We start from the raw sequence: 115,343 nt of genomic DNA on the forward strand, positions 1-115,343 counted from the left end.
GTACACACCGCCCGTCACACCACGAGAGTTTGTAACACCCGAAGTCGGTGGGGTAACCTTTATGGAGCCAGCCGCCTAAGGTGGGACAGATGATTGGGGTGAAGTCGTAACAAGGTAGCCGTATCGGAAGGTGCGGCTGGATCACCTCCTTTCTATGGAGAATTGATGAACGCTGTTCATCAATATAAGTTTCCGTGTTTCGTTTTGTTCAGTTTTGAGAGAACTATCTCTCATATATAAATGTATGTTCTTTGAAAACTAGATAACAGTGTAGCTCATATTTTTTAATTTTTAGTTTGGTTAAGTTAGAAAGGGCGCACGGTGGATGCCTTGACACTAGGAGTCGATGAAGGACGGGACTAACGCCGATATGCTTCGGGGAGCTGTAAGTAAGCTTTGATCCGAAGATTTCCGAATGGGGAAACCCACTATACGTAATGGTATGGTATCCTTACCTGAATACATAGGGTATGGAAGACAGACCCAGGGAACTGAAACATCTAAGTACCTGGAGGAAGAGAAAGCAAATGCGATTTCCTGAGTAGCGGCGAGCGAAACGGAACATAGCCCAAACCAAGAGGCTTGCCTCTTGGGGTTGTAGGACATTCTATACGGAGTTACAAAGGAACGAGGTAGACGAAGCGACCTGGAAAGGTCCGTCGTAGAGGGTAACAACCCCGTAGTCGAAACTTCGTTCTCTCTTGAATGTATCCTGAGTACGGCGGAACACGTGAAATTCCGTCGGAATCTGGGAGGACCATCTCCCAAGGCTAAATACTCCCTAGTGATCGATAGTGAACCAGTACCGTGAGGGAAAGGTGAAAAGCACCCCGGAAGGGGAGTGAAAGAGATCCTGAAACCGTGTGCCTACAAATAGTCAGAGCCCGTTAATGGGTGATGGCGTGCCTTTTGTAGAATGAACCGGCGAGTTACGATCCCGTGCAAGGTTAAGCTGAAGAGGCGGAGCCGCAGCGAAAGCGAGTCTGAATAGGGCGTTTAGTACGTGGTCGTAGACCCGAAACCAGGTGATCTACCCATGTCCAGGGTGAAGTTCAGGTAACACTGAATGGAGGCCCGAACCCACGCACGTTGAAAAGTGCGGGGATGAGGTGTGGGTAGCGGAGAAATTCCAATCGAACCTGGAGATAGCTGGTTCTCCCCGAAATAGCTTTAGGGCTAGCCTTAAGTGTAAGAGTCTTGGAGGTAGAGCACTGATTGAACTAGGGGTCCTCATCGGATTACCGAATTCAGTCAAACTCCGAATGCCAATGACTTATCCTTAGGAGTCAGACTGCGAGTGATAAGATCCGTAGTCAAGAGGGAAACAGCCCAGATCGCCAGCTAAGGTCCCAAAGTGTGTATTAAGTGGAAAAGGATGTGGAGTTGCTTAGACAACTAGGATGTTGGCTTAGAAGCAGCCACCATTTAAAGAGTGCGTAATAGCTCACTAGTCGAGTGACTCTGCGCCGAAAATGTACCGGGGCTAAATACACCACCGAAGCTGCGAATTGATACCAATGGTATCAGTGGTAGGGGAGCGTTCTAAGTGCAGTGAAGTCAGACCGGAAGGACTGGTGGAGCGCTTAGAAGTGAGAATGCCGGTATGAGTAGCGAAAGACGGGTGAGAATCCCGTCCACCGAATGCCTAAGGTTTCCTGAGGAAGGCTCGTCCGCTCAGGGTTAGTCAGGACCTAAGCCGAGGCCGACAGGCGTAGGCGATGGACAACAGGTTGATATTCCTGTACCACCTCTTTATCGTTTGAGCAATGGAGGGACGCAGAAGGATAGAAGAAGCGTGCGATTGGTTGTGCACGTCCAAGCAGTTAGGCTGATAAGTAGGCAAATCCGCTTATCGTGAAGGCTGAGCTGTGATGGGGAAGCTCCTTATGGAGCGAAGTCTTTGATTCCCCGCTGCCAAGAAAAGCTTCTAGCGAGATAAAAGGTGCCTGTACCGCAAACCGACACAGGTAGGCGAGGAGAGAATCCTAAGGTGTGCGAGAGAACTCTGGTTAAGGAACTCGGCAAAATGACCCCGTAACTTCGGGAGAAGGGGTGCTTTCTTAACGGAAAGCCGCAGTGAATAGGCCCAAGCGACTGTTTAGCAAAAACACAGCTCTCTGCGAAGCCGTAAGGCGAAGTATAGGGGGTGACACCTGCCCGGTGCTGGAAGGTTAAGGAGAGGGGTTAGCGTAAGCGAAGCTCTGAACTGAAGCCCCAGTAAACGGCGGCCGTAACTATAACGGTCCTAAGGTAGCGAAATTCCTTGTCGGGTAAGTTCCGACCCGCACGAAAGGTGTAACGATTTGGGCACTGTCTCAACCAGAGACTCGGTGAAATTATAGTACCTGTGAAGATGCAGGTTACCCGCGACAGGACGGAAAGACCCCGTGGAGCTTTACTGTAGCCTGATATTGAATTTTGGTACAGTTTGTACAGGATAGGCGGGAGCCATTGAAACCGGAGCGCTAGCTTCGGTGGAGGCGCTGGTGGGATACCGCCCTGACTGTATTGAAATTCTAACCTACGGGTCTTATCGACCCGGGAGACAGTGTCAGGTGGGCAGTTTGACTGGGGCGGTCGCCTCCTAAAGTGTAACGGAGGCGCCCAAAGGTTCCCTCAGAATGGTTGGAAATCATTCGTAGAGTGCAAAGGCATAAGGGAGCTTGACTGCGAGACCTACAAGTCGAGCAGGGACGAAAGTCGGGCTTAGTGATCCGGTGGTTCCGCATGGAAGGGCCATCGCTCAACGGATAAAAGCTACCCCGGGGATAACAGGCTTATCTCCCCCAAGAGTCCACATCGACGGGGAGGTTTGGCACCTCGATGTCGGCTCATCGCATCCTGGGGCTGTAGTCGGTCCCAAGGGTTGGGCTGTTCGCCCATTAAAGCGGTACGCGAGCTGGGTTCAGAACGTCGTGAGACAGTTCGGTCCCTATCCGTCGTGGGCGTAGGAAATTTGAGAGGAGCTGTCCTTAGTACGAGAGGACCGGGATGGACGCACCGCTGGTGTACCAGTTGTTCTGCCAAGGGCATAGCTGGGTAGCTATGTGCGGAAGGGATAAGTGCTGAAAGCATCTAAGCATGAAGCCCCCCTCAAGATGAGATTTCCCATAGCGTAAGCTAGTAAGATCCCTGAAAGATGATCAGGTTGATAGGTTCGAGGTGGAAGCATGGTGACATGTGGAGCTGACGAATACTAATAGATCGAGGACTTAACCATATAATATGTAGCAATGTTATCTAGTTTTGAAGGAATATGCCTTCATAGTTTGGTGATGATGGCAGAGAGGTCACACCCGTTCCCATACCGAACACGGAAGTTAAGCTCTCTAGCGCCGATGGTAGTTGGGACCTTGTCCCTGTGAGAGTAGGACGTCGCCAAGCAAAAACCTAAGTCGTTTCGACTTAGGTTTTTTTGTGTTTATTTTTATTTACCGAATGTTATAATCCATAAATTTAATAACGCTAAAGACGAAAAAAGAATGAAATAGAGACTGTTTAAAATAATAGCAATGATTTTTTGTGTTCCGGATTTTCCTAATGCCGCTAAAGTAATACTTAAAATAGGACACATTATTTCTATCATAAGTATATATTTTAAATAATGAGATGCTATAAATAAGTATTCAATAATTACAACAATTACTGCGATAGAAAAAAATAAATAGGATAATAGCATAGTTCTTTCTTTCACGTTTATCCTCCTTAGAAATTAAATCGTTATAATAAAAGTTCTATTGATGTGTAGAATACAAGAGTGTATATATTTTGATTTAAAACATACTGAAGTACTATATAAACGATTATAAGTAAATAGATCTCTAGAAATATATATTCTAATTCCTTTTTCTTCTTGCATATAGTTGCAATTCTTCTTTTGAATATAACTAAAACACGAACGTTATTGACTACTAATAAAAAAACATTCGATTATTTATTGACATCGTTTATGAAATATTGTTAATATAGCCATAGAAACAATAATATAAGACCTCATATAATCGCGGGGATATGGCCTGCAAGTCTCTACCTAACGACCGTTATTCGTTAGACTATGAGGGAAAGTCACTCGGTATTTTTCTATTCACAAGGGATACGTATGCCTGAGTAGAGCGCTTTCTCTCATAGTAAAAGAGAAACTGTTCTATTTCAGGCTTTTTTTATTTGAATCGGGGGGATTCTAATATGAAATCACTAGTTGGAGTCATAATGGGAAGTACATCAGACTGGGAAACAATGAAATATGCTTGTGACATTTTAGATGAATTAAATATACCGTATGAGAAAAAAGTTGTATCCGCTCATCGGACTCCGGATTATATGTTTGAATATGCAGAGACGGCTCGTGAACGTGGATTGAAAGTTATTATTGCTGGAGCTGGTGGAGCAGCACATTTACCAGGAATGGTTGCAGCGAAGACAAATCTTCCTGTAATTGGAGTTCCAGTTCAATCAAAAGCATTAAACGGCTTAGATTCATTATTATCCATCGTCCAAATGCCAGGAGGTGTTCCAGTTGCAACTGTTGCAATTGGTAAAGCCGGTTCAACGAATGCTGGATTACTTGCTGCACAAATACTTGGATCATTCCATGATGATATACATGATGCATTAGAATTGAGACGAGAAGCGATTGAAAAAGATGTGCGTGAAGGTAGTGAGCTAGTATGACGAGAATCATTTTACCTGGAAAAACAATCGGCATTATTGGAGGCGGCCAGCTAGGAAGAATGATGGCATTGGCAGCCAAGGAGATGGGATATAAAATTGCTGTTTTAGATCCTACAAAGCATTCACCATGTGCACAAGTTGCTGATATTGAAATTGTTGCACCGTATGACGATTTAAAGGCAATTCAGCATTTAGCAGAGATAAGTGATGTTGTCACATATGAATTTGAGAATATTGATTATAGATGTTTACAATGGCTTGAAAAACATGCTTACTTGCCACAGGGTAGTCAGTTGTTAAATAAAACGCAAAATCGTTTTACAGAAAAGAATGCAATTGAGAAGGCTGGGTTACCAGTAGCAACGTATAGATTAGTTCAAAATCAAGATCAGCTTACAGAAGCAATTGCTGAGTTATCATTCCCTTCCGTCTTAAAAACGACGACAGGTGGATATGATGGGAAAGGGCAAGTTGTTTTAAGAAGTGAGGCTGATGTTGAGACAGCAAGAGATCTTGTGGATAAAGCAGAGTGTATTTTAGAGAAATGGGTGCCTTTTGAAAAAGAAGTATCCGTTATTGTGATTCGTAGTGTAAGTGGTGAAACGAAAGTATTTCCGGTAGCGGAAAATATTCATGTAAATAACATTTTGCATGAATCTATCGTTCCAGCTCGTATTACAGAAGAGCTTTCTCAAAAAGCAATTGCTTATGCAAAGGTACTTGCGGATGAATTAAAACTTGTGGGAACACTAGCTGTAGAGATGTTTGCTACAGCTAATGGTGAGATTTACATTAATGAATTAGCACCAAGACCTCACAATTCAGGACACTATACACAGGATGCATGTGAAACGAGCCAATTTGGTCAACATATTCGAGCAATCTGTAATTTACCTCTAGGAGAAACAAATTTGTTAAAACCAGTTGTCATGGTAAACATTTTAGGCGAACATATAGAAGGGGTCCTAAGACAAGTGAATAGATTAACCGGGTGCTATTTACACTTGTATGGAAAAGAAGAAGCAAAAGCACAGCGAAAAATGGGGCATGTTAATATTTTAAATGATAATATTGAAGTCGCTCTAGAAAAAGCGAAGAGTTTGCATATTTGGGACCATCAAGAACAACTGTTGGAGGGAAAAAGATGATTAGTCGTTATACACGCCCTGAAATGGGTGCGATTTGGACGGAAGAGAACAAATTTAAAGCGTGGTTAGAAGTTGAGATTTTAGCTTGTGAAGCATGGGCTGAGCTTGGCGATATTCCAAAAGAAGATGTTAAAAAAATTCGTGAACATGCATCATTTGATATTGATCGTATTTATGAAATTGAAAAAGAAACACGTCATGACGTAGTTGCATTCACTCGTGCTGTATCAGAAACGCCAGCACTAGGCGAAGAACGTAAATGGGTTCATTACGGTTTAACATCTACAGATGTAGTAGATACAGCATTATCTTACATCTTAAAACAAGCGAATGAAATTATATTAAAAGACTTAGAGAACTTTGTAAGCATTTTAGCTAACAAAGCGAAAGAGCATAAATACACAATCATGATGGGAAGAACACACGGTGTTCATGCAGAACCAACAACATTCGGTTTAAAACTTGGTCTTTGGTATGAAGAGATGAAACGTAACGTAGAACGTTTCAAACAAGCTGCTGATACAGTTCGTGTTGGTAAACTATCTGGTGCGGTTGGTACATATGCAAATATCGATCCATTCGTAGAAAAATATGTTTGTGAAAATCTAGGATTAGAAGCAGCACCAATTTCAACACAAACATTGCAACGTGATCGTCACGCACACTACATGTCAACACTTGCATTAATCGCAACATCTATCGAAAAGATGGCAGTTGAGATTCGTGGCTTACAAAAGAGTGAAACACGTGAAGTTGAAGAAGCTTTCGCAAAAGGCCAAAAAGGTTCTTCTGCAATGCCACATAAGCGTAATCCAATTGGATCTGAAAATATGACTGGTTTAGCTCGTGTTATCCGCGGTTATATGATGACAGCTTATGAGAATGTTCCATTGTGGCATGAGCGTGACATTTCTCACTCTTCAGCAGAACGCGTAATTTTACCAGATGCTACAATCGCATTAAATTACATGTTAAATCGCTTTGGTAATATCGTTAAAAACTTAACTGTATACCCAGAGAATATGAAACGCAATATGAAAAGAACATACGGCTTAATTTATTCTCAGCGCGTAATGCTTACACTAATCGACAAAGGTATGGTACGTGAAGAAGCTTATGATATCGTACAGCCTAAAGCGATGGAAGCTTGGGAAACACAAGTACAATTTAAAGAGCTTGTAGAAGCTGATGAGCGTATTACAAGCAAGTTAACACAAGAAGAAATTAATGAATGCTTCAACTATGAGCATCATATGCAACACGTTGATACAATCTTTGAACGCCTTGGATTAAACGAAGCGTAAAATTTCATATGGCACAGAATAGAGTCATTCTGTGCCATTCTTTATAAAAACATTATTCACATTTTTCAAACTACAGGGGGCTTGCGAAATGCAAAAGCTAGAATTGCTGTATGAAGGTAAGGCAAAAAGAATTTATCGTACAGAATCAGCAGATATGGTTTGGGTAGAGTACAAAGATAGTGCGACTGCTTTCAATGGGGAGAAAAAAGAGACGATTACAGGAAAAGGTCGTTTGAACAATGAAATTACAACTTTATTGTTCAGAAAGTTACAAGAAGTAGGAATTAAAACACATTTTGTTGAGAAGTTATCTGAAACAGAACAACTTGTTAAAAAAGTGAGTATTATTCCTTTAGAAGTTGTCACAAGAAATGTAATTGCAGGAAGTCTTTCAAAACGATTAGGAATGGAAGAGGGAACTGTACTTGCAGAACCAATCGTAGAATTTTACTTCAAAGATGATGATTTAGGAGATCCGCTTGTAACGGAAGATCATATTCGTGTATTAAACGTTGCATCGCCAGAGCAAGTAAGCGTATTACGAGATATGGCTCTACAAATCAATCAAGTGTTGATTGATCATTTCGCAAGCTGTCGTGTAAGATTAGTAGATTTCAAATTAGAGTTTGGTGTAACGGAAGAAGGAGAAATCATTTTAGCGGATGAAATTTCACCAGATACTTGCCGTTTATGGGATGAAACGAGCAATGAAAAGTTTGATAAAGACGTATTCCGTCGTGATCTTGGAAATTTAACAGATGCTTATGAAGAGATTTTAAAACGTTTAGGGGGAATTTCACATGTATAAAGTTAAGGTATATGTAACATTAAGAGAAAGCGTATTAGATCCACAAGGAACAGCAGTAAAAGGAGCACTTCATAGTCTTTCATTCACAGAAGTACAAGACGTTCGAATCGGAAAGTACATGGAACTAACAATTGATAAATCTGTATCTGATTTAGATAGCAAGGTAAAAGAAATGTGTGAAAAACTATTAGCGAACGTTGTAATGGAAGACTTCCGTTATGAAGTTGAGGAGGTTGTCGCACAGTGAAATTTGCCGTAATAGTATTTCCGGGTTCGAACTGTGATGTCGATATGTTCCATGCAATTAAAGATGAGCTTGGCGAAGAAGTAGATTACGTTTGGCACGATACAGAGAATTTAGATGAATATGATGCAATTCTACTACCAGGTGGATTTTCTTACGGTGACTACTTACGCTGCGGTGCTATTTCTCGCTTTGCTAATGCAATGAAAGCAGTACAAAAAGCTGCTGAGCAAGGAAAGCCGATTTTAGGTGTATGTAATGGATTCCAGATTCTTGTTGAATCAGGATTACTACCAGGAGCATTAATGAGAAACGAAAATTTAAAATTTATGTGTCGCACTGTTCAGTTGCGTGTTGAAAATAATGAAACGATGTTTACATCGCAATATGAAAAAAATGAAGTAATCAATATTCCAATCGCTCATGGTGAGGGGAATTACTATTGTGACGAAGAGACTCTTAAAAGATTAGAAGAGAATAATCAAATCGCATTCCGTTACGTAGAAAATCCTAACGGTAGCGTTTCAGATATTGCTGGTATTGTAAACGAAAAAGGAAATGTACTTGGTATGATGCCACACCCAGAGCGTGCTGTAGATGAATTACTTGGCGGTGCTGAAGGGTTAAAAGTCTTTCAATCTATCTTAAAACAGTGGAGGGAAACATATGTCGTTAATGCTTGAACCAAATCCAACACAAATTAAAGAAGAGCGTATATATGCGGAAATGGGGCTAACAGACGAAGAGTTTGCCATGGTTGAAAAGATTTTAGGTCGTCTGCCAAATTATACAGAAACAGGATTGTTCTCTGTAATGTGGTCTGAACATTGTAGTTATAAAAATTCAAAACCAGTTCTTCGTAAGTTTCCAACGACAGGTGAGCGCGTTCTGCAAGGACCTGGAGAAGGCGCTGGAATTGTAGATATCGGTGATAATCAAGCAGTTGTATTTAAAATGGAAAGTCATAACCATCCTTCAGCTATTGAACCATATCAAGGAGCAGCAACAGGTGTTGGTGGTATTATTCGTGACGTATTCTCTATGGGAGCACGTCCGGTAGCTCTATTAAACTCACTTCGTTTCGGTGAATTACAGTCACCACGTGTGAAATATTTATTCGAAGAAGTAGTAGCAGGAATTGCAGGATACGGTAACTGCATCGGTATTCCGACTGTTGGCGGCGAAGTACAATTTGATCCATGTTACGAAGGAAATCCACTTGTAAATGCAATGTGCGTAGGCTTAATTAACCACGAAGACATTAAAAAAGGGCAAGCGCACGGTGCTGGTAACACAGTAATGTACGTAGGAGCATCAACTGGTCGTGACGGTATTCACGGTGCAACATTCGCGTCGGAAGAACTATCTGAAAGCTCAGAAGCGAAACGTCCAGCGGTTCAAGTAGGGGATCCATTTATGGAAAAACTTCTTATTGAAGCGTGTTTAGAATTAATTCAATCTGATGCACTTGTTGGAATTCAAGATATGGGTGCGGCTGGTTTAACATCATCTTCTGCAGAAATGGCAAGTAAAGCAGGAATGGGTATTGAAATGTACTTAGATGATGTACCACAGCGTGAAACAGGGATGACACCATATGAAATGATGCTGTCTGAATCACAAGAGCGTATGTTAATTGTTGTGAAAAAAGGTAGAGAACAAGAAATAGTAGATTTATTTGAGAAGTATGGTCTCGCAGCGGTTACGATGGGGAAAGTAACGGAAGATAAAATGCTTCGTTTATTCCATAAAGGTGAAAAGGTAGCTGAAGTTCCAGCAGATGCTTTAGCAGAAGAAGCACCAATTTATCATAAACCATCAAAAGAAGCAGCATACTTTGCTGAATTCCAAGCAATGAAAATGGAAACGCCAAAAGTAGAAAATTATAAAGAAGCGTTATTCGCTCTATTACAGCAACCAACAATTGCAAGTAAAGAGTGGGTATACGATCAATACGATTACCAAGTTCGTACAAGCACAGTGGTTACACCAGGTTCAGATGCAGCAGTTGTACGTGTACGCGGTACAGAAAAAGGATTAGCAATGACGACAGATTGTAATTCTCGCTACATTTATCTAGATCCAGAAATGGGCGGTAAAATTGCAGTAGCAGAGGCAGCGCGTAATATCGTATGCTCTGGCGGTGAGCCACTTGCAATTACAGATTGCTTAAACTTCGGTAACCCAGAAAAACCAGAAATCTTCTGGCAAATTGAGAAATCAGTAGACGGTATGAGTGAAGCTTGTCGCACATTACAAACACCAGTTATCGGCGGAAACGTATCGATGTATAACGAACGTAGTGGCGAAGCTGTATATCCAACACCAACTGTTGGGATGGTCGGACTTGTACATGACTTAAAACATGTAACAACACAAGAGTTTAAGCAAGCTGGTGATTTAGTTTATATAATCGGTGAGACGAAAGCTGAGTTTGGCGGAAGTGAATTACAGAAAATGATTCACGGAAAAATTTTCGGTCAATCACCAAGTATCGATCTAGATGTAGAATTAAAACGCCAAAAACAAGTATTAGAAGCAATTCAAGCTGGTCTTGTTCAATCTGCACATGATGTTGCTGAGGGTGGTTTAGCAGTGGCAATTTCAGAAAGTGCAATTGGTGCTAACGGCTTAGGTGCTACTGTGAAATTAGATGGAGAAGCAACAGCAGCATTATTCGCTGAATCACAGTCTCGCTTCGTGATAACTGTAAAACGTGAAAATAAAGAGGCGTTTGAGAAAGCGGTAGAAGCAATCCAAGTTGGCGAAGTAACAAGTACAAATGAAGTAACAATTCATAATGAAGAAAATGAAGTATTACTTACAGCAAATGTAGATGAAATGAGAAAGGCTTGGAAAGGGGCAATCCCATGCTTGCTGAAATAAAGGGGTTAAACGAAGAATGTGGCGTTTTCGGAATTTGGGGGCATGAAAATGCAGCACAAGTTTCATACTACGGATTGCACAGTTTACAGCACCGTGGGCAAGAAGGCGCAGGCATTGTCGTAAATAATGGGGAAAAAATCGTCGGTCACAAGGGATTAGGTTTAATATCAGAAGTGTTTTCAAGAGGTGAGTTAGAAGGATTAAATGGAAAATCAGCAATCGGACATGTACGATATGCAACAGCTGGTGGAAGTGAAGTTGCTAACGTTCAACCATTGTTGTTCCGTTTTTCCGATCATAGTATGGCGTTAGCTCATAACGGAAATTTAATTAACGCAAAAATGCTTCGTCGTGAATTAGAAGCAGAGGGAAGTATTTTTCAAACTAGTTCAGATACAGAAGTACTTTTACATCTTATTAAACGTAGTACGAAAGACTCTTTAATTGAAAGTGTAAAAGAGGCTCTAAATAAAGTGAAAGGTGCGTTTGCGTATCTTTTACTAACTGGAAATGAAATGATCGTTGCGTTAGATCCAAATGGATTCCGTCCGCTTTCAATTGGAAAGATGGGGGATGCTTACGTTGTAGCATCTGAAACATGTGCTTTTGATGTAGTAGGTGCAACATACATTCGCGATGTAGAACCTGGTGAATTACTTATCATTAATGATGAAGGAATTCACGTAGATCGTTTCACAAACGATGTAGAACATGCGATTTGTAGTATGGAATATATTTACTTTGCACGACCAGATTCTAATATTGCTGGTGTTAACGTTCATGCAGCGCGTAAAAATATGGGAAAACGTTTAGCAGCGGAAGCTCCTATTGAAGCGGATGTTGTTACTGGTGTACCAGACTCTAGTATTTCAGCTGCGATTGGCTATGCGGAGGCAACAGGCATTCCGTATGAATTAGGATTAATTAAAAATCGTTACGTTGGACGTACTTTTATCCAGCCTTCTCAAGAACTGCGTGAGCAAGGGGTTAAGATGAAGCTTTCCGCAGTAAGAGGTGTGGTTGAGGGGAAACGAGTTGTTATGATTGATGACTCTATCGTAAGAGGAACGACAAGTAAACGAATTGTTCGTATGCTTCGTGAGGCTGGAGCGACAGAAGTTCATGTAAGAATTGCTTCACCACCTCTGAAATATCCATGTTTCTATGGCATTGATATTCAAACGAGAAAAGAATTAATTGCAGCAAATAATACAGTAGAAGAAATCCGCGAAATGATCGGAGCAGATTCTTTAACATTTTTAAGCGAAGATGGATTAGTAGATGCAATTGGACGTCCATATGAAGGGAAATATGGCGGCCTATGCATGGCTTACTTTAATGGGGACTATCCAACAGCTCTTTATGATTATGAGCAAGAGCTTTTAGAAAGTATGAAATAAGAAAAGTGAAAAAAGCTTCTACTTCTTTTGCTGTAGAAGCTAGCTTTTTTCTTAAAACGGCCCGCCCTGGATGGGGAGAAATTAAAAGACGAGGTGTAAATAACGATGGCGAATGCATATAAGCAAGCAGGAGTAGATATTGAAGCTGGATATGAAGCGGTATCTCGCATGAAAAAACACGTACAAACAACTATGAGAAAAGAAGTACTAGGCGGTTTAGGCGGTTTTGGAGGTATGTTTGATCTATCAAAATTTGCATTAGAAGAACCTGTATTAGTATCTGGAACAGATGGCGTGGGAACAAAATTGATGCTCGCTTTTATGGCAGATAAACATGACACAATTGGTATTGATGCAGTAGCAATGTGTGTAAATGATATTGTTGTCCAAGGAGCAGAGCCGCTTTTCTTCCTTGATTATATTGCTTGTGGTAAAGCTGAACCTAGTAAAATTGAAAACATCGTCAAAGGTATATCAGAGGGCTGTCGCCAAGCTGGTTGTGCATTAATCGGTGGAGAAACAGCTGAAATGCCAGGAATGTATTCTACGGAAGAATATGATTTAGCTGGTTTTACAGTTGGGATTGTTGATAAAAAGAAAATTGTAACAGGTGAAAAGATTGAAGCTGGTCACGTGCTAATTGGCTTAGCATCTAGCGGTATTCATAGCAATGGTTACTCTTTAGTACGAAAAGTGTTACTAGAAGATGGAGAACTATCTTTAGAGCGTATTTATGGACGCTTAGAACTACCTCTTGGTGAAGAATTATTAAAACCAACGAAAATTTATGTCAAACCTATTTTAGAACTATTGAAGAAGCATGAAGTATACGGTATGGCGCATATTACAGGGGGCGGATTTATTGAAAATATCCCACGTATGTTGCCAGAAGGAATTGGTGCTGAGATTGAACTAGGATCTTGGAAAATTCAGCCGATCTTCCATTTACTTCAAGAAGTTGGGAAACTGGAAGAGAAAGAAATGTTCAATATTTTTAACATGGGTATTGGTATGGTAGTAGCAGTGAAGGAAGAAGATGCAAAAGATGTTGTTCGTCTTCTTGAAGAGCAAGGAGAAACGGCTCGTATTATTGGACGTACTGTACAAGGAGCTGGCGTTACTTTTAATGGGGGCAAAGCACTATGAGTAGATTAGCAGTTTTTGCTTCTGGAAGTGGATCTAACTTTCAATCTCTCGTTAATGCGGTAGAAGAAAAAAGATTGGATGCAGAAATTAGTTTATTAGTATGTGATAAACCAGAAGCACGTGCTGTTGGGCGAGCGCATTATCATCATATTCCGTGTTTCGCTTTTTCAGCGAAAGCATATGAGTCCAAAGAAGCGTTTGAAAAAGAGATATTAAAGAAGCTAGAAGAATATGAAATTGATTATATTATTTTAGCTGGATATATGCGTTTAATCGGGCCGACGTTACTAGAAGCATACGGTGGAAAGATTATTAATATTCATCCATCATTACTACCGAGCTTTCCGGGTAAAGATGCTGTCGGTCAAGCGTTAGAAGCAGGTGTGAAAGTAACTGGAGTAACAATTCATTATGTAGATGCAGGTATGGATACAGGGCCAATTATTGCGCAAGAAGCAGTGGTTGTTTCTGAAGGGGATACGAGAGAAAGCTTACAAAAGAAAATTCAGCAAGTTGAACATAAATTATACGTAAATACAGTGAATCAAATTGTTCAGTCTGTGAAAGAAGCAACTGTTAACTAACATACAACCAGGGGTGAAGGATAAATGAAAAAGCGTGCATTAGTAAGTGTTTCAGATAAAACAGGAGTAGTAGAATTTGTTAAAGGGTTACTAGAGCAAGGGATTGAAGTTATTTCAACAGGTGGTACGAAAAAGTTACTAGAAGAAAACGGCTTACAAGTAATTGGTATTTCTGAAGTAACTGGTTTCCCTGAAATTATGGATGGTCGTGTGAAAACTTTACATCCAAATATTCATGGTGGTCTATTAGCAGTTCGTGATAATGAAACACATGTAGCGCAAATGAATGAATTAGGTATTCAAGCAATTGATTTTGTTGTTGTTAACTTATACCCATTTAAAGAAACAATCGCTAAGCCTGATGTAACATTTGCTGATGCAATTGAAAATATTGATATCGGTGGCCCGACAATGATTCGCTCTGCTGCGAAAAATCATAAATTCGTATCTGTAATTGTAGATCCAGTAGATTATGATATTGTGTTAGCAGAACTGAAAGAGAACGGTGAAGTAGCAGAGGAAACGAAACGTAAACTAGCAGCGAAAGTATTCCGTCATACAGCAGCGTATGATGCGTTAATTTCTAACTATTTAACAGAGCAAATGGGTGAAGAAAGTCCAGAAACATTAACTGTGACATTTGAGAAAAAGCAAGACTTACGTTATGGCGAGAACCCACATCAAAAAGCAACTTTCTATAAAGCGCCATTCGCAGCAACTTCTTCTGTTGCATACGCAGAACAATTACACGGTAAAGAATTATCGTATAACAATATTAATGATGCAGACGCAGCGCTTAGCATCGTAAAAGAATTTACAGAACCAGCAGTAGTAGCAGTAAAACATATGAATCCATGTGGTGTTGGAGTAGGAACTAATATTCACGAAGCATATACTCGTGCTTATGAAGCAGATCCAGTATCAATCTTCGGCGGTATTATTGCAGCAAATCGTGAAATTGATAAAGCTACAGCAGAAAAGTTACATGAAATTTTCTTAGAAATTGTTATCGCACCTTCGTTCTCGCAAGAAGCTTTAGAAGTGTTGCAAAGTAAGAAGAACTTACGTTTATTAACTATAAATATTGAAAAAGCGACAAGTGCAAGCAAAAAACTAACTTCTGTACAAGGTGGACTTCTCGTTCAAGAGGAAGATACGTTATCATTAGATGAAAGTACAATTTCAATTCCAACGAAACGTGAACCTTCAGAGCAAGAATGGAAAGATTTAAAACTAGCTTGGAAAGTTGTAAAACATGTGAAATCAAATGCAATTGTTTTAGCGAAAGATGACATGACAATTGGTGTCGGTGCGGGACAGATGAACCGTGTAGGTTCTGCAAAAATCGCGATTACACAAGCTGGTGAAAAAGCACAAGGTAGCGCGCTTGCATCTGATGCTTTCTTCCCAATGCCAGATACATTAGAAGAAGCAGCAAAAGCGGGAATTACAGCAATCATTCAACCAGGCGGATCGATCCGTGATGAAGATTCTATTAAAGTGGCAGATACGTATGGGATTGCTATGGTGTTCACTGGCGTACGTCATTTCAAACACTAATAGAGGATGTTTAAAAAGTCCGGTCAAGATAACCTTCGCATGTCGTCGTTGCATCGCCAGTGCGGTACTCATGTAGGAAAGCTACACTCCGTGTCCTCCTGGCAAATGCGCCTAGATCTGCTCGGTGCTCTTGATCCTCCTTTTTAAACCTTTATTGAGATGGATGTTTAAAAAGTCCGGTCAAGATAACCTTTTATTGATATGAAAAAGCAAACTAGGAGCATAGCTTCTAGTTTGTACTTATTTAATTATTGGGGGATGAAATATGAATGTTTTAGTAATTGGCCGCGGTGGGCGTGAGCATGCTTTAGCTTGGAAGTTTGCACAATCTGCAAAAGTGAAAAAGGTATATGTAGCACCAGGTAATGAAGGTATGCGAGATGTTGCAATACCAGTTGATATTGATGAAAATGATTTTGATGCATTAGTTTTATTTGCCAAAGAGAATAATGTGGAATTAACTTTCGTTGGACCAGAAATTCCACTTATGAATGGAATTGTTGATCGTTTTAAAGAAGAGGGACTTCGCGTATTTGGTCCGAATAAAGCGGCTGCTGTTATTGAAGGTAGTAAAGCTTTTACAAAAGAGCTTATGAAAAAGTATGATATTCCAACTGGGGCGTACGAAACTTTTACCGATTATGAAGAAGCAGTACAGTACATTCAAAAAGTTGGTGCACCAATCGTTATTAAAGCTGACGGATTAGCTGCTGGTAAAGGGGTAACGGTAGCAATGACGCTTGAAGAGGCATTACAAGCTGTGAAAGAAATGCTACAAGATGTGAAGTTCGGCGCGGCAAGTAAGAAGGTTGTTATTGAAGAGTTTTTAGATGGACAAGAATTTTCATTAATGGCATTTGTAAATGGAACAACTGTACATCCGATGGTAATCGCTCAGGACCATAAACGAGCTTTTGATGCTGATAAAGGCCCAAATACAGGCGGAATGGGTGCATATTCTCCAGTACCACAAATTCCAGAATCAGCAGTCCAAGAAGCGATTCAAACCGTATTACATCCAACTGCTCAAGCGATGATCCAAGAAAATCGATCGTTTACAGGGATTTTATATGCAGGGCTTATTTTAACAAATGATGGTCCAAAGGTAATTGAATTTAATGCACGCTTTGGTGATCCTGAAACAGAAGTTGTATTACCTCGCTTAGAAAATGATTTAGTTGATGTATGTAACGCTGTATTAGATGAAAGTGAGTTAGTGTTAGAGTGGTCAGAGGAAGCAGTAATTGGTGTTGTACTTGCTTCAAAAGGATATCCAGAAGCGTATAAAAAAGGTGAAATTATTACAGGATTAGATCGTTTAGAAGATGCTATTGTCTTTCATTCAGGTACAGCGATGAAACATGGGGATTTTGTAACAAATGGTGGCCGTGTACTATTTATTGCTTATAAAGCGAAAGACTTACAAGAAGCGAAAGATAGAGTGTATAAAGAAATCGCAAAGATTGAAAGCGATGGCTTATTTTATCGTAGTGATATAGGATATCGTGCGATTGGGCATGAGATTACGCGAAGCTAACATATGTTAGCTTCTTTTTTTATAGGAAATAGAGTATAGTACGTTGAATCTTTTCAAGAGATTATAAACTATTTGTATCTATATACACTTTTTCTCTACCTGCTTACATCTTATTTCTCCAATTAATAATAGCAGTATTGAGATGATTAACGTAAGAGCAGCGACAAGGAGTGGGAGGGAAAAACTTTGCATTTGCTCTGCAATAATACCTGTAAAGATTGGACCGATAATTTGGCCAATCCCATAAACACCTGTCGTATAACCAATGATTTTATTACTTTCATTCGGTCTTATTCGTTTTGCTTCTGTAGTTGTTAAAATTGTAATTCCGACGAATGTAGCACCTAGAAGGAATGCACTTAGAAATGCCCCAAAAAGGTTTGGAATAAGGAGTAGAGAAAGTAAACTTATAATTTGTAACATATAGGCGGATGTAAGAGCTCGTGTTGGTCCGTACTTCCGAGCAACAGTGGACCAAATGTAACTAGATGGGATGACAGCAATACCGACAATAATCCAGCTACAAGATGCATAGAAGGGTGATAGTGTAATTCTTTCTACAATGGTGACAAGGAAGGTCCCTGTAATGATATAGCCAAACCCTTCGAATCCGTAAGCTAAAATAAGCCAAAATAAATAGTTTTTTCTATGAGATGTAGCTTGTATAGTACTTTTTGGTTGCTGTATAGTACGTCTACTGTCCTCTCTTAACCATTTCCATACAAGGATAGCTAAACTAAAACTAATAAGTCCTAACCCAATCCATGCACCTTGCCAATTCCAAATTGAATTGAATAAAGGTGCGAAACTTCCAGAGAAAATAATGCCAATTCCAACACCGCTATAAATCATGCCACCTAGCATGACTTTATTACTTTGAAATAAATAATCTAAAACAATACTAGAGGCAAGAACAAATACAATTGCACTTGTGAAACCACCGATAAAGCGAAGGGGAAACCATAAAAAGATATAAGAGGTTAAGCCCATACAAAGAGTTGAAAGAACATTGAAGAATAAACAGAGGTGTAATATTTTTTCACGATTTTTTATCGTAATGAATCCAATAAAGAATGCCCCAAGTAAATAACCAAGATAATTACTGGACGCTAAATATCCAGCGAGGTCATCTTCTATATGGGCTTGCTTTTCCATAAAAGAAATAATCGGTGTGTAGGCGAACCGACTAATACCCATGACAGCTATTAAAGAACATATCCCAGCTATAATCATTTTCCATGTTTTTGTTTCTTTCATATAATCTCCCTTCTTGAAATATCTTCTAATATATATGATAGAGGAATATATATGGGGCGTAAAATACTGATTTTTTATATGTAATATCAAAATTAATGATATGAACGAAGGGATATGAACGAATGAACTTACAAGATTTTGTAGCTTTTTATATGGTCGCGCAGGAGAAAAGTATTTCAAGAGCAGCTATTCGGTTGAATTTTGTTCAATCAAACATAACAGCAAAAATAAAACGGCTAGAAGCTGAATATGAAACACAATTATTTTATAGGCATCGAGATGGAGTCACATTAACACCAGCCGGAGAAAAGTTGTTAACATACGCTGAAAAAATGATTCAATTATTAAATGAATCAAAAAGGCAAGTGAAACATACAGCGGAGCCTGGAGGAGTATTGAAAATTGGAGCGATGGAAACAGCAGCAGCTGTTAGATTGCCCACGATTTTAGCTAATTATCATATGCGCTATCCAGAAGTGGAAATTATGTTGCAAACGCACAATACGGAAGAATTAACGAAGAAGGTACTCTTATATGAAATAGAGGGGGCATTTGTAGCTGATTGTATAGCTGATCCAGCTTTAGAAAAGATAGAAGTATTCCAAGAGGAAATGATGTTACTTTCAAAGCGGAATGTTTTGTGGGATAACGGATATTCAGAATCGCAGTCTTTTATCGTTTTTCAATCAGGTTGTTTTTATAGAAAAGTTTTAGAAGAATGGTTACTATCTGAAGGGATTGTTCCAAAAAAAATAATGGAATTAAATTCTTTAGACGGTATTATTGGATGCGTAAAAGCTGGACTTGGGGTGTCTATGTTACCACGTGAAGTAGCAGAGCAATTTGATAGCCATAAAGAACTTATTCATACACCGTTAGTACATGAAAACAGGTTTATTCCGACTTATTTTATTTATCGGAAAGATAGTGTGAGAACAGCAGCGTTAAGCAAGTTTATTGATGACTTGCTTTGTATAAAAACAGCCCGCTGAAAATTCAGTGGGCTGTTTGTTCATGCATCTTTATCTTTCTTCAATTTTCCTTTTTGCTTTGCCATTTCTCGAAGTAAATACTCGATGTGTGCATTGACGCTACGAAACTCATCATTTGCCCATTTTTCGATGACTGCGTGTAATTCAGGATCAATACGTAATGGAAAGCTTTTCTTTTTAGCCATAATTACTTATAGCCCTTAGTATAGGCTTCCTGTATTAATAACTGGTTGCGCACCTTTATCTGAAACGATGGCAACTAATAGGTTGTTTACCATATTCGCTTTACGCTCGTCATCTAATTCAAGTACGCCTTCCTCATCTAACATATGGATTGAATCCTTCGCCATCTTCACAGCACCTTCAACAATCTCTTTTCTAGCAGCTAATACCGCTTTTGCTTGTTGACGTTGTAGCATCGCATGGGCAATTTCTGTTGCATAAGCTAAATGTGTTAAACGAGTTTCTAATACTTCTACGCCTGCGATTTCAAGGCGCGCTTCTAACTCACGCTTTAATTCTTCAGAGATTTCTTCAGTATTCCCGCGTAACGTAATGCAAGTTTCATCTTGGAAATTGTCATAAGGATATTTTGTTGCGACGTGGCGGATTGCTGTTTCACTTTGAATTTCTACAAATCGATCGTAATGTTCAACACCGAACATTGCTTTTGCAGAATCAACTACTTTATATACAATAACAGCTGCAATTTCAATCGGATTTCCCTCAACATCGTTTACTTTTAATTTCTTACTATTAAAGTTTTCAACACGTAATGAGACAGTTTGACGGAATGCGAATGGAATTGTTAAAAATAAACCATTTTGACGAATTGTTCCTAAATAATTACCAAAGAACGTAATAACTTTCGCTTGATTCGGTTGAACAATACCGATACCTGTAGCGAGAATTGCGGCTAATATAATAGTTAGTGCTGCTCCTACGAAAATTTCTTGTGCAAGGAAAAATATACCGATAGCAGCTAAAATCAAAATTCCAATAATACCGAGAAAACCATTTACATAAAATACTTGTTTTTCTTTCATATGATCGCCTCCTGATATAAAAATGATATCACTTTTATATCATTTTAAGCAAGGGGTATGCACCTAATTTTCTGAAATTTATTGATTGATATCTTTTATGTACATTTTAAAGTTAGAAATAAGAATATACGTTCTGTTTTATGGTAAAATAAAGAAGACTTAACCGCCCACTGCAGCAGCTAAGTCCCTTTGAGAGCATCTTGCATCGTGACAAATGATTCAAAGCGGTTTTGCCAGGATTATTTCTTCAATCGCTGACTCAATCTCTTTGTCAGAAGCGTCATAACTTCCCTTTGACTTTGGCTTGTCATGAGCGGAAGTTTGATTCACTTCTTCTTTAGCATGTCCTTTTTCAGTAAAATTCATGCCAGGCATTTTAAATGCGCCCATATTCATGTATTTTCCAAATTTCCACGCTTCAACAATAGGGCAGAAGCGAACAATTCCCTCTGCAACTTTCATTGCACCAATCCATAGAAAAATGTTAGACCAAGTGCACCACGGCTTGCGTACAAGTTTAGTTGCACTACATCCGAAGAGGACAAGCCCAAGTGTAATTCGAATTAGAGCGTTTATTGTCCCGATGTTTTGCTTCATTAGAAAAACACTCCTTTTTATGAAAATTGAAATAGTAAATACTACTTCTCTTATTAGTATCCCGTGTGATTTTTGGGATATGTAATCCAACATTTGACGTTGAAAAAGATGTTGGATTCGGCGTGTGTGTCAGTAGCTTTTTTTGTTATAATGAAAGAATGCATAAAAAGAAGGTGAAATTAAATCCTTCTTTTTGAAAAATATTTAATAGCTATTTTAAAAAATCAAGATAAAAACTAACTGTTATTTTAAACAGAACTATAGATATAACTAGAGAAAAGGAAGGGTGTTTTCATGTACGATATTTCCGGATGGAAACATGTATTTAAGCTTGATCCAAATAAGGAGTTAAGTGATGAATATTTAGAAATGATTTGTGAGTCTGGAACGGATGCTGTTATTGTAGGCGGAAGTGATGGAGTTACAATTGATAACGTATTACACATGCTAGTTAGCATTCGTAGATATGCAGTTCCTTGTGTATTAGAGGTTTCTGATGTAGAAGCAATTACACCAGGATTTGATTTTTATTACATCCCAAGTGTTTTAAATAGCCGAAAAGTAGAATGGGTAACAGGTGTTCATCATGAGGCATTGAAAGAATTTGGGGATATTATGGACTGGGACGAAATTTTTATGGAAGGGTATTGTGTTTTAAATCCCGAAGCGAAAGTAGCCCAGCTTACAGATGCGAAATGTGATTTAACAGAAGATGACGTTATTGCATATGCGCGTTTAGCAGACAAGTTATTACATTTACCGATATTTTATTTAGAATATAGCGGTACGTATGGAGATGTTGAACTTGTTAAAAATGTAAAAGCAGAATTGAAACAAGCCAAGTTATATTATGGCGGTGGTATTTCTAATGCAGAACAGGCGAAAGAAATGGCGCAATATGCTGATACAGTAGTTGTTGGAAATATTATTTATGATGATATAAAATCGGCGTTAAAAACAGTTAAAGCAGTAAAAGGAGAGTAGGTGCAGGCGTATATGAGTATGACAGATAAGTTATTAAACGGTTTAAATCCACAGCAACAAAAAGCAGTACAAACAACGAATGGACCACTGCTACTAATGGCAGGTGCAGGTAGTGGTAAGACACGCGTGTTAACACACCGTATTGCGTATTTGCTTGGTGAAAAAGGTGTAGCACCATGGAATGTACTAGCTATTACCTTCACAAATAAAGCAGCTCGTGAAATGCGCGAGCGTATTGATAAACTTGTGGGACCAGAAGCAGAAGATATTTGGATTTCGACGTTCCACTCTATGTGTGTACGTATTTTACGACGCGATATCGATCGTATTGGTATTAATCGTAACTTTACAATCTTAGATTCAGGTGATCAGCTAACTGTAGTCAAAAAAATTATGAAAGAGCGCAATATTGATCCGAAGAAATTTGAGCCGCGCTCTATTTTAGCGGGTATTAGTAATGCAAAAAATGAACTGTTATCTGCGGATAAATATGCAAAAAAAATTACAATGGCTGATCCATATGAAAAATTAACGAGCGATGTATACACAGAGTATCAAAAACGTCTTTTGAAAAATAATTCATTAGACTTTGATGATTTAATTATGACGACTATTCAGCTATTTGAACGTGTTCCAGAAGTATTAGAGTTTTATCAGCGTAAGTTCCAATATATTCATGTTGATGAGTATCAAGATACGAACAAAGCGCAATATCTTCTTGTTAAACATTTGGCAGCACGTTTTAAAAATCTTTGCGTTGTAGGTGACTCTGACCAGTCTATTTATCGCTGGCGTGGTGCAGATATTTCTAACATTTTGTCATTTGAAAAAGACTATGAGAATGCACAGGTAATTTTGTTAGAACAAAACTATCGTTCGTCACAAAATATTTTAAATGCAGCGAATGCTGTTATTGAAAAAAATACGAATCGTAAACCGAAGAAATTATGGACAGACAATCAAGTTGGAAGTAAAATCTCGTATTATCGTGCCGCAACTGAAAAGGACGAAGCATATTTTGTTGCGAAAAAAATTCGTGACGATCTTCAAATGGGGAAACGAAAATACACTGATTTTGCAGTGCTATATCGTACGAATGCTCAGTCTCGTATGGTCGAGGAGATTTTCCTTAAATCTAACATTCCGTACAAAATTGTCGGGGGAACTAAGTTCTACGACCGTAAAGAGATTAAAGATATTTTGGCGTACTTACGTTTAATCGGTAATCCAGATGATGAAATTAGTTTTGCACGTATTATTAACATGCCAAAGCGTGGTATTGGTGCGACTTCTATCGATAAAATTATTAATTATGGTGTGCAAAACGGAATTTCATTAACTGCTGTATTTGATGAGATTGAGCATGTTGGAGTAAGTGCAAAAATTACAAAGGCAGTAAAAGAATTCGCAAGTTTATTACACAACTGGGTAAATATGCAAGAGTATTTATCTGTTACAGAATTAGTAGAAGAAGTTATTGAAAAAACAGGCTATCGCGATATGTTGAAAAATGAGCGTTCTTTAGAAGCGGAAGGTCGTTTAGAAAACTTAGACGAATTCTTATCTGTTACGCAAACATTTGAATCTCAAAGTGAAGATAAGAGCCTTGTTGCATTCTTAACAGATTTAGCACTTGTTGCTGATATTGATCGTGTAGATGAAGACCCAACTGCTGGTGAAGAAGTTATTTTAATGACGATGCACTCAGCAAAAGGATTAGAGTTCCCGGTTGTCTTTATTGTTGGTTTAGAGGAAGGGATATTCCCTCATACTCGTTCTCTTATGGAAGAGGATGAAATGCAAGAAGAACGTCGTCTTGCTTATGTAGGTATTACTCGTGCAGAAGAAGAGTTATATTTATCTAATGCGCAAATGCGTACTTTATTTGGTAGAACAAGTATGAACGCTGCGTCTCGCTTCATTACAGAAATCCCGGCAGAACTAGTGGAATCATTAAATGAAACAGCGCCGAAGCGTGAAAATTCGTTTGGTGCAAAAGGCAGAACAACAAGTAGCAGTAAAATGACAACGACAACCGCAACACGCTCTCGTTCAGCTTTCGCGCGTCCAGCAGCTAAGACGACAGGCGGTGAGCAAATTGGCTGGGCAGTAGGCGATAAAGCTTCCCACCAAAAATGGGGAATCGGTACAGTTGTAAGTGTAAAAGGTGAAGGTGATGCAAAAGAATTAGATATTGCGTTCCCAAGCCCGATTGGTGTTAAACGTTTGTTAGCAAAATTTGCACCTGTGACGAAACAATAGAAAGGAATGAGGATATGTCAAAAGAGATAGCAAAAAAACGTATAGAAGAACTGCGTGATTTGTTAAATACATTTAATTATCAATATCACGTATTAGACAATCCTTCTGTTTCTGATGCGGAATATGACCGTGATATGCAGGAGCTTATAAAATTAGAAGCAGAGAACCCAGAGTTTATGAGTGAAGATTCTCCCTCCGTTCGCGTTGGGGGAACTATTCTTGATATATTTGAAAAAGTAACACATAAGTCACCAATGTTAAGTTTAGGGAATGCATTTAACGAAGGGGATTTGCGTGATTTCGACAGAAGAGTATGTCAAGGAATTGATGGTGCGAATGTAAGATATATATGTGAATTAAAAATTGACGGGCTTGCCGTTTCGCTTCATTATGAAAAAGGACGCTTCATTCAAGGGGCGACACGTGGTGATGGTGTAACGGGTGAAGATATTACTCAAAATTTAAAAACGATTAAAGCTATCCCACTTCGTTTAAATGAAGAAGTAACGTTAGAAGCACGAGGCGAAGCTTATATGCCGAAGCGTTCATTCGTTAAACTAAATGAAGAAAAAGAGCAAAATGGAGAAGATGTATTTGCGAATCCGCGTAATGCAGCAGCAGGTTCAATACGTCAACTTGATCCGAAAATTGCAGCGAAGCGTAACTTATCTATGTTTGTGTACGGTCTTGCGAATGTAGAAGAAAAAACAATTCCATCGCACAGTGAATCGCTTGATTTCTTAGGTGAACTCGGATTTAAGACAAATCCAAATCGCCGTACATGTGAAACAATCGAAGAGGTTATAGCTTATGTAGAAGAATGGCAAGAAAAACGTCCGCATCTTGATTATGAGATTGATGGAATCGTTATAAAAGTAGATGATGTTGCTCTTCAAGAAAGTCTAGGAACTACAGCGAAGAGTCCACGATGGGCGATTGCTTATAAATTCCCAGCTGAAGAAGTTGTAACGAGACTAACAGGCATTGAATTAAGTGTTGGCCGAACAGGGGTTGTAACGCCGACTGCAGAGCTAGAGCCAGTGAGAGTTGCTGGTACGATTGTTCGCCGTGCTTCTTTACATAACGAAGATTTGATTCGTGAAAAAGACATTCGAATTGGTGACTACGTTGTTGTGAAGAAGGCTGGAGATATTATTCCTGAAGTTGTGAACGTTATTTTTGATAAGCGTACTGGTGAAGAAGAAGAATACCGTATGCCAACGCATTGTCCAGCATGTGAGAGTGAACTTGTTCGTTTAGAAGAAGAAGTAGCACTTCGATGTATAAATCCGACTTGTCCGGCTCAAATTCGAGAGGGATTAATCCATTTCGTTTCAAGAAATGCGATGAATATTGATGGACTTGGAGAACGTGTCATTACACAACTCTTTGATGCAGATTATATTCGTACATTTGCTGATTTATATGCATTGACGAAAGAGCAATTATTACAGTTAGAACGTTTTGGTGAAAAATCAGCAACAAACTTAATACAAGCAATTGAAAATTCTAAAGAAAACTCGTTAGAGCGATTATTATTTGGTCTTGGAATTCGCCACGTTGGAGCGAAAGCAGCACGTACATTTGCAGAGCACTTTGAAACGATGGATGAGCTTGTAAAAGCAACAGAAGAAGAACTAAAAGCAATTAATGAAATTGGCGAAAAAATGGCTCAATCTGTTGTGACATATTTTGATAATGAAGATGTATTAGAGTTATTACAGCAGTTTAAAGAGTATGGCGTGAATATGACATACAAAGGTATAAAAATTGCAGATTTACAAAATGTTGAATCTTACTTCGCAGGAAAAACGGTTGTTTTAACAGGTAAGCTAGAAGTTATGGGACGAAGTGAAGCGAAGAAGAAGATTGAGGCATTAGGTGGAAAAGTAACAGGAAGTGTTAGTAAGAGTACGGATTTGGTTGTTGCAGGTGAAGCAGCTGGTTCGAAATTAGCACAAGCGGAGAAACATAATGTTGAGGTTTGGAATGAAGAGAGGTTCTTACAAGAGCTAAATAAGTAAGAGGTGCAAACTTACCATGAAAAAAATAGCATTAGCGATATTAAGCCTGGGCCTACTTGTAAGTGGGTGTAGTGCAGGTGCCGACAAAGATGAAAAAGTGGCTGAGAAATCGGGGAAAGCAAAAGAACAATCAGTTGTTCCAAAATACGCTATTTCGGATGAATATTATAAGACGACTATTCCATTTGATGGTGGAAATGCACGTGGTTTAGTGGTGCAAGGACTAAATAGTCGTCTTGATATAGATGAATTTGAAACAGGATTAATGCGAATTGCAAAAGAATCATTTAATACGAAAGATAATTTTTTAAAAGGCGGAAGTGCTCTAGATACTCAAGTGATACAGATGCTTGTTAAAAGAAAACGTACAGATGCTGAACAAAAGGAACTAGAGGACAAATTAAAAAAAGATGCAGTTAAATTTCCTAATATAGGATTAAACCCTGCGTTAGGAACGGGATCCGAATCACTAGAAGTGAAAAATAAAAAAAATCCAATATATATTTCAAATATTTTAGAGCATGATTATTATGTGAAAAAAGGCGATAACAGCGAGGAACGTGTTGGTATGGTAGTTGGATTAGCAATGAATTCTGTTCAATATTTTAACGAAGAGCATGGTTATCCACGTGAAGCTGCAATCCCGGATGAAAAGATGTTAGCTGAAGGGAAAAAAATGGCGCAAGAAATTTTGAAAGTCATACATCAAAAACAACCTGATACAAAAAATATTCCGATAACATTTGCGATTTATCGCCAATCTCCAAAGTCTTCGCTCGTACCAGGTAACTTTGTTTCTTATGCAAATGTAGAAAAAGGTAGTGAAACGGTTGAAGATTGGAAACAAATTAATGAGAAATACTATTTGTTCCCATCAGAGCAAGCGAAAACAGATAATAAACGTGAAGATCTTGCAAGAGTATCCAACTTTAAGGCAAAACTAAGCGATTATTTCCAAGGCGACTATACAGCTGTTATTGGTACTGGTATGTATAGAGATGATGAATTAAGAGAAATGAAGCTTGATATTCCTGTCCAGTTTAATGGAAAAGCTGAAATAATTGGTTTTACACAATATGTGGCAGGGCTTGTTATGGAATACTTCCCGAATTATATGAAAGTACAAGTAACGATTAAATCTGTAGAACGCCCAGAAGCTATTATTATACGTGAAGCAAAACAAGATGAACCACTTGTGAAAATTTTAGATTAAATATGAAGGCTGTTCCTCTATGGAACAGCTTTTTTTCTTATGTAATTTTGTTATAATTTAAAATGTTGTAAATAATAGGGGTAAGGGGTAAAGTTCATGGAAGAATTAAGTTTTCAAGTCATTATTTTATTAATTGCATTCGGTTTTTTAGCAGCTTTCATTGATTCCGTTGTTGGAGGAGGAGGATTAATTTCGCTTCCTGCGCTTATGTTTGTTGGCTTATCGCCGGCTTCAGCAATTGCAACGAATAAATTAGCGGCAACAATGGGGACGTTTACGAGTGCGATGTATTTCATTCGATCAGGAAAAGTTGATTTTAAAATTGTAGGAAAGTTAATCCCGTTAACTATTGTTGGAGCTGTTGCAGGTGCTTTAGTAGTAAAATTTATTCCATCGGATATTTTACGCCCATTAGTACTTGTAATGTTGGTATTTATTGCTATTTATATTATTGCAAAAAAGAATTGGGGAAGTGTGTCTACCTATAAGAAGATGACGCAAAGAAAAACATTAATATTTTTCTTTGTTATTTTAATGATAGGATTTTATGATGGATTTTTTGGACCAGGGACAGGGTCATTTTTAATTTTTGCATTTTTATTAATTGGTTTGGATTTTATTCAAGCGGCAGCATCTGGAAAACTTTTGAACTTTGTTAGTAATATTGTATCTTTAATTACTTTTTTATTTTTAGATATAATTCATTTTGAATACGGTATTATCATGGGATTATCAATGATCTTAGGTGCTTATTTGGGATCGAAGTTTGCGGTTCAAAAAGGCGTTGGATATGTAAGGACTTTATTTTTATTAGTTACTATATTATTGATTGGGAAAAATGTTTTGGAATATACTCATATTTTGTAGATTCATACGCATGTATGAATCTCTTTTTTTATTATATTTTAAAAATTTATTAATTTTTAAAATATAAGTCTAGGAATATTTGAATAAATCTAAATTATCGTGTAGAATAATGTTGTAAAATGTAAACGTTTTTCTAAGGGGAGGCTAAAAAAAATGGTAGTAGCATACAAACATGAGCCATTTACAGATTTTTCAGTGGAGGCTAACAAATTAGCGTTTGAAGAAGGTTTAAAGAAAGTAGAATCTTATCTTGGACAAGACTATCCATTAATTATTGGGGGAGAAAAAATTACTACAGAAGACAAAATTGTTTCTGTAAACCCTGCAAATAAAGAGGAACTTGTTGGTCGTGTTTCAAAAGCAAGCCGTGAGTTAGCTGAAAAAGCAATGCAAGTAGCGGATGAAACATTCCAAACTTGGAGAAAATCAAAGCCAGAAATGCGTGCAGACATTTTATTCCGTGCTGCAGCAATCGTTCGTCGCAGAAAACATGAATTCTCTGCTATTCTTGTAAAAGAAGCAGGTAAGCCATGGAATGAGGCAGATGCTGATACAGCAGAAGCAATCGACTTTATGGAATATTATGGTCGTCAAATGTTAAAATTAAAAGACGGTATTCCAGTAGAAAGCCGTCCAATTGAATATAATCGTTTCTCTTACATTCCATTAGGAGTAGGTGTTATCATTTCTCCTTGGAACTTCCCATTCGCAATTATGGCAGGTATGACAACAGCTGCTTTAGTTTCTGGTAACACAGTATTACTAAAACCAGCTAGTACAACTCCTGTAGTAGCAGCGAAATTTATGGAAGTATTAGAAGAAGCTGGCTTACCAGCTGGCGTAGTAAACTTCGTTCCAGGTAATGGTTCTGAAGTTGGTGACTACTTAGTAGATCATCCTCGTACACGTTTCGTAAGCTTCACGGGATCTCGTGATGTAGGTATCCGTATCTATGAGCGTGCAGCGAAAGTAAACCCAGGCCAAATTTGGTTAAAACGCGTTATCGCTGAAATGGGCGGTAAAGATACAATCGTTGTTGATAAAGAAGCAGATCTTGAATTAGCAGCTAAGTCTATCGTTGCATCAGCATTCGGATTCTCAGGACAAAAATGTTCTGCATGTTCTCGTGCAGTAATCCACGAAGATGTATACGATCACGTATTAAATCGTGCTGTTGAATTAACAAAAGAATTAACAGTTGCTAACCCAGCAGTATTAGGTACAAACATGGGTCCTGTTAATGACCAAGCTGCATTCGATAAAGTAATGAGCTATGTTGCAATTGGTAAAGAAGAAGGTAGAATCTTAGCAGGTGGAGAAGGAGACGATTCTAAAGGCTGGTTCATCCAACCAACAATCGTTGCTGATGTTGCAGAAGATGCTCGCTTAATGAAAGAAGAAATCTTCGGACCAGTAGTAGCATTCTGTAAAGCAAAAGACTTCGATCATGCACTTGCAATTGCAAACAATACGGAATACGGTTTAACAGGTGCTGTTATTACTAACAACCGTGACCATATTGAAAAAGCACGTGAAGACTTCCACGTTGGTAACTTATACTTCAACCGTGGATGTACTGGTGCAATCGTAGGTTACCAACCATTCGGTGGCTTTAACATGTCTGGTACAGACTCTAAAGCTGGTGGACCTGATTACTTAGCACTTCACATGCAAGCAAAAACTACTTCTGAAACTTTATAAGAAATAGTAGAGGAGCTCTTCACAAAGTGTGAAGAGCTCCTTTTAAAATTGAAACCCCATGTATTACCGTCGTTCGAAGAGAATGAGCTAAAACCTATTAATAGCGGGATAAACATGTAAACAGAAATAAAATAATGAGAAAAGTTGACGTATTAGTCATATTTTTTAGTATTCATTTTGAGAATTTCCTGTATAATACAATTTGAAAGAAAATCTATGGTTCGACAAGGAACACTCCTTTCGGTTTTGCTCACTGAAAGGAGTGTTTTTTTATTGACATAGATCAAGAGTTTTGATTTCGGAATGTTCAATAATTAGATAGAAGAAAAACTCTCTATTTAAGTAGTTGATTTGGAAAATATTAAATATATAAGAAAAAAATTGAATTTATTTTTAGGGTTTTGTATAGTATACTAAGTGGTTTTATAATCGAATATCGAGATTTTAAGTTTCAGTTATTATTTTAATATTGATTATATTCTGGCATAATAGATTTGTACTTTTGGAAAAGACAAAAATGGTGAGGGGAAATGTTATGTGGGAAGGGATGATTGTTAGATGAATAAAAAGAATTATGTTGAATATGTTGACGTACTACGTGTATTTTCGATGTTTGCGGTAGTGTTTCTTCATACTGCTGCAGGAAGTTTACGGGGGAATATCGGTTCGGGTACTTGGCATATAACGAATGCACTGACAACTGTATTTAGTACAAGTGTACCTATCTTCTTTATGATTTCTGGTGCGATGTTAATGAGGAGTAGTAAAACGGAATCACTTAAAATAACTTATACAGAACGTTTGCCAAAATTAATTGTGCCATTTATTATATGGTCAACTATTGCTGTGTTATACTTTACGCCAAGGCCGATACAAATAACAAATGTTATTAAGAGTATTTTATACATACCGAATCAAGCAGCGACAGTACATCTTTGGTTTATGTATGCCATTATTCCTTTGTATATTCTTTCTCCTCTTTTAAAGAAAATGGTAGATGCTTTAAGTAAAGAGCTTATAAAGTACATGTTAATTCTTTGGTTTATAGTAAGTTCGCTATTGCCAACAATTGCAGTACTAGTTCCAAATGAATTAAAACCAATATTTACGTTGTATCCTAATTTTGATATGAACTTTTTAGGCGGATATATAGGGTATTTCCTCATAGGTTATTATTTAATGACATATGAGAAGAAGGTATCCAAAAGGTTGTTACTATCCATAATCGTTATAGATACACTTTTAATTATATTGGGTACTTGGTATGCAACGGTTAAAATAGGGGAATACTCTGAGGATTTTAAGGCATACGTTAGAGTATTCGAAGTAATGCTTTCAGGTTCAATCTTCTTATTAGTAAAAGAGTATTTTAGAAATTACTCAATGAATCCGTTTATGTTTAAGTGGATACAAATTTTATCTGCTTTTTCATTTGGTGTGTATTTAATGCATAATTTAGTAGTTGTATATATTGGGAATAGATTGAATATTTGGCCAGCACAATCAATTTGGATGTTATTAGTTGCTTTCATAATAATTACAGTTATAACAATGATAGCAATTATAATTTTTGCAAGTATAAAAATCACATGTTATCCATTAACAGGAATGAGTTTTAAGGAAGCTTCTCGTACATGTAATATTCAATTTTTATGGGGAAATTGGACTCAATCAAAAGATATTAAAAATGATAATGTATCAATGTAAATAATTAGTGAGATTTTTATAAGTATGATATGAATTCCTCAAAATAGGGCATGAATAGATGGTAAATATAATATAGTCGAAAAAAATCCTTTTGAATTTTCAAAAGGATTTTTTTCGTTGGACAAACTCTTTTGTGCTAAGTATTTCCGCATATATATTATTCAAACTTGCTAAAATTGTATTATGAATATAAACAGCTGGTATAGTAGCATTCTTAAAAGAAAGGTCTTTTGTAGCACAAGCATCATGTATAACGGTACATTGAAATCCAAAATCGAATGCAGCCCTTACTGTAGCATCAATACACATATGAGTCATCATCCCGCATACGACGACATGTTCAATGTCTAAACGCTGTAATTGCTCTAGAAGATTAGTTTCTCGGAAGCTATTTGGATAATGTTTGACTATAACTGTTTCTTCTCTAAGTGGACGTACGCTTTCGTGAATATGTACACCTTCTGTATTAGGTAGGAAAAAAGTAGCGTCATCTTTTATAGCTACGTGTTGGATATGAAAAATAGGTTCGCTGTTTGTTCTAAAGTGTTGTAATAACTGATTAGCATATTCGCTTGCTTCTACTGGATTACGCAATTCCATCTTTCCATTTGGAAAATAATCGTTTTGAATATCGACGAGTAAAAGAGCTGTTTTCATATATTTATCTGCCTCCGAGTTTCATATTCAAATAAATTTATTCAATTCGTAGAGAGGATTCTCCTGTTTAAAAATATGAGGAAGAAGAATTTTAAATAACCTTGAAAGTTACTATTTTCTCATGAATTTTCATCTGAAAATTTTAATAAAGGAATAATTAATATTTTTCTAAAAAATGTATTGACTCTTATTATTCTGAGTTCTATAATGAGAATTAATTAAATGACAATTAAATCGATACATTCTTATCCAGAGAGGTGGAGGGACTGGCCCTACGATACCTCAGCAACGGGTTTTTTAATACCGTGCTAACTCCAGCAAGCCATATAAAGGCTTGGAAGATGAGAAGATGTGAACGAGTACATATAAGTGCTCTCCTTCTTATCTTTATGGTTGATAAGAAGGAGAGCACTTTTTATTTTACCTCGAAAGCTCTACTTCAAGTTTTTACAGCATATAGGAGGGGAAAAAATGATTTTTTTTAACAATGTAAGTAAAGTGTATGAATCAGCTGGGCGATCTGTTCATGCGGTGGAGGATGTAACATTATCAGTTGAGAAAGGCGAAATTTTTGGCATTATCGGTTTTAGTGGCGCTGGAAAGAGTACATTATTACGCTTAGTAAATATGTTAGAGAGACCAACGTCAGGAACGATTGCAATAGATGATAAAGATATTACATCATTATCGACGAAAGAATTGCGCAAACTAAGACAAAGAATCGGAATGATTTTTCAAAGCTTTAATTTATTTAATTCAAGAACAGTGTTTGGGAATATTGCTTATCCATTAAAGTTAGCGAAATTGCCAAAGAACGAGATAAAGGAACGAGTGAATGAACTGCTGAAGTTTGTAGGGTTAGAAGATAAAGCAAACTATTATCCAGAACAGCTATCAGGGGGACAAAAACAACGTGTTGGTATTGCTAGAGCACTTGCGACATCGCCAGATATTCTTATATGTGATGAGGCAACATCAGCCTTAGATCCAGAAACGACGACAGAAATTCTAAACTTATTAAAGAAAGTAAATCGAGAATACAATTTAACAATCCTTCTTATTACACATGAAATGCATGTTGTGAAAGAAATTTGTCACCGTGTAGCTGTAATGGAGAAGGGAAAAGTTATTGAAGAAGGAAAACTGTTCGATGTTTTCACGCAACCAAAAACAAAGACGACTCAAAACTTTGTACGTTCTGTTATTAATGATTATTTACCAGAAAGTGTTCTAGCGAAAATTCAAAATGGTGGTCAAATTTATCGTCTAACATTTACTGGTGAGGAGACAGGACAGCCGGTACTATCATATATCGCAAAAAACTATAACGTCGATGTAAATGTACTGTACGGAAATATTATTGAACTTCAAAATGTGCTATTTGGAAATCTGCTTGTAGAATTGCAAGGTGAGCAGAGGGAAATTCAAAAAGCATTACAACATCTAAGACTGCAAGTGCAGCTGAAGGAGGTAGAAGCTCATGCGAGTTGATTGGAGTATATTTTGGCCGCGCATACTAGATGCGACGGGGGATACCCTCTTAATGGTAATTGTAACCCTTATATTCGCTACAATTCTGGGTATACCTCTAGGTTTACTTTTATATGTAACGAGAAAAGGAAACTTTTTAGAAAATAAATGGGTCTTTTCTATTCTTAACATCATAATTAATACAATTCGTCCGGTACCATTCATTATCTTTTTAGTAGCTTTAAGTCCACTAACGAGAAGCGTTATTGGAACGACGATTGGAACAGCAGCAGCAATTTTCCCGATGACGTTAGTCGCATCAATTGGTATTGCTAGAATGGTTGAAACAAATCTTGTTTCCGTTCCGAAAGGAGTAATTGAGGCAGCACAAGCAATGGGCGCCTCGCCAATTAGAATCGTTTTTGAAATCCTTGTACCAGAAGCGTTAGCACCATTAATCTTAGGTGTCACATTTATGACAGTTGGTTTAATTGAATTTTCTGCAGTTGCTGGGCTTGTCGGTGGTGGCGGTCTTGGTGACTTGGCAATGACATATGGTTATCAACGTTTTGATACATCAGTTATGTTTGTAACGGTTGTTTTACTTATTATTCTCGTACAGATAGCTCAAAATTTAGGAAACTACTTTGCGAAAGTCTTGTTACGCAGATCATAAAAAGGAAGAGAGGAAAAGAAAATGAAGAAAATTTTAGCATTTGCATTATCAGCAATTGTAGGCGTCTCAGCATTAAGTGGCTGCTCAAGTGGAGACACGGGTGCAGGAGCGAAAGAAAAAGTAGTTCGCGTCGGTGTAACTGGAACGGATGGAGACGCTTGGGAAATTTTGAAGAAAAAAGCTGAAAAAGAAGGGATTAAGATTAAACTGGTGGAGTTCTCTGATTATACAACTCCAAATAAAGCTTTAGCTGATGGAGATATTGAATTAAACTCATTTCAGCATATTGCTTTCTTAGAGCAATTTAAAAAAGAGCATAAGTTAGATATTACAGCTGTTGGTACAACACAAATTGCGCCAATGGGTTTATACTCTGAAAAATATAAGAAGGCAAATGAAATTCCAGATGGTTCAGAAATTGCAATTCCAAACGATCCAACGAACCAAGCGCGTGCATTAAAACTTCTTGATGCAGCTGGAGTATTAAAGCTTAAAAAAGATTTTGGCTTATTTGGAGATCCAAGCGGCATTGCTGAAAATCCGAAGAAGTTAAAAATCACGCCGGTTATCGCACAGCAAACACCTCGTGTGTTAAAAGATGTAGCGGCATCAGTTATTAATAACGGTGTTGCTGGTCAAGCTGGATTAGATCCAGCGAAGGATCCTATTTTCTTAGAAGATCCAAAGAATGAAAATGCGAAGCCTTATATTAATATTTTCGCAGCTCGTACGAAAGATAAAGATGATCCAACACTGAAAAAAGTAATTGAACTATACCATTCAAAAGAAGTAACAGATGCAATTAAGAAAGAAACAAATGATGGTTCAATTTCAGTTGATCTTTCACTTGAGGAGCTTGAAAAGATCGTAAAATAATGATTGAGTTTAATGGACTAACAGAAGGAACCCCTCCGCTGTTAGTTCGTTCAACATATAAACTTAACAAACGAACCCTAATTCTGTACCTTTCAATTTTGTATAACGTAGAATCCAATGTTTGTTAAGTAGAGTAATGGACCAGGAGTTTTCCTGGTCTTTTTTTATGAATGAAAGTAGCTAGCGAACAGTAAGGTAATCTGAAAAACCAATTGTTTAGATTGTTTTTTCAGATTAGGCAGAAAACTTTCTTTGAAATAGTATTCTTTTATGATAGATTTATAAATATAAAACTAGAATTTACATAAAAATCCATCATGGTAAATATACTTATCTATAATGGGTATACAGCTAACGAGGGGGAGAACGATGAGAAGACGTAATACGCAAGCGTTCACGTTTTTAGCATGGACTTCATTTGTTTGTGCGCTTTCAGGTATGCTAATTGGGATTTATACGTTAGATGAAACGCTTAGTGTAAAAGGATACTATTTAATTGGAACATTATTTTTAACGATGTCTTGTTTTGTATTACAAAAAACAATTCGTGATAATGAAGAAGATAACGAGAGATTTCCGAAAAATAAACCGTTAGATAAAGAGTAGATTGTAAAGAAAGGCATTTGCCTTTCTTTTTTTATGTAAAAATGGCGTAAGTACTCTGTGTTGACTTGCTTGAAGTACTGAAAATTTGGTATCATCAATAGTATTGTAGATTGAACGATATATTATGGAGGTGGCCTAGCCGTGTCAAGAATTTCCGTTGAGAATGTAAAGCACGTAGCACATTTAGCACGTCTTGCAATTACTGATCAAGAAGCAGAAAAATTTCAAAAACAACTAGATGCAATTGTTACATTTGCAGAACAGTTAAATGAATTAGATACAACAGATGTAAAACCAACAACTCATGTATTAACTATGAAAAATGTTATGCGTGAAGATGTACCAGAAAAAGGTTTACCAGTCGAAGAAGTATTAAAAAATGCACCGGATCACAAAGATAATCAAATCCGTGTTCCAGCAGTATTAGAATAGAGGAGGGGAATTTCGATGTCATTATTTGATCATTCAGTATCAGAGTTACATAAGAAGTTAAACAACAAAGAAATTTCCGTTACGGATTTAGTAGAAGAATCTTACAAACGTATTGCGGATGTTGAAGATAACGTAAAAGCTTTTCTTACATTAGATGAAGAAAATGCACGCGCAAAAGCGAAAGAATTAGATGCAAAAATCGGCGCTGAAGATAATGGTTTATTATTCGGTATGCCAATTGGTGTAAAAGATAACATTGTAACTAACGGTCTTCGTACAACTTGTGCGAGCAAAATGTTAGCAAACTTCGATCCAATTTATGATGCGACAGTTGTGCAAAAGCTAAAAGCTGCTGACACAATTACAATCGGTAAATTAAACATGGACGAGTTCGCAATGGGTTCTTCAAATGAAAACTCAGGATTCTACGCTACGAAAAACCCATGGAACTTAGATTACGTTCCAGGCGGATCTAGTGGTGGTTCTGCAGCAGCTGTAGCAGCAGGAGAAGTACTATTCTCTCTAGGTTCTGATACGGGTGGTTCTATCCGTCAGCCAGCTGCATATTGCGGTGTTGTAGGTTTAAAACCAACTTACGGACGCGTATCTCGTTACGGATTAGTAGCATTCGCATCTTCACTAGACCAAATCGGACCGATTACACGTACAGTAGAAGACAATGCATACTTATTACAAGCTATTTCAGGTATTGACCGCATGGATGCAACTTCTGCAAACGTTGAAGTTGGAAACTATTTAGCTGGTTTAACAGGCGATGTTAAAGGTTTACGCATTGCTGTACCGAAAGAATACTTAGGCGAAGGTGTTGGCGAAGAAGCTCGTGAGTCAGTACTAGCTGCTTTAAAAGTATTAGAAGGTATGGGCGCAACTTGGGAGGAAGTATCTCTTCCACACTCTAAATACGCTCTAGCAACGTATTACTTACTATCTTCTTCTGAAGCATCTGCTAACCTTTCACGCTTTGATGGCGTGCGTTACGGTGTTCGTTCTGATAATGTAAATAACTTATTAGACCTTTACAAAAACACACGTAGTGAAGGTTTCGGTGATGAAGTTAAACGTCGTATTATGCTTGGTACATTTGCTCTTAGCTCTGGTTACTATGATGCATATTACAAAAAAGCACAACAAGTACGTACATTAATTAAGAACGACTTTGAAAATGTATTTGCTAACTATGATGTTATTATTGGACCAACAACACCAACTCCGGCATTTAAAGTGGGAGAAAAAGTTGACGATCCAATGACAATGTATGCAAATGACATTTTAACAATCCCAGTAAACTTAGCGGGTGTTCCAGCGATTTCAGTTCCATGTGGATTCGGTGCTAACAACATGCCACTTGGTCTACAAATCATTGGTAAACACTTCGATGAAGCGACAATTTACCGCGTTGCACATGCGTTTGAGCAAGCAACAGACTATCATACAAAAAAAGCAAGTCTGTAAGGAGGCGAGCATAGATGAATTTAGAAACAATTATTGGTTTAGAGGTTCACGTTGAGTTAAAAACAAATTCGAAAATTTTCTCTGCGAGTCCAACAGAATTCGGAGCGGAGCCAAATACACAAACAAGTGTAATTGACTTAGGATACCCAGGGGTACTTCCTACTTTAAATAAAGAAGCAGTTAACTTTGCAATGAAAGCTGCAATGGCATTAAACTGTGAAATCGCAACGGAAACGAAGTTTGACCGTAAAAACTATTTCTATCCAGATAACCCGAAAGCTTACCAAATCTCTCAATTTGATAAGCCAATTGGTGAAAATGGTTGGATTGAAATCGAAGTAGACGGTAAAAAGAAACGTATCGGTATTACACGTCTTCATTTAGAAGAAGATGCTGGTAAATCAACGCATACAGCTGATGGTTCATTAGTAGACTACAACCGTCAAGGTATGCCTTTAATCGAGATCGTATCTGAGCCAGATATGCGTACGCCAGAAGAAGCATATGCATACTTAGAGAAGTTAAAATCAATCATTCAATACACTGGTGTATCTGATTGTAAGATGGAAGAAGGTTCCTTGCGTTGTGATGCGAACATTTCTCTTCGTCCAGTTGGACAAGAAAAGTTCGGTACAAAAGCGGAACTGAAAAACTTAAACTCATTCACTTACGTACAAAAAGGTCTTGAGCATGAGCAAGTGCGCCAAGAAAAAGAATTGTTATCTGGTGGCATCATCCAACAAGAAACACGTCGTTATGATGAAGCAACGAAGAAAACAATCTTAATGCGTGTGAAAGAAGGATCTGACGATTACCGTTACTTCCCGGAGCCAGACTTAGTTGAACTTTACATCGATGATGAGTGGAAAGAAGCAGTTCGAGCTTCTATTCCAGAACTTCCAGATGCACGTAAAGCTCGCTACGTTGCAGAACTAGGCTTACCAGCTTATGATGCACACGTGTTAACATTAACGAAAGAGATGTCTGATTTCTTTGAAGCAACTGTTGCAGACGGTGCTGATGCGAAATTAACATCGAACTGGTTAATGGGTGAAGTACTTGCATACTTAAACAAACAACAAAAAGAATTAAAAGACGTTGCATTAACGCCTGCTGGTTTATCTAAAATGGTTCAATTAATTGAAAAAGGTACAATTTCTTCTAAAATCGCGAAGAAAGTATTTAATGAATTAATTGAAAAAGGTGGAGACCCAGAAGAAATCGTTAAAGCGAAAGGTCTTGTTCAAATTTCTGACGAGGGTACACTTCGTAAAGTTGTAACAGAAATTCTTGATAATAATGAGCAATCTATCGAAGACTTTAAAAACGGTAAAGACCGTGCAATTGGCTTCTTAGTTGGTCAAATTATGAAAGCTACAAAAGGACAAGCAAATCCACCGCTTGTTAACAAAATCTTACTTGAAGAGATTAATAAGCGATAATAGTAGTGACTTTTAAAGATTAAGCAGAAAAACACCCGTACATGGGTGTTTTTCTAGGTTAATCAAACGTTTGTTTAAATGAGACAAAATCGTTTAAACAAACGTTTGATTAACTGTCAAAAGTGGAAAAATGTTTGTATAGCAACTATGGTATGATAGTTGCAAAAAGGTGGGAATAATGATAAATCTAAACATAGAGGTTTTTTTCATCTCATGAAATAATAGATAGTTATTATTCGTTATATGTAAATTTTTATGGAAGAATGGATAGAAATAAAGTGAAACTTTAATCAGTAGGAGGTTCATCCAACACTGATTATTAGCCCTCACCAATCGGGCATTTACTGCCCGCAAATAGCGGGATAAATTTTGGAGTCAAATAAAAAACCATTGAAATGAATATTTACTTTTGATGGACTACACGAATCGGGTTCTTACTGCCTGTTTGAGCGGGATAAAAGAAGGATAGCAAGATGAGAGGAGGTAGGCATGGGAATACTGAATAGAAGTTCAGTATGTTCTTTTTCGATACATAAAGAAATTTCCTGTGCTAATAAATGATGAAGCGAGCAAGAATTATTTATAATCCTACTTCTGGGCGTGAGCTATTTAAGAAGAGCTTACCAGAAGTATTACAAAAATTAGAACAAGCTGGCTATGAGACATCTTGTCATGCGACAACGGGTCCTGGAGACGCTACTGTGGCGGCGAGGCAAGCTGCGGATCGTAAGTTTGATGTTGTTATTGCGGCTGGTGGCGACGGTACATTAAATGAAGTAGTAAACGGTTTAGTTGGGCATGAATTCCGTCCGAAATTTGGAATTATTCCAGTTGGAACGACAAATGACTTTGCACGTGCAATTGGTGTACCTCGTTCTATTGAAGAGGCAGCAGATATTATTTGCGAAGGAAAAACAGTGCCATTAGACCTTGGTAGAGCGAACGATACATATTTTATTAACATCGCTGGTGGCGGTCGTATTACAGAATTAACATACGAAGTACCGAGTAAGTTAAAGACAGTATTAGGACAACTTGCTTATTACCTAAAAGGTATCGAGATGTTACCATCATTGCATCCGACATATGTTGAAATTGAGTATGATGGAAAGTTACTACAAGAAGAAATTACGATGTTTTTAATTACGAATACTCGTTCAGTAGGTGGATTTGAAAAGGTAGCACCGTATGCATCTATTAACGATGGGTTATTTGACCTATTAGTACTGAAAAAAGGTTCTATCGCTGATTTAATTAAAGCAGCAACACAAGCACAACGTGGTGAACATATTAATAATCCAAAAGTGTTATATACACAAGCGAACCGAATTAAAGTACATTCACCAGATAAATTAATGATTAATTTAGATGGTGAGTATGGTGGAGATGCACCGATGGAATTCGAAAATATATATCATTGTTTAGAACTATTTGTTCCTGAACATCAAGAGGATGCCCTGTAAAGGCATCCTTTTTTACTTTGTTAAAATGAATTGTAAATTGGGAGTTAGTTTGATTTTTATGGTATTTTTACAATTCTTTTATTTTACATCCATACTTTATTGATACACTGGAAGAGATAAGAAATGAGAGGTAGGGTGCTATGGAGAAGGTAAAGGCGATATTATTTGATAAAGATGGGACATTAATGGATTTTCATTCAATATGGATAAAAGTAGCTGAAGAGCTTGTAGCTGAATGTATAAGTTTATACCATTTACCAAGTACAATAGGGCAGACCTTATTAGAAGAGATTGGTGTAGAGGGAGCATTTGTTAATTCGAGGAGTGCAATAGCTGCTGGAACAAGCCTTGATGTAGCGAAGGGGCTTTGTAATTATATTGAGTCTGCTAGAGAAGAAGAGATGCATCAGTGGGTAAGTGAGAAGTTATTTTCCCTTATGTATGAGCATCGTTCGCATATGAAAATGACAGCGGATTTACCGAAAGTGTTACAGGCATTAAAAGATAAAGGATTTATATTAGGGGTTGTCACGGCGGATGATTTCGCACCAACAGAATTATTTTTAAAACAATATAAGTTGGAGAACTTTTTTGATTATATTATAGCCTCGGATACATTCCTTGCGCAAAAACCAGATAAAAAGATTATAGAAGTGTTTTGTGAGAAATTTAATTTAGAATCATGTGAGGTTGCGGTTGTTGGAGATACGCCAACTGATTTACATTTAGCTAAAAATGGCGATTGCTATGCAATTGGGGTGCTATCTGGTACGGGAGACCGTCCAACATTAGAACCACTTGCTGATTTAGTGTTAGATTCTGTTGGAGAGTTTATTTCTCAATCGGGTGAGTTTTTCTGGGAGAAAGAAAAGTCTAATGTGTAAGGAAAATAAGTCTATAAAGACTCTTAATGAGTCTTTATAGACTTATTTTTTATGCCTGGATACAAAGAATATAGGATAAATGCTAGAAAAGAAAGTTGGCATATATTTTGCAATAAGAAGAGAAAACAATGTAAAGAAAAGGATGGGGTACGCAATGAACACAAAAAAATTTGCTAAAGTAAATGAACAAATTCCAGGACCGAAAGCGGCATCTTTATTAGAACGCCGTCAAAATATAGTACCAAAAGGAGTAAGTAACGGCATCCCAACGTTTGTACAATCTGCAAATGGTGCTCTTGTAACAGATGTTGATGGCAATCAGTACATTGATTTTGCAGGAGCAATCGGGACAATTAACGTAGGGCATTGTCATCCAACGGTTAAAGAAGCGCTCCATAAACAAGTCGATCAATACATTCATACTGGATTTAATGTCATGATGTATGAGCCATATATTGAATTAGCAGAAAAGCTTGCGGCATTGGCACCAGGAAGTTTCGATAAGCAAGTCCTATTTTTAAATAGTGGTGCAGAAGCAGTTGAGAACGCGGTGAAAATCGCTCGTAAATATACGAAGAGACCTGGTATTATCGCATTTTCTAAAGGTTTCCACGGTCGTACATTAATGACAATGACGATGACAAGTAAAGTGAAGCCATATAAATTTGGGTTTGGTCCCTTTGCTCCAGAAGTATATAAAGCGCCATTTCCATACGAATACCGTCGCCCAGAGGGATTAACGGAAGAGCAGTATGATGATTTTATTATTGAAGAGTTTAAGAACTTCTTCATATCGGAAGTAGCACCAGAAACAATTGCAGCTGTTGTAATGGAACCTGTTCAAGGGGAAGGTGGATTTATCGTCCCAAGTAAGAAATTTGTTCAAGAAGTACGCCGCATTTGTTCAGAGAACGGCATCTTATTTGTAGCGGATGAAATACAAACAGGTTTTAGTCGTACAGGAAAATATTTTGCAATTGATCACTATGATGTCGTTCCAGATTTAATTACAGTGTCTAAATCATTAGGGGCTGGTGTACCGATAAGTGGTGTCATTGGACGTAAAGAAATTATGAATGAATCTGCACCAGGTGAACTTGGTGGAACGTATGCAGGAAGTCCATTAGGATGTGCAGCTGCATTAGCTGTTCTCGATGTAATAGAAAATGAGAAATTAAATGATAGAGCGATAGAATTAGGAAAAGTCGTAATGAACCGATTCGAAGAGATGAAAAATAAATATCATTGCATCGGTGATGTGCGTGGGTTAGGAGCAATGTGTGCATTTGAGGTCGTTCAAGATCGTAAGACGAAAGCACCTGACAAAACGTTAACGGCTAATCTATGTGCAGAAGCAAATAAGCGTGGGTTACTTTTATTATCAGCAGGAACGTATGGAAATGTTATCCGTGTGTTAATGCCTTTAGTTATTACAGATGAGCAACTTGAAGAAGGTTTAACAATAATTGAAGAATCATTGCAAGCTTGTTATGAGCAAACGAACATCGCTCGCGTTTAAAAACTGAAGTATAAATAGCAAACATTCTAGCTGACTCTATATTAAATGCAGAAAATTCACTTTATAATAAAGATAGTGAAGTGGATCGATGGATTTGAAGTTAGGGGTGGCTAGGATGGTTGCAGAAAAGGAACGAGTGTTAATGGATTTAAAAGATGTATTTGAATATGCGTTTGACGAAATTTTTGTTACAGATGAGCAAGGGATCGTTGTGCGTGTAAATAGTACATGTGAAAGGCACTACCAACTAGCTGCAGAAGAGTTAGTTGGTAAGCATGTAAAAGAACTACAAAAGGATGGAATCTTTTATCCATCAGCGACATTAGAAGTGATTGAAAAAAAGAGGCCAATTGAACTCGTTCAAACTACAAAATCAGGAGAGTATTTACACGTTCGTACAAGGCCTGTTTTTGATGATGAGGGAAATTTAAGAAGAGTGATTAGTTATTCTCGCGACCTTACTGAACTCTATCAATTACGTCAAAAGGTAGAGGAAATGGATAATCAGCTAAAAACATATAAAAAAGAATTAAGAGAAACATATGAGCATGAAGGACTTATTTTTAAAAGTCTAGCTATGCAAAAAATAGTCGATACAATCAAAAAAGTATCTGTAGTGGATAGTACTGTTCTCGTTTTAGGCGAGACTGGAGTAGGAAAAAGCCGATTAGTACGCCATTTACATGAAGTGAGTCACCGTAAGAATGAAAGTTTCTATGAAATTAATTGTGCGGCATTGCCAACTAATTTAATTGAATCGGAGCTCTTTGGATATTCAGGTGGATCTTTTACAGGTGCGAATCGTGAAGGGAAAAAGGGACTATTAGAATCCGCGCATAAAGGAACTCTTTTTTTAGATGAAATCGGTGAAATGCCGATTGAAATTCAAGCGAAGCTTTTGCAAGTATTGCAAGAAAAAACATTTCGTCCTATAGGCGGAAGAGAATTAAAAAAAGTAGATGTTCGAATTGTGGCGGCAACAAATAGAGATTTAAGCGAGATGGTGAAACAAGGAACATTTCGGAAAGATTTATACTATCGTCTGAATGTCATTCCAATTGCAATTCCCCCGCTTAGGGAAAGAACAGAAGATATTTTACCGCTTATTTATCATTACTTGCAGCACTTTAATAAAAAGTACGGACGTGATGTGAAACTAGCACCGGGTACATTACAAATGTTTGTCGGATATCCGTGGGAAGGAAACAATAGAGAGATAGAGAATGTAATTGAGAGAATTGTTATTACTGTCGATGATGTTGTAACGGTAGAGGATTTGCCACTCTCTATGCAAGAGGCTGCAGTTGAACAATCGGGGCAAAGCCTTTATAAAATGCTGGAAGAGGTAGAGAGAAATATTATTCTTAAAGCGTATAAAACGTATGGATCAAGTTATAAAGTGGCTGAGTTTTTGCAAATTAGTCAATCTGCTGCTACTAGGAAAATTAAGAAGTTCATAGAGGAGGAAGAAAACATTGGATAAAAAGGCGACTTTCGTAAGTATAGATAAAAAGGCGATGTATATAAATGGTGAGTGGATTACACTACAAGAACAAATTGAAGTAAATAATCCTGCGACGAAGGAAATATTTGCAACTGTACCAAAAGGCGGAGTAACAGAGGCAAAGCAAGCTGTTGATGCTGCGCATGAAGCTTTTAAAACGTGGTCTAAGTTAACGGCAGCAGATCGTGCCACGAAGTTAAAAAAGTGGTTTACGCTTATTGATGAAAATAAAGAAGAGATCGCAGCGATTATGACGAAGGAACAAGGAAAGCCGTTTGCAGAAGCGCTTGGTGAAGTAAATTATGCAAACAGTTTTGTTGAATGGTATGCAGAAGAGGGGAAACGCGTATACGGTGAAATGATTCCTGCTTCTCATCCGAATAAGCGCATTTTAGTTATGAAGCAACCAGTTGGCGTTATGGCAGCTATTACACCTTGGAACTTCCCAGCTGCTATGATTACGAGAAAGGTAGCCCCAGCGCTTGCAGCAGGCTGTACAGCCGTTGTGAAACCAGCAAGTCAAACGCCATTAACTGCATTGAAATTAGCTGAATTAGCCCATGAAGCAGATATTCCAAAGGGCGTAATCAATATCGTAACAGGTAGTGCAAAAGCAATTGCTGATACATGGATGGAAGATGGTCGCGTTCGAAAAGTGTCCTTTACAGGGTCAACGGAAATCGGGAAAGAGTTAATGGCTAGTGCGGCGCAAACGATGAAAAAAGTTTCGCTTGAGTTAGGGGGACACGCTCCGTTTATCGTAATGAATGATGCAGATTTAGATAAAGCAGTAGAAGCGGTGATTGGTTCGAAATTCCGTAATGCAGGACAAACGTGTATATGTACAAACCGAGTATTCGTTCAAGAAGAAGTATACGAAGTATTTGTAGAGAAGTTCCAAAAGTCAGTAGGGCAGTTGAAAGTAGGAGACGGTTTCGGTGACGGAACGACTGTCGGGCCACTTATTGATGAGAATGCAGTTTCAAAAGTACAAGAACATATTGAAGATGCTATTCAAAAAGGTGGAACAGTTTTATATGGTGGTCAAAAGGTCGCAGAGTTAGAGGGACATTTCATTCAACCGACTGTAATTGGGTTGGCAAATGATACGATGCTTTGTATGAATGAAGAAACATTTGGGCCAGTGGCACCAGTTGCGAAATTTAAAACAGTTGATGAAGTAATTGAACGTGCAAATAATACACCATATGGTTTAGCTGCGTATATTTTCACGAAAGACATTAGCCAAGCATTCCAAATTAGTGAAGCGCTAGAGTACGGTATTATTGGTCTAAACGATGGTCTTCCATCAGTTGCACAAGCACCATTCGGTGGATTTAAAGAAAGTGGTATCGGCCGTGAGGGAGGCCATTTCGGTATCGAGGAATATTTAGAAATTAAATATATTTCATTAGGACTATAAGTAGTATACTAGAATCTCTAAAAGGTAACAGAGAAGGAGATTCTAGTATGGTATATTGGCTATTATTACTTGTTACAATTATTTTTGAAGTAGCTGGAACAATCGCAATGAAACTATCAAATGGTTTAACAAAGCTCGTTCCAAGTGTACTTATTTTCGTATTTTATGGGATTTGTTTCAGCGTGTTTGCTATCGTCGTTAAAAAGATTCATTTAAGTATTGCTTATGCCATTTGGTCTGGCGTTGGAACGTTACTTATTACAATCATTAGTGTGTACTTTTTTAAAGAGCATATTAGCTTATTCCAAGCATTTTGTATTCTCTTTATTGTTTTGGGTGTCATTGGGCTTAAGGTTTCATCGGCATCATAAAAGGCTATCTTCCTGTGTGGAAGATAGCCTTTACTTTTATCCCGCTATTTTCCGGGCAGTAAGACCTCTACCTCAAAATTCAGCGAAAGCAAAGAAGTTAGGTGGGGGATCGGGCTGCCCGGAAAAGCCCAATTGGTGAGGGCTGATTAAAGTTTCACTTTATTAAAACGCCCAGTTACCTTTACGGAAGATAGGCTCATGTCTGCCATCAGCTGTAATACCATCGATATCAAGCTCAGCGGATCCAATCATGAAGTCGTTGTGTGTAATACTAGCGTTTGCGCCGTTTTCAGCAAGTTCTTCTTTAGACATTGTTTTTCCGCCAACTAAGTTAAATGCATAAGCATTTCCGATTGCAAGGTGGCAAGATGCATTTTCGTCAAATAGTGTATTGTAGAATAAAACATTTGTGTTTGAAATTGGTGAGTCATGAGGTACTAAAGCTACTTCTCCTAAGAAGTGAGAACCTTCATCTGTTTCTACTAAATGTTTTAAAGCTTCTTCACCAGCTTCAGCTTTATAGTCTACGATACGTCCGTTTTCAAATGTTAACGTGAAATTATCGATAATATTACCTGCAAATACTAACGGTTTTGTACTAGAAACTTGGCCGTTTACACCTGTTTTAAGTGGCATTGTAAATACTTCTTCAGTTGGAATATTAGCCATAAATGGTACGTTCTTTTCATTTAAGCTACCAGCACCAGCCCATACATGTTTTTCTGGAAGTTCGATTGTTAAATCTGTTCCAGGACCTGTATAGTGAAGAGCTTTATAATGCTTTTCGTTTAAGTAATCCACTTTTGTATGTAATGTTTCATCGTGTTCTTTCCATGCTTCTACAGGATTTTCTAAATCAGCACGAGTAGCTTTGAAAATAGCATCCCATAACTTTGCTTCTTGTTCTTCTGGCGCTACGTCAGGGAATACTTTTGCAGCCCATTCTTTCGTAGGAACAGAAATTACACACCAGCTTACTTTATCGGCTTGTACGTAATCACGGTATACTTTCATCGCTTCTCCAGCTACTTTATGAGCTGTCGCGATACGTGTTGCTTCTACACCTTTTAATAAATCAGGGTTTTCTGCATAGATAGACATAAATGCAGCGCCTTCTTTTGCTAATTCTTCACGAGCATGTGCTTTCCAAGAAGGGAATTCAGAGAAAGCTTCTTCAGGAGCTAGATCGAACTTTAAGCGTGTTAACGTCTCATCATTCCAATCCACATATACGTGTTTTGCACCAGATTTATATGCTTTCTCTGTAACGAGGCGTACAAATTGTACAGCTTCAAGAGGTGCACTAATTGATAAAGTTTGTCCAGGTTGAATATTAACACCAACATTAACTGCAAGAGCAGCATATTTCTCTAACGTTTGTTCAAATGACATATGTATAATCTCCTTTAATTTGAAAGATTTCTTACTATATATAATACAAGAAAATTCTAAAAATATATATAAATATAAAGTAAAAAGAGAGCTCAAAATGTATTGAGCTCTTACATTTACTTAATTGAAGAAGCAAACTGCTCTACAGTCGTTGTATGGTGTATACGAACGCGCTTCATCTTTAACAATTCATCAGGTTCACCCTTCGTAATGAATTGCCCAGGCTTTGTCGTCGTCGCAAATTGATAATACTTCTTCGTTTCTGCAACAACCTTATCATCTACATGACCGAATGGATAAGCAATCGCGATAACAGGCTTACCTGTTATTTTTTCTAGCTTTTCTTTTGAACCTTTTAACTCTTCCTCATAGTTTGTAATTTTCGGCAAGTCTGCATGTGTTGCAGTATGAGATTGCACCGAGAAAATGCCGGAATCAACCATTTCTTTTATTTCAGAAGTAGACAATGCTCCTTCTACATCAACGTTATCAACAATCATATATTCTGTTGCTGCCGGTTTAAAAGTATCATCTTTTAGCTTTTGTAAAACGCGAAATGCATTCATATTATTTTTCATACCGTCATCAAATGTAACGAAAATCGGTTTATTTACTTTATTTATATCGCCCCAGCGTTCAAACGTTAACAGCGTATAACCATTGTCCTTTAAATGTTTCATTTGTGCTTCAAAGTTAGCTGGTGATACGAATAAGTCTTTAATACCTTGACCATGATAATCATCAATTGCGTGATACATAAGAACAGGAACCTTTTGTTCGAAAGTAATAGTAGATTTCGTAAGCGGGATTGTTTTCCCATCTTCTTTCATTCCTGTTGCTTCAATTTGGAACTCACCGCGTTTTCCTTCAAATTCCTTTATATCAAAAGGAAGTGTGAATTGTTTCTCTTTTTCTTTAGAAGAAAAAGATTTAGCACTTTCCTTGCCATCAGCTGTGCGCCAAATTTTATATTGTACTTCATTTAAAGAATCTTTTATGTCTGTAATATGAATACTTGTGTTTGTAGATTCGTGTGTAACTGCATTATATGAGATTTTACCTTGTTTTTGCACAGTCTCTTCTTGTTTCTTAATCCCTTGAGCCGTTTTCTCTTTTTTAGGTTCTGGACTTACATTGTTAGTATTACAGCCTGCTAGAATGGCAGACGTACATAAAGCAATTGCTGCGTATTTTCTCATGAAAATCACCTTCTATTGTGTAGTATGTTGCATATTGGCATTAAAATCCCCACCGCTATAAGAGTGGTGGGGATATACCCTTGTTCATCATATCATTTGAAGAAAATGAGGGGAATATGATTTTTAGGAGGCTATTAAGGTAATAGATTAGTGACTTTGAATAGATGTATTTTTTTGTTTCTGATTAGAATTAATAATAATATAACCGACTACAAAGATAAGAGGAATAATGAAGACATAGATAGGCATTCCCCATACATAATAGCTTTTCAGCGTTAAGACTAGTAAATGTAAGAAATCGAAAATTGCGTGGGCTTTCATAATATCCTCCAATGTGTTTTTTTTTTTTTTTTTTGAAAATTATAACATTTTAAACTTGTTATTTGTATAATTTGGAAAGTAATTTAAGCTAATTTTAAAGTAAGAAGAAGACTTATTGATATGCAATTTTGCATACAGATATGGATTTTATTAAAATATAAAGATTTTATACTATAATAAAAACCGCTATAAAACTAAGTAAGAATAATGTATGGAGTGGAGAATAGAAATGAAATATAAAAAAATAATATATATCTTTTTCATTTCACTATTTATAGTTGGTTGCCAAAGTGAAGTGAGTAAAGCGAATAGTGTGGAAGAGTATATTCCATCGCATCTTATGAATGCGGAAGTGACGGCGGATATTATGACACTAGAGATGGATCGTGATACACGTAAAAAAGTAGAGGGTATTACTAAAAAGATGAGTGATCATGTAAAGAATGATAAAGAGTGGTACGTAAACTATATATCAGGGCATATAGATAAACAGGTGAAGCCGTATCATCCTAACTTTGGTATTACAGAAGAAGAATATAACTTTTTTAGAAACGCCGTTGAGAATAGTAGTTTATCTAATACAAGTGATGGAAAACTTCAATTTAAGCAAAAAAGTAACCATGAAATTGAAATTGTTTCAAGTAGAAACCTAGAACTATTCCAGCATCTAGTAATTGATACAGAGAAGAATATAATAAAAACTTCTTTTGGAGAATGTCAGTATGTTGGAGAAATAAAGCCATCTTCAGAAAAAAGAATATTAGGTCGAGTAAATGGCAAACAATGGATGTTACAAAAAGAAAATTTAATCTATTTATTCTCTTTAGGAAAGCTTGAAGGAGAAGATAAATCTGTTATGGTTATTTCAGTAAAAGGCATACACGAAGGAAAACTTATTAGTAACGAGGAAGTAGTCGAATTCCGTTCGATTTCATAAAGAATCAAAAAAATCACCTTACTCGTTAAAGTAAGGTGATTTTTTATTAAATAAACAATCCAGCGATTGTCGCAGATAAAATAGAAGCAAGTGTTGATGCAAATAGCATTTTCCAACCAAATTTAGAAACAACGCTTCCTTGTTTTTCAGAAAGGGCACGGATTGTACCAACGATTGCACCAATTTGGCTAATACTTGCGAAGCTAATTAAGAATACTGTAACGATTCCAACTGTACGTGGAGCTAATGTTGTAGCTGTGTCTTTTAAATCAAGGATTGCTACAAACTCATTTAAAACAATCTTCGTACCCATAATACCACCAGCTGGGATAATATCTTGAGTTGGAATACCCATTAAGAATGCGAATGGAGAAAGTACGTAACCGAAGATTTGTTGTAAAGTAACAGCATGTCCCATTGCACCTGAAGCAGCACTAATTACGTAGTTTACAACTTCCATCACACCGATAAAGGCGATCATTAATGCGGCAACGATACCAGCTACTTTTAAACCATCAAGCGCACCGTTAATCATTGCGCCGATAAAGCTGTCTCCGAATAGAGTTCTATCAAATTTCTGAATCACTTCATCTTCTTTTTTCGTATCAACTGGTGTTAATAACGAACAAACGATTAAGCTTGAGAATAAATTTAGCGGAAGAGCTGCTAGTACGTATTTTGCATCTAACATCATTACGTATGATGCTGTAACAGAAGCAGAAACGGAGCTCATCGCAGAACAACAAATGATAAACATACGATTTTTATTGAAATGCTGTAAATCGTTTTTAATAACGATTAACGCTTCACTTGAACCGAAGAATACAGAGTTTACTGCGTGGAATGATTCAACGCGTGGTAAACCAGTAATTTTTGAAATAGCACCGCCGACAACGCGAACGATGAATGGTAAAACACCTAAATAACTAAAGATTGAAAGTAGTGCTGAGAAAAATACGATAATTAATAATACGTTTAAGAAAAAGACAAAATCTCTGTGAATTCCATTAAAGAGAAAATCGACACCTGTCGTACCAAGTTTAATTAGTTTGTTGAAAACTTTACTAATGAAAATAATGATTTGTTGACCAACCTTTGTAGCAAACATAAACCAACCGATTAAAATTTGGAAACCAATCATAATTGCAATTGCACGGAAGTTGATTTTACTTTTGTTGTTTGACAAAGCAAAACATAAACCTAACACGGCAAGAATACCGATAATGCTCATTACATATTGCATGTAGTTGCCCCTTTCAGAAGTTCGTATAAAGTTTGTACATAAAACGCTCGTTATATTACTAAAAATAAAAGAACGAGGTTTTATGTCATACGTAAGATGTCTGACCTTTTAGAAAAATAAAAATAAAAAAAGACCCATATGGATTCACTTTCATCTATGAGAGAAAGCTAATCAATATGAGTCCTTTTTTGCGCATAGGCTAATATTCATTAGTTTTCCCCATAGTCCAGCAATTTAAGGTTGCCGGGTAGAAACTCTCGATCCATATTATCAAGTATATATGAGGTAACATCGTCCGTATTAAATTAGTAGTAGCGTAACATTAACAGAGAAGTATCGTCAATAGCTTTTTTTCTTCCAATAGAAAAAGACCATATAAGTATGATAAAATGTAACGCAGTGTTATGAAAAAGAGAGGTCGGAAAATGAGTACTAAAATGACGCCACCAGTTGAGAAAAACGAGTTTATAGATGTAGTATTTGAAGATTTAACACATGATGGTGCCGGTGTTGCGAAAGTAAAGGGCTATCCTATTTTCGTTAAAAACGGATTACCAGGTGAAGAAGCGCAAATTAAAATTATTAAAGTGAAGAAAAACTTTGCATTTGGTCGTTTAATGAAGCTTCATACAGAAAGTCCATATCGTAAAGATGCTGAATGCCCAGTATATAATCAGTGCGGCGGTTGTCAGCTTCAGCACTTAACTTATGAAGGACAATTACAAGCGAAAGAAAAACAAGTACGTGACGTTATGCAGCGTATCGGAGGACTAGGTGATGTTCCTGTTCATCCTGTACTTGGCATGAAGAATCCGTGGGTATACCGTAATAAAGCACAAGTACCAATCGGAGAACGTGAAGGCGGACTTGTAGCTGGTTTTTATCGCCAAGGAACGCATGACATCATTAATATGGAATCATGCTTAATTCAGGCAGAAGAAAACGATACATTAATCCAAGAAGTAAAACGTATTTGTGAAAAGCACGGTATTACTGCGTACAACGAAGAGCGTAACAAAGGAACACTTCGTCACGTAATGGCTCGTTACGGACAAGTAACAGGGGAAATTATGCTTGTCTTCATTACGCGTACAGCAGAATTGCCGAACAAAAAAGCAATTATTGAAGAAATTGCAGCGAAATTCCCAGAAGTAAAATCAATTGTTCAAAACGTAAATACGAAGCGTACGAATGTAATTTTCGGAGACAAAACGACAGTACTGTACGGATCAGAATACATTTATGACTTTATCGGTGACATTAAATTTGCGATTTCAGCACGTTCATTCTATCAAGTAAACCCAGAACAAACGAAAGTGCTATACGATAAAACGTTAGAATACGCAAAATTAAATGGTAACGAAACAGTAATCGATGCCTATTGCGGAATCGGATCAATCTCGTTATTCCTAGCGCAAAAAGCGAAAAAAGTGTACGGCGTTGAAATCGTCCCAGAAGCAATCGAAGACGCAAACCGAAACGCAGCACTAAACAACATGACAAACGCTGAATTTGGCGTAGGAGAAGCTGAAGTAGTTATTCCAAAATGGTACAAAGAAGGCGTAATCGCCGACACAATGGTCGTAGATCCACCGCGTAAAGGTTGTGATGAGGCACTACTTAATACAATCATCGACATGAAACCAAAACGCGTTGTATACGTATCATGTAACCCAGCAACATTAGCGCGTGACTTAAAAGTACTAGAAGAAGGCGGATATAAAACGCAGGAAGTACAACCTGTTGATATGTTCCCGCATACGACGCATGTGGAGTGTGTGGCTTGGCTTAAGTTAGTATAATAGGAAAGCAGTTGATATAGAAAAAATCTATACCACCTGCTTTTTGGTTTACAAAAATACCATTCATAAGCGATTTTAGTTAAAATAAATATTGCTGATTTTCACAAATTATAAATTGAGATTTTGAAATTGTATTCATAGTGAGAGGATTTGAATTTGAAATGATAGATAATTTTTGGCGTGAATTACCACGACCATTTTTCGTACTTGCACCAATGGAAGATGTGACAGACGTTGTTTTCCGTCACGTAGTAAGTGAAGCAGGTCGTCCGGACGTATTTTTCACAGAGTTTACAAACTCGGATAGCTATTGCCATCCAGAAGGTATGAAAAGTGTACGTGGCCGTTTGATTTTTACAGAAGATGAACAACCGATGGTAGCACATATTTGGGGAGATAATCCTGAATACTTCCGTCAAATGAGTATCGGTATGGCAGAGCTAGGATTTAAAGGTATCGATATTAACATGGGTTGCCCAGTTCCGAACGTTGCATCAAGAGGAAAAGGCAGTGGCCTTATTCTACGTCCAGACGTTGCAGCAGAACTTATCCAAGCAGCAAAAGCGGGCGGACTACCTGTCAGCGTAAAAACAAGACTTGGCTTTAAAGAGTTAAGCGAGTGGGAAGATTGGTTAACGCACATTTTCAAACAAGATATTGCAAACCTTTCTATTCATTTACGCACAAGAGAAGAAATGAGCCAAGTAGATGCGCATTGGGAACTAATTCCGGAAATTAAAAAATTACGTGACCGTATCGCACCAAATACGTTAATAACAATCAATGGAGACATCCTTGATCGTAAAATGGGACTGGAACTTGCTGAAAAATACGGCATTGATGGCGTAATGATCGGACGAGGCATCTTCAAAAATCCATTTGCGTTTGAAAAAGAGCCAAGAGAGCATAGCAGTAAAGAACATCTAGATCTTTTAAGACTACAGCTGGATTTACAAGATCAATATGCAGAAGTACTGCCACGCTCAATCACAGGGCTTCACCGCTTCTTCAAAATTTATGTAAAAGGCTTCCCTGGAGCTGCTGAATTGAGAAATCAATTGATGAGTACGAAGTCAACGGATGAAGTGCGTGCATTGCTTGATAAGTTTGAGGCGAGTGTTGATGAGGCTCAGGATAGTGAGACGGTTTAACGCTCTGAAGATAGAGGAAAATGGACTGTATTAATTTGTGGGTAGTTATTTTATTTAGTTTTGAGTTTTTTTGTGAATGTAACTTTTTTTGTTGATACAGTCTGCTTGCTGAAAAAAGAAGTCTTTGAGAATATAATGAACTAACGAATACTCGTAAGGAGAAAAATGACAAGAGCTGGAGTAGAGTACATTAGGCTCTATCGAGGTATGAAATGTAATCTGAATAATAGACAGAAATAAAAAATCTCTTTATTTGAGCATGGCCATCAAGTTAAGAAAATGTATGATTTTTATCTAAATAGGACCTCCTTACATGCAGAGTGCATGTAAGGAGGTCCTATTTTATGTTCAAATTAATTAATTTAACAGCGGAAAAATTAAATCTGAATTTCCGATTATAAAAATATTGTTTTTCGACTTCTTTCGACATAATTTATAAAGTTAATTATTTAGTATTGGTATGAAGATCTTTTGAATAATAGTTATTTTTAAATATTCGATAATAATTTTAGAGTACTGTGGAATTTTCTTCTGATTTGAAGATTTTTTCTTATAGGAGCTACCAGAATTTTTTTATTTTAATTGGAGGGAAATTATGAAGAAAGTATTAATAGCTTTACTTACAGCAGGATTAATTACATCGGGTTGTCAAAAATCAACAGAATCAGTACCAACAAAAGAAGTAAGCCAAAATGTTAAGCAAGATGAGAAGAAAATTATGACGAATGAGAGCAATGATATTTCGACTTCAAATTTAAGTGGAATAGCAATGTACCTAAAAAAAACTTATCGACTTGAAGATTTAGAGAGAACGCTTTCATCCCCAAGAACAAAAGAGGAAACTAGATGGTTATATGTAGATAATTATGCTAAATATACATTTGAAAGTGATGGGAAAATTATTAATCATATTAAGATTGAATTATTAGAGCCAAAAGATTTGAAGTATAAGGATGCCTTCAAATTATTAGGTCTTGATATTATGTTAGGTACTAAAATTGAATCAGAAGGCACTGAGGCGGAAGGGTATGCAAAATATGATGTTCGAGGAAATGATGCGGAAAGTGTGCAGATTGAGAAGTTTTCAGGAACTGGGGGCGGTAGCATATCTGTAAGTGTGGATGGGGCTTTCAAAAATAAAGAAGGTACTGTTTGGTTGGATTGTGACCGGGATGGTAATGTGAAATTTATTGAAATGAATTATAAGGGTAAGGCGGTAGGAAATGAAACAAGTGTTGCTAACGAGAAATTAGAACCCTTTGATGCAGAGGCAGGATCGGAAGTAGGAAAGAATATTGCAAATATAAAAGTTTATGATACGAAGGATTTACTTATTGAACAAACCGGATTAGCCCCATTTTTATTTCAAGCAACGCTGTATGATAATCCAAATATGTATTATACAGCTGATTTTCCGATAAAAGTTCGAGTTGATAATAAGTCTACGGTAGAAGAAGCTGTGAAAATCGGAAATGACATTAACAATTTAGTGGTAAGTGCTGTAAATAAAAAGTTTCCACATAAAAATTTTAGAGTCAAAACGTACATTTATCATACAGAATTGGATTCATCAGGTAATTTTAATGCTACTACATCAAAAAAATTGAAAATAATAGAAAATTAATATGTGAAACTTTGGGGATTTGATTTTAATAATAGGGCAGGGAGAAATAAAATAATGAATTGTACAGCATGTAATAAGAAATTATTGAAAACAAATAAGTACTGTACTAGTTGTGGTACAGAGAGAATAAATTTGGATGAATCAGAAGAACTATTTGATAATGGAGAATTCCATAACGATATTACGCCCCAAAATAGAAATGATAAAAACATAAAATTAATAAGAATTGCAAAAAAATCTCCTTGGTACGTGTGGATAATTGGGATTGTGTTTATAGTTATATTAGTTAACGTTCTAATTCAAAATAATAGTCCACAAGAAACAGTAAAAGGCTTCTTTAAAGCTCTTGAATCAAGAGATTTAAACAAAGCAGGTGAGTATATACATCCGAGTCTCCCTTGGGATGTAGAAGCTGGAAAACGTATTGGAATTCCAAAAAATGCGTCAATAGATATATTGAATATAGAAGAAAGAAAAGTTGGAGATAGAGCAAAATTAAAAGTTACGATAGATATCTCTCCAAAACCTTTATACGGCCCTAATCCTGACAATATTACTATTGATTTGAAGAAAGTTGACGGAAAGTGGCTAATTTATGATATGCAATAGTCTCCTATATGGATAAAATTCATTGAAACCCATAAACTCTAGTTTGTATAGAAGAAATATAACAATGTAAGAGACGAGCAGTGTATTTGAGGAATCAATGCACTGCTTTTATAGTTAACAAATATAAAATAGAATGTAGATCTAATGAACTAAGAAAAAATGAACCGAAAAGTTACTGTAACCCTTCTATAGAATCAAATTATTGCTTGGATTGTAGTATAGCCTCTATAATCATAAATTTGGTTAAGACTACAAAACCTCCCCCTAAAATGTTAAAGTAGTAACTTAACGACATTAATTTACACATGCTAAAAGCATTACTATAATCAACATTTCAGGAGGAAACCCAATGGCAATGAGCAACAACGATATATTAAAAAGAGTAAGATACGCTTTAGATATAAAAGACATAGATATGGTAGAAATCTTTAAACTTGGCGGGATGGAAGTAACGAAAGAAGACGTAGTTGATATGCTTACAAAAATAAAGAGGGCTCCTCAGCATGAAGCTGAAAATGATGAGGTAGCTGAAGATGAGTACGTAAAAACATGCGATATGATGATGTTAGAGGCATTTTTAAATGGATTTATTACTTTAAAAAGAGGAAAGCAAGATCCGAAACCAGGGCAGCCTGCACCTGTACAGAGCAAGGAGAGTGCCAATAACCTTCTTCTAAAGAAAATGAAAATCGCACTATCTTTAACGAGTGAGGACGTACTTGATATATTAGATAGCGTGGGCGTTACGGTAACAAAAGGAGAGTTAGGCGCTCTATTAAGAAAAAAAGGTCATAAAAATTACAAAGAGTGCGGCGATAGATACGCAAGGAATTTCATTAAGGGATTAGGTGTAAAGTATAGAGGATAATGAGTTCGTTAAAGCAGTAAATGATATAATAGGTAGAGTAGGACGTTCGTATCCTACTCTTTTTTATTTGTAAAAATACTATGCTAGGTGATGAAATGGTACATACATATTTAGGCGAGACAATTAATTTTCATATAACTTATAAGAAGAAAAAGTCCGTGCGTCTTTTTGTGGATTCGTATGGAAATGTGGAAGTGCAGGCTCCGAAAGGGACACCTGTTGAATACTTAGTCCAGTTGCTAGAGGAAAAGTGGGATTGGATTCAGACAACCCGTAAGGAGATGGCTGAGCGAGCGCGTGGACCACAGGAAAAGGATTACGATCAAGGAGAAGGCTTTTTGTATTTAGGGAGTACGTATCCGATACAGATTTCCCAAGATGTAAGCATTGAGCAAGACAATGCGATTTTTGAAGGGGATAAGTTACATATTTATGTGAAAGAGCTTAAGGATGAGAAAATACAACAAGCTTTAAAACGATTTTATTATAAGCAGTGTAAAACCTTAGTAGAGAAGAGCATTAAAGTGCATCAAAGTAACTTTAAGACAAAACCACGTTCTATTCGTATTACAGATAGTAGTCTTACTTGGGGTACTTGCGATTCGAATTTACAACTAACATTCAATTGGAAGCTAGCAATGGCACCACAGCGAGTAATTGACTATGTAGTCGTTCATGAAATGTGTCATATGGTTCATTTAAATCATGATCGCTCTTTTTGGCGTCTTGTCGGGAAGATAATGCCTGATTATAAGGAAATGGAGAACTGGTTAGCTTTATCTAGTTGGAAGATGACGGTTTAGGAAGGGATATCGATTTTTGTCGGTAAATCGATATTTCTTGTCGAATCGTTGATATATTGTGAGTTTTGATAGATATATTTTAAAAATCGTTGATATATTGTAAGTTACGATAGATATATTCGAAAAATCGTTGATATAATTTCATTTACTACAGGATTGTTCAACAAATCGAAAAGAGGAGATGTCACAAGGGACATCTCCTCTTTTCGATTATATAGATTATCGTCCAAACTTCACAACAAAATCTCCATCCACTTTCTCCATCTCATACCCACGATACCCCTCCGAAAGCAAAGCCTGCTGTCCACTAGCATCACTCATTAGAATACTTTGAACATCCGTCCAATCGCTTTCTTTATCTCCGCGCAATTTCTTCACAAAAACATATCGCAGACTACCACCATACTTCTCCTTCAGCGCAGCAATCTCCATCCCTTGCGCAAACTTATCCTTCAAACTCGGGATGTTAAAAGGAGCAACAGTGCAGCATACATAATCATATTTGCTATCTTCTTTTTGTAATTCGTCCATGATGACGTTTGCTAATATTTTTTGCATCCCATTTCCTCGACAGTTCGGATGAACGTTTGAGATTTCTTGATAGATGACGCGGTGTAGTTCATTTTCTGGCAAACCAATATTAAGCCCTAAATGTTCATCATCGATAGGCGGGACGAGTAGAGCGCGAAATGCGATGAGTTCGTTTTCGATAAAAGCACCGATCATCATGCCGTTTCCTTCTAGAATGTATTGAAATTCTTTTTGTGAGAGTGGTTGTAAACGACTTTTATCTTCTAGTGCTTCAACTACAATGTTTTGTAGTGATAAAATTTGTTCGATGTGCTCTAGTGATAGTAATGTAACGTGAAATGATTCGTTATTTAGTTTTAATGTTCCTTCGTATAGAGCCGTCATATGATAGTCCTCCTTTAGCGTACAACGTCTTGAAAGACGGTTAGTTCTTGTAATGTATCTTCGTTTATTTCAATGCCGAGTCCTGGCTTTTCGTTTAAGCGAATGAATGGTACATCGTAATGTAAGTTTCCAATGTCTTTCGTGAATTTTAATGGTCCTGTTAGCTCTACGCTCGTAATGATTTTTTTTGAGAAAGCGACATGGAATCCTGCTGAAGAGGCAACAGATGATTCGACCATTGATCCTACTTGGCATTCAATGCCTGCCATTTCTGCTTGATGAGCGAGCTTTACAGCTGGATATATGCCGCCGCATTTCATTAGTTTTATATTCACTTTATCAGCAGCTTCTAATTTAATAATTTGGCGCATTTCACGAGAGCTTTTTAATCCTTCATCAATCATAAGCGGGAGGTCTGTTTTAGAACGAATATGAGCCATGGCATCAATATCGTCCGCGATAACAGGTTGTTCAATCCAGTCAATGTTTAAATGTCCTAATGAACGCAGTGCTGTTAATGTGTTTGCGCTATTTTTCCAGCCTTGGTTTACATCAACGCGAATAGCGATGTCATTTCCTACACGTTCTCGTACAGCTTCAATACGTTTTACATCTTCTTTTACATTTGTACCAACTTTCATTTTGAAAGATTGGTAACCTTTTTGAATCATAGAAGCAGCTTCTCCAGTCATATCTTCAGGATCGGCAATACTTAAAACGTGAGTGACAGGGAATTCTTCATGGTAGCGCCCGCCAATTAATTGATATACAGGTTGATTTAGTTTTTTGCCCATTATATCAAAACAAGCAATATCAATTGCGGCTTTCGCTGTTGGAACACCGTAAATTGTATTGTCCATCATGTCGTGTATTTTTTCGATATTCATTGGATTTTCCCCAATTAGAGCAGGGGCTAGCGTATGTTTTAAAGTATGGAAAGTACTTTCCCATGATTCACCTGTGACGTGATCATCAGCAACGCCTTCACCGTAACCGATAATACCTTCATCTGTTTCCATTTTGACGATAATAGAGGGCATATCAGAATAAGAGCCATAACTAATAACAAACGGATTGCGAAGCGGTAAACGAATTGCGTAAAGATGAATAGCTGTAATTTTCATTGAATAGAAACCCCTTCCTGTTTACAATAGTTTTATACATTTGATATAGTTGACGTTAAATAGTCGTTAATTAATGATAAGGAGTTAGAGAAAATGATGATAAAAATTGCAGTTGTCGGTTCAAAGGAGTTTATGGAGAACATTTTTCCTATTGCTCAAAAATTAGAGGGAATAGAAATTGATCCATATATTTACCTTCATCCGGCGGAATCTTCTGAACTATTAAAGTGTCTAAAGCCTTGTGATGTCATCTTTTTCTCAGGTGCTTTACCTTATTATATGGCAAAAGAAATAAGAGAACAATTACGAATTCCAAGTACATACTTACAGCAAGACGAGACAACTGTCGCATCTTCAATTCTTTCTATCATGTATCATCAAAGTATTCAACCACATAACATTTCCATTGATTTAGTAGACCGCTCTTTTATTACAAATGTGTTCCATGATATCGGTATAAAAGAAAGTCCGCAAGTGTTGGATTATGAAAATATGCTGTGGAGTAAAGATGAGATAAATAGAGTTATCGATTTTCATGTAGCTAAATATCAATCTGGAGAGGCTCATTTAGCTTTAACTAGTATTCACGCTGTTTACGACGAGCTTCAAAAAATAGGTGTTCCTTCAGAGCGTATGATTGATCCAACACAATCCATTATACATGGGCTAAAAGATGCAAAAATAAAAGCTGAGTTAGCAAAAAGCTATTCAGCTACTGTTGGTGCTTGTATAATTTCTTCCTTAGAATTACGAACGAGTTTGCTTGAAAAACTAGATGTCATTTCAAAAGAACTACGTGGTTCATTTAAACAAGTGGATGAAATGACATGCATTTTGTATACAACTCGTGGTGATATCGAATCAATTATTAAAACAAATGCGATAGATAACTTGTTTGCGAGCGTAGAAGGAACGATAGCTATTGGATTTGGTTATGGGAAAACCGTGAAAGAAGCGGAGCAAAATGCAAAAATTGCTCAAAGTTTTGCAAAGAACAATCCAATAGATTGTTGTTTTTATATACTAACAAGTGATAAAGATTTGTTTGGTCCGTTCCCGAAAGAACAGAGAGTACAAAGTTTGAAAAATGATAATCCGGAACTAATGAAAATAGCGAAGGAAACAAAGCTTAGTCCGGCCAACTTGTCAAAAATCATTCAATTTAGTCAATCGCACCCGTCATTGAAGTTTACAGCAGCTGACCTTTCTGAGTACTTACAAGTGACTCGAAGATCGACAGAAAGGTTGTTAAAGAAATTAGTTGATTACGGGTATGCTCATATTTGCGGCGAGGAAATGCCCTATCAACAAGGGCGACCTCGCGCACTATATGAACTGAATTTACCGCTATTTTTAAGCTTCTAGTTGAGCTTTTTGTTTCTTTAGTAGTTCTGCTTTTTCAATGTCTGATAGTTTTACAATTGTGAAGCCTGTTATACCATAAATGATTGAGATAATAGGTACGATGAAATTCAAAATAGCATAAGGAGCATATTCAAATGCACCTACGCCAAGTGTTGCGAGAATAAATACACCGCACGTATTCCAAGGAACGAAGACAGAAGTTAATGTTCCACCATCTTCTAATGCTCTGGATAAGTTTTTTGAATGTAGTCCTTTTTCCGTGTATGCATTTGCGTACATTCTTGAAGGGACAACAATTGAAATATATTGTTCAGAGCAAGTAAGGTTTGTTGCAAAACAAGATGCGATAGTAGAAGCGATAAGCCCTTTTGCTGATTTCGCTAACTTTAAAATTTGATTTACAATTGAGCGAAGAATACCTGTATGTTCTAATACTCCTCCGAAAGTCATAGCGACAATTGTCATAGAGACTGTATTCATCATCGAATCTAAGCCACCGCGGTTAAATAGTTCGTCTACTAGCTTGTTTCCAGTGTCTATAACAAATCCAGCTTGGAGTGCACCGACAGATGCTGAGACAGAACCACTTTGAATAAAGACTTGTGATAAGAATCCTAAAATAATACCGACGAGAATCGCTGGTATAGCAGGGACTTTTTTAGCGACCAATACCATAACGACTACGGGTATAATGAGTAGGAAAGGCGAGATAACAAAGTTTTGTTGCAATACTTGTAACGTTTGATCGATGCTCTTCGCATCAATATTGTTAGCGCCGAAGCTTCTTCCTAAGAGAGCGTAGACGATAAGAGTAATAATTAAACCTGGAACTGTAGTAAATAACATATGACGAATGTGTGCGAATAAATCTGTATTTGTTAATCCTGCGGCTAAGTTAGTTGTATCTGAAAGCGGTGACATTTTATCGCCAAAATAAGAGCCTGAAATAATGGCACCAGCAACCATTGGAGCTGGAATTCCCATACTTAGGCCAATTCCCATTCCAGCAACACCAATTGTGCCCATTGTGGACCAAGAGCTACCAATTGCTAATGCAACGATAGAACAAATGACGGTAATGGAAACTAAAAATAGTGATGGAGTTAAAAGTTTTAAACCGTAATAAATCATCGTTGCGACGATTCCACCGCCAATCCAAGCACCAATTGTTAAGCCAACAAGAATAATAATGACGATAGCAGGTAATGCAAGACGAATCCCTTTATACATTGCTTCTTCAAGATCATTCCATTTGTAACCGTAACGCCAAGCGACAATAGAAGCAACGGTTGTACCAATAATAAGTGGAACGTGAGGGGTTTGTTTTAATACAACAATTGTAACCATCATAACTGCAACGGTAATGATAATAGGGATAATCGCTATTCCAAAAGGTATTTCTTTTTTCATAAAGTTCCTCCTTGTTACGTATGTTTGTTTGTATTTTTAGAATTGTCGTAAAATAGACGTTTATTAGGTTATGATAACTAAAAGTTTATGTAAGCGTCAACATAAAAAACAGAAAATAAGGAATGTTCTAGTTGTTTGTTTAGTTTGTAATATAAGTGCAGAGTAAGCTTTTTAAGTATTTAAAAATAAATAATTGACTTTTTTCTTAAAATTCAATATGTTCATAAAAACATCTGTTTTTCATAAGTATAATTAACCCGAATCGTTTGTAATGTGGGAAGGAGACTGGAACGTTGAAAACATTAGAACTACAAGAGCGCTTAACGGAGATTTTTCAGCATTTACACGAAAACCCTGAAGTAAGTTGGAAAGAATATGAAACGACAGCGTATATTACTGACTTTTTAAAAGAAGAAGGAATTTCATATAGAACATTTGATGATTGTCCAGGTGTAATTGCTGAGATTGGAGGCGGGAATCCAGTTATTGCGATTCGTGCTGATATGGATGCACTTTGGCAAGAAGTAAATGGAGAATTTAAAGCGAACCATTCATGTGGCCATGATGCTCATATGACCATTGTAATGGGACTTATTTTACAATTGAAAAATATGAGATGGAAAAGTGGTACGGTTAGATTTATTTTTCAGCCAGCAGAAGAGAAGGGTAATGGTGCTTTGAAGATGGTGGAGAAAGGTGCTGTAGATGATGCCGATTTCTTATTTGGCGTCCATCTAAGACCAATTGAAGAACTATCTTTGAAACAAGCAGCCCCATCTATTCGCCATGGAGCAGCAGGATTTTTAGAGGGTATGATTCATGGGGAGGATGCACACGGGGCAAGACCACACCAAGGTGTGAATGCAATTGATGTCATTTCCATGATTAATATCGGTTTGAAAAATATTTGGCTGCCACCGCAAAGTTCTTATTCAGTAAAAATGACGAGATGCCAAGCTGGTGGTGATAATTTAAATATTATTCCGGGAAATGGTCATTTCAGTTTAGATGTAAGAGCAGAGAGTAATATACTATTAGAAGAATTAAAGAAAAAGATTGAGCATGTAATAGAATCAGCTGCATCGATGGGATCAAAAACTTCATACGAATGGATGGATCTTGCACCAGGAGCAGAGGTTTCCGAAGAAGCAGAGCGTTTTATGCGTAAAGGTATTCTCGAAGTGTATGGGGAAGAGAGATGTACAGGACCTCTCTATACGACGGGAAGCGATGATTTCCATTACTATACAGTGAAAAGACCACATTTAAAAGCTGTCATGCTTGGACTAGGAGCAGACCTACAACCTGGATTACACCATCCGTATATGAGGTTTGATCATAGTTGTATTATGGATGGGGTAGAAATATTGAAACAAACTGTATTGAAAGTGTTAGAAGACAGGGGCTAGAGAGCTCCTGTTTTTTTGTCGTGAATTGTCGGCAAATCGATATATTTGAAAAACCGTTGATATATTTTGAGTTATGATAGATATATTGAGAAAATCGTTGATATATTTGAAGTTACGATAGATATATTAAGAAAATCGTTAATATAATTTCACGTACCTATTAATTTGATGAAAAATGAGCCTCCAGTACATGGTGTATAATAATAAGTACCATTTTTTAATAGGAGAAAACGAATGAACGAACAATATTACGATGCAGTTTTACATATAAAAACAGTCGGTGAGCAAAAAGGGTTTAACAAGTCTATGCATTATCATCGCTATGAACCGACACCGTATAGCGGGTTAGATGAGTTATTGAATCAATATGAAATACGAAGTAGCGACCGAATTGTAGACTTTGGGTGCGGAAAAGGGCGATTAAACTTTTATATGCATCATAAATGTGGTGCTTCAGCAGTTGGAATTGAAATGAATGAAGAGTTTTATAAAGAAGCGATGGATAATCGAGATCGTTATGCACGAAAGGCAAGAAACAGTAAGGGGAAAATTCAATTCCAATGTTGTTTAGCGCAGGAATATGAGATTGATCCATGCGATAACCGTTTTTATTTCTTCAATCCGTTTTCTGTACAAGTGTTTATGAATGTAGTAAATAACATTTTACTTTCGGTAGAAGAAACGGGGAGAGAAGTGGATATTATTTTATATTATCCTTCTGAGGACTATATTTTTTTCTTAGAAAATCAGACTGCGTTTGAGCTGAAGAAAGAAGTTAGATTGTCAGGTGCTTATGAGAAGAATGGGAATGAGAGGTTTTTAGTTTATACATTAGGGTAATAAAAAAACAGGTGCCAAGGCACCTGTTTTTTTATTAGTTACGGATTAAGTAATCAAATGCACCTAAAGCTGCGTTTGCACCTGAACCCATAGAGATGATGATTTGTTTGTACGGATTATTTGTACAGTCACCTGCAGCAAACACTCCTGGTACGTTTGTAGCGCCGTGCTTGTCTGTTACGATTTCACCGCGAGCGCGTTCAACTGTTTCGCCTAACCAGTCTGTATTTGGCACAAGACCGATTTGTACGAATACACCTTGTAATTCAACGTGATGAACTTCTTCAGTTTCACGATCGATGTAAGAAATACCGTTTACTTTATCAGTACCAGTGATTTCTTTCGTTTGAACGTTTTTCAGAACAGTTACGTTTGGTAAGCTGTTAAGACGCTCTTGTAATACAGCATCAGCTTTTAATTCTGGCATGAATTCAAGAACAGTTACGTGCTTAACGATACCCGCTAAGTCGATAGCTGCTTCAATACCAGAGTTACCTCCGCCGATAACTGCTACGTCTTTTCCAGTGAATAATGGACCGTCACAGTGTGGGCAGTATGCTACACCTTTATTTTTGAACTCAGCTTCACCTGGTACGCCAACATTACGCCAGCGAGCACCTGTAGAAACGATTACGCTCTTACTTTTCAGAATAGCGCCGTTTTCAAGTTCCACTTCAATAAGTTCTTTTTTCTCTAAACGTTTCGCACGTTGTAGATTCATTACATCGATGTCGTATTCTTTTACGTGCTCTTCAAGGCTTGCTACTAGCTTAGGACCTTCAGTCTTTTTCACGCTGATGAAGTTCTCAATGCCCATAGTATCCATTACTTGACCACCGAAGCGCTCAGCAACGATACCAGTGCGGATGCCTTTACGTGCTGCGTAAATTGCTGCACTTGCACCAGCAGGGCCACCACCAACAACAAGAACATCGTATGGATCTTTATCAGAAAGCTCTGATGCATCTGGACCGTTACCCATTTTAGCTAAAATTTCTTCAAGTGTCATACGACCGCTTCCGAAAGATTCGCCGTTTAGGTAAACAGTTGGTACTGCCATAATGTCTTTGCTTTCTACTTCCTCTTTGAATGCAGCGCCATCAATCATAGTATGTGTAATACTAGAGTTAAGAACGCTCATTACGTTAAGAGCTTGTACAACATCAGGACAGTTATGACAACTTAGGCTGATATAAGATTCAAAATGATATTCGCCTTGAATGTTTTTAATTTGATCGATTAATTTTTGTTCAATTTTTGGAGCGCGTCCACTTACTTGTAGTAAAGCTAGCACTAATGATGTAAATTCGTGTCCTAATGGAATACCAGCGAATACGACACCAGTGTCTTCACCAGGGCGGTTTACGCTAAAGCTTGGTGTTCTCTCTAATTCAACTTTTTCTACTGTAATCTTAGATGACATAGTAGCTAATTCGTCTACTAGAGCTAACATATCTTTAGATACGTTATCGTCTCCTGCGCTTACTTTAAGTAAAATATCGTTCTCCATTAACTGAAGGTATTGGGATAGTTGTGTTTTTATATCTGCATCTAGTATCATTTTGATCGAACTCCTTAGATTTTGCCTACAAGGTCAAGGCTTGGTTTAAGTGTTGCAGAACCCTCTTGCCATTTAGCTGGGCAAACTTCACCTGGGTTGTTACGTACGTATTGAGCAGCTTTAATTTTGTTAACAAGAATGCTTGCGTCACGGCCGATACCGTCAGCATTGATTTCCATAGATTGGATAACGCCGTCTGGATCGATGATGAATGTACCACGAGCAGCAAGACCTTCTTCTTCCATTAAAACGTTGAAGTTTGTAGTGATTGTGCGAGTTGGGTCACCAATCATGATGTACTCGATTTTGCCGATAGTTTCTGAGCTATCATGCCATGCTTTGTGAGTGAAGTGAGTGTCTGTAGATACAGAGTATACTTCAACGCCTAAGTCTTTTAGAGTTGCGTATTGGTTTTGTAAGTCTTCAAGTTCAGTTGGGCAAACGAATGTGAAGTCAGCTGGGTAGAAACAAACTACACTCCATTTTCCTTTTAAACTTTCGTCAGTAACTTGGATAAATTCTCCATTATGGTAAGCATTAGCTTTAAACGGTTTTACTTCTGTGCCGATTAATAACATGTTAAAATTCCTCCTAAATGTTGGTTTTGAGCATCAAAAAATAGTGTGCTCATAAAATATATTTTTTAATTAACTATAATAATTCTAATTCGATATTAATTATCATATAGAAGTGGTTATTTTGTCAAGAGAATAAACCAACTTTATACCAATTTAATTAATATTTATTCTCAATTAAGACTAACAGGGAATGGAAAGGTAATTTTAAGTCTATAAATTTTAGATGAGTAGTTGAAAGTTTAGTGTGTACGTTAGAGATAGTGTGTAAGTTTAATTTCTTGGGAAGGAAATATTTCTTAGAAGTTGTAGTTTTGAAAAGGAACTGCTTACTTCTATTTTACAAAGAATTTTGTGATAAATAAAATAAAATGAATCGGAAAATTTTTGAACAATTTTTGTCATCTCAAATATATAATTAGGAAGTATATTACGATGATAGTTAGAAACATTGACTCAAAGTGCTAACAAGATATAATAAAACCTAGATATACCTTTCAAAAAGAAGAATACATATTTATAGGATGAAAAAATTCAACCTATTATTTTTTATAGCTTTTAGAAAACGCTTACAATTAGTATGGAGGGGAAACCATGTCTAAGTTCACGAAGTATTTTTTAATGGAAGCTAAAGATGTGATTGCATATGTGAAAGAGAAATTATCTAAGTTTGAAAATGCAAAGGGGTTACAGTGTAAAGAAATAGGTGATGGCAATTTAAATTATGTGTTCCGCGTTTGGGATGAAAAAGAGAACATGTCTGTCATCGTAAAGCAAGCTGGGGATACAGCTCGCATTTCAGATGAGTTTAAGTTGTCGACGAATCGTATTCGTATAGAATCAGATCTTTTGCAGTTAGAGGATGAGTTAGCACCTGGACTTGTTCCTAAGGTGTATTTATTTGATAGTGTGATGAATTGTTGCGTAATGGAAGATTTATCGAATCACACAATATTACGTACAGCACTTATAAATCATCAAATATTTCCGAGGCTTGCGGATGATTTAACTACTTTTATGGTAAATACACTTTTGTTAACATCGGATGTTGTAATGAATCATAAAGAGAAGAAGGAATTTGTGAAGAATTATATAAATCCTGAATTATGTGAGATTACAGAGGACCTCGTATATTCAGAACCATTTACCAATCATAATAAGCGTAATGAGTTATTTCCGTTAAATGAGGGATGGATTAGGGAACATATTTATAGTGATAAAGAGCTTCGTATGGAAGTAGCGAAACGTAAATTTTCTTTTATGACGAATGCACAGGCATTACTTCATGGTGATTTACATACTGGTTCTGTTTTTGTAAGAGATGATTCTACAAAGGTTATTGATCCTGAGTTTGCTTTTTATGGACCTATGGGATATGACGTTGGGAATGTAATGGCGAATTTAATGTTTGCTTGGGTGAATGCAGATGCAACGATGTCACCTGGAGCTGAGAAAGATACGTATATGGATTGGTTACAAACTACGATGGTAGAGGTAATTGATTTATTTAAGCAGAAGTTTTTAGGTGCTTGGGATATTCATGTGACCGAGATTATGGCGAAGGAAGAAGGCTTTAGCGAAGTCTATTTGCAATCTGTATTAGAGGATACAGCTGCAGTGACAGGTCTGGAATTAATTCGCCGTATTGTTGGATTAGCGAAAGTAAAAGATATTACTTGTATTGGGAATGAGGAAGCACGTGCTAGAGCGGAGCGAATTTGTCTTCAAGTAGCGAAGAGTTTTATTTTACGAGCGAATCAATATAGAACGGGCACAAGTTTTGTGGAAACGTTAAAAGAACAGTCAACGCACTACGCGAAGTAAGGGGAGAATATGATGGAAGAGCAATTAATACCAATTCAGTGGAAAGATGATGCTTTAGTTTTGTTAGATCAAACGTTATTACCAAATGAGATTGTCTATGAATCTTTTAAAACAGCTGAAAGTGTGTGGGATGCAATACAAGTAATGAAAGTACGAGGTGCACCCGCGATTGGTGTTTCAGCTGCTTATGGAGTGTATTTAGGGATAAAGGAATTTGCTGAAAGTACGGAAGAAGGATTTATGGATGAAGTAAGAAAGGTATGTACATACTTGGCGACATCAAGACCGACTGCAGTAAATTTATTTTGGGCGCTTGAAAGAATGGAAAGTGTAGCGACAGATAATGCTCACTTATCAATCTCACAGCTGAAAAATAGATTACTAGAAGAGGCAAAAGAAATTCATAGAGAAGATGAAGAAATTAACCGTCAAATTGGAGAGCATGCATTAACATTATTCCATGATGAAATGGGAGTATTAACGCATTGTAATGCAGGTGCTTTAGCGACGACTAAGTATGGTACTGCGACGGCTCCAATGTATTTAGCGAAAGAAAAAGGATGGAATTTAAAAATTTATTCGGATGAAACGCGTCCTAGATTACAAGGTTCAACGTTAACAGCATTAGAACTGCAGCGAGCGGGTATTGACGTTATTGTTATTACGGATAATATGGCAGCTATGGTCATGTCACAAGGGAAGATTGATGCAGTAATCGTTGGATGCGACCGTGTGGCAGCAAATGGTGATGTAGCAAATAAAATTGGCACATTAGGCGTATCTATTTTAGCTAAGTACTACAACATTCCGTTTTATGTAGCAGCGCCAACACCGACAATTGATTTAAAGACATCGACAGGAAAAGAAATTCCGATTGAAGAAAGAGATGCTTCTGAAGTGATTAATCGTTTCGGACAATATTCAGCTCCGAAAGAAAGTAAAGTATATAATCCAGCATTTGATGTTACTCCACATGAAAATGTAACAGCGATTATTACAGAAAAAGGGATTGTAAAGGCACCGTTTACGGAGAATTTAAAAAAGCTATTTCAATAAGTAGATAAATATAAAAGTCAGTCATCATAAGCTTCATACTTAGGGGGATGTATATGTTATTACAAAAAGAAAGAGAAGAAATTGTAGCGTATGGAAAGAAAATGATTTCTAGTGGTTTAACAAAGGGGACGGGAGGTAATATTAGTATCTTTAATCGTGAACAAGGTCTTGTTGCGATTAGTCCAAGTGGTTTAGATTATTATGAAACAAAGCCTGAAGATGTAGTTATATTAAACTTAGATGGTGAAGTAGTAGAAGGAGAAAGAAAGCCATCAAGTGAACTAGATATGCACCTTATTTATTATAGAAAGCGTGAAGATATAAATGCGCTTGTACACACACATTCTCCTTATGCAAAGACGATTGCATCATTAGGATGGGAACTTCCTGCAGTATCGTATTTAATTGCTTTTGCAGGCCCGAATGTACGCTGTGCGCCGTATGAGACATTTGGTACGAAGCAATTAGCAGATGCTGCTTTTGAAGGCATGATTGATCGCCGTGCAGTGTTACTTGCGAATCACGGTTTAATTGCTGGGGCAAATAATATAAAAATGGCGTTTACTATTGCAGAAGAGATTGAGTTTTGTGCTCAAATTTATTATCAAACAAAAAGCGTCGGAGAACCGAAGTTACTGCCAGAAGACGAGATGGAGAATTTGGCGAAGAAGTTTGAAGGGTATGGGCAACAGTAGAAATCTAACGGAAATGTTATTCAATGTGTATTAAAATGGCCGTGAAAGAATATATATTCTTCCATGGCCATTTTAGGATTTTAATTATTTAGATATATTTTTGAGTTGCGAATCTAATTTCCAAAAACCGATTCCTGAGAATAGTGCTGCTAATGAACCAATAATTGCAGCAATACCGATATCTCCGAACATCATTCCGCCCATTAAGATACCAAAAATTCCAATTAAGATAAGAATAATAGAAATAGCTTTCATTATACGATACTCCTTAAAACGTAAAAGTTATATGTGATAATATAACATTAATAGAGTTTATAATCAAAAATATTTTGTTCAGGAATTGTATTGAGGTAGGAAATATGAATGGTGAATAAAGGGTTAGGAGAAGGAAACGAAAGGAAAAAACATCCTCAAAATTGAGGATGTTTTTACGCTTTCTTAAGCAACAAATACATAAAGTAAGGAGCCCCAATTAAAGCAACGACAATACCTGCTGGAATGCCATTAGGATCAACGATATTTCGTCCAATTGTATCTGCTAATAATAATAGCCATCCGCCAATTAAAACGGCGATAGGCATGAATATTTGATGCCTTGGACCTACTAAAGATTTTGCGATGTGAGGAGCCATTAGTCCAATAAAGCTAATTCCTCCTGTTACGGAAACAGCAGCGGCAGCAAGTGCAACGGCTGCGATTAATAAGTATCTTCGTTCTTTTTCAATTTCAATTCCAACACCGATTGCGACCGGTTCGTTTAATGCTAGAATGTTTAATCGATTTGCTTTATAGAAGACAAATGGGATTAATACAATTAGCCATGGAAGTATTGCTAAAACAAATGTCCAGTCATCTCCCCAAATGTTTCCGGCAATCCATTTTGAGATAAAGTCCACTTTCATACGATCAGCGGATGAAATAAGGACAATCATCGCTCCAGATAGTGCAAATGCAAAACCGATACCAGTTAATGTTAATCGTATTGGTTGAAGTCCAGTTGATTTACTATATGAAAATACGTAAATTAGAACAGCTGTCAGAAATGCCCCAATAAATCCAACGACAGGTAGTAAGTAAAGAAATGAACCTACGTCTATTGGAAAGTATAAAAAGAAAATAGCAACAGCAACACCAGCCCCAGAGTTAATACCAAGAATACCAGGTTCAGCTAAATCATTTCGGGTAATTCCTTGCAGAATAGCCCCTGATAAAGCGAGAGCCATACCAGCTAATAATGTAATGACAATTCTAGGTAGTCTTAAAGAGTATAAAACGAACTCCTCTTTAAAAGTCCCTTGCCCCATTAATGTTGGGAGTAGTCGATCATAAGATAAAGATGCTGAACCAAGTCCCATTCCAACTACAATGGTTGTGATGATTACTATAAGTAAAGCGAGTATAATGAGACGCTGTTTTCTTAAAATAGATTGCATCATGAGAATGTTTTTCCTCCTTTACGTACAATGAATAGGAAGAATGGTAATCCTACAATCGCGACAATTGCCGCAACTGGTGTTTCGTACGGAGCGTTAATAGTACGTCCGATTGTATCTGCAAGTAGCATAAAGGAAGCTCCAGTAATTGCTGACATCGGTATAACAAATCGGTAATCTGGACCGACAATTGGGCGTACCATGTGAGGTACCATTAAACCGATAAATGCCATATTTCCAACAAGCGCTACAGATGCACCTGCAAGTAAGACAATAATGATAAATAAAATAGTTTTAATAACAATAATTTTTTGACCTAGTCCAATAGCCACTTCCTCACTGAAACTAAGAACTGTCAATTTTTTTGCTAGTAAGATAGCGATAAAGATACTAATTGAAATGACTGGAATAATAATTTTTAATTGGCTCCAAGTTGTTCCAATTACGCCCCCAGCAGTCCAAAGTGATACATCTTGTGAAATTTTAAAGTAAATGCCAATTCCTTCTGAAATTGCGAGTAGAAATGCTGAAACTGCAGCACCCGCTAATACAATTCGAAGAGGAGAAAGGCCGCCTTTTTTCACCATACCAATTCCAAATACCATCATTGCGCCAATTGCAGCACCGATAAAGCAAGCTAACGTTAAGTAAAGATAGCTGATGGAAGGATTGAAAGCAAGTGTTAGTGCAAGCGCAGCATTTGCTCCACCAGATAGCCCTAATAATCCAGGGTCCGCAAGTGGATTTCGTGTTAATCCTTGCATAATTGCTCCAGAAACGGCTAATCCAGCTCCTACAAAAATAGCAGCAACTTCACGTGGTAAACGTATTTCTCGAATAATAGATATTTTGTCTCCTTTAGCGGAGGAAGTGAGTGCTAACCATACATCTTTTATCGAAGTATCTGCAGCACCTAATACCATTGCAACCATAAAAATAAGAAAGAATGCAATTAAGCTTAAAATTAGTTTGTATGTAAAAGCTATAGAACGTGGATTATCATGATCTTTTGTCATTCGTTTCACATCTTTTCTGTTCATAGAATAAAGGAAGAGGAATTCTTAAATTAAGAATTCCTCATGTTTGTATTATTTACCAAGAAAGCTCTTCTTGAAGAAGTCTAGTTGGAAATCTAATGTAAGTGGATCATTGAAATAGAATTCCATCATGTTTGCTTCATATACACGATTATTTTTTACTGCTGGGATGTTTTTATATGATTCTGTCTCTTGGAATGAGTTATCAGTATCTTTGTTTTTACTTACGATTAAGTAATCACCAGCAAATTCAGGTAATACCTCAGTAGATAATGCGTAATAACCTTCTTTTAATGCTTTTTCTTTTACTTTTTCAGGCATTTTTAATTTCATTTCTTGGTACAGAATCTCTGTTCCGCGGCCCCAGTTCTCGCCGTATACATAAAGCTGTTTGTTGAAGTTTTCTACAACAGAAACTGTTGCATCTTCACCGATTTTTGCTTTAATTTCTTTACCAGCTTCTTGTGCACGTTTCTTGAAGTCATCAACCCAAGTTTTTGCTTCTTTTTCTTTGTTTAATAACTTACCAATTTCTAAATGCTGTGTTAAGTAATCAACTTTTCCGTAAGTGTATGTTACAGTAGGAGCGATTTTCTTTAACTTATCGACATTTTTAACATTTGATAAACCAATGATTAAATCTGGATTTAGTTCAGCGATTTTTTCAACATTTTCATCTGATACTTCAGCAACATCTTTAAGTTTACTATCAAAACGTGGGTTTTGTTTAGACCATGAATCTACCCCAACAAGATTTACACCTAATGACATTACGTTACCAGCGAATGATGATAGTACAACAACGCGTTTTGGATTTGCAGGAACTTCTACTTTACCATTTTCAGATTGGTATGTAATTGTTTCTGATTTACTACCTTTTGCATCGTTCTTTTTGTCTGTAGAGCCATTGCTACAAGCACTCATAACAAGAACGAAAAGAACTGTTAGTGAAATAAATAACTTTTTCATCGTCTTTCTCCTTTAACATAGATGATATGTGTATACAATAATTTGTTTAACTGTAATCTTTTTGAAAGAGTAGTGGTAAAGCAAAATGATTTATTAAAAATCTTGAATATGAGATTTTATAATATAGTATTAACCATATTAATGAAAGAAGATGTAATCTCAAATTTGCTAATTATTAACAAAATGATAATGATTATCACTATTGATTCTTTAAATAATATAATTTTATATAGGTGTATTGTCAATAGTAATTTTGATTGTAAATTTTGCGGAAACAGGTTATATTTTATTGAGAATGATAATCAATGATTAATAGCTGAGGAGTGAGCACGAATGAATCGAGAAGAATTGTTTGATGTAACCGTGATAGGCGGAGGACCTGCAGGGCTTTATTCAGCTTTTTATAGTGGACTCAGAGAAATGAAAACAAAAATAATAGAATTTCAACCACATTTAGGTGGAAAAATACATGTGTATCCGGAAAAAATGATTTGGGATGTAGGAGGACTATTGCCGGTTACAGGTGATAAGTTAATTGAACAACTTGTACAGCAAGGGTTAACATTTAAGCCGGAAGTTGTATTAGATACAAAAGTAGAATCGATTATTCGTAATCAAGATGGTACTTTTACATTAAAAACAAGTACTGGCGAAGAACACTTTTCAAAAACAGTTATCGTCGCAACAGGAAGTGGTATATTGAAACCGCAAAAGTTATCTATTGAAGGTGCTGAGCGATTTGAAGTATCGAATTTAAATTATACAGTTAAATCTTTAAAGCGTTTCAAAGGTAAAACAGTTATTATTTCCGGTGGAGGCAATTCTGCTGTTGATTGGGCAAATGAATTGGAACCAATTGCGAAAAAAGTGTACGTAACCTATAGAAAAGAAGAATTATCTGGTCATGAAGCACAAGTAAAACAACTTATGAACAGCTCAGCGGAGTGTTTCTTTAATACATCGATTACAAAATTAATTGCTGGTGATAATCATGAAGCGATCGAATATGTAGAATTAACAAATCATGAAACAGGTGAGGTTTCTCACTTACCTATTGATGAAGTTATTATTAATCATGGATATGAACGCGACATTACATTATTAGAAAATAGTGAGTTAGACGTTGCAATTATAGATAATTATTATATTGCAGGTAATGCAAATAGTGAGTCTTCAGTAGATGGATTATATGCTGCTGGAGATATTTTAAAGCACGAAGGGAAACTACACTTAATTGCAGGTGCATTCCAAGATGCTGGAAATGCTGTGAATAAAGCAAAGCAATTTATCCAACCAGATGCAAGTGAGTACGGAATGGTTTCTTCTCATAATGAAGTATTTAAGAAGAGAAATCGCGAACTGATTAAGCAGATGATAAAATAATAAGGAACAAGTATACCCCCACATACTTCTCTATTCAAATGGATGAGAGATGTACGTGGGGGTTTTCCTGTTTACTATATTTTCAATCATTATAATGACACCGGTTTCATCAGTTCATATGATATGAACATTTTTATTGGTAAAGCATCTTAGAAAACAATTTAGCTATGTTTTGCTTACGCAGAACATGGCTAAATTACGCTGTCCCTTTAGCGCGTTCATTAGGAAATGGCATATTTAGTATAGAAGCAATATATTGTTTTCCATGTTTTCGAGCCAATGATTCTAATATTTGACGGACGCGTTTTGTAAGATGGCCTTGTTTTTTGATGGCTTCACAATATGCGTCATAGAAAGCATATTTAGCCCAAAGGAAATCATCTTGTTGGAATAAGAAATGATTTTTGTACCATTCACCAATTGTATGATAACAATTGTTTTCATGTATTGCTGTGCTTTGAGAAAGAAAACGATCAGATAAAGATACATTCAAATGAGAAATTGTGTTTTCTGTTTCAACTTGTAGTGTTTTTTCTAACATTGTAATGATGTGACGAGTAGCCATATGTTAACTCTCCTTTGTGTAAATGGGTAATACCATTCTATATTTAAAAAATTCTTACTATATAATACTATACAATATATGGAATGCATCTACCTGCTTTTTGAACTGCATTTACAAAATCTTTTTTATTTGTTTACAAAAATAAAGTAAAGTAAGATACAGTATAGATGAAAAAATAATAAAGGAATGAACGCATTGTATATAACAGTAGAAGAGACTGCGGAGTATTTGAATTTACCAAAATCGTATATTGAAGAGTTAATTCAGCAAAAGAAAATTCGTGCGCTATTCGATGGAGAGCAATATTTAGTAAATAAAGAACAATTTAATACACATTTAGAACAAATGGAGAAATATAAGCAATTAGTGGAAGAAATATTGAACGAACCAATTCCAGAAGATATGGATGTTAAAGACGAAGATTAAACTATGGAAAATCCCTTATGAAGATATGCAGAAATGTATATTCATAAGGGATTTTTTGTTTGAAGATATCAAAAACATAAGGAGTTTTTAGCCTTTCTTCAAATTTTGATAGGTAGTAGTCTACCATGTTAAAAGCATATTTTTTTCTAGCTAGGACAAACATAGAGAACGTAACCTGTACAGATACATATACTATCAGTGCAAAAGCTTATAAATTAATGGAAGGGGTTTTCTCGTGAGTTTATTTCATTGTGATTTTCTGAAAGACTTAATTGGATCTTTTGTGAGAGTAAACAGGGGTGGTCCAGAATCTCAAAAAGGGACAATAGTCGCTGTATGTTCGGATTACTTTGTATTAAAGAATGAAAAAGGAGAGCTCTATTACTATCAGATTCGTCATCTGAAAAGTATTACAAAAAATGCGAAAGATTGTAAAGCAGATGATTGCAGATGGTTGGAATGTGAATGTGAAGATGACTTTGAAAAGTTACTTCAAAGCTTCAAATATTGCTGGGTGAAAATTAATCGTGGTGGCCCAGAGAAAGTTGAAGGTATTTTACAAGATGTTTCTTGTGAATTTGTGACACTAATTGTAAAAGAAGAAGTTATATTAGTTGCAGTATCTCATATTAAGAGTGTCGCAGTAGCTTGTAGAGAAAGCGAAGAAAGCGACAGTGAAAGCAATAGTGAAAGTGATGATTCGGGTCGAGCTCGCGCACAAAGACAGTCAAGAAGAGGAAGATAATAAGAAAGGAGGATACAAATTTGGAAAGTATATTATGCTGTGAACAAATTAAAGGCTTAGTCGGTGAGACTGTAAAAGTAAATCTTCGTGGACCAGAGAGTCGAGTGGGGGTACTTGTATCGTTAGGAAGAGATTACCTTACATTACAACTTCCTCTTGGTGAATTAGTATATTACCAATTGAAACATGTGAAGAGTCTAGTTAAGAAAGTGAAAGAAAGTAAATGTGGCGATGGCTATGTTTCATGTTTCTGCTCTGATGATGATACTTTTGTCGATGTATTACGTGACTTGAAGTATAAGTGGGTAAAGATTAACCGTGGCGGCCCAGAGTGTGTAGAAGGCCTATTAAGTGAAGTGCATGAAGAATGTATTACGCTAGTAAACGGTGATGAAGTTATTTATATCATTAATTATCATATTAAGAGTGTGAGTCAAGTAGTGAAATGTAAAAAGAATGAAGATGAATAATGTTTAATAAATAAGAGGGGCATTATGAGGGAAAGAGAAGAACAATTTCTTATTTCGATAGTATGAAAAGGAATTACTTACTATTAAGACAGAACATTGCCCTGATTATTTTTTTGAAATGGAAGATAGGAAAGCTGAAATTTATAGGAAGGAGGATATAGATGAATGAGTTAAACAAAAGTATTGGGGAAAATATATATGTTAAATTAATCGGTGAAAAAAGATTTAAAGGTGTATTAATAGACGTAGGAAATGACATTATTGTTCTTTACAATGGACAAGACTATGTATATATATCTTTATATCATGTACAATACTATAAATTTTTAAGACCACATGACGAAGACATACTAAAACCAGATGTTGATTCTGTAATTAAGAGGGAATCCCCTTCAATTTCTTTGAGAAAAGTATTAAGTACTTCTAAAGGGATTTTTACAGAAGTTTATGTAGCAGGAAATGCTCCAATACATGGTTATGTTACAAGTGTGATGAACGACTATATTGTTTTTTATAGTCCGGTTTATAAAACGGTATATATATCTTTAAAGCATTTAAAATGGTTAATTCCGTATAAAGAAAACCAAGTACCGTATGCCCTCAATAAAAATGAACTCCCCGTAAATCCGTTAAATATTACATTAGCTAGAACATTTGAAGAACAGCTTATTAAAATGACTGGGAAAATTATGGTGTTTGATTTAGGTGAGGAGTCCAATAAAATTGGAAAAATGGCGAAAATTGATGAAGGTCATATTGAAATATCAAAAGCACGTGATGCAAAAATGTATGTGAATATTCAACATGTAAAATCCGTCCATTGTCCGTAGATTAGTTAGAAGGGCTGGCTTTTTCTTTTATATGCAGAAGAAAAGGTCGAGCCTATTTGTTTTAGCTTAATTTGGATATGAGGGGAAAAATGAATTGAATATAAATATATTATAGTGGAATCTTGTTTTGAAGAATGTGCACTAATTTATAAAGAAATGTGTACGAGCTATCTTTTTATGTATTCAATTTATTTTTTGAGGAGGAGCTGCTCAACTAATTTATTAAAGGGGTTTTGTTTGTGGAGCAGTTTCCGAATTCGTTATCAATTACATTGCTTGGTAGTGCTGGTGGAGCAGCAAAAGCAGTTTTAGCAATTTTAAATCAAGCGATAGCAAATGAAAAAGATCCAATTTATGAAGTATTAAAGAATGCCAAATTTCATTTGGTGGATATAAAACAAAAAGATAGGACTTATTATGATGAGTTGTTTTCGAATTTGAAAAGTCAATTATATTTATATGAAATAAACCTTCAAAATGTAGTGGAATTTAAACAACATTTAAAAGAAAAAAGAACGAGTGTTGTGATTGATGTTTCAGGGGCAGATACAATTAGAGTATTAAGCTGCTGTAATGAACTAGGAATTTGTTATATTAACTCAGCCTTGGAAAATGAGGCAGTAGATCAGGACGATAGCTTAATCGGCTTTCAGCTTACGGAAAGATATACAAGGTTTGAGAAGGAGAAAGAGAAATTTACAAATACAAAAGCGATTATAGGTTCAGGTATGAATCCAGGTGTTGTTCAATGGATGGTTGTTGAGCTTATGAAGGAACGACCAAGTGAAAGGCCAAGAGCATGTTATATTGTAGAACATGACACATCGTTTTTGAATGATACAGCACTTATAAAGCCACATACACTTTATGCTTCATGGGCAGTAGAGCGATTTTTAGATGAAGCAATCTGGAGTTATCCGATGTATATGAGTCATCATCGTCCTCTTTACTTTTATGAAGATGTATATGCTTCAGAGTATAAAGTGAAGTTAGGAGAAAAAGAATTCTATGGTTGTTTAATGCCACATGAGGAAGTATTAATTTTAGGGAAAAACTTTAATATGGAAGTTGGTTTTCTTTACCGAATTAATGAGTATACAACAAATATAATTAGACAGAACTTAGATCAAGTAGAAGATTTATGGAACTGGAATCGTAAAGTGTTTAATCCAGCGGAAGAAGAGGTTGCTGGAGAGGACTTGGTCGGTGTGTTACTCGTTTATGAAAATAGTGAGACATTTATGTATAATGTGATGAATAGTAGCCAAGTTTTTCGTAAATATAAAACGAATGCAACGTATTTTCAGGTAGGGTGCGGGATTTATGCGGGCTTGTCCAGTTTACTTTTAGATCAATTTGAACAAGGTGCTTATTACGTCGAGGAGTTGTTATTAAATACAGAAAGTAAGTACGGTGAGTATTTAAATTTATATATGAAGGATTTTGTAATAGGGCATAATAATTTTACGGATGGATTGTTACATGACAGGGTAAGATGGATGTAAGTTGTTACCAAAAGGAAGGAGAGATCTCCTTCCTTTCATTATTATAAGGTTAAATATTGCCCTGAAAGCAATTTCATACTTATACTTTAAGGAGATAACAATGAAAGTTTTTTGTATCGATCAAGGGGAGTTTTTATATGAATAAATACAAGAGCTTGATTTATGAAGAAAGAAGAGCCTTAAAGGTATTTATATTATTATTTTATATTATATTCTTTTTATATGACGCTATATATTATTTTGTATATCCTGCTATGAATATTAGTGGAACAGCGGTAGGTTGGCCAGAAGGTAGTCTTGGGATAGGTGTGCCTATATTTGTAATAGCATTATTTCCTATTTCTATATATCTTCAAAAAAGAGGGTATGTATATTCTGTAAAATATTTATTTTTATTTGGGTACATGTTTATCAATCTTGTGAATAATTTAATGATTTATTTGCGAACGGATAGACCTTTTGAACATGGTAGTATGGTAGAAATGTTATTAATTTTATTTGCCCCAGTTTTCGTGAATAGAAAATACTTTTATTTAGTGTCCTTTAGTGTAATTGGAAAGTACGTATTTTTCACATTGCTATTACAAGATTTAAAAGTGGTAATTCCACTTGTTTTATGTATATTCTATTTCATTATTTCACATTCTTTATTAAAACGATTTCAATCTTATGTAAGAACAGTGGTTGAAATGATGAACAATATGAAAGAGACGGAAAATTTAGCTGTGATTGGGACTATGTCTACAACAATTGCCCATGAAATTCGAAATCCGCTAACAGCGTTAAAAGGGTTTACGCAAATGCAAAAAGAAAGAAATCCAACTGATACGATGAGCTACGACATTATGCTACAAGAAATTGAAAGGGTTAATGGATTTGTTAGTGAATTGATGTTGTTAGGAAAACCAAAGCCAACAAATTATGAAAGGTGTAATATACGAGATATCCTTCTATATGTTGTGCATCTAATGGAAAGTTATGCAACGCAATATAGAGTTAAATGTCATATACAAGTAGATGGGAATTTACCGGCTATAAACGGTGATGATAAGCAATTAAAACAAGTGTTATTAAATATCATTAAAAATGGAATAGAATCAATGCCAGAGGGCGGAGAAATTCATATCCGTGCATATCAAAAAACGCAAGGACATTTGTGTATTTCTGTTGAAGACCAAGGATTTGGTATAGAGAATGATAAATTAGAAAAAATCGGCAAGGCGTTTTACACAACAAAGGAGACTGGTACAGGACTTGGATTAATGATTACATATAAAATTATTAAGGAACATCAAGGGAGTATCACGATCCAAAGTAGTCTAGGAGTAGGAACGAAAGTAGAAATTTTTCTGCCGACCGTTTAATGTATTGGGAGAAAAGATTTTTCAGAAAAGTGTTCTTGTTGTGTAAATATAAACATTTTATAAAATGTTTCAAGAAGGGTTTTTTTTATAAAATACTTCGTTTATAATGGAGGAAAATATCGACATGAGATTGATTGCTCATGTAACGGTTCAGTAGTGTTATGAAAAGATAAGAAGGGGTGCACGCGCATCCTTTTTTCTATGCAGATATTATGAAAGAGGTGGTATGATGGAATTAACATTAAATTCGACTGTATGTTTACACACGATTCAATTTCGAAAAGAGCAAAAGAATTATATTGTAAAAGATACAATTACAGGAGAAAAATATGAAATGCCGCCACTTTGGATTGATGCATTGGCAATGATGCGTGACGGTTTTTTATTGGGAGAAATTGAGGAGAAATTAAAAGAAGAGTATCCATCCGAAGAAGTGAATATGTTAGCATTCACGAGGCAACTGTTAGAACTAGAACTTGTTGAAATGGTAGATGGAGAAGAGATAGCTTGCACAAAGAAGAAAGAGATAGATTGTTTAGCTTGGGTGCGTCCTCGTGTGGAACAATTCTTTCTTAATTTAAATAGAAAATATAGAAGCAAAGACCAGTAGTGGCCTTTGCTTCTTTTAATCCCGCTATTTGCTGGGCAGTAAGACCCCCACTTCAAAATTCAGCGGAAGCAAAGAAGTTAGGTGTGGGATGAACAAAACCTCCACTGATTAAAGGTTCACTTTATAGGTTGTGTTTAAAATATAACAGCAAATGCTCTTGCGAAAGCACCGTCACTATTTTTAATTTTTAAAGGTGCTGCTGAGAAAAAGAAACGTTTTGCTTCGATAGCATCTAGATTTGTTAAGTTTTCAATTAAATAAATATTATTCCCTAGTAATATGTGATGAATCGGTGATGTTTCTGTTGTGACTTCATCAGGAGAAATGAAATCTAAACCGATAGATTTTACTTTTAATCGCACTAGTTCTTTAGCTAATTCTTCAGAAAGATAAAATGCTTCCTTCTCATAAGCTTCTGTATTCCATTTTGTGGATAGATTAGAATGAAAAATAACAATATCACCTTCTTTTATGTGAGTATTATGCAATACTGCCTTAGGTAATTTTCGCTCTTGAATATGTGTTACATCTATAAGAACAGCTTCGCCTACAAATTGATCCAGCGGTAATCGATCGATGGTCGTTGCGCCTGAAATAAAATGCGCAGGGGCATCACAATGCGTGCCAACATGAACGACAGAATGAAAATCTGTAACTTGATAGCCTGATTCTTCAACACTTGTAACAGCTTCTAGTTGTATTTTAGGTGTTCCAGGAAATTGAGACATATTATTTTCAAATGTTTGCGATAGATCAATTACTTTCATTTTACATACCTCCAATATATGTTTTTCAAATAATAAAAAGCTCATCCTTCAGTATCAAGAAAGATGAGCTTTACATGCTAGTTGAGTTTTATCTTCCAAAATGCAATGCATTTTGCAGGAATTAGCACCTATTCAGTTTGTATAAACTGAGGTTGCTGGGCTTCAAAGGGCCGGTCCCTCTGCCTCTCTTGATAAAGAAGTATTCAGTTTTTAAAATCGGAATTTTCCGATAGTTAAATTGTAATTCATTTCCTTTTTTCGTGCAATACAAAATAGGTATTCACCCAAATAAAGCTGCTCGCATATTGTAGCTTATGTAAATAGAATGCTGCGAAGGAGTGAGTGCAGTGACAGGAAATATATTAAATTATTATGCTGGTGGTAATACAGCTAGGGGATTTCACAATTTATACGAAGAGAATTTAAAAGGATTAGACAGATTATTTATCTTAAAGGGTGGCCCAGGAACGGGAAAATCTTCTTTAATAAAGGCAATAGGTCGTGAATGGATTGAAAAAGGATATGATATTGAATTTTTACATTGTTCTTCTGATAATAAATCGGTTGATGGTGTAATTATCCCAAAATTAAAAGTAGGAATTGTTGATGGGACATCGCCGCATGTTATTGAGCCAAAAATGCCAGGAGTTGTTGAAGAGTATATAAATTTAGGAATTGCTTGGGACTCAGATAAACTAAGAAAGCAGAAGTTAGAAATTGAAAGATTTGTTTCAGAAGCAAGCAAAGCTTTTCAGTCTGCTTACGCACGTTTTAAAGAGGCATTGGTTATACATGATGAGTGGGAGAAGATATATATTGATAATATAGATTTTAATAAAGCAAATGAACTAACCAATCAGCTAATCCAGAAATTATTTGCAGATAAAAGCGGGAGACAATCGCTTGTAAAACATCGTTTTTTAGGAGCTGCTACACCGAAAGGAGCAGTTGATTTTGTTCCTAATTTAACAGAAGGGTTACCACATCGTTATTTTATAAAAGGGCGCCCAGGCTCTGGAAAATCAACGATGCTCAAAAAGTTAGCTAAGGCAGCTGAAGAAAAAGGGTTTGAAGTTGAAGTATATCATTGCGGATTTGACCCGAATAGTCTTGATATGGTTATCGTAAGAGAATTAGGATTTGCAATTTTTGATAGCACCGCACCACATGAATATTTTCCAAGTCGCGAGGGTGATGAAATTATTGATATGTATGCCCTTATTGTTACGCCAGGGACGGATGAGAAATATGCGAAGGAAATTCGTGATGTCTCCATTCAATATAAAGCAAAAATGAATGAGGCGATGTCTTTCTTAGCGAAAGCAAAATCGGTTCGTGATAAATTAGAACGAATTTATATTGCTGCTATGGATTTTTCAATAGTAGATGCATATAAAGAGGAGATTCAAAAAGAGTTTGAACGAATTGCTACTACTGTAATCGAAAAGCAACAATAGACGTTTCATTAGGCTGTCAGTAATTTCTGACAGTTTTTTTGGTATGTAGTAAAATTAGTATTGTATTTGTCGAATTTCCAAGGAAATAATCAAAAAATGGAGGTGTTATGCAATGAGAGAGAAAATCGAGTTGGAGTTAGAAAGAATTGAAAAAGAGAATGATGTGAAAATTTTATTTGCGGTAGAATCAGGGAGTCGTGCTTGGGGTTTTCCATCGAAAGATAGCGATTATGATGTTAGGTTTGTTTATATACACCCGGTAGAATGGTATTTATCAATTCATGACAAACGAGATGTAATTGAATATCCAATTAGTGATGATTTAGATATAAGTGGTTGGGATATTAAAAAGGCGTTGCAACTATTCGCGAAGTCGAATCCTGCTTTACTTGAGTGGATTCGATCACCAATTTTTTATTCGAAAAACTCTAATTTTCCAGAACTACTTCAACAGATGAGTGAGAAGAATTTTGATCCAAAAGCAACGATATATCATTATTTACATATGGCGTCGAAAAATTATCGTGAATTTTTGCAAGGTGAGAATGTAAAGCTGAAAAAGTACTTTTATGTATTACGTCCCATTTTAGCTTGTAAGTGGCTAGAAGAGAAAACGACCTTACCTCCTGTAGAATTTGACCGATTGATTAAAGAATTATCATTAGAACGTAGCGTATTAGATGAAATTGAAAAGTTGTTAATAAAGAAAAAAGCAGGTACTGAATTAGATGTTGGATTGAAAATTAAGGTGCTAAATCAATTTTTAGAAGAACAAATTCATTACTATCAGCAATATGTAAAAGGAATTGAAAAGGGATCAGGAATCGATATTGAGAGTTTAAATACATTGTTTCGAGATATGTTGTTTGAAGCATATGAAAAAGAGCACAAGTAAGTTTGTGCTCTTTTTATTTTGTAGGAATGAAGAAAACAGATATAGCTGCGATAAGACCTGCAAAGGAGAATAAGTAAAAATTCCATGCTAAGTCATATTGCATTGTCATAATAATACCGACGAGAATTGGGCCAGCAATTGCACCAACTCGGCCAAGCCCCAGTCCCCAGCCTAAGGAGGTAGCTCGGATATGTGATGGGAAGTATTGTGTTACATATGCATTTAATATTTGAGTAATACCGACTGATCCAATACCAGCAAGGCCAATTAAAAGATAAATGATTGTAACAGATGGTTTGATTGTTAATAGTCCGATACATATGGCTGCCATAAGATAAGAGATGCTAATAACAATTTTTGCTCCTATACGATCAGCAATTGCTCCAGCGAATAATGCGCCGATAGCGGCGGTAATATTTAGCATAAGTAGAAATGACAGACTAGACCCAAGAGGATATCCTGCCTGGCGCATCATCTGTGGTAACCAAGTGTTTAAACCATATATTAAAAACATTCCCATTATATAAGTGATCCAAAAAAGTAGCGTTGCTTTTATGTATTCTTTTGAGAATAAAGTAAAAAATCCATTTTTCTTTCGTATAGTAGAGGGGTCTTGATGAGTTTTATCTTTTACATGAAATTCAATTTGAAAACGATTAAGAATTTGGTTCACTTCTTCTTGGCGATTACGTGATAATAAAAATTGAATGGACTCGGGTAAATAGCGAATAATGAAAGGAATGAGGAGTAGTGGAATCATTCCGATACCAAACATAATTCTCCATCCGAAATCTTCTAACATAAGCATGGACAAAATAGCACCTAACACGATACCTAAAGGATAGCCAGTAAACATAAGAGCATAAATAAAAGATTGCTTTTTTTTTGGTGAATATTCAACAGTAAGTGCTGAAGCTGTTGGGATAACACCGCCTAATCCGATTCCTCCTATAAATCGAGATAATCCAAATAACTCAGGAGAAGGAGCGATAGCCGCTAAACCCATTGTGATAGAAAAAAGTGCTAAACAGCATATAAGCGTCCATTTACGCCCAATTAGATCTGTAATCGTTCCAACTAGAATAGCCCCAATAAACATCCCAAATAAAGCATAGCTTGCAATTGTACCAGCATGCGCTGGTGATAGCGCCCAGCTTTTGTCTTCTAGGAGCTTTGGTAGAACGGCACCGTAAATACCTAAATCATATCCATCAGCTAAAATGGCTAGCCAACAAATAAAAACAACAAGTTTTGTAATAGAGATTGGAAAGATAGTTTCTGTAGATTCTAGATGAGGTGGAGCTGAAGGTTGCATAATATTCACCCCTTTTAATGTGTAGATGAATATATTATTTTATTTAATGTTAATATTTTCCTCCTTGTGTCGAATTTTATCTGAAAAGGTTTTATAACAAATAAAGAAGTTCAACAGTAATTCTGTTGAACTTCTTTATTTGTTTACTCATTATCAACTCGTTTTAACGGTTGATCTGCTGGGCCTTCAAGAACGTCTCCCTCAATTGAAAAACGAGAACCATGGCAAGGGCAATCCCAAGTACAATCACCATTATTCCATTCAACTTCACAGCCGAGATGTGTACAAGTTGTATCGACGATATGTAATTTTCCTTCTTTGTCCTTATAAGCACCTGCTCGTTTACCGTTAACATGTACGACAGATCCTTCACCAACTTCGAGATCTTCTGGCTTACGTAATGCGGTTTCAATCTTTCCTGCAATTAAATGTTTCGCAACATCAATGTTTTGGGAGAGGAACGTTTTTATATCTGGATTTGCATGGAAGCGTGATGGTGCATACAGTTCTTTATAGGGACTGTGAACTTTTAGGATGGAGTCCTTCAGTAGGTGAGCGGCAGCAGTTCCAGTTGTCATTCCCCATTTGCGATATCCAGTTGCAACAAATATATTTGGATTTCTTTCGTTAATATGTCCGATATAAGGAAGCTTATCTAGAGTAATTAAATCTTGTGCTGACCATCTATAAGGAACTTCATCTATTCCAAAAGTGGCTTCAGCAAAAGAATAGAGTGCTTCATAATGAAGCATCGTATTTATTCCTTGTCCTGTTTTATGACTCTCTCCGCCAATCAAAATTAATTTTTCTCCATTGTTTGTTATATAGCGTAAGGAGCGCTTTGGATCATCAATACTTAAATACATGCCACCTGGATACTCCGTTTTTACTTTTATTGCAAGAGCGTAGGAGCGTTCTGCGTACATTCGCGTAAAGAAAAAGCTATTCGCATCATAAAAAGGAAAATGTGAACAAGAGACGACATATTCACAAGTGATATGATGGCCCTCTTTTGTAATTATTTGTGGATAATCGCCCTTTTCCACATCCATGGCCGTTGTTTGTTCGTAGACCTTTCCGCCCATCTCCACAAACTTTTCTAAAAGTGTTTTTAAATAAAGAAGGGGATGGAATTGTGCTTGATTTTTCATTACAAGCGCAGATTGTACTGGAATAGGAATCGATAGAGATTGAACATAGTCACAAGGTATATTTAATTTTTGATAAGCTTCATATTCTTTCGATAAATTTCTTAATCCGTTATCGGTAGTTGTATATAAATATGAATCTTCATTTGAGAAATTACAGTCGATTTTATATGTTTGAACAGTTTTATTTATGAATTGTAGAGCCTTATTATTTGATTCATAGTAAAGCCGGGCCTTTTCTACACCGAAATGATTTATTAATTCATCATAAATAAGATCATGTTGTGCTGTTACTTTCGCTGTTGTATGCCCAGTCGTTCCGTTTAAAATACGACCAGAATCAATTAAAACAACATCGATGCCTTCTTTTGCAAGTAAATAGGCAGTAGTAATACCTGTAATACCAGCACCGATAATAGCAACTTTCGTCTTTATATTTTCGGATAAACGAGGGAAAGTAGGAAATTGAGTAGATTCAATCCAATAAGATAGCGGCAGTTGTGGGAATGTATCACCTGTCATTGCGGAAACCTCCTGATTTTAGAACAATTTTCCTTTTAATATTTCCATATTATATGAAATTCATGTGTGTTGTTTTAGAGGAAGTCTATTTTTATTAAAAGAGTGTATAAATTATTTTAATATAATTAATTAGGTGGGGCATTATGAAGAAGTAGGATTTATATAAAACTAAATTCAAATGATTCTGTTTGTTGATTACATAGAGAGTTATTGAATGAGATAGAGTCTATGCCGTTTAAGAAAATGTCTATATATAGTGGGTAAATCCTTATGAAATCTATACATTTTCTTTAGTGAAATAAAGTATGATTATAAAAATATAACCACCTTTTATTACTAGGTCATAAAAGGTGTTGACAATATAGAAATTCTATTGTTATGATTCATCATGTGGAAAGGTTGATAGAGAGTAAAAAGAGAAATGTTTTTCATTGATAATAAAAGCGAAAAATAAGTGACGATAGAGTGAGTATATTTTCCTTATAATAGATGCTTTTTGGATCATCTAGTAAAATCAATCTGGAAGCAAGAATTGATATATGTAAGTTGCGCAAGGCGCGGCATAAGAAAGGAGCAAAAGGATGAAGGAGCTTCATACGTTTGGGTGGTATGCAGCACGTGTATCACCACATTTGCCGAAAAAAGCATTTAAACCAGTGCCTACTCGTTTATTTGGTGGACTGGCTTATTTGCTTGTGGCATTGGCGGGGTTAATATCGATTGGTGTATTTGAATTGAATGTGTGGGCGAATCTAGGAATTGCGATTGTTCTTGGATTATGTTTTGCTTCACTAGGATTTTTAGGGCATGAAATTTTACATGGAACTGTTGTAAGAAAGGCATGGCTTCGTGACTTCTTAGGCGCGATTGCATTTATGCCATTATCAACAGGGCCAAAGCTTTGGAGAAAGTGGCATAATGCAACGCATCATGTTCATACACAGCATGAAGAGAATGATCCAGATGCATGGCCGACACTTGAGAAACTTAAGAAGAGTAAGTTTTTGAGTTGGGTATATCGTATGCCTTTACATGTACGTTCATTCTTTAGTTTTCTGTCACTAACAATTCAATTTACATTGCATTCGACTCGAATGTTCTTTCATTTTATAAAAGAGTTCAAGTCATCCAATCAAAAATCTGTATGGCTTCAACTTCTTTTGCCTTGGACAGTTTGGATTAGTTTATTGTTTATTATGGGACCTGGAAAATGGTTATTTGCATATGTCATTCCGTTGTTAATTGCTAACTTTATTGTAATGGCATATATCGCAACAAATCACCGCTTAAATCCAATTGTTCCAGTAAATGATCCGTTAGCAAACTGTTTGTCAGTAACAGTGCCGCGCTGGGTAGACGTTTTACATTTCAATTTCTCATATCATACAGAACATCATCTGTTCCCGGCTATGAGTTCAAAATACTATCCGTTAGTAAAAGAGAAGATTAAAGAAATGTGGCCGGAACGTTATCACGAAATGCCGATGACAAAAGCATTAGCAGCCCTATGGAATACACCACGTGTGTATTATCACGGAAGTGAATTAGTGGATCCGCATAGAGAGCATTTCTATGGTTCTTTAGGAAATGGACTAGATCCTCATAATATTTCATATCGTGAGGAACATATAGAGGAAGACGAGAGTATTAAAAAAGTAAATCAGTAAAAATTAATATATTTTTGCAGTGAAAAAGCAAGCCATCTCAGGCTTGCTTTTTCTTATAAAGAAACTTCCTTTTTGTTCTTTTTATGGAATTGGACGGAGTTAGTTTCTTTTCGTTGTAATCGTTTTTCTAAAAGATTAACGAAATAAGTAAATAGAAGAACAATTACGAGGTAGTATACACCAACAATCATGTAAGTATCTAATTGTTGGAAGTTACCTGCTGCAATTGATAAACCTGATCCCCATAATTCGGACAGTCCTACGTAAGCAACAAGTGAAGAGTCTTTTAATCCGATAATAAATTGGTTTCCTAGAGGAGGAAGAGACAGACGAAATGCTTGTGGTAATATAATCCGGCGCATAGCTAAAGGGTAAGGCATACCTAAGGAGCGAGCGGCTTCCAATTGTCCACGGTCGACGGATTGAATGGATCCTCGGAAAATTTCCGTAACATATGCACCGTTATGAATTGCTAAAGCGATTGCTCCTGCCCAAAAAGGGGTAAAAACAACAACGGATGTAATCCCAAAATAGAGAATGGCGATTTGAACAATTAAAGGTGTACCACGAATAATAGCAATGTAGACATGAGCGATACTATTTAAAACTTTATTGTTAGAGATTCGAAAGAAAGCAAATAATAATCCAATTAATGAACCGAGTACTAGGGAGGTTAATGTTAATTGTAATGTGACAATAGTAGCCTTTAAGAGTGTGGGATAGGTAGAGATAAAAATTTCAAACATGCGTTTCACCTCATATTGTATAGATTTTAGTAGAGAATGAAATGCCCCACATAAAATGAAAATTTAATCAGTGGGGCACTGTTTATGAATCTTTTGAATGGCTAACTTACTTACTTCGTTTTTTCCTCTTCACCAAGAATATTACGCCCGAACCATTTTTTACTGATTTTTTCATACGTACCATCTTTAATGATTTCATCTAACGCTTTATTTACTTTCTCAACCATTTCTTTATCATCTTTGCGAATAGCAATTCCCATTTCATCAAGATTTAATGGTTTTCCGGCTTCTTTTATATTTGATTTTCCTTCTTTTATCATACGTAGACCAACCATTTGATCCGTAATTACTGCGTCGACACGCCCAGGCTCTAAGTCCATAAGAGCAGTAATATCGCTGTCATATTCTGTGATTTGATCTGTATATTTTGCAACAAGATTTTTAAAGGTACTAGCTTTTACAACACCAATTTTCTTACCTTTTAAATCTTCTGGAGAAGAGATAGCGGTATTCTTTTTAGCTACAAAAATTTGGGCGCCAGAACGATAGTACGGATTTGAGAAACTAACAGCTTTTAAGCGCTCCTCTGTAATTGCCATACTACCCAGTATTACATCATATTTCTTCGCTTGAAGACCTTGAATTAGCGTTTCCCATGGGTTTGTAACTGGCGTAGCCTTCATGTTCATCTTTTTAGCAAGAGCTTCACCGATTTCTACATCAAAGCCGACAAGTTTGCCGTCATTTTCTTTATAGTTAAAAGGTTTGTATAATCCACTCATCGCATAGCGAAATTCTTTTTCACCATTTGATGAAGTAGTAGAGCTTTCTTTGCTACAAGCTCCTAGTATGAAGGATGTACACAGTGTAATGCTCGCAACAATGGTTAATAGTTTTCTTTTCATAAAACCCCTCCTATATATTGATCATACGGATGGTTTTTTAGTATGTTATTGAAATATTTTATTTGGATGATTAGTTGTGCACCGTATGAATGTATTCCTTTTCGTTTGAAACAGAAGTTACATTATAAAACGTTGCGTAAAAATTGTTTTGCTCGTTCATGTGATGGAGCTGAAAAGAATTGTGCTGGCGTAGCATCTTCTACAATCTTTCCATCATCCATAAAGATGACGCGATCAGCTACGTCTCTTGCGAAATTCATTTCATGAGTAACAATAACCATTGTCATCCCTTCTTCAGCAAGTTCTTTCATAACTTGCAATACTTCTCCAACAAGTTCAGGGTCTAAAGCTGAGGTAGGTTCATCAAATAGCATAATCTTAGGGCTCATTGCAAGAGCTCGTGCAATGGCAATGCGCTGTTTTTGACCACCTGAAAGAAGATGAGGAGTTACATCCGCTTTATCTTGAAGGCCGACTTTTTGGAGAAGTTGAGTTCCAATATCCTTTGCATTTGCTTTCTCTAATTTTTTTACGTGAATAGGTGCTTCTATGATGTTTTCTAGTGAGGTCATATGAGGAAAGAGGTTAAAGTGTTGAAAAACCATACCGACATTTTCACGGACTTTATTTAAATTTGAATGCTTTGGATCAATTCGCTCACCTTGTAAGTGAATTTCGCCTTCATCGTACATTTCTAAAAAGTTAAGACAGCGAAGTAATGTACTTTTACCAGAACCACTGGCACCAATTAAAACAACAACTTCTTTTTCTTTTACTTCTAAATCAATTCCTTTTAACACATCAAGTGAACCGAATGATTTTACTAGATTTCGAACTTGAATCATACAAAACCCCCAGTTAAAAATATATTTTACAAATGTTGCCCCTTATTTCTGTTATTAGTCATAAATTGTCAGAATCCTTTATTTTTTTCGTGCAATTTGATATTCAAAGAAATAATATTTTTAAAATCTCTATATCCTTCTATAATGAAAATATGGATAATAATATATAGGTAGTATTTATATTGCTTATAAAAAGGGGGAAAAGGAAGATGGAAAAAGAAAGGAAAACATTTTCTTTTGGATTACGTACACAACTTATGCTATTCACTACAGTTTTAGCTTTCATTACATATTCAACAAGTATCTTTTTTATTTACGTGATATACGATTATTTTCAAAGTTATGTAAGTCAAACTGTATATAATATTATCGTTATGTTATTAGGGGTAGTATGGTCTGGAATTTTAGCATATGGAGCAGCCGTATTTTTAATTAAACCGCTTCGCAAGTTAGAAGAGGCGGCAAGAAAAGCAGCTGAGGGTGATATTCGTGAAGATGTTCCATTACCGAAGACAGATGATGAAATCAAATCTTTAAGTGTTGCATTTAATATGATGTTAGGAAACTTAAGGGGCATGGTAAAAAATATTGATACAACATTTTCGTATACAAATAATCAAGTACAGCAGATTAGAAAACAAACAGGCGAAGCAACGAGACAAGCGCAAGGTGTATCTGAGACACTTGCAGAGATTTCTTCAGGTGCTGAGCAATCAGCGGCATCAATTCAAGCAATTGTTTCTGCTGTTGATACAACGACTTCTATTGCAAGTGAAGTAGAAGAAAAAGCGAAGCAGTCTGATACATTGTCTTCAGAAATGGTTGAAGCTTTAGGGCATAGTACTCGTGTCTTTACGTCTTTAATTCAAGGTATTCAAACATTGGCAAAAGAAAATGAAGATTCAATGCAAAATGTACAGAAGTTAGAAGAACGAATGAAACAAGTAGAACATATTGTGTCTGTTGTGAGTGCGATTGCTAGCCAAACGAATTTATTAGCACTAAATGCTTCTATTGAGGCAGCTCGCGCAGGAGAGCATGGAAGAGGCTTTGCGGTTGTTGCGGAAGAAGTACGGAAACTTGCAGATGAAAGTGATCATTCTGCAAGAAACATATCGCAGTTATTACGGAATATGCAAGATGAAGTACAACAAGTTGCAATGAAAATGACAGAACAAGTGAAAATAGCTAAAGAAGAGGCGAAACGTGGGGAAGCTACGGAATTAATTTTAAAAGAAATGTCATCAAGTGTTATGGAAGTAGCCGATGCAACTCAGCAAATTAGTAGTTATATGAATGAACAAGTGAGCCACATTCATCAAACAGGAGCACAAACAAAAGCTGTAGCAGCAATTGCTGAAGAAACGTCAGCTGGTTCGCAAGAAGTGGCGCGTGTAACGCTACAACAGTCTAAAAATATGATAGTAATCGATCAATTATTAAAGGATTTAGAGAAGCAAGCAACTGATTTGAAACAAACAATTGAACGATTTTCAATGTAAAAGGAAGAACAGAATGCTGTTCTTCTCTTTTTTATTTAGTTTGATTTAATATTTACAGTTAAACTATGAACGTTTCCGCAACATTCTTTTCTCTCCCTTTCGGATGAAAATTATAGCGAGCTATAATATTAAAAGGGGTGTCTTTTATGAAAAAAGAAAAAAGACAACGGTTAATTAAACAATTTGTAAAGGAGTATGAAATAGATAAGCAAGAAAGATTAGTAGAATTGTTAGCAAAAAAAGATGTATTAGTAACACAAGCTACGGTTTCTCGCGACATTCGTGAGTTAAACTTAACGAAGGTACCTTCTCAAGAAGGATTAATGATATATAAAGTTTTCTCAGAAGAGCATTTACAAACTGATATAAAGTTAAAGAAAAAATTACGAGAAGTTGTTGTGAAAATTGATTGTGTAGATCAATTAATGGTTATTAAAACATTACCTGGTAATGCACATGTTATTGGTGTTTTATTTGATGAGTTAGATTGGAAAGAAAAAATAGGATGTATATGTGGAAATGATACATGCCTTATAATTTCACAGTCGAAATCAGATAGGGAGATTATAGAAGAAAGATTAAATTTAATTATTTAGATGCAAAAATCCTGTTTTTAATAAAATTAAAAACAGGATTTTTGTTTAAATACGGAAGTTAAATATTCAACATATATGCGTAATATATGTGTTTTTTATTGAAAAAGCGAGAGAGTTTGTTATAAAAATACAAATTCGTATGATTTTAAAAAAATAACTTGTTTAATATTTCACAATGATAATGTGGATGCTTTCACAAAGATAAAAGTGCAGAGCATTTATTATGTACTTGTAAGACATCAAACATATTTAAAAGGAGGTACAACAAATGAAACATCCGATACATGTTACTTCAGAAATTGGGGAATTACAAACGGTTTTATTAAAACGACCGGGTAAAGAAGTGGAAAACTTGACGCCAGATTATTTGCAGCAATTATTATTTGACGATATTCCATACTTACCAATTATTCAAAAAGAGCATGATTATTTTGCACAAACGTTACGCAATCGGGGTGTTGAAGTTCTTTATTTAGAAAAACTAGCCGCTGAGGCGTTAGTAGATAAAAAACTTCGAGAAGAATTTGTTGATCGTATTTTAAAAGAAGGACAGGCTGACGTAAATGTTGCACATCAAACTTTAAAAGAATATTTACTTTCCTTTTCAAATGAAGAATTAATTCAAAAAATTATGGGCGGTGTACGGAAAAACGAAATTGAAACAAGTAAGAAGACACATTTATATGAATTAATGGAAGATCATTATCCGTTTTACTTAGATCCAATGCCTAATTTATATTTTACTCGTGATCCAGCAGCTAGCGTGGGCGATGGCTTAACGATAAATAAGATGAGAGAACCAGCGCGTAGACGTGAATCATTATTCATGGAGTACATCATTAAATATCACCCAAGATTTGCAAAACATAATGTACCAATCTGGTTAGATCGTGATTATAAATTTCCAATTGAAGGTGGCGACGAGCTAATTTTAAATGAAGAAACAATTGCGATTGGAGTGTCTGCTCGTACTTCAGCTAAAGCAATTGAACGTTTAGCTAAAAATCTCTTTAGCCGACAAAATAAAATTAAGAAAGTGTTAGCGATAGAAATTCCAAAATGCCGAGCATTTATGCATTTAGATACAGTATTTACAATGGTTGATTATGACAAGTTTACAATTCATCCAGCCATTCAAGGGCCAAAAGGGAATATGAATATTTATATTTTAGAAAAAGGATCAGATGAGGAAACTCTTAAAATTACACATCGTACTTCTTTAATGGAAGCATTAAAAGAGGTATTAGGCTTAAGTGAATTAGTTCTTATTCCATGTGGAGGAGGAGATGTAATTGCTTCTGCTCGTGAGCAATGGAATGATGGCTCGAACACATTAGCAATCGCACCAGGTGTAGTTGTTACATATGATCGCAACTATGTATCCAATACGTTATTACGGGAGCACGGTATAGAAGTAATTGAAGTGCTAAGTTCGGAATTATCTCGTGGTCGTGGGGGTCCACGTTGCATGAGTATGCCAATTGTTCGTAAAGATATTTAGTATAAATAACGGAGAAAGTAGGGATGAAGTATGTTAATGACTAGACCAAATTTAAAAGGAAGAAGCTTTCTAGCAGAAAAAGATTTTACACAAGAAGAATTGTTATATTTTCTAGATTTGGCAGCAGAATTAAAAGAGAAAAAGAAAAATGGTATCCCGCATCATTATTTAGAAGATAAGAATGTAGCGCTCTTATTTGAAAAAACCTCCACTCGTACGCGCTGTGCATTTACAGTAGCATGTACAGATTTAGGGGCGAATCCTGAATATTTAGGGAAAGGTGATATTCAGCTTGGGAAAAAAGAATCCGTAGAGGATACAGCAAAAGTGTTAGGGCGTATGTTTGACGGAATTGAGTTTCGTGGATTTAATCATGAGACTGTAGAATCTTTAGCACAAAATTCTGGTGTGCCAGTTTGGAATGGATTAACAGACATGTGGCATCCAACACAAACACTAGCAGATTTATTAACAATTAGAGAACATGTAGGGAAGTTGAAAAATGTGAAGCTCGTTTACGTTGGAGATGGACGAAATAATGTTGCTAATAGCTTACTAGTTGGTGGAGCAATCGTTGGAATGGATGTACGTATTTGCACACCAGAATCTTTATGGCCTGCACAAGAAGTAATTGATTTAGCAAAAAAATATAATGAACAGGTAATGATAACAAGTAATGTGGAAGAAGCTGTTGCGAATGCAGATGTAATTTATACAGATGTATGGGTGTCTATGGGGGAAGAAGAAAAATTTGCTGAACGTGTCGAGTTATTGAGACCTTATCAAGTAAATATGAAAATGATTAAAGAAACAGGGAATGAAAACGTGATTTTCTTACATTGTTTACCTGCATTTCATGATGTTGAAACGATGTATGGCGAAGAAGTTTACGAGAAATATGGGTTGAAAGAAATGGAGGTAACTGACGAAGTATTCCGCAGTAAACATTCAAAAGTATTTGATCAAGCTGAAAATAGAATGCATACAATTAAAGCGGTTATGGCAGCTACTTTAGGAAACATGGAGTAAAGAAGAAAGGGAGTCTTCCTTTCTTCTTTCTCCTCCTTTAGACACTATCATTCACTATTGCTTTTGTATTGTTATTACAATTAAAGAGAGGTGAGTGGAATGGGTGAAGATAAGAAATTAGGGTTGTTTACACTAACGGCTCTTGTAGTTGGGTCTATGATTGGCGGTGGAGCCTTTAATTTAGCGAGTGATATGGCAAAAGGTGCTGGTGCTGGAGCCATTATTATTGGCTGGGTTATAACAGGAATTGGAATGATTGCACTTGGATTATCTTTTCAAAATCTAACTGTAAAACGGCCAGATTTAGATGGTGGTATTTTTAGCTATGCAAAAGCAGGATTTGGTAATTTTATGGGATTTAATAGTGCGTGGGGATACTGGCTATCTGCTTGGCTTGGGAATGTAGCTTACGGTACATTATTATTTTCTTCATTAGGATATTTCTTCCCGATCTTTGAAGGCGGTCAAAATGTAGAATCCATTATTGGTGCAAGCGTATTATTGTGGTGTGTTCACATGTTAATTTTACGTGGAGTTCAATCAGCAGCACTTGTGAATTTAGTAACTACAATCGCAAAATTAGTACCTGTATTTGTATTTATTGTCATAGGAATCTTCGCGTTTCATATTGATACATTCTTAGATGGATTTTGGGGGCAAACTGGTTCTTTTTCATGGGGAGCAGTTGGCAGCCAAGTTAAAAGTACAATGCTTGTAACTCTATGGGTATTTATTGGGGTAGAAGGGGCTGTTGTTTTATCCAGTCGAGCAAAAAATAGAAGTGATGTAGGGAAAGCAACGGTTATTGGTTTAATTGGTACACTCATCATTTACATTTTAATCACATTATTGTCTCTTGGACTTATGCAGCAAGCAGACATTGCAGGTTTGAAAAATCCGGCTATGGCTTATTTATTTGAAAGTGTTGTTGGAAAATGGGGTGCTATCTTTATTAATTTAGGTTTAGTCATCTCTGTATTAGGTGCTTGGTTAGGTTGGACTTTGCTCGCTTCTGAAATTCCATATTTAGCGGCTAAAGATGGAGTATTTCCAAAATGGTTCGCAAAAGAAAATAAAAATAAGGCTCCAGTAAATTCATTATGGATAACAAATGGTTTAATACAAATATTCTTGTTAACATTCGTCGTTTCTGATCAGGCGTATAACTTTGCATTCTCTTTAGCATCTTCAGCTATTTTAATCCCATATGCTTTTTCAGCATTTTATCAACTGAAGCATAGCTTAAAGTCTGAAGAAGCAGATCGAAATAAAAATATAATAATTGGCTTGATCGCAAGTATTTATGGCATGTGGTTAGTTTATGCAGCCGGTTTAGAGTATTTATTATTAACAATGACTTTATATGCGCCAGGTATTTTTATTTTTTACAATGTTCAAAAGCAAAAGAGTTCGAAGCAAATATTTACTCGAGTGGAATTAGCATCATCCGTAGCAATTGGTGCTTTAGCATTCTTTGCGATTTATGGATTAATTACAGGCAGTATTACTTTATAAAGCGCTGTGAAAGCGAAATCAACTGGAGGGCTGGAATATGGTACGAAGAAAAATTGTAGTTGCACTAGGGGGAAATGCGATACAGTCTGGAGAAGCTACTGCGGGAGCGCAGCAAGAAGCGTTGGAAAAAACGGCGGAACAACTTGTGAAAATAATGGAAAATGATGTGGATATAGTAATTGCGCATGGAAATGGCCCACAAGTGGGGAATATTTTATTACAGCAAAAAGCTGCAGAAACGGAAAAGACACCTGCAATGCCATTAGATACTTGTGGGGCAATGAGCCAAGGGATGATTGGATATTGGATGGAAAATGCGATTGAAAAGGCATTGAAAAAACGGAATATAAACAAAGATGTAGCAACGGTTATAACACGTGTTGTTGTGGATAAAAAAGATGAGGCATTTAAAAATCCAACTAAACCAATTGGTCCTTTTTATACAGAAGAAGAGGCCAGAAGATTAATGGATGAAACAAAAGCAGTGTTTAAAGAAGATGCTGGTAGAGGATGGAGACGTGTTGTTCCATCACCGAAGCCTGTAAGTATTCATGAACATAAAGTGATTAATTCTTTGGTCGAAGATGGAAACATAGTGATAGCTGTGGGCGGAGGTGGAATTCCAGTAATTGATTCTGAAGAAGGGTTAAAAGGAACTGAAGCGGTTATCGATAAAGATTTCGCTGCGCAGAAATTAGCAGAATTAGTAGATGCCGATACGCTCGTTATTTTAACTGCAGTTGATCATGTGTATGTAAATTATAATCAACCGAATCAAAAAAAATTAGAGCATGTCACAGTGAATCAATTAGAAGAATATATTGAAGAACAACAATTTGCTGCGGGAAGCATGCTTCCAAAAATTGAAGCTGCTATTAATTTTGTTAATACAAATCCAAAAAGAAAAACAATTATTACGTCTTTAGAAAAAGTATATGAAGCACTAGAAGAAAAAGCCGGTACTATTATTTCAAAACAGAATGTATGCATGTGTATTTAAAATTATTATGTACGCTACTTAGTATTAAAAAAGAATGGAGTTAGTAACTCCATTCTTTTTATTTATTAATATTTTTTGTATTCATTGTTCATAAAGTTTTCATGATGAAATCTGAATATACAAGTTAATTATGATAAAATTCAAATTGAATACGCTTTCTTGATTTTTCGCTCCAACATACAGCAAGAGAGAGGGAATTTTATGAATAGACGGAACGTAGTGAAAGACTTAAAGCAGTTCGAATTATTTGCTCATTTAACAGAAAAAAAATTGAAAGGCTTAACAGAGTTTGTTTATTGGCGAACTTATAAAAAAGGTCAATTTTTATTTTTAGAAGGGGATTCAAGGGAAAGAATTTACTTCATGTTAGATGGTTTTGTAAAGTTAGAGCGGGTTAATCAAAATGGGAACTTATTATACGATGACTATGTAAAGCGGTATTCTATTTTTCCTTATGGTGGTATGTTTACAGACAGAGGATATAACTATACAGCAGAAGCAATGACGGATGTGGAGGTATATTATATTCCAACGGTAATCTTTGAAGATATGGTAAAATCCAGCAGAACGCAATTGATGTACGTTGTTCAGCAATTATCATCTATATTAAAATTGAATGAAAATCGAGTGCAAAATATTACAATTCCTAATGCACAAGATCGTGTTATCCAAACGTTAAATTATTTAATGCAGGATTTAGGAGAACAGAGTGGGGAAAAGATTGTAATTTCATGCCCACTTACAACAATTGAAATATCCAAAATATCTGGAACATCTCGAGAGACAGTTAGCAGCGTATTAAAACAATTAAAAAATGATAGCATTGTTACAATTTTAGATAAAAAAATTACAATACACAATCCAACATATTTTGAAGAAATCTCAATGTGAAAATTGTATATTGATTTTTTAATTCATAATGTATATTAATAAGGTTCTTTATATATTTATAAGGAACTTTTTTACGTTATCCTCTATAAAAAGATTGTATAGTATGGTAATAATAGCTAAAATCGATAATAAAAAACAAAGTGAAGGGGAGAAAGAATGATTCGTATTGAGTATGATCGATTAGTAGCTATTTTTTACAGTATAGGGGTTTTGTTATTATTAAAAATTCCAAATGATAATGAATTAATTGGGGAAAAACTATTCAATGTCTATAAGGTTCCAATACATACGTATGTTTATATGGATTATAAAGTCTCAAATATATTGATTGTTTCTTTCATACTACATGTAATTGCATTTATAATATTTTTAAAATGGCTAGGAAAAAAGGAGTCTAGTACATTTAGAAAAATGAATAAGATAAAAGTAGTAGGCATTAGTATTTTGATTGTAATGATGCCGTTTATTTTAAATAACATCATCCAGACATTAAATAAAACATGGTACTACGCAGGAAAAACAGGGGTAGAAGCAATAGAATATAAAAAAGAAGATAGCCAGTGTAGAATGGAGAAAAATGGAGATAATATCGAACCGAAGTGCATTGTTACTTTAAAAAATTATCGTAATCATTCACAAGCATTAAAAGTTGTTTTATATGATAATGCAAACGAGAATTCAAAAAGTTATTCAGTACCGAAACCAGTCTATTTACAAAAACACGAGACAAAACAATTCGAATTTCAAGTTCCTGTTTCTTATAATAATGGTATTGAAAAAGATAAAGTACCAGATATTAAATTACATTTATTGCATGAAAATGATACGAAGTACAATTAATCTGTAAGTAAAAGTTTATGAGTAGGAGCAATAATTTGAAACGATATAGAAAATCAACTTGAATCATCCAACATACTGCAAGGTAACGGTATATTGGATGATTTTTTTATGTTATCCCCTTGTTTCACGTATGAAAAGGAGGAATACTTTGTTGGAAATGAAAAACATCACAAGGATCATACATGGTTTTTACTTTACGCAATCTGTGAAAGTTAGAGCCATAATAACTAGTTTGCCAATTTTTAATGTCGATATCGGGCCAGTTCACATAGTCACCTAGTGTATAAGGATCTAAGCTTTCTCGTAAATCTTTAACCCAGCGTATATTTTGATTTTCTTCATCATCGCATTTCCAAGAGGTAATGTATTCTTGAGCAATAATTGCTTTACGATGAAAATAAGCCGTTTCATTCGGCGAAATATTTTCAACAGCACCTATGAGCGATTGATGCCAAATACTAGCATCTTTATTTGGTACATGAGAAAGAAAGTATTGCATGATTTGAATGCCTTTAAGGGGAATAGGTTTATAGACATAGGAACCAGAGCGCTTGAAATTTTCAGGGATGTTACCGCCATTAAAAAATTCGACAGCCTTTATATAAGGAACTTCTTCTATAAAGAGAGAGGGGCTACCAGTTTCAAGAAGAGGGGATAATAGGGAATGGAGTTCAGAGGGAGAACCGACAAACTCGCCTTGTGCTTCAATTTTATTTCGTTGCTTGGCGAATAATTCGATCGATGAAGTGAGACGTTCATCTATATAAGGTGCCCAGTTTTGCCACGCTTGAAATGCAGCAATAAAGTCTTCCCATTCCCATGTAATTGAGAAAATTGATACATTTTTTATCGGGTGGACTCGAAAAGTTAAGGAAGTGATAATTCCGAAGTTTCCACCACCGCCACCACGGCATGCCCAAAAAAGGTTAGAGTTTTCTTGTTCATTTGCACGAATGAGTTTTGCACCAAATTTTCCACACGCTTGTACCATTTCCACTTCCATTAATTGATCACATGTTAATCCAAATAAGCGCGAAAGCATACCAATACCACCGCCAAGTGCTAATCCAACAATTCCAACGCTTGCACTTGTACCAGCAGGAATTGTAACACCGTAATTCCAAAGTTCTTTATAAACAGTGCCAAGATTTGCACCAGCCTCAATTGTTGCTGTTAATTTCTCTGTATTAACAGTAATGCGATGCATTTCACTCACATCAATAATAAGTCCTCTATTTAAAAGAGAAAAATTTTCATAGCTATGACGTCCACTTCTTAACCGAAATGGTATATGACGTTCACGTGCCCATTTTAAGGCGTTACAGATATCCTTGTTATTTTGACAAAAAACAATAATACAAGGGAGTTTTGGAATACTTAAATTTAAATTCATTCGGGCTACATTGTAGTCAGGATCTGTGGGAACAACGATACGACCTGTTAATTTTGTTTGCTTCAATTTCTTACTCCTTTCCAAAATAATCAGAGCTTTTTATTAATATATGAAAAATGTCTGTAATACGCGTGGACAAGGAGAGGTGGAGAATGAGATTTACCTTTGTGAGAAATAAATAAAGCATAAGAATAAAGAATCTACATAGAGTTCAATGAAAACAGTTGCAAACTGTTCATATTTTGTTATGATAGTGTTACGAAAACGTTTGCATAAAATTCTGATGGGATGCAAAAGGAGAGAAGGACTATGAATAAGACATGGTGGAAAGAAGCAGTTGCTTATCAAATTTATCCACGAAGCTTTATGGATTCAAATGGTGATGGTATTGGAGATTTACAAGGTATTATTGCAAAACTGGATTATTTAAAAGATTTAGGTATAGATGTAATTTGGATTTGTCCAATGTATAAGTCACCTAATGATGATAATGGTTATGATATTAGTGATTATCAAGATATTATGGATGAGTTTGGTACAATGGCAGACTTTGATGCTTTACTAGATGAAGTTCATAAGCGTGATATGAAGCTTATTATTGATTTAGTTATTAATCATACGAGTGATGAACATCCATGGTTTATTGAATCACGTTCATCTAAAGATAATCCGAAGCGTGATTGGTATATTTGGCATGATGGTAAAGATGGTGCGGAGCCAAACAACTGGGAAAGTATTTTTAATGGTTCGGCATGGGAATATGATGAAGAAACAGAACAATATTATTTACATCTATTCTCACGTAAACAACCAGATTTGAACTGGGAGAATAAAGAAGTTCGCGAAGTACTATATGATACGGTTAATTGGTGGCTTGATAAAGGTATTGATGGTTTCCGCGTTGATGCGATCAGTCATATTAAAAAAGAAGAAGGCCTTAAGGATATGCCAAATCCAAAAGAGTTAAAATATGTGCCATCTTTTGATAAACATATGAATGTGAAAGGTATTCAACCTTTATTAGAAGAGCTAAAAGAAAATACATTCTCTAAGTACGATATTATGACTGTTGGTGAAGCAAATGGCGTTAAGATTGAAGATGCTGAGCTTTGGGTTGGAGAAGAGCAAGGTAAGTTCAATATGGTATTCCAGTTTGAACATTTAAGTTTATGGGATGCAGAGAAGAAGAAAGACCTTGATGTTGTAGGATTGAAAAAAGTATTAACGAAATGGCAAAAAGGATTAGAGAATAAAGGATGGAACGCTTTATATATTGAAAATCACGATAAACCACGTATCGTTTCAACATGGGGAGATGATAAACAATATTGGCGTGAAAGTGCAACAGCTCTAGGAGCGATGTATTTCTTTATGCACGGTACACCGTTTATTTATCAAGGACAAGAAATTGGTATGACAAATGTTCAGTTACCAAATATTGAAGATTACGATGATGTAGCAATTAAAAATTTATATCGCGAGAAAATTGCAGAGGGCGTACCACATCAAGATATGATGGAGATTATATGGGCTTCTTGCCGCGATAATTCACGTACACCTATGCAGTGGAATGATGAGATGAATGCTGGTTTCACAACAAGTACACCTTGGTTTAGCATGAATCCAAATTACAAAGAAATTAATGTTGAAAAGCAAAAAAATGAAGAAAAGTCTATTTTCAATTTCTATAAGAAAATGATTGCCCTGAAAAAAGAGCACGATGTACTGAACTATGGTACGTACGATTTACTTTTAGAAGACGATCCACAAATTTATGCATATACACGTACGTTACAGGATGAAAAAGTCATTGTAATTAGTAATATCTCAAAAGAGGAAGCAGTGTATAATGAGGATTTATTTGCACTAGAACGCAAACGTTTGCTTTTAAATAACTATGAAGTTGCGGAACATGAAGAAGTAACAACAATTGCTTTAAAACCTTATGAAACAAGGGTTTATCGCATTTCATAATAAAAAAGGATGCTCTTTGAGCATCTTTTTTTATGAAAAAAAATAAATTTCTATTGCAAAGTGAAAACGCTTTTATTAAAATAGATTTATGAAAACGGTTGCGTAAAGATAAAAATAAAGTAACATAAGGAATCGTTTTCATAAAGGGAACAGAAATTATAATTTAAATCATTATGTTGTTATAAATAAAGGGGAGGAAGAACAGATGAAAATTACGTCTTTTGATTTTTGGCAAAAGTTCGGGAAAGCGTTATTAGTTGTTGTAGCCGTAATGCCAGCAGCTGGTTTAATGATTTCCATCGGTAAGTTAATTGGTATGTCTGCTGGGGATGTTAACGCAGTTCATACAATCGCTCGCGTAATGGAAGACATCGGTTGGGCAATCATTACAAATCTACACATCTTATTCGCAGTAGCAATTGGGGGATCTTGGGCGAAGGATCGTGCAGGTGGTGCATTTGCAGCGCTATTAGCATTCGTCTTAACAAACCGAATTACAGGAGCTATATTTGGCGTAAACGCTCAAATGTTAGCGGATTCAAAAGCGACAGTTTCTTCAGTAATAGCAGGAGATTTACTTGTAAAAGATTACTTTACTTCTGTACTTGGTGCACCAGCATTAAACATGGGAGTTTTCGTGGGGATTATCACAGGTTTCTTAGGAGCTAATCTATATAACAAATATTATAACTATAATAAACTGCCACAGGCATTAGCATTCTTTAATGGAAAACGATTTGTACCATTCGTTGTAATTCTTTGGTCTACAGTTACTGCGATTGTATTATCACTTCTATGGCCATTCATCCAAAGTGGGTTAAATGAATTTGGTCGCTGGATTGCAGCTTCAAAAGATAGTGCACCAGTTGTTGCACCGTTTGTATATGGAACGTTAGAGCGTTTATTATTACCATTTGGTTTACACCATATGTTAACGATTCCGATGAACTATACAGAGCTAGGCGGAACATATACGATGCTAACTGGTTCAAAAGTTGGACAAGTTGTAGCAGGACAAGATCCATTATGGCTTGCATGGATTACAGATTTAAATAATTTATTGGCAAATGGAGATACGAAGGCATATAACGATTTATTAAATAACGTTGTACCAGCTCGTTTCAAAGCTGGACAAGTTATCGGCTCAACAGCAGCGTTAATGGGGATTGCATTTGCGATGTTCCGTAACGTTGATAAAGAAAAGCGTGCAAAATATAAACCAATGTTTTTATCAGCAGCATTAGCAGTATTCTTAACAGGTGTAACAGAACCAATTGAATTCATGTTCATGTTTATTGCTCCAGTATTATATGTTGTATATGCTATTACAACAGGACTTGCATTCGCGTTAGCTGATTTAATTAACTTACGTGTTCATGCATTTGGATTTATTGAGTTAATTACTCGTACACCAATGATGGTTAACGCAGGTTTAACAAGAGACTTAATCAACTTTGTTATTGTTTCATTAGTGTTCTTCGGTCTTAACTTTACACTATTTAATTTCTTAATTAAAAAATTCAACTTACCAACACCAGGGCGTGCAGGTAACTATATTGATAATGAAGATGAGGCATCAGAAGGAACAGGAAATGTACAAGAGGGTTCATTAGCAACAAAAGTTATCGATTTATTAGGTGGAAAAGAAAATATTGCTGACGTAGATGCTTGTATGACACGCTTACGTGTAACAGTAAAAGACTTAGATGTTGTTGCACCAGAAGCACAGTGGAAACAAAATGGTGCTTTAGGGCTTATTGTAAAAGATAAAGGTGTACAAGCAGTATATGGTCCGAAAGCTGACGTATTAAAGTCAGACATTCAAGATATGTTAGGTGCGTAATAATATGAAATTGCTAACTTTAAACTGTCATTCTTGGCAAGAAGAGAATCAAATAGAAAAGATAAAATACCTTGCTAAAGTAATTCAAGAAGAAGAGTACGATGTCATCGCATTGCAAGAAGTAAGTCAGTCCATACAAGCTGAAAATGTATGCGGTAACAAGAAAAAAGATAATTTTGGACTTTTACTATTAGAAGAGTTAAAAGCACTACATGTAAAAGATTACAATATTACTTGGGATTTCTCTCATATTGGTTATGACGTGTACGAAGAAGGATTAGCGATTATAACGAAGCATAATATTATAAAAGAAGATACGTTCTTTATTTCAGAAAACGAGGATACAACGTATTGGAAAACACGTAAAATTGTAAGTACAACAATTGCTTATAATGGTGAAGATATAACGTTTTACTCTTGCCATCTCGGTTGGTGGAATGATGAAGAAGAGTCATTCAAAGGGCAAGTTGATCGTTTGATGGAGCGTGTAGATAGTAATAAGCTCGCCTTCTTAATGGGGGATTTTAATAACAATGCTCGCTTGGAAGGCGAAGGTTATGAGTATATGATGCAAAAAGGGTTGTATGACACATATGAATTAGCAATAGAGAATGATGAAGGAACGACTGTCCAAGGCGAGATTGCTGGTTGGGATGAAAATAAACATAATTTGCGAATCGATCTAATATTGTGTAACCAAAGTAAAAAAGTTCATTCTTCAAAAGTTATTTTTAATGGTACAAACAGAAATGTAATTTCAGATCATTTCGGTGTAGAGGTTCAATTGGATATATAATAGAAGAAATCCTCACAGAGAATAAAAGCTGTGAGGATTTTTTTTAGGAATACAAGTATTTCCAAGAGAAAATACTTGTATTTTTTATGACATTTCATATATATTTGTTATTATTGAATGTAAAACCGATTTGGTCATTTTGTATTCATACTTTGACTCACTTCGTTATATAATAAAGTAAGTGAAAGTTAATGGGAAAAAATAGTACGTTTTTGGTTAATACACGATGTAGAAAGTGATATAATTGCAAAATGCATGTATCATTTTCTAAAGAAGGAAAAATATATAATTAGGTGATAACTTCTATGAAACAGATTTGGCGTATTTATAAGACAGATTTACGGAATGTAGCCAAACATTGGGCTGCAATTGTTATTGTTTTAGGATTAATGATTTTACCATCGTTATATGCATGGTTTAACATTAAAGCTTCTTGGGATCCGTATGGAAATACAAAAGAGGTTCCCATTGCAGTTTCTAACCAAGATGCAGGTTCTAATTTAAGAGGGAAAGATATTAATATCGGGAAAGAGATTGTAGACTCCCTTAAGAAAAACAAAAATCTTGGCTGGAAATTTGTAGATGAAAAACAAGCGATTTACGGAGTTGAGCGTGGGGATTATTATGCAAGTATTACGATTCCAAAAGACTTCTCTGAAAAAATTGCAACTGTTCTGGATGAAAATCCTAAAAAACCAGAACTGGATTACTATGTGAATGAAAAAGTAAACGCGATTGCACCGAAGATTACAGCAAAAGGTGCATCAGGTATTACAGAAGAAATTAGTAAAAACTTTGTAAAAACAGCAAACGGTGAGATTTTTAAAATTTTCAATGACCTTGGAATCGATTTAGAAACAAACTTACCAAGTATCGAAAAAGTAAAAGATCTTGTATTTAAGTTAGAAGCGCAGTTCCCAGAAATGAATACACTTATGGATAAGGCATTAGATGATGCAACTCGAGCAGAAGATGTTGTGAAAGTAGCGCAAAAAGAGTTGCCAGTTGTAGAGAGTGTTATGAATGATGGGCAAGAAGCGTTAGGGAATTTAGATAAATTCTTTGCGAGAAATGATGAAACATTGAATCGCGCTCCGGGAACTATTAAGAATAATTTAATGGTAATGCAAAAAGGTTTAGATGGTGCCGCGGCAATTACGGATTTCTTAAAGAATCCATCATTGGATTTCAATCTGGCACTTCCAGATCCATCCAAGTTCCCAGACTTACCGAATATAACCATCCCGCAAATACCAACACTTCCAGAGTTACCGCAAGTGAATGGCGAGGGATATAAAAATATTGCTAAAAATATTAATCAAACTGTAAATAATGTTTTTAGTTCAATACGTGTCGGAACAACTTATGCACAAGGCGTTATAAACGGATTGCAAAATGGTAATTTTGATCCAGAAAAAGCAAAACAAGACCTTAATAAGGTTTCTGAAAATCTTCAAGGTCGTGCAGATAGTGTTTCATATTTAATTGATGTCTTTACTAAATTTAAGGAATTTGCACCAACTGATTCTGGAAAAGACTTCTTCCAAAAACGAATAGATAAATTAACGAATCTTAAATCAGCTATAGAAAATGCAAATGGCGGCGTTAAAGATATCGCTAATATTATTGGTACAGGGCAAGAAGTGAAACAAGATGTCAGAGATGCTGCTAATAAAAAGTTAGATGCAATAAATAACTTGGTAAATCAAGCAGAAGCAGATTATAATGCGACGTTTGTAGCAGATTTTGAAAAAGCAGTAAGCACAGCTGAGCAATTGAAAAATAAGGCTGACAATGTAAAAGAAGATGCTCAGCAGCTTAGAGGCAATTTAAATCAAGATATAAATAAGGCTAATGAGATATTAAACAATGGTAGAGAGAACTATGATCAGGCTGTAGCGGATTATGCAAAACTAAAAACCAGTCTTGAAAAGGCAAAAGAAGATTTAAGTAATAAAGGTGTTAACGGCTTAGATTCTACAAAAGTAGCCTTAAATGAATTAAATGGGCAGTTTAAAGCAAGTTGGAATTTAGTTAATGACATGATTCCAGTTCTGGAAAGTACAAATAAAGTGTTAGCTGATGTGAATAGTGATAAAAACCTTAATGGTACAATTTCTAAGTTAAATAAAGCAAAAGATGGTTTGCAAAAAGGAATGGAGTTAACTGATAAAGGAATTGACGCTATTAATAAAGGTCAAAAACCAGCAGCTGATGTTATTGAAAGTATTAATCAAGTGTCTAAAAGTGTTTCGGGTCAAATTGGTGACATTTTAGCTAAATATGACTCAGAAATCACTCCAAATTTCAATGCAGCAATTGCTCGCACAAAAGAGATGTCTAAAAACACATCTCAAATTTTAAAAGAGGCAGACAAAAAGCTTCCAGATGTTAAAAAATTACTAGAAGATTCATCAAAAGGCTTAGTAGATGGTAAAAAGAAATTAGCAGACATTAAAGCTGAAATGCCAGCTACTGAGAAAAAGATTAAAGAATTAGCAGATAAAATTCGTGATTTTGAATCTGAAGAGGATTTAAAAGACATCATACGTTTATTGAAAAATGATGTTGAAAAGCAAAGTGATTACTTTGCGAATCCAGTAAATTTAAAAGAGAATAAATTATTTGCGATGCCGAACTACGGTTCAGCAATGTCACCATTCTATACAGTGCTTGCATTATGGGTAGGCGCATTATTAATGGTTTCATTATTAACAGTAGAAGTACACGAAGAGGGCGCGAATTATAAGAGCCATGAAATTTACTTCGGACGTTTATTAACATTCTTAACGATAGGTCTTTCACAAGCGTTTATCGTATCGATGGGAGATATATTCTTACTCGGTACGTACGTAGTCGATAAGTTCTGGTTTGTGTTATTTAGTTTATTTATTGGTGGAGTCTTCGTTTGTATCGTATACTCACTCGTTTCTATTTTCGGAAACGTTGGGAAATCGATGGCGATCATTTTACTTGTACTACAAGTAGCAGGATCGGGCGGAACATTCCCAATCCAAATGACACCAGCGTTCTTCCAAGCAATTTATCCGTTCTTACCGTTCACATACGCAATTAGTGCAATTCGTGAAACGGTTGGCGGAATGCTTTGGGATATCGTAATAAGAGACTTACTTGTGTTAAGTGTTTTCGTAGTAGTTATGATTGTTGCTGCGTTATTACTGAAAACACCAATTAACAAATCAAGTGAAAAATTTGTTGAGAATGCAAAAGGAAGTAAAATCATTCACTAAGAAAAGGTTCCTACCGAGAGCGGTAGGAACCTTTTTGTTTAATCGAACTTTAATTTTTTTAATGCGTCTGCGAACGGGTTGTTTAATGGTTCTTCTTCTTTTTTCTGTTGTTTCATATATTTTTGGACGTCACGTTTATCAGCTTTGTTTCCAGATTCTTTTTTACGTCTCTCTTGGAATGTAGAAAGTTTCTCACGATAGCCACATTTACATGCAAAGATTTGACCTGCACCTTCACCACGTAATTCTAGTTTCTTCTTACATTGTGGGCAACGAGCGTTTGTTGTGCGAGATACATTTTTACGATGACCACATTCACGGTCTTGGCATACGAGCATTTTTCCTTTTTTGCCGTTTACTTCTAGCATCGGTTTACCACAGTCTGGACAAGACTTCGTTGAAATGTTGTCATGTTTATATTTTTTATCACTCGATTTAATTTCAGAAACAATTTCTTTCGTATAGTTCTTCATTTCAGAAATGAATACTTCTTTTTTTAGCTTACCTTTTGCGATAGCCTCAAGTTTTTGTTCCCATTCACCAGTTAGTGTAGGGGATTTTAACTCTTCTGGTACTAAATCAAGTAACTGACGGCCTTTTGAAGTAATATGAATATCTTTGCCGCGTTTTTCAATTAAGAAAGAGTTGAAAAGTTTGTCGATAATATCTGCACGTGTCGCTACAGTACCTAATCCACCAGTCGATTTTAATGTATCAGCAAGTTGTTTATTTTGCGTATCCATATATTTTGTAGGATTCTCCATTGCTGAAAGTAAAGTTGCTTCATTAAAGCGTGCAGGTGCTTTCGTTTGGCCTGATGTTTGCATAATTAACTTTACAGTTAATGTATCGCCCTTTTCAATGCGAGGAAGAAGCTGCTCTTTTACGTCATCAGTTACATCATCGTCTTCAAATCGATTTTCGTATACTTCCTTCCAACCAGCATGTAAAATCGTTTTTCCGCGTGCAATGAACGTTTCACTACCAACTTTAGTACGTAATGTTAGTTGCTCGTATTCGAATGCTGGGAATAAAACAGCTAAGAAACGTTTTACAACTAAATCATAAATTTTGCGTTCTTTATCTGTGAATGCTGAGAAGTTAACGTATCCTTCTGTTGGAATAATCGCATGATGATCGCTTACTTTACTATCATCAACAAATGATTTGTTAGGTTTGATAGGCTTTTGTAATACTTTATGTGCGAAGGGACGGTATTCTCCAATACCACATGCTTTTAGACGTTCTGGAAGTGTTCCAACGATATCAGATGAAATGTAGCGTGAATCTGTACGAGGGTACGTTAGCACTTTATGCTGTTCATACAATTTCTGCATAATATTTAATGTTTCTTTAGCAGAGTAACCGAACTTTTTATTTGCATCACGTTGCAATTCAGTTAAATCGTAAAGACCAGGAGAGAATGACTTCTTCTGTTTCTTATCAATTTCCACAACAGTAGCATGTTGTTTATCTAAACTTTTTACAATACCATCAATTTTTTCTTTATTAAAACTACGGCTATTGCCATTTGCATCTTGCCAAGTAAGTTTGAGTTTCTCCATCGTTTGAGCTTCGATGCCGTAGTAAGTTTGAGCTTTGAAGTTCTTTATTTCATCCTCACGACTAGCAATCATAGCAACAGTAGGGGTTTGTACACGGCCGCAATTTAACTGGGCATTAAAGCGAGTCGTTAAAGCACGAGTTGCATTAAGACCGATATACCAGTCAGCTTCTGAACGCGCAACTGCTGAAGCGTATAAATTGTCATAGGCTTTACCTGGTTTTAAATTTGCAAAACCATCTTTAATTGCTTTATCGGTTACAGAAGAAATCCATAAACGTTTGATTGGTTTATTTAGCTTAACTTTATCGATAATCCAGCGTGCGACTAATTCCCCTTCACGTCCAGCGTCTGTTGCTACAATAATTTCATTTACATCTTTTCTAAGTAGCTGACTTTTTACAGCATTAAATTGTTTACCAGTTTGTTTAATAACCGTTAATTTTAAACGCTCAGGTAGCATCGGTAAATCTTCTAAATTCCACTTTTTATATTTCACATCATAACTTTCTGGATCTGCTAATGTAACGAGATGACCTAAAGCCCAAGTTACAATATATTTATTACCCTCAAGATAGCCGTTTCCTTTTTTATCACACTTCAGTACACGAGCAATATCTCGTGCAACGGAAGGTTTTTCAGCGATTACAACGCTTTTTGACATATTAAAAACATCCTTTCAAATTTCCATAAGTTAAATATAGCATACATCTTCTTGAGATTCAGTTTCGCTCCATATTTGAGTTGTTTTTAATGGAGTGAACAAAATCCCAACTGATTAAAGTTTCACTTTATCAGTTGCTTCTATATTAAATAGAAAAGTAAAGAACTTGTTATTTTACTAGAATAAGAGTAGACTTTGAAGTAGATGAATAAGAAACACATGGGAGTTTGTGGATACAAACTGAGAGTATGGCTACTAGTCCGTCATTGACCATTTGAACCTGTTGGATAATGCCAGCGTAGGGAGAGTGTAAAAGCACATGTTCAGGCACTTTGCGTACGCGCAAAGTGTCTTTTTGTGTATCTCCCATCATTATAGTTAGGAGATGAAAAGGATGAATATGAAAGAAATTAGTAAAGTAGTGGATTTGGTGAGAGAATCTAATCCGCTCGTTCATAATATTACAAATGTTGTTGTAACAAATTTTACTGCTAACGGTTTGTTGGCACTTGGGGCATCGCCTGTAATGGCGTATGCAAAAGAAGAAGTAGCAGAAATGGCTAGCATTGCTGGAGCGTTAGTATTAAATATGGGGACACTTCGTCCTGAAGAAGTAGAAGCGATGCTACTCGCGGGTAAATCAGCAAATACGAACAATGTGCCAGTACTATTTGATCCAGTTGGTGCAGGAGCAACTTCGTATCGAACAGAAGTTGCGAGACATATTCCGGCTGAAATCGATTTAGCAATTATCCGCGGAAATGCAGCTGAAATAGCAAATGTTATTAATGAGAAATGGGAAATTAAAGGGGTAGACGCTGGTACTGGAAATGGCAATGTTGTAAGTATTGCAAGGCAGACAGCAGACGAACTAAATACAGTTGCGGTCATTACTGGAAAAGAAGATGTTGTTACAGATGGAGAGAGAACTATTGTTATTCGAAACGGTCACCCTATTTTAACGAAAGTTACGGGAACAGGTTGTTTACTAACTTCTGTAATAGGAGCATTTGTAGCAGTGGAAAAAGATTATGTAAAAGCAGCAGTAGCAGCATTAACGTTTTATGGTGTAGCTTCGGAACTGGCAGCTGCTAAGACCGTGGAAAAGGGACCTGGTAGTTTCCAAATTGAATTTTTAAATCAGTTAGCGAATACTACTGCTGGTGATATTGAGAAGTATGGAAAGATTGAGGAGTTAGAGTAAGGGGGATGAAACACATGATGCGCATTGAAACAAAGAAGATGTCTAAGTTATTACAAGTGTATTTTATTATGGGAAGTAATAACTGCACGAGGGATCCTTTAGCTGTATTGAAAGAAGCGTTAGATGGTGGAGTGACACTTTTTCAGTTTCGCGAGAAGGGGGAAGGTTCTTTAATCGGAGAAGATAGAGTGCGCTTTGCAAAAGAATTGCAGACGCTTTGTAAGGAATATAGTGTTCCTTTCATTGTAAATGATGATGTAGAATTAGCCATTGAATTAGATGCAGATGGTGTTCATGTAGGACAAGATGATGAAGGAATTACATCTGTTCGTGAAAAAATGGGAGATAAAATTATCGGCGTATCTGCTCATACAATTGAAGAAGCACGCTTTGCAATCGAAAATGGAGCAGATTATTTAGGCGTTGGACCTATTTTCACAACGAGTACGAAAAAAGATACGAAAGCGGTTCAAGGAACGAAAGGATTAGCTTATTTTAGAGAACAAGGAATTACAGTGCCAATCGTTGGTATTGGTGGGATTACAATTGAAAATACAGCAGCAGTTATAGAAGCGGGTGCGGACGGTGTTTCAGTTATTTCAGCAATTAGTTTAGCTGAATCTGCGTATGAAAGTACGAGAAAATTAGCTGAAGAAGTAAAGAGAAGTTTGTAGGGAAGGACGTGTAGTATTTTAAGTGCTACATGGAGAAATGGACTG

General features: G+C 36.1%; 98 protein-coding genes, 3 rRNA genes, 2 pseudogenes and 5 riboswitches (1 of these 108 cut by a window edge). Of the genes and pseudogenes, 75 read left to right on the forward strand and 28 right to left on the reverse strand.

The window, feature by feature from the left end; genetic code table 11:
- The 3 genes from ACUXVC_RS01660 to rrf form a co-directional block, all read left to right on the forward strand.
- Nucleotides 1-152, forward strand: a 16S ribosomal RNA gene (locus ACUXVC_RS01660) (it extends 1,400 nt beyond the left edge of the window).
- 146 nt (nucleotides 153-298) lie between these two features.
- Nucleotides 299-3,220, forward strand: a 23S ribosomal RNA gene (locus ACUXVC_RS01665).
- 48 nt (nucleotides 3,221-3,268) lie between these two features.
- Nucleotides 3,269-3,384 (forward strand): 5S ribosomal RNA (gene rrf, locus ACUXVC_RS01670).
- Together the 16S, 23S and 5S rRNA genes form the textbook arrangement of a ribosomal RNA operon.
- 43 nt (nucleotides 3,385-3,427) lie before the next feature.
- Here the strand turns inward: rrf and ACUXVC_RS01675 are convergent.
- Nucleotides 3,428-3,694, reverse strand: a complete 267-nt coding sequence (locus ACUXVC_RS01675) for a hypothetical protein (protein WP_095691505.1) — start codon at nucleotides 3,692-3,694, stop codon at nucleotides 3,428-3,430.
- Nucleotides 3,695-3,973: 279 nt separating this feature from the next.
- Nucleotides 3,974-4,075, forward strand: a riboswitch (purine riboswitch).
- 110 nt (nucleotides 4,076-4,185) lie between these two features.
- On the opposite strand from ACUXVC_RS01675, the gene purE reads away from it, so the two are divergent.
- The 12 genes from purE to purD all read left to right on the forward strand — a co-directional run bounded on the left by purE (nucleotide 4,186) and on the right by purD (nucleotide 17,288).
- Nucleotides 4,186-4,671 carry a 5-(carboxyamino)imidazole ribonucleotide mutase gene (gene purE, locus ACUXVC_RS01680; protein WP_000839367.1) on the forward strand — a complete coding sequence of 162 codons (486 nt, stop codon included), beginning with the start codon at nucleotides 4,186-4,188 and terminating at the stop codon, nucleotides 4,669-4,671.
- Complete coding sequence (gene purK, locus ACUXVC_RS01685; protein WP_000196767.1) at nucleotides 4,668-5,819, forward strand: 5-(carboxyamino)imidazole ribonucleotide synthase; 1,152 nt, start codon at nucleotides 4,668-4,670, stop codon at nucleotides 5,817-5,819. Before purE ends, purK begins: the two co-directional genes overlap by 4 nt.
- On the forward strand, nucleotides 5,816-7,123 hold the full coding sequence (gene purB, locus ACUXVC_RS01690; protein WP_095691504.1) for an adenylosuccinate lyase: 1,308 nt from the start codon (nucleotides 5,816-5,818) through the stop codon (nucleotides 7,121-7,123). The genes purK and purB overlap by 4 nt, the downstream gene beginning before the upstream one ends.
- A gap of 88 nt (nucleotides 7,124-7,211) precedes the next feature.
- On the forward strand, nucleotides 7,212-7,931 hold the full coding sequence (gene purC / locus ACUXVC_RS01695; RefSeq protein WP_001170544.1) for a phosphoribosylaminoimidazolesuccinocarboxamide synthase: 720 nt from the start codon (nucleotides 7,212-7,214) through the stop codon (nucleotides 7,929-7,931).
- Entirely contained in the window at nucleotides 7,924-8,178 is a 255-nt protein-coding gene (purS, locus tag ACUXVC_RS01700) for a phosphoribosylformylglycinamidine synthase subunit PurS (protein ID WP_000278823.1), read from the forward strand. The genes purC and purS overlap by 8 nt, the downstream gene beginning before the upstream one ends.
- Nucleotides 8,175-8,858, forward strand: coding sequence for a phosphoribosylformylglycinamidine synthase subunit PurQ (purQ, locus tag ACUXVC_RS01705; protein WP_000666785.1), 684 nt, complete (start codon nucleotides 8,175-8,177; stop codon nucleotides 8,856-8,858). Before purS ends, purQ begins: the two co-directional genes overlap by 4 nt.
- On the forward strand, nucleotides 8,842-11,061 hold the full coding sequence (purL, locus tag ACUXVC_RS01710; RefSeq protein ID WP_000055560.1) for a phosphoribosylformylglycinamidine synthase II: 2,220 nt from the start codon (nucleotides 8,842-8,844) through the stop codon (nucleotides 11,059-11,061). Before purQ ends, purL begins: the two co-directional genes overlap by 17 nt.
- Entirely contained in the window at nucleotides 11,046-12,461 is a 1,416-nt protein-coding gene (gene purF, locus ACUXVC_RS01715; RefSeq protein ID WP_000879026.1) for an amidophosphoribosyltransferase, read from the forward strand. Before purL ends, purF begins: the two co-directional genes overlap by 16 nt.
- Before the next feature lie 105 nt (nucleotides 12,462-12,566).
- Nucleotides 12,567-13,607: a phosphoribosylformylglycinamidine cyclo-ligase gene (gene purM, locus ACUXVC_RS01720; RefSeq protein ID WP_001262442.1), complete on the forward strand. Its 1,041-nt coding sequence runs from the start codon at nucleotides 12,567-12,569 to the stop codon at nucleotides 13,605-13,607.
- Complete coding sequence (gene purN, locus ACUXVC_RS01725) at nucleotides 13,604-14,191, forward strand: phosphoribosylglycinamide formyltransferase (RefSeq protein ID WP_000088577.1); 588 nt, start codon at nucleotides 13,604-13,606, stop codon at nucleotides 14,189-14,191. The genes purM and purN overlap by 4 nt, the downstream gene beginning before the upstream one ends.
- 24 nt (nucleotides 14,192-14,215) lie before the next feature.
- Nucleotides 14,216-15,751, forward strand: coding sequence for a bifunctional phosphoribosylaminoimidazolecarboxamide formyltransferase/IMP cyclohydrolase (gene purH / locus ACUXVC_RS01730; RefSeq protein WP_000745406.1), 1,536 nt, complete (start codon nucleotides 14,216-14,218; stop codon nucleotides 15,749-15,751).
- A 265-nt stretch (nucleotides 15,752-16,016) separates the two neighbouring features.
- Nucleotides 16,017-17,288, forward strand: a complete 1,272-nt coding sequence (purD, locus tag ACUXVC_RS01735) for a phosphoribosylamine--glycine ligase (RefSeq protein ID WP_095691502.1) — start codon at nucleotides 16,017-16,019, stop codon at nucleotides 17,286-17,288.
- Between the two features lie 78 nt (nucleotides 17,289-17,366).
- Here the strand turns inward: purD and ACUXVC_RS01740 are convergent, their stop codons facing one another.
- A complete protein-coding gene (locus ACUXVC_RS01740) occupies nucleotides 17,367-18,545 on the reverse strand; it encodes a YbfB/YjiJ family MFS transporter (protein ID WP_095691501.1) in 1,179 nt (392 codons plus the stop codon).
- Between the two features lie 122 nt (nucleotides 18,546-18,667).
- Between ACUXVC_RS01740 and ACUXVC_RS01745 the strand changes: the two genes are divergently transcribed.
- Complete coding sequence (locus tag ACUXVC_RS01745) at nucleotides 18,668-19,537, forward strand: LysR family transcriptional regulator (RefSeq protein ID WP_053565396.1); 870 nt, start codon at nucleotides 18,668-18,670, stop codon at nucleotides 19,535-19,537.
- Between the two features lie 20 nt (nucleotides 19,538-19,557).
- Here the strand turns inward: ACUXVC_RS01745 and ACUXVC_RS01750 are convergent, their stop codons facing one another.
- From ACUXVC_RS01750 to ACUXVC_RS01760, 3 genes are all read right to left on the reverse strand, one after another.
- Nucleotides 19,558-19,722 (reverse strand): toxin-antitoxin system HicB family antitoxin, encoded by a 165-nt coding sequence (locus tag ACUXVC_RS01750; protein WP_001085171.1) that lies wholly within the window; start codon nucleotides 19,720-19,722, stop codon nucleotides 19,558-19,560.
- Nucleotides 19,723-19,737: 15 nt separating this feature from the next.
- Nucleotides 19,738-20,583, reverse strand: a complete 846-nt coding sequence (locus ACUXVC_RS01755) for an SPFH domain-containing protein (RefSeq protein ID WP_053565395.1) — start codon at nucleotides 20,581-20,583, stop codon at nucleotides 19,738-19,740.
- Between the two features lie 219 nt (nucleotides 20,584-20,802).
- Entirely contained in the window at nucleotides 20,803-21,180 is a 378-nt protein-coding gene (locus ACUXVC_RS01760; protein ID WP_000812341.1) for a YgaP family membrane protein, read from the reverse strand.
- Between the two features lie 294 nt (nucleotides 21,181-21,474).
- Between ACUXVC_RS01760 and ACUXVC_RS01765 the strand changes: the two genes are divergently transcribed.
- The 7 genes from ACUXVC_RS01765 (at nucleotide 21,475) to ACUXVC_RS01795 (ending at nucleotide 31,938) form a co-directional block, all read left to right on the forward strand.
- Nucleotides 21,475-22,164, forward strand: coding sequence for a heptaprenylglyceryl phosphate synthase (locus tag ACUXVC_RS01765; RefSeq protein ID WP_000272109.1), 690 nt, complete (start codon nucleotides 21,475-21,477; stop codon nucleotides 22,162-22,164).
- Nucleotides 22,165-22,176: 12 nt separating this feature from the next.
- Nucleotides 22,177-24,426 (forward strand): DNA helicase PcrA, encoded by a 2,250-nt coding sequence (gene pcrA / locus ACUXVC_RS01770; RefSeq protein ID WP_139213320.1) that lies wholly within the window; start codon nucleotides 22,177-22,179, stop codon nucleotides 24,424-24,426.
- A gap of 14 nt (nucleotides 24,427-24,440) precedes the next feature.
- The gene (ligA, locus tag ACUXVC_RS01775; RefSeq protein WP_023520911.1) at nucleotides 24,441-26,450 is read left to right on the forward strand and encodes an NAD-dependent DNA ligase LigA; all 2,010 of its coding nucleotides are present in this window, start codon (nucleotides 24,441-24,443) and stop codon (nucleotides 26,448-26,450) included.
- 16 nt (nucleotides 26,451-26,466) lie between these two features.
- Nucleotides 26,467-27,663: a CamS family sex pheromone protein gene (locus ACUXVC_RS01780; protein ID WP_000717011.1), complete on the forward strand. Its 1,197-nt coding sequence runs from the start codon at nucleotides 26,467-26,469 to the stop codon at nucleotides 27,661-27,663.
- 96 nt (nucleotides 27,664-27,759) lie between these two features.
- Nucleotides 27,760-28,530, forward strand: a complete 771-nt coding sequence (locus ACUXVC_RS01785; RefSeq protein WP_000391979.1) for a TSUP family transporter — start codon at nucleotides 27,760-27,762, stop codon at nucleotides 28,528-28,530.
- Between the two features lie 153 nt (nucleotides 28,531-28,683).
- The gene (gene pruA / locus ACUXVC_RS01790; RefSeq protein WP_000259555.1) at nucleotides 28,684-30,231 is read left to right on the forward strand and encodes an L-glutamate gamma-semialdehyde dehydrogenase; all 1,548 of its coding nucleotides are present in this window, start codon (nucleotides 28,684-28,686) and stop codon (nucleotides 30,229-30,231) included.
- Between the two features lie 558 nt (nucleotides 30,232-30,789).
- Nucleotides 30,790-31,938, forward strand: coding sequence for an acyltransferase (locus ACUXVC_RS01795; protein WP_053565392.1), 1,149 nt, complete (start codon nucleotides 30,790-30,792; stop codon nucleotides 31,936-31,938).
- Nucleotides 31,939-32,037: 99 nt separating this feature from the next.
- On the opposite strand, the gene ACUXVC_RS01800 is transcribed toward ACUXVC_RS01795, so the two are convergent.
- Entirely contained in the window at nucleotides 32,038-32,595 is a 558-nt protein-coding gene (locus ACUXVC_RS01800) for a cysteine hydrolase family protein (protein ID WP_053565391.1), read from the reverse strand.
- 242 nt (nucleotides 32,596-32,837) lie between these two features.
- Nucleotides 32,838-32,943: riboswitch (SAM riboswitch) on the forward strand.
- A 123-nt stretch (nucleotides 32,944-33,066) separates the two neighbouring features.
- On the opposite strand from ACUXVC_RS01800, the gene ACUXVC_RS01805 reads away from it, so the two are divergent.
- From ACUXVC_RS01805 to ACUXVC_RS01865, 13 genes are all read left to right on the forward strand, one after another.
- On the forward strand, nucleotides 33,067-34,086 hold the full coding sequence (locus tag ACUXVC_RS01805) for a methionine ABC transporter ATP-binding protein (protein WP_098127373.1): 1,020 nt from the start codon (nucleotides 33,067-33,069) through the stop codon (nucleotides 34,084-34,086).
- Nucleotides 34,076-34,741: a methionine ABC transporter permease gene (locus ACUXVC_RS01810; protein ID WP_001261865.1), complete on the forward strand. Its 666-nt coding sequence runs from the start codon at nucleotides 34,076-34,078 to the stop codon at nucleotides 34,739-34,741. The genes ACUXVC_RS01805 and ACUXVC_RS01810 overlap by 11 nt, the downstream gene beginning before the upstream one ends.
- Before the next feature lie 21 nt (nucleotides 34,742-34,762).
- A complete protein-coding gene (locus tag ACUXVC_RS01815; RefSeq protein ID WP_016083725.1) occupies nucleotides 34,763-35,617 on the forward strand; it encodes a MetQ/NlpA family ABC transporter substrate-binding protein in 855 nt (284 codons plus the stop codon).
- Between the two features lie 369 nt (nucleotides 35,618-35,986).
- Nucleotides 35,987-36,223 (forward strand): YiaA/YiaB family inner membrane protein, encoded by a 237-nt coding sequence (locus ACUXVC_RS01820; protein WP_001254393.1) that lies wholly within the window; start codon nucleotides 35,987-35,989, stop codon nucleotides 36,221-36,223.
- 141 nt (nucleotides 36,224-36,364) lie between these two features.
- The gene (gatC, locus tag ACUXVC_RS01825) at nucleotides 36,365-36,655 is read left to right on the forward strand and encodes an Asp-tRNA(Asn)/Glu-tRNA(Gln) amidotransferase subunit GatC (protein WP_000086999.1); all 291 of its coding nucleotides are present in this window, start codon (nucleotides 36,365-36,367) and stop codon (nucleotides 36,653-36,655) included.
- Between the two features lie 15 nt (nucleotides 36,656-36,670).
- Nucleotides 36,671-38,128 carry an Asp-tRNA(Asn)/Glu-tRNA(Gln) amidotransferase subunit GatA gene (gene gatA / locus ACUXVC_RS01830; protein ID WP_000051441.1) on the forward strand — a complete coding sequence of 486 codons (1,458 nt, stop codon included), beginning with the start codon at nucleotides 36,671-36,673 and terminating at the stop codon, nucleotides 38,126-38,128.
- Between the two features lie 14 nt (nucleotides 38,129-38,142).
- On the forward strand, nucleotides 38,143-39,570 hold the full coding sequence (gene gatB, locus ACUXVC_RS01835; RefSeq protein WP_001047685.1) for an Asp-tRNA(Asn)/Glu-tRNA(Gln) amidotransferase subunit GatB: 1,428 nt from the start codon (nucleotides 38,143-38,145) through the stop codon (nucleotides 39,568-39,570).
- Between the two features lie 557 nt (nucleotides 39,571-40,127).
- Complete coding sequence (locus ACUXVC_RS01840) at nucleotides 40,128-41,033, forward strand: diacylglycerol kinase (protein WP_000977679.1); 906 nt, start codon at nucleotides 40,128-40,130, stop codon at nucleotides 41,031-41,033.
- A gap of 140 nt (nucleotides 41,034-41,173) precedes the next feature.
- Nucleotides 41,174-41,917, forward strand: a complete 744-nt coding sequence (locus ACUXVC_RS01845) for an HAD family hydrolase (RefSeq protein ID WP_446025909.1) — start codon at nucleotides 41,174-41,176, stop codon at nucleotides 41,915-41,917.
- A 154-nt stretch (nucleotides 41,918-42,071) separates the two neighbouring features.
- Complete coding sequence (gene gabT / locus ACUXVC_RS01850) at nucleotides 42,072-43,436, forward strand: 4-aminobutyrate--2-oxoglutarate transaminase (protein ID WP_001093019.1); 1,365 nt, start codon at nucleotides 42,072-42,074, stop codon at nucleotides 43,434-43,436.
- A 115-nt stretch (nucleotides 43,437-43,551) separates the two neighbouring features.
- Entirely contained in the window at nucleotides 43,552-44,919 is a 1,368-nt protein-coding gene (locus ACUXVC_RS01855; RefSeq protein WP_053565389.1) for a sigma-54 interaction domain-containing protein, read from the forward strand.
- Nucleotides 44,912-46,363, forward strand: coding sequence for an NADP-dependent succinate-semialdehyde dehydrogenase (gabD, locus tag ACUXVC_RS01860; RefSeq protein WP_065229669.1), 1,452 nt, complete (start codon nucleotides 44,912-44,914; stop codon nucleotides 46,361-46,363). Before ACUXVC_RS01855 ends, gabD begins: the two co-directional genes overlap by 8 nt.
- Before the next feature lie 47 nt (nucleotides 46,364-46,410).
- Nucleotides 46,411-46,734 carry a DMT family transporter gene (locus ACUXVC_RS01865; RefSeq protein WP_000263262.1) on the forward strand — a complete coding sequence of 108 codons (324 nt, stop codon included), beginning with the start codon at nucleotides 46,411-46,413 and terminating at the stop codon, nucleotides 46,732-46,734.
- Between the two features lie 162 nt (nucleotides 46,735-46,896).
- Here the strand turns inward: ACUXVC_RS01865 and ACUXVC_RS01870 are convergent, their stop codons facing one another.
- From ACUXVC_RS01870 to ACUXVC_RS01880, 3 genes are all read right to left on the reverse strand, one after another.
- Entirely contained in the window at nucleotides 46,897-48,126 is a 1,230-nt protein-coding gene (locus ACUXVC_RS01870; RefSeq protein WP_000007372.1) for an aminopeptidase, read from the reverse strand.
- A gap of 116 nt (nucleotides 48,127-48,242) precedes the next feature.
- On the reverse strand, nucleotides 48,243-49,325 hold the full coding sequence (locus ACUXVC_RS01875) for a polysaccharide deacetylase family protein (protein WP_089170317.1): 1,083 nt from the start codon (nucleotides 49,323-49,325) through the stop codon (nucleotides 48,243-48,245).
- 147 nt (nucleotides 49,326-49,472) lie between these two features.
- On the reverse strand, nucleotides 49,473-49,646 hold the full coding sequence (locus tag ACUXVC_RS01880; RefSeq protein ID WP_176470997.1) for a hypothetical protein: 174 nt from the start codon (nucleotides 49,644-49,646) through the stop codon (nucleotides 49,473-49,475).
- Between the two features lie 229 nt (nucleotides 49,647-49,875).
- Here ACUXVC_RS01880 and ACUXVC_RS01885 point away from each other — a divergent pair, with 229 nt between their 5' ends.
- A complete protein-coding gene (locus ACUXVC_RS01885; protein ID WP_144465765.1) occupies nucleotides 49,876-50,583 on the forward strand; it encodes a hypothetical protein in 708 nt (235 codons plus the stop codon).
- Between the two features lie 46 nt (nucleotides 50,584-50,629).
- On the opposite strand, the gene ACUXVC_RS01890 is transcribed toward ACUXVC_RS01885, so the two are convergent.
- A complete protein-coding gene (locus tag ACUXVC_RS01890; protein WP_001200494.1) occupies nucleotides 50,630-51,826 on the reverse strand; it encodes a NupC/NupG family nucleoside CNT transporter in 1,197 nt (398 codons plus the stop codon).
- Between the two features lie 202 nt (nucleotides 51,827-52,028).
- Nucleotides 52,029-52,130: riboswitch (purine riboswitch) on the reverse strand.
- A gap of 121 nt (nucleotides 52,131-52,251) precedes the next feature.
- On the opposite strand from ACUXVC_RS01890, the gene rlmD reads away from it, so the two are divergent.
- The 6 genes from rlmD to ACUXVC_RS01920 all read left to right on the forward strand — a co-directional run bounded on the left by rlmD (nucleotide 52,252) and on the right by ACUXVC_RS01920 (nucleotide 58,683).
- Nucleotides 52,252-53,628: a 23S rRNA (uracil(1939)-C(5))-methyltransferase RlmD gene (gene rlmD, locus ACUXVC_RS01895; protein ID WP_058839951.1), complete on the forward strand. Its 1,377-nt coding sequence runs from the start codon at nucleotides 52,252-52,254 to the stop codon at nucleotides 53,626-53,628.
- A gap of 161 nt (nucleotides 53,629-53,789) precedes the next feature.
- On the forward strand, nucleotides 53,790-54,779 hold the full coding sequence (locus tag ACUXVC_RS01900; RefSeq protein WP_000566703.1) for a tRNA dihydrouridine synthase: 990 nt from the start codon (nucleotides 53,790-53,792) through the stop codon (nucleotides 54,777-54,779).
- Between the two features lie 595 nt (nucleotides 54,780-55,374).
- Complete coding sequence (locus tag ACUXVC_RS01905) at nucleotides 55,375-56,403, forward strand: hypothetical protein (RefSeq protein ID WP_095691494.1); 1,029 nt, start codon at nucleotides 55,375-55,377, stop codon at nucleotides 56,401-56,403.
- 54 nt (nucleotides 56,404-56,457) lie between these two features.
- Complete coding sequence (locus tag ACUXVC_RS01910) at nucleotides 56,458-57,012, forward strand: zinc ribbon domain-containing protein (protein ID WP_000995851.1); 555 nt, start codon at nucleotides 56,458-56,460, stop codon at nucleotides 57,010-57,012.
- A 349-nt stretch (nucleotides 57,013-57,361) separates the two neighbouring features.
- The gene (locus tag ACUXVC_RS01915) at nucleotides 57,362-57,880 is read left to right on the forward strand and encodes a DUF1456 family protein (protein ID WP_001251702.1); all 519 of its coding nucleotides are present in this window, start codon (nucleotides 57,362-57,364) and stop codon (nucleotides 57,878-57,880) included.
- A gap of 95 nt (nucleotides 57,881-57,975) precedes the next feature.
- Nucleotides 57,976-58,683, forward strand: coding sequence for a M48 family metallopeptidase (locus ACUXVC_RS01920; protein ID WP_095691493.1), 708 nt, complete (start codon nucleotides 57,976-57,978; stop codon nucleotides 58,681-58,683).
- 219 nt (nucleotides 58,684-58,902) lie between these two features.
- On the opposite strand, the gene ACUXVC_RS01925 is transcribed toward ACUXVC_RS01920, so the two are convergent.
- Nucleotides 58,903-59,598 (reverse strand): GNAT family N-acetyltransferase, encoded by a 696-nt coding sequence (locus ACUXVC_RS01925; protein ID WP_446025910.1) that lies wholly within the window; start codon nucleotides 59,596-59,598, stop codon nucleotides 58,903-58,905.
- Nucleotides 59,599-59,612: 14 nt separating this feature from the next.
- Nucleotides 59,613-60,722 carry a mandelate racemase/muconate lactonizing enzyme family protein gene (locus ACUXVC_RS01930; protein ID WP_446025911.1) on the reverse strand — a complete coding sequence of 370 codons (1,110 nt, stop codon included), beginning with the start codon at nucleotides 60,720-60,722 and terminating at the stop codon, nucleotides 59,613-59,615.
- Nucleotides 60,723-60,815: 93 nt separating this feature from the next.
- On the opposite strand from ACUXVC_RS01930, the gene ACUXVC_RS01935 reads away from it, so the two are divergent.
- Nucleotides 60,816-62,087: a transcriptional regulator gene (locus ACUXVC_RS01935; RefSeq protein ID WP_095691490.1), complete on the forward strand. Its 1,272-nt coding sequence runs from the start codon at nucleotides 60,816-60,818 to the stop codon at nucleotides 62,085-62,087.
- On the opposite strand, the gene nhaC is transcribed toward ACUXVC_RS01935, so the two are convergent.
- Nucleotides 62,076-63,497, reverse strand: a complete 1,422-nt coding sequence (nhaC, locus tag ACUXVC_RS01940; protein WP_446025912.1) for a Na+/H+ antiporter NhaC — start codon at nucleotides 63,495-63,497, stop codon at nucleotides 62,076-62,078. The genes ACUXVC_RS01935 and nhaC overlap by 12 nt on opposite strands.
- A 293-nt stretch (nucleotides 63,498-63,790) precedes the next feature.
- On the opposite strand from nhaC, the gene ACUXVC_RS01945 reads away from it, so the two are divergent.
- Nucleotides 63,791-64,906: a M20 peptidase aminoacylase family protein gene (locus tag ACUXVC_RS01945; protein WP_000853516.1), complete on the forward strand. Its 1,116-nt coding sequence runs from the start codon at nucleotides 63,791-63,793 to the stop codon at nucleotides 64,904-64,906.
- A gap of 234 nt (nucleotides 64,907-65,140) precedes the next feature.
- Nucleotides 65,141-65,746, forward strand: a complete 606-nt coding sequence (locus tag ACUXVC_RS01950; RefSeq protein ID WP_095691488.1) for an SAM-dependent methyltransferase — start codon at nucleotides 65,141-65,143, stop codon at nucleotides 65,744-65,746.
- Nucleotides 65,747-65,780: 34 nt separating this feature from the next.
- Here ACUXVC_RS01950 and ahpF read toward each other — a convergent pair whose 3' ends face one another.
- Together ahpF and ahpC are read right to left on the reverse strand one after the other, a co-directional pair.
- Nucleotides 65,781-67,307, reverse strand: coding sequence for an alkyl hydroperoxide reductase subunit F (gene ahpF / locus ACUXVC_RS01955; protein WP_000599499.1), 1,527 nt, complete (start codon nucleotides 67,305-67,307; stop codon nucleotides 65,781-65,783).
- Between the two features lie 14 nt (nucleotides 67,308-67,321).
- Nucleotides 67,322-67,885 (reverse strand): alkyl hydroperoxide reductase subunit C, encoded by a 564-nt coding sequence (ahpC, locus tag ACUXVC_RS01960; protein ID WP_000924420.1) that lies wholly within the window; start codon nucleotides 67,883-67,885, stop codon nucleotides 67,322-67,324.
- 591 nt (nucleotides 67,886-68,476) lie between these two features.
- Here ahpC and mtnK point away from each other — a divergent pair.
- Genes mtnK through ACUXVC_RS01975 form a run of 3 tightly spaced genes read left to right on the forward strand, consistent with a single transcriptional unit; the run spans nucleotide 68,477 to nucleotide 71,457 of the window.
- Entirely contained in the window at nucleotides 68,477-69,706 is a 1,230-nt protein-coding gene (gene mtnK, locus ACUXVC_RS01965; protein WP_095691487.1) for an S-methyl-5-thioribose kinase, read from the forward strand.
- A gap of 9 nt (nucleotides 69,707-69,715) precedes the next feature.
- Nucleotides 69,716-70,762 (forward strand): S-methyl-5-thioribose-1-phosphate isomerase, encoded by a 1,047-nt coding sequence (mtnA, locus tag ACUXVC_RS01970; RefSeq protein WP_095691486.1) that lies wholly within the window; start codon nucleotides 69,716-69,718, stop codon nucleotides 70,760-70,762.
- 53 nt (nucleotides 70,763-70,815) lie between these two features.
- On the forward strand, nucleotides 70,816-71,457 hold the full coding sequence (locus tag ACUXVC_RS01975; RefSeq protein ID WP_000926548.1) for an L-fuculose-phosphate aldolase: 642 nt from the start codon (nucleotides 70,816-70,818) through the stop codon (nucleotides 71,455-71,457).
- 84 nt (nucleotides 71,458-71,541) lie between these two features.
- Here ACUXVC_RS01975 and ACUXVC_RS01980 read toward each other — a convergent pair whose 3' ends face one another.
- From ACUXVC_RS01980 to ACUXVC_RS01995, 4 genes are all read right to left on the reverse strand, one after another.
- The gene (locus ACUXVC_RS01980; RefSeq protein ID WP_000644466.1) at nucleotides 71,542-71,712 is read right to left on the reverse strand and encodes a hypothetical protein; all 171 of its coding nucleotides are present in this window, start codon (nucleotides 71,710-71,712) and stop codon (nucleotides 71,542-71,544) included.
- 173 nt (nucleotides 71,713-71,885) lie between these two features.
- Nucleotides 71,886-72,893, reverse strand: coding sequence for a FecCD family ABC transporter permease (locus tag ACUXVC_RS01985; protein ID WP_095691485.1), 1,008 nt, complete (start codon nucleotides 72,891-72,893; stop codon nucleotides 71,886-71,888).
- Nucleotides 72,890-73,930 carry a FecCD family ABC transporter permease gene (locus ACUXVC_RS01990; protein ID WP_141241124.1) on the reverse strand — a complete coding sequence of 347 codons (1,041 nt, stop codon included), beginning with the start codon at nucleotides 73,928-73,930 and terminating at the stop codon, nucleotides 72,890-72,892. The genes ACUXVC_RS01985 and ACUXVC_RS01990 overlap by 4 nt, the downstream gene beginning before the upstream one ends.
- A 48-nt stretch (nucleotides 73,931-73,978) precedes the next feature.
- On the reverse strand, nucleotides 73,979-74,896 hold the full coding sequence (locus ACUXVC_RS01995) for an iron-hydroxamate ABC transporter substrate-binding protein (protein ID WP_000732579.1): 918 nt from the start codon (nucleotides 74,894-74,896) through the stop codon (nucleotides 73,979-73,981).
- Between the two features lie 333 nt (nucleotides 74,897-75,229).
- Here ACUXVC_RS01995 and ACUXVC_RS02000 point away from each other — a divergent pair, with 333 nt between their 5' ends.
- On the forward strand, nucleotides 75,230-76,279 hold the full coding sequence (locus tag ACUXVC_RS02000) for an NAD(P)/FAD-dependent oxidoreductase (protein WP_001078267.1): 1,050 nt from the start codon (nucleotides 75,230-75,232) through the stop codon (nucleotides 76,277-76,279).
- Nucleotides 76,280-76,475: 196 nt separating this feature from the next.
- Here ACUXVC_RS02000 and ACUXVC_RS02005 read toward each other — a convergent pair whose 3' ends face one another.
- Nucleotides 76,476-76,844 carry a hypothetical protein gene (locus ACUXVC_RS02005; RefSeq protein WP_000235474.1) on the reverse strand — a complete coding sequence of 123 codons (369 nt, stop codon included), beginning with the start codon at nucleotides 76,842-76,844 and terminating at the stop codon, nucleotides 76,476-76,478.
- Nucleotides 76,845-77,030: 186 nt separating this feature from the next.
- Between ACUXVC_RS02005 and ACUXVC_RS02010 the strand changes: the two genes are divergently transcribed.
- From ACUXVC_RS02010 to ACUXVC_RS02040, 7 genes are all read left to right on the forward strand, one after another.
- Nucleotides 77,031-77,270, forward strand: coding sequence for a helix-turn-helix domain-containing protein (locus ACUXVC_RS02010; RefSeq protein WP_001998970.1), 240 nt, complete (start codon nucleotides 77,031-77,033; stop codon nucleotides 77,268-77,270).
- Between the two features lie 235 nt (nucleotides 77,271-77,505).
- The gene (locus ACUXVC_RS02015) at nucleotides 77,506-78,015 is read left to right on the forward strand and encodes a hypothetical protein (RefSeq protein WP_000051528.1); all 510 of its coding nucleotides are present in this window, start codon (nucleotides 77,506-77,508) and stop codon (nucleotides 78,013-78,015) included.
- Between the two features lie 20 nt (nucleotides 78,016-78,035).
- Entirely contained in the window at nucleotides 78,036-78,485 is a 450-nt protein-coding gene (locus tag ACUXVC_RS02020; RefSeq protein ID WP_000443836.1) for a hypothetical protein, read from the forward strand.
- Between the two features lie 161 nt (nucleotides 78,486-78,646).
- Nucleotides 78,647-79,315, forward strand: a complete 669-nt coding sequence (locus tag ACUXVC_RS02025; RefSeq protein ID WP_089170326.1) for a DUF2642 domain-containing protein — start codon at nucleotides 78,647-78,649, stop codon at nucleotides 79,313-79,315.
- Nucleotides 79,316-79,554: 239 nt separating this feature from the next.
- A complete protein-coding gene (locus ACUXVC_RS02030; RefSeq protein WP_095691483.1) occupies nucleotides 79,555-80,820 on the forward strand; it encodes an S-adenosylmethionine decarboxylase related protein in 1,266 nt (421 codons plus the stop codon).
- A 137-nt stretch (nucleotides 80,821-80,957) separates the two neighbouring features.
- Nucleotides 80,958-82,184 carry an ATP-binding protein gene (locus tag ACUXVC_RS02035; RefSeq protein ID WP_001046108.1) on the forward strand — a complete coding sequence of 409 codons (1,227 nt, stop codon included), beginning with the start codon at nucleotides 80,958-80,960 and terminating at the stop codon, nucleotides 82,182-82,184.
- A gap of 229 nt (nucleotides 82,185-82,413) precedes the next feature.
- Complete coding sequence (locus tag ACUXVC_RS02040; protein WP_000424116.1) at nucleotides 82,414-82,794, forward strand: hypothetical protein; 381 nt, start codon at nucleotides 82,414-82,416, stop codon at nucleotides 82,792-82,794.
- Nucleotides 82,795-82,928: 134 nt separating this feature from the next.
- Here the strand turns inward: ACUXVC_RS02040 and ACUXVC_RS02045 are convergent, their stop codons facing one another.
- A complete protein-coding gene (locus ACUXVC_RS02045) occupies nucleotides 82,929-83,561 on the reverse strand; it encodes a cyclase family protein (protein ID WP_095691482.1) in 633 nt (210 codons plus the stop codon).
- 85 nt (nucleotides 83,562-83,646) lie between these two features.
- A riboswitch (SAM riboswitch) is annotated at nucleotides 83,647-83,759 on the reverse strand.
- A gap of 149 nt (nucleotides 83,760-83,908) precedes the next feature.
- Here ACUXVC_RS02045 and ACUXVC_RS02050 point away from each other — a divergent pair.
- Complete coding sequence (locus ACUXVC_RS02050; protein ID WP_095691481.1) at nucleotides 83,909-85,018, forward strand: PRK06851 family protein; 1,110 nt, start codon at nucleotides 83,909-83,911, stop codon at nucleotides 85,016-85,018.
- 112 nt (nucleotides 85,019-85,130) lie between these two features.
- Nucleotides 85,131-85,913 (forward strand): nucleotidyltransferase domain-containing protein, encoded by a 783-nt coding sequence (locus ACUXVC_RS02055; protein ID WP_071731326.1) that lies wholly within the window; start codon nucleotides 85,131-85,133, stop codon nucleotides 85,911-85,913.
- A gap of 13 nt (nucleotides 85,914-85,926) precedes the next feature.
- Here ACUXVC_RS02055 and ACUXVC_RS02060 read toward each other — a convergent pair whose 3' ends face one another.
- Together ACUXVC_RS02060 and ACUXVC_RS02065 are read right to left on the reverse strand one after the other, a co-directional pair.
- Nucleotides 85,927-87,228, reverse strand: a complete 1,302-nt coding sequence (locus ACUXVC_RS02060; protein ID WP_095691479.1) for an MFS transporter — start codon at nucleotides 87,226-87,228, stop codon at nucleotides 85,927-85,929.
- 143 nt (nucleotides 87,229-87,371) lie between these two features.
- A complete protein-coding gene (locus ACUXVC_RS02065; protein WP_095691478.1) occupies nucleotides 87,372-88,898 on the reverse strand; it encodes an FAD-dependent oxidoreductase in 1,527 nt (508 codons plus the stop codon).
- A gap of 581 nt (nucleotides 88,899-89,479) precedes the next feature.
- On the opposite strand from ACUXVC_RS02065, the gene ACUXVC_RS02070 reads away from it, so the two are divergent.
- Nucleotides 89,480-90,565, forward strand: coding sequence for a fatty acid desaturase family protein (locus ACUXVC_RS02070; RefSeq protein ID WP_000661219.1), 1,086 nt, complete (start codon nucleotides 89,480-89,482; stop codon nucleotides 90,563-90,565).
- A gap of 53 nt (nucleotides 90,566-90,618) precedes the next feature.
- On the opposite strand, the gene ACUXVC_RS02075 is transcribed toward ACUXVC_RS02070, so the two are convergent.
- From ACUXVC_RS02075 to ACUXVC_RS02085, 3 genes are all read right to left on the reverse strand, one after another.
- Nucleotides 90,619-91,374, reverse strand: coding sequence for an amino acid ABC transporter permease (locus ACUXVC_RS02075; protein WP_140155550.1), 756 nt, complete (start codon nucleotides 91,372-91,374; stop codon nucleotides 90,619-90,621).
- Nucleotides 91,375-91,421: 47 nt separating this feature from the next.
- Nucleotides 91,422-92,216 (reverse strand): ABC transporter substrate-binding protein, encoded by a 795-nt coding sequence (locus tag ACUXVC_RS02080; protein WP_000823754.1) that lies wholly within the window; start codon nucleotides 92,214-92,216, stop codon nucleotides 91,422-91,424.
- Between the two features lie 122 nt (nucleotides 92,217-92,338).
- Nucleotides 92,339-93,061 (reverse strand): amino acid ABC transporter ATP-binding protein, encoded by a 723-nt coding sequence (locus ACUXVC_RS02085; RefSeq protein WP_095691477.1) that lies wholly within the window; start codon nucleotides 93,059-93,061, stop codon nucleotides 92,339-92,341.
- A 374-nt stretch (nucleotides 93,062-93,435) separates the two neighbouring features.
- On the opposite strand from ACUXVC_RS02085, the pseudogene ACUXVC_RS02090 reads away from it, so the two are divergent.
- The 9 genes and pseudogenes from ACUXVC_RS02090 to ACUXVC_RS02130 all read left to right on the forward strand — a co-directional run.
- Nucleotides 93,436-93,621: pseudogene (locus ACUXVC_RS02090) on the forward strand (HAMP domain-containing protein); the annotation flags it as partial.
- A 369-nt stretch (nucleotides 93,622-93,990) separates the two neighbouring features.
- Nucleotides 93,991-94,563: pseudogene (locus tag ACUXVC_RS02095) on the forward strand (methyl-accepting chemotaxis protein); the annotation flags it as partial.
- Nucleotides 94,564-94,709: 146 nt separating this feature from the next.
- Nucleotides 94,710-95,159: an arginine repressor gene (gene argR / locus ACUXVC_RS02100; RefSeq protein WP_000711826.1), complete on the forward strand. Its 450-nt coding sequence runs from the start codon at nucleotides 94,710-94,712 to the stop codon at nucleotides 95,157-95,159.
- Between the two features lie 268 nt (nucleotides 95,160-95,427).
- A complete protein-coding gene (gene arcA, locus ACUXVC_RS02105; RefSeq protein ID WP_000682331.1) occupies nucleotides 95,428-96,660 on the forward strand; it encodes an arginine deiminase in 1,233 nt (410 codons plus the stop codon).
- A 30-nt stretch (nucleotides 96,661-96,690) separates the two neighbouring features.
- The gene (gene argF, locus ACUXVC_RS02110) at nucleotides 96,691-97,689 is read left to right on the forward strand and encodes an ornithine carbamoyltransferase (RefSeq protein WP_000930283.1); all 999 of its coding nucleotides are present in this window, start codon (nucleotides 96,691-96,693) and stop codon (nucleotides 97,687-97,689) included.
- A gap of 99 nt (nucleotides 97,690-97,788) precedes the next feature.
- Nucleotides 97,789-99,204: an arginine-ornithine antiporter gene (arcD, locus tag ACUXVC_RS02115; RefSeq protein ID WP_095691476.1), complete on the forward strand. Its 1,416-nt coding sequence runs from the start codon at nucleotides 97,789-97,791 to the stop codon at nucleotides 99,202-99,204.
- A gap of 37 nt (nucleotides 99,205-99,241) precedes the next feature.
- Nucleotides 99,242-100,204 carry a carbamate kinase gene (gene arcC / locus ACUXVC_RS02120; RefSeq protein WP_095691475.1) on the forward strand — a complete coding sequence of 321 codons (963 nt, stop codon included), beginning with the start codon at nucleotides 99,242-99,244 and terminating at the stop codon, nucleotides 100,202-100,204.
- 201 nt (nucleotides 100,205-100,405) lie between these two features.
- On the forward strand, nucleotides 100,406-101,095 hold the full coding sequence (locus ACUXVC_RS02125) for a Crp/Fnr family transcriptional regulator (protein ID WP_001081906.1): 690 nt from the start codon (nucleotides 100,406-100,408) through the stop codon (nucleotides 101,093-101,095).
- 156 nt (nucleotides 101,096-101,251) lie between these two features.
- Nucleotides 101,252-101,935, forward strand: coding sequence for an ABC transporter permease (locus ACUXVC_RS02130; protein ID WP_095691474.1), 684 nt, complete (start codon nucleotides 101,252-101,254; stop codon nucleotides 101,933-101,935).
- Between the two features lie 124 nt (nucleotides 101,936-102,059).
- On the opposite strand, the gene ACUXVC_RS02135 is transcribed toward ACUXVC_RS02130, so the two are convergent.
- Nucleotides 102,060-103,394 (reverse strand): FAD-dependent oxidoreductase, encoded by a 1,335-nt coding sequence (locus ACUXVC_RS02135; RefSeq protein WP_095691473.1) that lies wholly within the window; start codon nucleotides 103,392-103,394, stop codon nucleotides 102,060-102,062.
- A 243-nt stretch (nucleotides 103,395-103,637) separates the two neighbouring features.
- On the opposite strand from ACUXVC_RS02135, the gene ACUXVC_RS02140 reads away from it, so the two are divergent.
- The 4 genes from ACUXVC_RS02140 (at nucleotide 103,638) to ACUXVC_RS02155 (ending at nucleotide 111,192) form a co-directional block, all read left to right on the forward strand.
- Complete coding sequence (locus ACUXVC_RS02140) at nucleotides 103,638-105,302, forward strand: glycoside hydrolase family 13 protein (RefSeq protein WP_001044701.1); 1,665 nt, start codon at nucleotides 103,638-103,640, stop codon at nucleotides 105,300-105,302.
- 205 nt (nucleotides 105,303-105,507) lie between these two features.
- Nucleotides 105,508-107,145, forward strand: coding sequence for a PTS transporter subunit IIBC (locus ACUXVC_RS02145; RefSeq protein WP_095691472.1), 1,638 nt, complete (start codon nucleotides 105,508-105,510; stop codon nucleotides 107,143-107,145).
- A 4-nt stretch (nucleotides 107,146-107,149) separates the two neighbouring features.
- Nucleotides 107,150-107,941 carry an endonuclease/exonuclease/phosphatase family protein gene (locus ACUXVC_RS02150; RefSeq protein WP_095691471.1) on the forward strand — a complete coding sequence of 264 codons (792 nt, stop codon included), beginning with the start codon at nucleotides 107,150-107,152 and terminating at the stop codon, nucleotides 107,939-107,941.
- Nucleotides 107,942-108,246: 305 nt separating this feature from the next.
- Nucleotides 108,247-111,192: a YhgE/Pip domain-containing protein gene (locus ACUXVC_RS02155; protein ID WP_090978211.1), complete on the forward strand. Its 2,946-nt coding sequence runs from the start codon at nucleotides 108,247-108,249 to the stop codon at nucleotides 111,190-111,192.
- A gap of 38 nt (nucleotides 111,193-111,230) precedes the next feature.
- Here ACUXVC_RS02155 and topB read toward each other — a convergent pair whose 3' ends face one another.
- Nucleotides 111,231-113,420 (reverse strand): DNA topoisomerase III, encoded by a 2,190-nt coding sequence (gene topB / locus ACUXVC_RS02160; RefSeq protein ID WP_095691470.1) that lies wholly within the window; start codon nucleotides 113,418-113,420, stop codon nucleotides 111,231-111,233.
- A 209-nt stretch (nucleotides 113,421-113,629) separates the two neighbouring features.
- Nucleotides 113,630-113,742: riboswitch (TPP riboswitch) on the forward strand.
- Nucleotides 113,743-113,814: 72 nt separating this feature from the next.
- On the opposite strand from topB, the gene thiM reads away from it, so the two are divergent.
- Together thiM and thiE are read left to right on the forward strand one after the other, a co-directional pair.
- The gene (gene thiM / locus ACUXVC_RS02165) at nucleotides 113,815-114,624 is read left to right on the forward strand and encodes a hydroxyethylthiazole kinase (protein ID WP_053565352.1); all 810 of its coding nucleotides are present in this window, start codon (nucleotides 113,815-113,817) and stop codon (nucleotides 114,622-114,624) included.
- 14 nt (nucleotides 114,625-114,638) lie between these two features.
- Nucleotides 114,639-115,298 carry a thiamine phosphate synthase gene (gene thiE, locus ACUXVC_RS02170; protein ID WP_141241123.1) on the forward strand — a complete coding sequence of 220 codons (660 nt, stop codon included), beginning with the start codon at nucleotides 114,639-114,641 and terminating at the stop codon, nucleotides 115,296-115,298.
- Nucleotides 115,299-115,343: the final 45 nt, after the last annotated feature.

It is taken from the genome of Bacillus sp. N6, assembly GCF_052805735.1.

Coding starts and splice junctions, on each gene's coding strand:
- purE (WP_000839367.1), top strand. CDS start 4,186: ATGAAATCACTAGTTGGAGTCATAATGGGAAGTACATCAGACTGGGAA.
- purK (WP_000196767.1), top strand. CDS start 4,668: ATGACGAGAATCATTTTACCTGGAAAAACAATCGGCATTATTGGAGGC.
- purB (WP_095691504.1), top strand. CDS start 5,816: ATGATTAGTCGTTATACACGCCCTGAAATGGGTGCGATTTGGACGGAA.
- purC (WP_001170544.1), top strand. CDS start 7,212: ATGCAAAAGCTAGAATTGCTGTATGAAGGTAAGGCAAAAAGAATTTAT.
- purS (WP_000278823.1), top strand. CDS start 7,924: ATGTATAAAGTTAAGGTATATGTAACATTAAGAGAAAGCGTATTAGAT.
- purL (WP_000055560.1), top strand. CDS start 8,842: ATGTCGTTAATGCTTGAACCAAATCCAACACAAATTAAAGAAGAGCGT.
- purF (WP_000879026.1), top strand. CDS start 11,046: ATGCTTGCTGAAATAAAGGGGTTAAACGAAGAATGTGGCGTTTTCGGA.
- purM (WP_001262442.1), top strand. CDS start 12,567: ATGGCGAATGCATATAAGCAAGCAGGAGTAGATATTGAAGCTGGATAT.
- purN (WP_000088577.1), top strand. CDS start 13,604: ATGAGTAGATTAGCAGTTTTTGCTTCTGGAAGTGGATCTAACTTTCAA.
- purH (WP_000745406.1), top strand. CDS start 14,216: ATGAAAAAGCGTGCATTAGTAAGTGTTTCAGATAAAACAGGAGTAGTA.
- purD (WP_095691502.1), top strand. CDS start 16,017: ATGAATGTTTTAGTAATTGGCCGCGGTGGGCGTGAGCATGCTTTAGCT.
- ACUXVC_RS01740 (WP_095691501.1), bottom strand. CDS start 18,545: ATGAAAGAAACAAAAACATGGAAAATGATTATAGCTGGGATATGTTCT.
- ACUXVC_RS01745 (WP_053565396.1), top strand. CDS start 18,668: ATGAACTTACAAGATTTTGTAGCTTTTTATATGGTCGCGCAGGAGAAA.
- ACUXVC_RS01750 (WP_001085171.1), bottom strand. CDS start 19,722: ATGGCTAAAAAGAAAAGCTTTCCATTACGTATTGATCCTGAATTACAC.
- ACUXVC_RS01755 (WP_053565395.1), bottom strand. CDS start 20,583: ATGAAAGAAAAACAAGTATTTTATGTAAATGGTTTTCTCGGTATTATT.
- ACUXVC_RS01760 (WP_000812341.1), bottom strand. CDS start 21,180: ATGAAGCAAAACATCGGGACAATAAACGCTCTAATTCGAATTACACTT.
- ACUXVC_RS01765 (WP_000272109.1), top strand. CDS start 21,475: ATGTACGATATTTCCGGATGGAAACATGTATTTAAGCTTGATCCAAAT.
- pcrA (WP_139213320.1), top strand. CDS start 22,177: ATGAGTATGACAGATAAGTTATTAAACGGTTTAAATCCACAGCAACAA.
- ligA (WP_023520911.1), top strand. CDS start 24,441: ATGTCAAAAGAGATAGCAAAAAAACGTATAGAAGAACTGCGTGATTTG.
- ACUXVC_RS01780 (WP_000717011.1), top strand. CDS start 26,467: ATGAAAAAAATAGCATTAGCGATATTAAGCCTGGGCCTACTTGTAAGT.
- ACUXVC_RS01785 (WP_000391979.1), top strand. CDS start 27,760: ATGGAAGAATTAAGTTTTCAAGTCATTATTTTATTAATTGCATTCGGT.
- pruA (WP_000259555.1), top strand. CDS start 28,684: ATGGTAGTAGCATACAAACATGAGCCATTTACAGATTTTTCAGTGGAG.
- ACUXVC_RS01795 (WP_053565392.1), top strand. CDS start 30,790: ATGAATAAAAAGAATTATGTTGAATATGTTGACGTACTACGTGTATTT.
- ACUXVC_RS01800 (WP_053565391.1), bottom strand. CDS start 32,595: ATGAAAACAGCTCTTTTACTCGTCGATATTCAAAACGATTATTTTCCA.
- ACUXVC_RS01805 (WP_098127373.1), top strand. CDS start 33,067: ATGATTTTTTTTAACAATGTAAGTAAAGTGTATGAATCAGCTGGGCGA.
- ACUXVC_RS01810 (WP_001261865.1), top strand. CDS start 34,076: ATGCGAGTTGATTGGAGTATATTTTGGCCGCGCATACTAGATGCGACG.
- ACUXVC_RS01815 (WP_016083725.1), top strand. CDS start 34,763: ATGAAGAAAATTTTAGCATTTGCATTATCAGCAATTGTAGGCGTCTCA.
- ACUXVC_RS01820 (WP_001254393.1), top strand. CDS start 35,987: ATGAGAAGACGTAATACGCAAGCGTTCACGTTTTTAGCATGGACTTCA.
- gatA (WP_000051441.1), top strand. CDS start 36,671: ATGTCATTATTTGATCATTCAGTATCAGAGTTACATAAGAAGTTAAAC.
- gatB (WP_001047685.1), top strand. CDS start 38,143: ATGAATTTAGAAACAATTATTGGTTTAGAGGTTCACGTTGAGTTAAAA.
- ACUXVC_RS01840 (WP_000977679.1), top strand. CDS start 40,128: ATGATGAAGCGAGCAAGAATTATTTATAATCCTACTTCTGGGCGTGAG.
- ACUXVC_RS01845 (WP_446025909.1), top strand. CDS start 41,174: ATGGAGAAGGTAAAGGCGATATTATTTGATAAAGATGGGACATTAATG.
- gabT (WP_001093019.1), top strand. CDS start 42,072: ATGAACACAAAAAAATTTGCTAAAGTAAATGAACAAATTCCAGGACCG.
- ACUXVC_RS01855 (WP_053565389.1), top strand. CDS start 43,552: ATGGTTGCAGAAAAGGAACGAGTGTTAATGGATTTAAAAGATGTATTT.
- ACUXVC_RS01865 (WP_000263262.1), top strand. CDS start 46,411: ATGGTATATTGGCTATTATTACTTGTTACAATTATTTTTGAAGTAGCT.
- ACUXVC_RS01870 (WP_000007372.1), bottom strand. CDS start 48,126: ATGTCATTTGAACAAACGTTAGAGAAATATGCTGCTCTTGCAGTTAAT.
- ACUXVC_RS01875 (WP_089170317.1), bottom strand. CDS start 49,325: ATGAGAAAATACGCAGCAATTGCTTTATGTACGTCTGCCATTCTAGCA.
- ACUXVC_RS01880 (WP_176470997.1), bottom strand. CDS start 49,646: ATGAAAGCCCACGCAATTTTCGATTTCTTACATTTACTAGTCTTAACG.
- ACUXVC_RS01885 (WP_144465765.1), top strand. CDS start 49,876: ATGAAATATAAAAAAATAATATATATCTTTTTCATTTCACTATTTATA.
- ACUXVC_RS01890 (WP_001200494.1), bottom strand. CDS start 51,826: ATGCAATATGTAATGAGCATTATCGGTATTCTTGCCGTGTTAGGTTTA.
- rlmD (WP_058839951.1), top strand. CDS start 52,252: ATGAGTACTAAAATGACGCCACCAGTTGAGAAAAACGAGTTTATAGAT.
- ACUXVC_RS01900 (WP_000566703.1), top strand. CDS start 53,790: ATGATAGATAATTTTTGGCGTGAATTACCACGACCATTTTTCGTACTT.
- ACUXVC_RS01905 (WP_095691494.1), top strand. CDS start 55,375: ATGAAGAAAGTATTAATAGCTTTACTTACAGCAGGATTAATTACATCG.
- ACUXVC_RS01910 (WP_000995851.1), top strand. CDS start 56,458: ATGAATTGTACAGCATGTAATAAGAAATTATTGAAAACAAATAAGTAC.
- ACUXVC_RS01915 (WP_001251702.1), top strand. CDS start 57,362: ATGGCAATGAGCAACAACGATATATTAAAAAGAGTAAGATACGCTTTA.
- ACUXVC_RS01920 (WP_095691493.1), top strand. CDS start 57,976: ATGGTACATACATATTTAGGCGAGACAATTAATTTTCATATAACTTAT.
- ACUXVC_RS01925 (WP_446025910.1), bottom strand. CDS start 59,598: ATGACGGCTCTATACGAAGGAACATTAAAACTAAATAACGAATCATTT.
- ACUXVC_RS01930 (WP_446025911.1), bottom strand. CDS start 60,722: ATGAAAATTACAGCTATTCATCTTTACGCAATTCGTTTACCGCTTCGC.
- ACUXVC_RS01935 (WP_095691490.1), top strand. CDS start 60,816: ATGATGATAAAAATTGCAGTTGTCGGTTCAAAGGAGTTTATGGAGAAC.
- nhaC (WP_446025912.1), bottom strand. CDS start 63,497: ATGAAAAAAGAAATACCTTTTGGAATAGCGATTATCCCTATTATCATT.
- ACUXVC_RS01950 (WP_095691488.1), top strand. CDS start 65,141: ATGAACGAACAATATTACGATGCAGTTTTACATATAAAAACAGTCGGT.
- ahpF (WP_000599499.1), bottom strand. CDS start 67,307: ATGATACTAGATGCAGATATAAAAACACAACTATCCCAATACCTTCAG.
- ahpC (WP_000924420.1), bottom strand. CDS start 67,885: ATGTTATTAATCGGCACAGAAGTAAAACCGTTTAAAGCTAATGCTTAC.
- mtnK (WP_095691487.1), top strand. CDS start 68,477: ATGTCTAAGTTCACGAAGTATTTTTTAATGGAAGCTAAAGATGTGATT.
- mtnA (WP_095691486.1), top strand. CDS start 69,716: ATGATGGAAGAGCAATTAATACCAATTCAGTGGAAAGATGATGCTTTA.
- ACUXVC_RS01975 (WP_000926548.1), top strand. CDS start 70,816: ATGTTATTACAAAAAGAAAGAGAAGAAATTGTAGCGTATGGAAAGAAA.
- ACUXVC_RS01980 (WP_000644466.1), bottom strand. CDS start 71,712: ATGAAAGCTATTTCTATTATTCTTATCTTAATTGGAATTTTTGGTATC.
- ACUXVC_RS01985 (WP_095691485.1), bottom strand. CDS start 72,893: ATGATGCAATCTATTTTAAGAAAACAGCGTCTCATTATACTCGCTTTA.
- ACUXVC_RS01990 (WP_141241124.1), bottom strand. CDS start 73,930: ATGAACAGAAAAGATGTGAAACGAATGACAAAAGATCATGATAATCCA.
- ACUXVC_RS01995 (WP_000732579.1), bottom strand. CDS start 74,896: ATGAAAAAGTTATTTATTTCACTAACAGTTCTTTTCGTTCTTGTTATG.
- ACUXVC_RS02000 (WP_001078267.1), top strand. CDS start 75,230: ATGAATCGAGAAGAATTGTTTGATGTAACCGTGATAGGCGGAGGACCT.
- ACUXVC_RS02005 (WP_000235474.1), bottom strand. CDS start 76,844: ATGGCTACTCGTCACATCATTACAATGTTAGAAAAAACACTACAAGTT.
- ACUXVC_RS02010 (WP_001998970.1), top strand. CDS start 77,031: ATGAACGCATTGTATATAACAGTAGAAGAGACTGCGGAGTATTTGAAT.
- ACUXVC_RS02025 (WP_089170326.1), top strand. CDS start 78,647: ATGAATGAGTTAAACAAAAGTATTGGGGAAAATATATATGTTAAATTA.
- ACUXVC_RS02035 (WP_001046108.1), top strand. CDS start 80,958: ATGAATAAATACAAGAGCTTGATTTATGAAGAAAGAAGAGCCTTAAAG.
- ACUXVC_RS02040 (WP_000424116.1), top strand. CDS start 82,414: ATGGAATTAACATTAAATTCGACTGTATGTTTACACACGATTCAATTT.
- ACUXVC_RS02045 (WP_095691482.1), bottom strand. CDS start 83,561: ATGAAAGTAATTGATCTATCGCAAACATTTGAAAATAATATGTCTCAA.
- ACUXVC_RS02055 (WP_071731326.1), top strand. CDS start 85,131: ATGAGAGAGAAAATCGAGTTGGAGTTAGAAAGAATTGAAAAAGAGAAT.
- ACUXVC_RS02060 (WP_095691479.1), bottom strand. CDS start 87,228: ATGCAACCTTCAGCTCCACCTCATCTAGAATCTACAGAAACTATCTTT.
- ACUXVC_RS02065 (WP_095691478.1), bottom strand. CDS start 88,898: ATGACAGGTGATACATTCCCACAACTGCCGCTATCTTATTGGATTGAA.
- ACUXVC_RS02070 (WP_000661219.1), top strand. CDS start 89,480: ATGAAGGAGCTTCATACGTTTGGGTGGTATGCAGCACGTGTATCACCA.
- ACUXVC_RS02080 (WP_000823754.1), bottom strand. CDS start 92,216: ATGAAAAGAAAACTATTAACCATTGTTGCGAGCATTACACTGTGTACA.
- ACUXVC_RS02085 (WP_095691477.1), bottom strand. CDS start 93,061: ATGATTCAAGTTCGAAATCTAGTAAAATCATTCGGTTCACTTGATGTG.
- argR (WP_000711826.1), top strand. CDS start 94,710: ATGAAAAAAGAAAAAAGACAACGGTTAATTAAACAATTTGTAAAGGAG.
- arcA (WP_000682331.1), top strand. CDS start 95,428: ATGAAACATCCGATACATGTTACTTCAGAAATTGGGGAATTACAAACG.
- argF (WP_000930283.1), top strand. CDS start 96,691: ATGTTAATGACTAGACCAAATTTAAAAGGAAGAAGCTTTCTAGCAGAA.
- arcD (WP_095691476.1), top strand. CDS start 97,789: ATGGGTGAAGATAAGAAATTAGGGTTGTTTACACTAACGGCTCTTGTA.
- arcC (WP_095691475.1), top strand. CDS start 99,242: ATGGTACGAAGAAAAATTGTAGTTGCACTAGGGGGAAATGCGATACAG.
- ACUXVC_RS02125 (WP_001081906.1), top strand. CDS start 100,406: ATGAATAGACGGAACGTAGTGAAAGACTTAAAGCAGTTCGAATTATTT.
- ACUXVC_RS02130 (WP_095691474.1), top strand. CDS start 101,252: ATGATTCGTATTGAGTATGATCGATTAGTAGCTATTTTTTACAGTATA.
- ACUXVC_RS02140 (WP_001044701.1), top strand. CDS start 103,638: ATGAATAAGACATGGTGGAAAGAAGCAGTTGCTTATCAAATTTATCCA.
- ACUXVC_RS02145 (WP_095691472.1), top strand. CDS start 105,508: ATGAAAATTACGTCTTTTGATTTTTGGCAAAAGTTCGGGAAAGCGTTA.
- ACUXVC_RS02150 (WP_095691471.1), top strand. CDS start 107,150: ATGAAATTGCTAACTTTAAACTGTCATTCTTGGCAAGAAGAGAATCAA.
- ACUXVC_RS02155 (WP_090978211.1), top strand. CDS start 108,247: ATGAAACAGATTTGGCGTATTTATAAGACAGATTTACGGAATGTAGCC.
- topB (WP_095691470.1), bottom strand. CDS start 113,420: ATGTCAAAAAGCGTTGTAATCGCTGAAAAACCTTCCGTTGCACGAGAT.
- thiM (WP_053565352.1), top strand. CDS start 113,815: ATGAATATGAAAGAAATTAGTAAAGTAGTGGATTTGGTGAGAGAATCT.
- thiE (WP_141241123.1), top strand. CDS start 114,639: ATGATGCGCATTGAAACAAAGAAGATGTCTAAGTTATTACAAGTGTAT.